Source organism: Variovorax sp. UMC13 (assembly GCF_014170375.1).
Lineage (GTDB): Bacteria > Pseudomonadota > Gammaproteobacteria > Burkholderiales > Burkholderiaceae_C > Variovorax.
Genome location: NZ_LZZW01000012.1, coordinates 113997 through 225843 on the forward strand (window position 1 = coordinate 113997; position 111847 = coordinate 225843).

The 111847-nt window shown below is 67.4% G+C and carries 109 protein-coding genes and 1 pseudogene (2 of these 110 only partly in view); 38 read left to right on the forward strand and 72 right to left on the reverse strand.

What is annotated here, in order from left to right:
* The 22 genes from A9977_RS09015 to A9977_RS09120 all read right to left on the reverse strand — a co-directional run.
* On the reverse strand, positions 1-621 hold the 5' portion of the coding sequence (locus A9977_RS09015; protein ID WP_183024556.1) for an SGNH/GDSL hydrolase family protein. 453 nt of this gene lie to the left of the window's left edge; only the first 621 of its 1074 coding nucleotides appear in the window; it begins with the start codon at positions 619-621; its stop codon lies beyond the left edge, outside the window.
* Positions 622-772: 151 nt separating this feature from the next.
* Entirely contained in the window at positions 773-1000 is a 228-nt protein-coding gene (locus A9977_RS09020; protein ID WP_183024557.1) for a sulfurtransferase TusA family protein, read from the reverse strand.
* Between the two features lie 13 nt (positions 1001-1013).
* Positions 1014-1568: an NUDIX domain-containing protein gene (locus A9977_RS09025; protein WP_183024558.1), complete on the reverse strand. Its 555-nt coding sequence runs from the start codon at positions 1566-1568 to the stop codon at positions 1014-1016.
* Between the two features lie 9 nt (positions 1569-1577).
* Complete coding sequence (gene cysM / locus A9977_RS09030) at positions 1578-2480, reverse strand: cysteine synthase CysM (RefSeq protein ID WP_183024559.1); 903 nt, start codon at positions 2478-2480, stop codon at positions 1578-1580.
* A gap of 607 nt (positions 2481-3087) precedes the next feature.
* Positions 3088-3330 carry a DUF2274 domain-containing protein gene (locus A9977_RS09035; RefSeq protein WP_016452507.1) on the reverse strand — a complete coding sequence of 81 codons (243 nt, stop codon included), beginning with the start codon at positions 3328-3330 and terminating at the stop codon, positions 3088-3090.
* A complete protein-coding gene (locus tag A9977_RS09040) occupies positions 3327-4589 on the reverse strand; it encodes a TrbI/VirB10 family protein (RefSeq protein WP_016452508.1) in 1263 nt (420 codons plus the stop codon). The genes A9977_RS09035 and A9977_RS09040 overlap by 4 nt, the downstream gene beginning before the upstream one ends.
* Before the next feature lie 2 nt (positions 4590-4591).
* A complete protein-coding gene (gene trbG / locus A9977_RS09045) occupies positions 4592-5584 on the reverse strand; it encodes a P-type conjugative transfer protein TrbG (protein WP_016452509.1) in 993 nt (330 codons plus the stop codon).
* Positions 5581-6285 (reverse strand): conjugal transfer protein TrbF, encoded by a 705-nt coding sequence (gene trbF / locus A9977_RS09050; protein ID WP_016452510.1) that lies wholly within the window; start codon positions 6283-6285, stop codon positions 5581-5583. Before trbF ends, trbG begins: the two co-directional genes overlap by 4 nt.
* Positions 6286-6303: 18 nt before the next feature.
* Positions 6304-7638, reverse strand: a complete 1335-nt coding sequence (gene trbL, locus A9977_RS09055; RefSeq protein ID WP_016452511.1) for a P-type conjugative transfer protein TrbL — start codon at positions 7636-7638, stop codon at positions 6304-6306.
* Between the two features lie 12 nt (positions 7639-7650).
* Positions 7651-8379, reverse strand: a complete 729-nt coding sequence (trbJ, locus tag A9977_RS09060) for a P-type conjugative transfer protein TrbJ (RefSeq protein WP_016452512.1) — start codon at positions 8377-8379, stop codon at positions 7651-7653.
* The gene (gene trbE, locus A9977_RS09065) at positions 8376-10814 is read right to left on the reverse strand and encodes a conjugal transfer protein TrbE (RefSeq protein WP_016452513.1); all 2439 of its coding nucleotides are present in this window, start codon (positions 10812-10814) and stop codon (positions 8376-8378) included. The genes trbJ and trbE overlap by 4 nt, the downstream gene beginning before the upstream one ends.
* Before the next feature lie 10 nt (positions 10815-10824).
* A complete protein-coding gene (locus A9977_RS09070) occupies positions 10825-11109 on the reverse strand; it encodes a VirB3 family type IV secretion system protein (RefSeq protein ID WP_016452514.1) in 285 nt (94 codons plus the stop codon).
* Positions 11106-11498, reverse strand: coding sequence for a TrbC/VirB2 family protein (locus A9977_RS09075; protein ID WP_016452515.1), 393 nt, complete (start codon positions 11496-11498; stop codon positions 11106-11108). The genes A9977_RS09070 and A9977_RS09075 overlap by 4 nt, the downstream gene beginning before the upstream one ends.
* A complete protein-coding gene (gene trbB, locus A9977_RS09080; RefSeq protein WP_016452516.1) occupies positions 11495-12532 on the reverse strand; it encodes a P-type conjugative transfer ATPase TrbB in 1038 nt (345 codons plus the stop codon). The genes A9977_RS09075 and trbB overlap by 4 nt, the downstream gene beginning before the upstream one ends.
* Positions 12529-12993 carry a hypothetical protein gene (locus A9977_RS09085; protein WP_016452517.1) on the reverse strand — a complete coding sequence of 155 codons (465 nt, stop codon included), beginning with the start codon at positions 12991-12993 and terminating at the stop codon, positions 12529-12531. Before A9977_RS09085 ends, trbB begins: the two co-directional genes overlap by 4 nt.
* A complete protein-coding gene (locus A9977_RS09090; RefSeq protein WP_016452518.1) occupies positions 12990-14990 on the reverse strand; it encodes a conjugal transfer protein TraG in 2001 nt (666 codons plus the stop codon). Before A9977_RS09090 ends, A9977_RS09085 begins: the two co-directional genes overlap by 4 nt.
* A 217-nt stretch (positions 14991-15207) precedes the next feature.
* Positions 15208-15435, reverse strand: a complete 228-nt coding sequence (locus A9977_RS09095) for an EexN family lipoprotein (protein WP_016452519.1) — start codon at positions 15433-15435, stop codon at positions 15208-15210.
* A 25-nt stretch (positions 15436-15460) separates the two neighbouring features.
* Positions 15461-16375: a LysR family transcriptional regulator gene (locus A9977_RS09100; protein WP_016452520.1), complete on the reverse strand. Its 915-nt coding sequence runs from the start codon at positions 16373-16375 to the stop codon at positions 15461-15463.
* 17 nt (positions 16376-16392) lie between these two features.
* Entirely contained in the window at positions 16393-17337 is a 945-nt protein-coding gene (locus A9977_RS09105; RefSeq protein ID WP_026382503.1) for an electron transfer flavoprotein subunit alpha/FixB family protein, read from the reverse strand.
* Between the two features lies 1 nt (position 17338).
* Positions 17339-18088 carry an electron transfer flavoprotein subunit beta/FixA family protein gene (locus tag A9977_RS09110; RefSeq protein ID WP_026382504.1) on the reverse strand — a complete coding sequence of 250 codons (750 nt, stop codon included), beginning with the start codon at positions 18086-18088 and terminating at the stop codon, positions 17339-17341.
* 24 nt (positions 18089-18112) lie between these two features.
* Positions 18113-19894 carry an acyl-CoA dehydrogenase gene (locus tag A9977_RS09115; RefSeq protein WP_016452523.1) on the reverse strand — a complete coding sequence of 594 codons (1782 nt, stop codon included), beginning with the start codon at positions 19892-19894 and terminating at the stop codon, positions 18113-18115.
* Positions 19895-20051: 157 nt separating this feature from the next.
* Positions 20052-20753: a nitroreductase gene (locus tag A9977_RS09120; RefSeq protein WP_016452524.1), complete on the reverse strand. Its 702-nt coding sequence runs from the start codon at positions 20751-20753 to the stop codon at positions 20052-20054.
* A gap of 294 nt (positions 20754-21047) precedes the next feature.
* Between A9977_RS09120 and A9977_RS09125 the strand changes: the two genes are divergently transcribed.
* A complete protein-coding gene (locus tag A9977_RS09125) occupies positions 21048-22076 on the forward strand; it encodes an AraC family transcriptional regulator (protein WP_016452525.1) in 1029 nt (342 codons plus the stop codon).
* Between the two features lie 22 nt (positions 22077-22098).
* Here the strand turns inward: A9977_RS09125 and A9977_RS09130 are convergent, their stop codons facing one another.
* Complete coding sequence (locus A9977_RS09130) at positions 22099-22869, reverse strand: SDR family NAD(P)-dependent oxidoreductase (protein WP_016452526.1); 771 nt, start codon at positions 22867-22869, stop codon at positions 22099-22101.
* A gap of 286 nt (positions 22870-23155) precedes the next feature.
* On the opposite strand from A9977_RS09130, the gene A9977_RS09135 reads away from it, so the two are divergent.
* The 15 genes from A9977_RS09135 to A9977_RS09205 all read left to right on the forward strand — a co-directional run bounded on the left by A9977_RS09135 (position 23156) and on the right by A9977_RS09205 (position 37498).
* Positions 23156-24187 (forward strand): helix-turn-helix domain-containing protein, encoded by a 1032-nt coding sequence (locus tag A9977_RS09135; protein ID WP_017405984.1) that lies wholly within the window; start codon positions 23156-23158, stop codon positions 24185-24187.
* Between the two features lie 147 nt (positions 24188-24334).
* The gene (locus A9977_RS09140) at positions 24335-25480 is read left to right on the forward strand and encodes an acyl-CoA dehydrogenase family protein (RefSeq protein WP_016452528.1); all 1146 of its coding nucleotides are present in this window, start codon (positions 24335-24337) and stop codon (positions 25478-25480) included.
* Between the two features lie 11 nt (positions 25481-25491).
* Entirely contained in the window at positions 25492-26544 is a 1053-nt protein-coding gene (locus A9977_RS09145; RefSeq protein ID WP_016452529.1) for a CaiB/BaiF CoA-transferase family protein, read from the forward strand.
* An 11-nt stretch (positions 26545-26555) separates the two neighbouring features.
* Positions 26556-28223 carry a long-chain fatty acid--CoA ligase gene (locus A9977_RS09150; protein WP_016452530.1) on the forward strand — a complete coding sequence of 556 codons (1668 nt, stop codon included), beginning with the start codon at positions 26556-26558 and terminating at the stop codon, positions 28221-28223.
* Between the two features lie 43 nt (positions 28224-28266).
* Positions 28267-29448: a thiolase family protein gene (locus A9977_RS09155; RefSeq protein ID WP_016452531.1), complete on the forward strand. Its 1182-nt coding sequence runs from the start codon at positions 28267-28269 to the stop codon at positions 29446-29448.
* Positions 29445-30245 carry an enoyl-CoA hydratase/isomerase family protein gene (locus tag A9977_RS09160; RefSeq protein WP_016452532.1) on the forward strand — a complete coding sequence of 267 codons (801 nt, stop codon included), beginning with the start codon at positions 29445-29447 and terminating at the stop codon, positions 30243-30245. Before A9977_RS09155 ends, A9977_RS09160 begins: the two co-directional genes overlap by 4 nt.
* A 29-nt stretch (positions 30246-30274) precedes the next feature.
* Positions 30275-31057, forward strand: a complete 783-nt coding sequence (locus tag A9977_RS09165) for an SDR family NAD(P)-dependent oxidoreductase (RefSeq protein WP_016452533.1) — start codon at positions 30275-30277, stop codon at positions 31055-31057.
* 147 nt (positions 31058-31204) lie between these two features.
* Positions 31205-31936, forward strand: a complete 732-nt coding sequence (locus A9977_RS09170; RefSeq protein WP_016452534.1) for a glutathione binding-like protein — start codon at positions 31205-31207, stop codon at positions 31934-31936.
* Positions 31933-32541, forward strand: a complete 609-nt coding sequence (locus A9977_RS09175; protein ID WP_016452535.1) for a 2-hydroxychromene-2-carboxylate isomerase — start codon at positions 31933-31935, stop codon at positions 32539-32541. Before A9977_RS09170 ends, A9977_RS09175 begins: the two co-directional genes overlap by 4 nt.
* A gap of 55 nt (positions 32542-32596) precedes the next feature.
* On the forward strand, positions 32597-33787 hold the full coding sequence (locus A9977_RS09180) for an ABC transporter substrate-binding protein (protein WP_016452536.1): 1191 nt from the start codon (positions 32597-32599) through the stop codon (positions 33785-33787).
* A 16-nt stretch (positions 33788-33803) separates the two neighbouring features.
* Positions 33804-34571 (forward strand): ABC transporter ATP-binding protein, encoded by a 768-nt coding sequence (locus A9977_RS09185; RefSeq protein ID WP_016452537.1) that lies wholly within the window; start codon positions 33804-33806, stop codon positions 34569-34571.
* Positions 34568-35284, forward strand: a complete 717-nt coding sequence (locus tag A9977_RS09190) for an ABC transporter ATP-binding protein (RefSeq protein ID WP_016452538.1) — start codon at positions 34568-34570, stop codon at positions 35282-35284. Before A9977_RS09185 ends, A9977_RS09190 begins: the two co-directional genes overlap by 4 nt.
* A 19-nt stretch (positions 35285-35303) precedes the next feature.
* The gene (locus A9977_RS09195; protein ID WP_016452539.1) at positions 35304-36176 is read left to right on the forward strand and encodes a branched-chain amino acid ABC transporter permease; all 873 of its coding nucleotides are present in this window, start codon (positions 35304-35306) and stop codon (positions 36174-36176) included.
* 11 nt (positions 36177-36187) lie between these two features.
* On the forward strand, positions 36188-37183 hold the full coding sequence (locus A9977_RS09200; RefSeq protein ID WP_197488159.1) for a branched-chain amino acid ABC transporter permease: 996 nt from the start codon (positions 36188-36190) through the stop codon (positions 37181-37183).
* Between the two features lie 9 nt (positions 37184-37192).
* A complete protein-coding gene (locus A9977_RS09205) occupies positions 37193-37498 on the forward strand; it encodes a hypothetical protein (protein ID WP_016452541.1) in 306 nt (101 codons plus the stop codon).
* On the opposite strand, the gene A9977_RS09210 is transcribed toward A9977_RS09205, so the two are convergent.
* From A9977_RS09210 to A9977_RS09250, 9 genes are all read right to left on the reverse strand, one after another.
* On the reverse strand, positions 37491-39473 hold the full coding sequence (locus tag A9977_RS09210; protein WP_016452542.1) for a relaxase/mobilization nuclease and DUF3363 domain-containing protein: 1983 nt from the start codon (positions 39471-39473) through the stop codon (positions 37491-37493). The genes A9977_RS09205 and A9977_RS09210 overlap by 8 nt on opposite strands.
* Positions 39474-39909: 436 nt before the next feature.
* Positions 39910-40497 (reverse strand): S26 family signal peptidase, encoded by a 588-nt coding sequence (locus A9977_RS09215; protein WP_016452543.1) that lies wholly within the window; start codon positions 40495-40497, stop codon positions 39910-39912.
* Complete coding sequence (locus A9977_RS09220; RefSeq protein WP_016452544.1) at positions 40494-41018, reverse strand: DUF2840 domain-containing protein; 525 nt, start codon at positions 41016-41018, stop codon at positions 40494-40496. The genes A9977_RS09215 and A9977_RS09220 overlap by 4 nt, the downstream gene beginning before the upstream one ends.
* Positions 41015-41278, reverse strand: a complete 264-nt coding sequence (locus A9977_RS09225) for a hypothetical protein (RefSeq protein ID WP_016452545.1) — start codon at positions 41276-41278, stop codon at positions 41015-41017. Before A9977_RS09225 ends, A9977_RS09220 begins: the two co-directional genes overlap by 4 nt.
* Positions 41275-41913: a ParA family partition ATPase gene (gene parA / locus A9977_RS09230; protein WP_016452546.1), complete on the reverse strand. Its 639-nt coding sequence runs from the start codon at positions 41911-41913 to the stop codon at positions 41275-41277. Before parA ends, A9977_RS09225 begins: the two co-directional genes overlap by 4 nt.
* A 253-nt stretch (positions 41914-42166) precedes the next feature.
* Positions 42167-43015, reverse strand: a complete 849-nt coding sequence (locus A9977_RS09235) for a replication initiator protein A (RefSeq protein WP_016452547.1) — start codon at positions 43013-43015, stop codon at positions 42167-42169.
* Between the two features lie 26 nt (positions 43016-43041).
* The gene (locus tag A9977_RS09240; protein WP_016452548.1) at positions 43042-43332 is read right to left on the reverse strand and encodes an AlpA family transcriptional regulator; all 291 of its coding nucleotides are present in this window, start codon (positions 43330-43332) and stop codon (positions 43042-43044) included.
* An 83-nt stretch (positions 43333-43415) separates the two neighbouring features.
* Positions 43416-44177, reverse strand: a complete 762-nt coding sequence (locus tag A9977_RS09245; protein ID WP_016452549.1) for a DUF2285 domain-containing protein — start codon at positions 44175-44177, stop codon at positions 43416-43418.
* A 342-nt stretch (positions 44178-44519) separates the two neighbouring features.
* Positions 44520-44867 carry a DUF2958 domain-containing protein gene (locus A9977_RS09250; RefSeq protein WP_016452550.1) on the reverse strand — a complete coding sequence of 116 codons (348 nt, stop codon included), beginning with the start codon at positions 44865-44867 and terminating at the stop codon, positions 44520-44522.
* A gap of 223 nt (positions 44868-45090) precedes the next feature.
* Here A9977_RS09250 and A9977_RS09255 point away from each other — a divergent pair, with 223 nt between their 5' ends.
* Positions 45091-45384 carry a helix-turn-helix domain-containing protein gene (locus tag A9977_RS09255; RefSeq protein ID WP_016452551.1) on the forward strand — a complete coding sequence of 98 codons (294 nt, stop codon included), beginning with the start codon at positions 45091-45093 and terminating at the stop codon, positions 45382-45384.
* Between the two features lie 364 nt (positions 45385-45748).
* Here the strand turns inward: A9977_RS09255 and A9977_RS09260 are convergent, their stop codons facing one another.
* On the reverse strand, positions 45749-46063 hold the full coding sequence (locus A9977_RS09260) for a DUF736 domain-containing protein (RefSeq protein WP_016452552.1): 315 nt from the start codon (positions 46061-46063) through the stop codon (positions 45749-45751).
* A gap of 523 nt (positions 46064-46586) precedes the next feature.
* On the opposite strand from A9977_RS09260, the gene A9977_RS34595 reads away from it, so the two are divergent.
* Positions 46587-47423, forward strand: coding sequence for an AAA domain-containing protein (locus A9977_RS34595; RefSeq protein WP_200874531.1), 837 nt, complete (start codon positions 46587-46589; stop codon positions 47421-47423).
* Positions 47424-47660: 237 nt separating this feature from the next.
* Here A9977_RS34595 and A9977_RS09270 read toward each other — a convergent pair whose 3' ends face one another.
* The 13 genes from A9977_RS09270 to A9977_RS09330 all read right to left on the reverse strand — a co-directional run bounded on the left by A9977_RS09270 (position 47661) and on the right by A9977_RS09330 (position 60458).
* The gene (locus A9977_RS09270) at positions 47661-47873 is read right to left on the reverse strand and encodes a hypothetical protein (protein WP_016452554.1); all 213 of its coding nucleotides are present in this window, start codon (positions 47871-47873) and stop codon (positions 47661-47663) included.
* Between the two features lie 255 nt (positions 47874-48128).
* The gene (locus A9977_RS09275; RefSeq protein ID WP_016452555.1) at positions 48129-49181 is read right to left on the reverse strand and encodes an MBL fold metallo-hydrolase; all 1053 of its coding nucleotides are present in this window, start codon (positions 49179-49181) and stop codon (positions 48129-48131) included.
* A 9-nt stretch (positions 49182-49190) separates the two neighbouring features.
* Positions 49191-50024, reverse strand: coding sequence for an SDR family NAD(P)-dependent oxidoreductase (locus A9977_RS09280; protein WP_016452556.1), 834 nt, complete (start codon positions 50022-50024; stop codon positions 49191-49193).
* 16 nt (positions 50025-50040) lie between these two features.
* The gene (locus tag A9977_RS09285; RefSeq protein ID WP_016452557.1) at positions 50041-51645 is read right to left on the reverse strand and encodes an AMP-binding protein; all 1605 of its coding nucleotides are present in this window, start codon (positions 51643-51645) and stop codon (positions 50041-50043) included.
* A gap of 11 nt (positions 51646-51656) precedes the next feature.
* Positions 51657-52250: a carboxymuconolactone decarboxylase family protein gene (locus tag A9977_RS09290; protein WP_016452558.1), complete on the reverse strand. Its 594-nt coding sequence runs from the start codon at positions 52248-52250 to the stop codon at positions 51657-51659.
* A 40-nt stretch (positions 52251-52290) separates the two neighbouring features.
* The gene (locus A9977_RS09295; protein WP_016452559.1) at positions 52291-52998 is read right to left on the reverse strand and encodes an ABC transporter ATP-binding protein; all 708 of its coding nucleotides are present in this window, start codon (positions 52996-52998) and stop codon (positions 52291-52293) included.
* Complete coding sequence (locus A9977_RS09300) at positions 52995-53747, reverse strand: ABC transporter ATP-binding protein (protein ID WP_016452560.1); 753 nt, start codon at positions 53745-53747, stop codon at positions 52995-52997. Before A9977_RS09300 ends, A9977_RS09295 begins: the two co-directional genes overlap by 4 nt.
* Entirely contained in the window at positions 53744-54712 is a 969-nt protein-coding gene (locus A9977_RS09305; RefSeq protein ID WP_016452561.1) for a branched-chain amino acid ABC transporter permease, read from the reverse strand. The genes A9977_RS09300 and A9977_RS09305 overlap by 4 nt, the downstream gene beginning before the upstream one ends.
* Positions 54709-55554: a branched-chain amino acid ABC transporter permease gene (locus A9977_RS09310; protein WP_296728518.1), complete on the reverse strand. Its 846-nt coding sequence runs from the start codon at positions 55552-55554 to the stop codon at positions 54709-54711. Before A9977_RS09310 ends, A9977_RS09305 begins: the two co-directional genes overlap by 4 nt.
* Before the next feature lie 60 nt (positions 55555-55614).
* Entirely contained in the window at positions 55615-56778 is a 1164-nt protein-coding gene (locus A9977_RS09315) for an ABC transporter substrate-binding protein (protein WP_259651879.1), read from the reverse strand.
* Between the two features lie 70 nt (positions 56779-56848).
* The gene (locus A9977_RS09320; RefSeq protein WP_016452564.1) at positions 56849-57658 is read right to left on the reverse strand and encodes an SDR family NAD(P)-dependent oxidoreductase; all 810 of its coding nucleotides are present in this window, start codon (positions 57656-57658) and stop codon (positions 56849-56851) included.
* Between the two features lie 11 nt (positions 57659-57669).
* Complete coding sequence (locus tag A9977_RS09325) at positions 57670-58857, reverse strand: lipid-transfer protein (RefSeq protein ID WP_016452565.1); 1188 nt, start codon at positions 58855-58857, stop codon at positions 57670-57672.
* Positions 58858-58892: 35 nt separating this feature from the next.
* Entirely contained in the window at positions 58893-60458 is a 1566-nt protein-coding gene (locus A9977_RS09330) for an AMP-binding protein (RefSeq protein WP_016452566.1), read from the reverse strand.
* A 223-nt stretch (positions 60459-60681) separates the two neighbouring features.
* On the opposite strand from A9977_RS09330, the gene A9977_RS09335 reads away from it, so the two are divergent.
* Positions 60682-61377, forward strand: a complete 696-nt coding sequence (locus A9977_RS09335; RefSeq protein WP_016452567.1) for a TetR/AcrR family transcriptional regulator — start codon at positions 60682-60684, stop codon at positions 61375-61377.
* Between the two features lie 89 nt (positions 61378-61466).
* On the opposite strand, the gene A9977_RS34205 is transcribed toward A9977_RS09335, so the two are convergent.
* The 8 genes and pseudogenes from A9977_RS34205 to A9977_RS09375 form a co-directional block, all read right to left on the reverse strand.
* Positions 61467-61604, reverse strand: a complete 138-nt coding sequence (locus A9977_RS34205; protein ID WP_349675195.1) for a hypothetical protein — start codon at positions 61602-61604, stop codon at positions 61467-61469.
* Between the two features lie 55 nt (positions 61605-61659).
* A pseudogene (locus A9977_RS09345) lies at positions 61660-63681 on the reverse strand (ParB/RepB/Spo0J family partition protein); the annotation flags it as partial.
* Between the two features lie 65 nt (positions 63682-63746).
* On the reverse strand, positions 63747-64571 hold the full coding sequence (locus A9977_RS09350) for a DUF932 domain-containing protein (RefSeq protein WP_016452569.1): 825 nt from the start codon (positions 64569-64571) through the stop codon (positions 63747-63749).
* 823 nt (positions 64572-65394) lie between these two features.
* Positions 65395-65745 (reverse strand): DUF2958 domain-containing protein, encoded by a 351-nt coding sequence (locus tag A9977_RS09355; protein WP_016452570.1) that lies wholly within the window; start codon positions 65743-65745, stop codon positions 65395-65397.
* 293 nt (positions 65746-66038) lie between these two features.
* Complete coding sequence (locus tag A9977_RS09360) at positions 66039-66431, reverse strand: hypothetical protein (RefSeq protein ID WP_016452571.1); 393 nt, start codon at positions 66429-66431, stop codon at positions 66039-66041.
* Between the two features lie 366 nt (positions 66432-66797).
* Positions 66798-67862 (reverse strand): YhcG family protein, encoded by a 1065-nt coding sequence (locus A9977_RS09365; RefSeq protein ID WP_016452572.1) that lies wholly within the window; start codon positions 67860-67862, stop codon positions 66798-66800.
* Positions 67859-69211 carry a site-specific integrase gene (locus A9977_RS09370; protein ID WP_016452573.1) on the reverse strand — a complete coding sequence of 451 codons (1353 nt, stop codon included), beginning with the start codon at positions 69209-69211 and terminating at the stop codon, positions 67859-67861. The genes A9977_RS09365 and A9977_RS09370 overlap by 4 nt, the downstream gene beginning before the upstream one ends.
* 445 nt (positions 69212-69656) lie before the next feature.
* Entirely contained in the window at positions 69657-70577 is a 921-nt protein-coding gene (locus tag A9977_RS09375; protein WP_405054676.1) for a LysR substrate-binding domain-containing protein, read from the reverse strand.
* A gap of 152 nt (positions 70578-70729) precedes the next feature.
* On the opposite strand from A9977_RS09375, the gene A9977_RS09380 reads away from it, so the two are divergent.
* From A9977_RS09380 to A9977_RS09395, 4 genes are read left to right on the forward strand one after another with little or no spacing between them, the layout of a single operon-like run.
* Entirely contained in the window at positions 70730-71737 is a 1008-nt protein-coding gene (locus A9977_RS09380; protein ID WP_183024561.1) for a tripartite tricarboxylate transporter substrate binding protein, read from the forward strand.
* Positions 71734-72753, forward strand: coding sequence for a GTP-binding protein (locus A9977_RS09385; protein WP_183024562.1), 1020 nt, complete (start codon positions 71734-71736; stop codon positions 72751-72753). The genes A9977_RS09380 and A9977_RS09385 overlap by 4 nt, the downstream gene beginning before the upstream one ends.
* 25 nt (positions 72754-72778) lie before the next feature.
* Positions 72779-74458 (forward strand): amidohydrolase, encoded by a 1680-nt coding sequence (locus A9977_RS09390; protein ID WP_183024563.1) that lies wholly within the window; start codon positions 72779-72781, stop codon positions 74456-74458.
* A gap of 18 nt (positions 74459-74476) precedes the next feature.
* Positions 74477-75496, forward strand: a complete 1020-nt coding sequence (locus A9977_RS09395; protein WP_183024564.1) for an AraC family transcriptional regulator — start codon at positions 74477-74479, stop codon at positions 75494-75496.
* A 42-nt stretch (positions 75497-75538) separates the two neighbouring features.
* Here A9977_RS09395 and A9977_RS09400 read toward each other — a convergent pair whose 3' ends face one another.
* Both A9977_RS09400 and A9977_RS09405 read right to left on the reverse strand, forming a co-directional pair.
* Entirely contained in the window at positions 75539-75775 is a 237-nt protein-coding gene (locus A9977_RS09400; protein WP_183024565.1) for a hypothetical protein, read from the reverse strand.
* 189 nt (positions 75776-75964) lie between these two features.
* Positions 75965-76225 carry a hypothetical protein gene (locus tag A9977_RS09405; protein ID WP_183024566.1) on the reverse strand — a complete coding sequence of 87 codons (261 nt, stop codon included), beginning with the start codon at positions 76223-76225 and terminating at the stop codon, positions 75965-75967.
* Between A9977_RS09405 and bcsD the strand changes: the two genes are divergently transcribed.
* From bcsD to A9977_RS09440, 7 genes are read left to right on the forward strand one after another with little or no spacing between them, the layout of a single operon-like run.
* A complete protein-coding gene (bcsD, locus tag A9977_RS09410; RefSeq protein ID WP_183024567.1) occupies positions 76224-76700 on the forward strand; it encodes a cellulose biosynthesis protein BcsD in 477 nt (158 codons plus the stop codon). The two genes, A9977_RS09405 and bcsD, sit on opposite strands and share 2 nt — an antisense overlap.
* Positions 76697-77089 carry a BcsR/BcsP family cellulose biosynthesis protein gene (gene bcsR / locus A9977_RS09415; protein WP_183024568.1) on the forward strand — a complete coding sequence of 131 codons (393 nt, stop codon included), beginning with the start codon at positions 76697-76699 and terminating at the stop codon, positions 77087-77089. Before bcsD ends, bcsR begins: the two co-directional genes overlap by 4 nt.
* Positions 77090-77091: 2 nt before the next feature.
* On the forward strand, positions 77092-77880 hold the full coding sequence (bcsQ, locus tag A9977_RS09420) for a cellulose biosynthesis protein BcsQ (protein WP_183024569.1): 789 nt from the start codon (positions 77092-77094) through the stop codon (positions 77878-77880).
* A 43-nt stretch (positions 77881-77923) separates the two neighbouring features.
* Positions 77924-80098, forward strand: a complete 2175-nt coding sequence (bcsA, locus tag A9977_RS09425; RefSeq protein ID WP_183024570.1) for a UDP-forming cellulose synthase catalytic subunit — start codon at positions 77924-77926, stop codon at positions 80096-80098.
* A complete protein-coding gene (gene bcsB / locus A9977_RS09430) occupies positions 80098-82374 on the forward strand; it encodes a cellulose biosynthesis cyclic di-GMP-binding regulatory protein BcsB (RefSeq protein ID WP_183024571.1) in 2277 nt (758 codons plus the stop codon). The genes bcsA and bcsB overlap by 1 nt, the downstream gene beginning before the upstream one ends.
* 16 nt (positions 82375-82390) lie before the next feature.
* A complete protein-coding gene (gene bcsZ, locus A9977_RS09435) occupies positions 82391-83569 on the forward strand; it encodes a cellulose synthase complex periplasmic endoglucanase BcsZ (protein ID WP_220811629.1) in 1179 nt (392 codons plus the stop codon).
* The gene (locus A9977_RS09440) at positions 83545-87861 is read left to right on the forward strand and encodes a cellulose synthase subunit BcsC-related outer membrane protein (RefSeq protein WP_183024572.1); all 4317 of its coding nucleotides are present in this window, start codon (positions 83545-83547) and stop codon (positions 87859-87861) included. The genes bcsZ and A9977_RS09440 overlap by 25 nt, the downstream gene beginning before the upstream one ends.
* A gap of 16 nt (positions 87862-87877) precedes the next feature.
* Here the strand turns inward: A9977_RS09440 and A9977_RS09445 are convergent, their stop codons facing one another.
* From A9977_RS09445 to A9977_RS09460, 4 genes are all read right to left on the reverse strand, one after another.
* Complete coding sequence (locus A9977_RS09445) at positions 87878-89530, reverse strand: bifunctional diguanylate cyclase/phosphodiesterase (protein WP_183024573.1); 1653 nt, start codon at positions 89528-89530, stop codon at positions 87878-87880.
* A 111-nt stretch (positions 89531-89641) separates the two neighbouring features.
* Positions 89642-91099: a GGDEF domain-containing protein gene (locus tag A9977_RS09450; RefSeq protein WP_183024574.1), complete on the reverse strand. Its 1458-nt coding sequence runs from the start codon at positions 91097-91099 to the stop codon at positions 89642-89644.
* An 18-nt stretch (positions 91100-91117) separates the two neighbouring features.
* Positions 91118-92374: a cation:proton antiporter gene (locus A9977_RS09455; RefSeq protein WP_183024575.1), complete on the reverse strand. Its 1257-nt coding sequence runs from the start codon at positions 92372-92374 to the stop codon at positions 91118-91120.
* Between the two features lie 63 nt (positions 92375-92437).
* Positions 92438-93358: an SDR family oxidoreductase gene (locus A9977_RS09460; RefSeq protein ID WP_183024576.1), complete on the reverse strand. Its 921-nt coding sequence runs from the start codon at positions 93356-93358 to the stop codon at positions 92438-92440.
* A 40-nt stretch (positions 93359-93398) separates the two neighbouring features.
* Between A9977_RS09460 and A9977_RS09465 the strand changes: the two genes are divergently transcribed.
* Together A9977_RS09465 and A9977_RS09470 are read left to right on the forward strand one after the other, a co-directional pair.
* Positions 93399-94463 (forward strand): CDP-6-deoxy-delta-3,4-glucoseen reductase, encoded by a 1065-nt coding sequence (locus A9977_RS09465; RefSeq protein WP_183024577.1) that lies wholly within the window; start codon positions 93399-93401, stop codon positions 94461-94463.
* A gap of 46 nt (positions 94464-94509) precedes the next feature.
* A complete protein-coding gene (locus A9977_RS09470; protein WP_183024578.1) occupies positions 94510-95481 on the forward strand; it encodes a tripartite tricarboxylate transporter substrate binding protein in 972 nt (323 codons plus the stop codon).
* A 48-nt stretch (positions 95482-95529) separates the two neighbouring features.
* Here the strand turns inward: A9977_RS09470 and A9977_RS09475 are convergent, their stop codons facing one another.
* The 8 genes from A9977_RS09475 to A9977_RS09510 form a co-directional block, all read right to left on the reverse strand.
* Positions 95530-96294, reverse strand: a complete 765-nt coding sequence (locus A9977_RS09475; protein WP_183024579.1) for an ABC transporter ATP-binding protein — start codon at positions 96292-96294, stop codon at positions 95530-95532.
* A 1-nt stretch (position 96295) separates the two neighbouring features.
* The gene (locus tag A9977_RS09480; RefSeq protein ID WP_183024580.1) at positions 96296-97066 is read right to left on the reverse strand and encodes an ABC transporter ATP-binding protein; all 771 of its coding nucleotides are present in this window, start codon (positions 97064-97066) and stop codon (positions 96296-96298) included.
* An 18-nt stretch (positions 97067-97084) separates the two neighbouring features.
* Positions 97085-98263 carry a branched-chain amino acid ABC transporter permease gene (locus A9977_RS09485; protein WP_183024581.1) on the reverse strand — a complete coding sequence of 393 codons (1179 nt, stop codon included), beginning with the start codon at positions 98261-98263 and terminating at the stop codon, positions 97085-97087.
* A gap of 12 nt (positions 98264-98275) precedes the next feature.
* Positions 98276-99205, reverse strand: a complete 930-nt coding sequence (locus A9977_RS09490) for a branched-chain amino acid ABC transporter permease (RefSeq protein ID WP_183024582.1) — start codon at positions 99203-99205, stop codon at positions 98276-98278.
* 241 nt (positions 99206-99446) lie between these two features.
* Positions 99447-100739, reverse strand: coding sequence for a replication-associated recombination protein A (locus tag A9977_RS09495; RefSeq protein ID WP_183024583.1), 1293 nt, complete (start codon positions 100737-100739; stop codon positions 99447-99449).
* A gap of 60 nt (positions 100740-100799) precedes the next feature.
* A complete protein-coding gene (gene lolA, locus A9977_RS09500) occupies positions 100800-101444 on the reverse strand; it encodes an outer membrane lipoprotein chaperone LolA (protein WP_259651880.1) in 645 nt (214 codons plus the stop codon).
* A 10-nt stretch (positions 101445-101454) separates the two neighbouring features.
* Positions 101455-103833 carry a DNA translocase FtsK gene (locus tag A9977_RS09505; RefSeq protein ID WP_183024584.1) on the reverse strand — a complete coding sequence of 793 codons (2379 nt, stop codon included), beginning with the start codon at positions 103831-103833 and terminating at the stop codon, positions 101455-101457.
* A 128-nt stretch (positions 103834-103961) separates the two neighbouring features.
* The gene (locus tag A9977_RS09510) at positions 103962-104636 is read right to left on the reverse strand and encodes a Crp/Fnr family transcriptional regulator (RefSeq protein ID WP_183024585.1); all 675 of its coding nucleotides are present in this window, start codon (positions 104634-104636) and stop codon (positions 103962-103964) included.
* 162 nt (positions 104637-104798) lie between these two features.
* Between A9977_RS09510 and trxB the strand changes: the two genes are divergently transcribed.
* The 3 genes from trxB to rpmG all read left to right on the forward strand — a co-directional run bounded on the left by trxB (position 104799) and on the right by rpmG (position 106422).
* Positions 104799-105749 carry a thioredoxin-disulfide reductase gene (trxB, locus tag A9977_RS09515; RefSeq protein ID WP_183024586.1) on the forward strand — a complete coding sequence of 317 codons (951 nt, stop codon included), beginning with the start codon at positions 104799-104801 and terminating at the stop codon, positions 105747-105749.
* Between the two features lie 254 nt (positions 105750-106003).
* Complete coding sequence (gene rpmB, locus A9977_RS09520) at positions 106004-106237, forward strand: 50S ribosomal protein L28 (RefSeq protein WP_007830293.1); 234 nt, start codon at positions 106004-106006, stop codon at positions 106235-106237.
* Positions 106238-106248: 11 nt separating this feature from the next.
* The gene (gene rpmG, locus A9977_RS09525) at positions 106249-106422 is read left to right on the forward strand and encodes a 50S ribosomal protein L33 (RefSeq protein ID WP_007830291.1); all 174 of its coding nucleotides are present in this window, start codon (positions 106249-106251) and stop codon (positions 106420-106422) included.
* A 157-nt stretch (positions 106423-106579) separates the two neighbouring features.
* Here the strand turns inward: rpmG and A9977_RS09530 are convergent, their stop codons facing one another.
* Positions 106580-107794: a fatty acid desaturase gene (locus A9977_RS09530; protein WP_183024587.1), complete on the reverse strand. Its 1215-nt coding sequence runs from the start codon at positions 107792-107794 to the stop codon at positions 106580-106582.
* Between the two features lie 145 nt (positions 107795-107939).
* Positions 107940-109211, reverse strand: a complete 1272-nt coding sequence (locus tag A9977_RS09535) for an RsmB/NOP family class I SAM-dependent RNA methyltransferase (RefSeq protein ID WP_183024588.1) — start codon at positions 109209-109211, stop codon at positions 107940-107942.
* 67 nt (positions 109212-109278) lie between these two features.
* Here A9977_RS09535 and A9977_RS09540 point away from each other — a divergent pair, with 67 nt between their 5' ends.
* Entirely contained in the window at positions 109279-109515 is a 237-nt protein-coding gene (locus tag A9977_RS09540; protein WP_183024589.1) for a DUF1653 domain-containing protein, read from the forward strand.
* A 16-nt stretch (positions 109516-109531) separates the two neighbouring features.
* Here A9977_RS09540 and A9977_RS09545 read toward each other — a convergent pair whose 3' ends face one another.
* Positions 109532-109870: an I78 family peptidase inhibitor gene (locus A9977_RS09545; protein WP_183024590.1), complete on the reverse strand. Its 339-nt coding sequence runs from the start codon at positions 109868-109870 to the stop codon at positions 109532-109534.
* Positions 109871-109908: 38 nt separating this feature from the next.
* Positions 109909-110493 carry a phosphoribosylglycinamide formyltransferase gene (gene purN / locus A9977_RS09550; protein WP_183024591.1) on the reverse strand — a complete coding sequence of 195 codons (585 nt, stop codon included), beginning with the start codon at positions 110491-110493 and terminating at the stop codon, positions 109909-109911.
* Positions 110494-110647: 154 nt separating this feature from the next.
* On the opposite strand from purN, the gene A9977_RS09555 reads away from it, so the two are divergent.
* Together A9977_RS09555 and A9977_RS09560 are read left to right on the forward strand one after the other, a co-directional pair.
* Positions 110648-111829: an acyl-CoA dehydrogenase family protein gene (locus A9977_RS09555; protein WP_183024592.1), complete on the forward strand. Its 1182-nt coding sequence runs from the start codon at positions 110648-110650 to the stop codon at positions 111827-111829.
* A 12-nt stretch (positions 111830-111841) separates the two neighbouring features.
* Positions 111842-111847, forward strand: the start of a protein-coding gene (locus A9977_RS09560) for an acyl-CoA dehydrogenase family protein (RefSeq protein ID WP_183024593.1). The gene runs 1110 nt beyond the window's last position; the window shows 6 of its 1116 coding nt (coding positions 1-6); its start codon is at positions 111842-111844; its stop codon lies off the right edge, out of view.

The window sequence follows — 111847 nt, forward strand, 5'->3', positions numbered from 1 at the left end:
GACGCGGGTGTCCGGATGGCGTACATGGATCAGGCGCACGCTCTCGCGGATGCGCTGCGTGCAGCGCTCGAGCACCTCGCGCACCACCGGGGCCTGCGGATCGCCGGCCTGCTCGGCCAGGTGCGCGGACCAGTCGCCGAGCCCGCTGCGGATCACCACCACGCCCTGGCGCCAGCGCGTGGGCTCCCGGTCCATCAGCGCGACCAGCCGCGGGGCCTGCCTGAACTTGCCCTCGGTCAGCTCGTTGCAGCCCATGGCCGAGTGGGCGAAGTTGTAGAGGTAGTCTTCCTTGCGCGGCGCGCGCCCCACGGGCAGGCCCAGCAGGTCGAACAGCCGCGGCACGATGCCCGAATGCCCCCAGCGCACCCAGGGCCCGAGGTCGAATTCGTCGCCGCGCAGGCGGGCGAGGATCTCGCCCCACTGGAAGGTGCGGGCCTGGTTGCTTCCGCCGCGCTCGCCCGACGCTTCAGGGAAGGACAGCCGGTCCTGGTAGGAATGGCTGTTGGAGTCGCCCAGGATCGCCAGCGGGATGGCCGTGGCCGGCACGCTGCGCTGCCGGGCCTCGTCGGGCAGGCCGTCGCCCCATCGCAGCAGCCCCCAGCCCAGTGCGGCACAGAGCATGGTCGCCAGAGCTGTTCGCCACGCGATGCGCCGCATGGCCGCCACTCAGGACGCGTGCAGGAAGCGTCGCGAGCGCGCCGAACCTGCGTCGAGGAACGGTGCCGCGCGCCGGTGCGGGATCGGTGGGCGCGGCAGCTTCATGCGCGCCTTCTCAGCGGCGGCGCAGGATGTGGATGTACTCGCTGCCGACGGTCTGCTGCTCGACCAGGTCGTTGCCGGTCTGGCGGGCGAAGGCCTGGAAGTCGCGCAGCGAGCCCGCGTCGGTCGACACCACCTTCAGCAGCTGGCCGCTCTGCATGTCGTTGAGCGAGCGCTTGGCCTTGAGGATGGGCAGCGGGCAGTTCAGGCCGCGGGTGTCGAGCTCTTGATGGATGTGCATGGCGTTCGCGATTCTAGGTCGCCTGGTCGGCGGGCGCGACCGCCGGGCGGGGCCATTCGACGAAGGCGGGCTCGTGCCCGCGGGTGCGCAGCCAGTCGGCCAGCGCGTAGCCGGTGCCCGCCGGCCAGCACTTGAGGTCCGGCAGGTCGTAGAGCCGGTAGTCGACCAGTTCGGGCGAGAGCCGGACCTCGCCGTCGGCCACCACGTGGTAGGCGATGATGACCTGGTTCATGCGCTGGAAGTCGTAGACGCCGACCAGCGCCACCGCGCTCGCGTCGAGGTTGGTTTCCTCCTTGACCTCGCGCGCGATGCCCTCCTGCGGCGTTTCGCCGGCCTCCATGAAGCCGGTGATCAGCGCGTACATCTTGTGCTGCCAGGCGGCGTTGCGCGCCAGCAGCACCTGCCCGCGGTACTCGACGATCGCGGCCAGCACCGGCGTCGGGTTGTTCCAGTGCGTCCAGTCGCAGTTCGGGCAGCGCAGGCGCGTGGTGAGGCCGCTGTCCTCGTGCTGTTCGATGTGGGCCAGCGGTGTCGCGCAGGCCGGGCAGAAGGTGGGGACGAAGACCATCGGGCGCGATCAGGCGGGGAACACGCCGGTCGACAGGTAGCGGTCGCCGCGGTCGCAGACCACGAACACGATGGTCGCGTTCTCCACCGTCTTGGCGATCTCGAGCGCCGCCCACAGCGCGCCGGCGGCCGAGATGCCGCCGAAGATGCCCTCTTCGCGGGCCAGGCGCCGCGCCATGTCCTCGGCGTTGTCCTGGCTCACGTTGACCACCTGGTCGACCCGGCTCGGGTCGAAGATCTTGGGCATGTATTCCTGCGGCCACTTGCGGATGCCCGGGATGCGCGAGCCGTCCTCGGGCTGCGCGCCCACGATCTGCACCGCGGGGTTCTTCTCCTTGAGGAAGCGCGACACCCCGGTGATGGTGCCGGTGGTGCCCATGGCGCTCACGAAATGCGTGACCTTGCCATGGGTGTCGGCCCAGATCTCGGGGCCGGTGGTCTCGTAGTGGATGCGCGGGTTGTCGGGGTTGGCGAACTGGTCAAGCACGCGGCCCTTGCCCTGCGCGACCATCTGGTCGGCCAGGTCGCGCGCGTACTCCATGCCGCCGCTCTTGGGCGTGAGCACGAGTTCGGCACCGAAGGCCTTCATGGTCTGGGCGCGTTCGATCGACAGGTCCTCCGGCATGATCAGCACCATGCGGTAGCCCTTGATGGCCGCGGCCATGGCCAGCGCGATGCCGGTGTTGCCGGAGGTGGCCTCGATCAGCGTGTCGCCGGGCTTGATCTCGCCGCGCTCCTCGGCGCGCCGGATCATCGACAGGGCGGGCCGGTCCTTCACGGAACCGGCCGGGTTGTTGCCTTCCAGCTTGCCCAGGATCACGTTACCGCGCCGTACGTTGTCCGCGGCGCCAATGCGCTGCAGTGCCACCAGCGGCGTCTTGCCGATGGCATCTTCGATGGTCGGGTATTTCATGCTGAGCACTGTGCCATAATTTTGAGCTTCTCTCCTTCCGTGCCCGGGTGGTGAAATTGGTAGACGCAGGGGACTCAAAAATAGGGACTTCTACGTAGTTCTTGCTTGAGGTCACTGCCTGCCAAGCCGCATGGGACAAGGGATTGAGTGATAAATCGCCTCTTGATCGAGATGCCTGCATTTCGAGCCAGGAGTCAGCTAGGAGCCAGGACGATGCAAGCTGGCTCCCAGTGAGGAGTAGATAGTTGAAGTAGCATCGTGCGTCATGCCCGAGTGGTGAAATTGGTAGACGCAGGGGACTCAGACCAAATTTGAGCCCTCCGGGGGAAACCCCAGAGGTGAAGCCCGTCAAACTCGGCGAAGGCCCTGGACGCAAGTCCGAGCTAATACCGAGCCAAGCCCTGGAGCCGAAAGGCTCCTCGGAAGGTGTAGAGAGCAGACGGCGGGCACCTACGGCCGAAAGGCTATGGTGAAGGCGTGCTCCAGCCCACGAACGCCGTTTCTTCGGAGACGGCGGCGGCGAAAGCCGAAGTGGGAAGAAAATCCCCCGCCGCAAGGCGTGCCGGTTCGATTCCGGCCTCGGGCACCAATTCAAGAGCCGCCTCTGTCAAGCAGAGGCGGCTTTTTCGTTCTTGGTCTGCGTGCGCTTGAATCCTCGATCCCCCGCCATGAAGGTTTCCAGCATGTACGGGATCAGCATCGTGGCATCGACCGCCTCCCCATACGCCTGCGCGTACAGCGCGGCATAGCGGTCAAGGTCGGCTTTCAGGCTGACCGAGCACGCAAAGGTTAGCTTCGTGGACTCCAGCTTGGGCAGCGGCCCCAGCCGCAATTTCTTCGTCGTGCTCATCGCATCGCCCCCCGCTGGAAGAACATCGGCTGGTACGGTCGCAACACCAGATCGCGGTTGACGATGATCCGCACCGGCAGGCCCGGCCGCTCCGTCAAGGTCGGCTGAATGTTCATGTTGCGCCGGGTCATCTCCTGGCCGACCTGATTGATGCTGTCCTGCGCGCTGTCGCGCCCGGCAATCACGATGCGGTTGCCGTTCTGCCGGTTCTCCGGCGCGGCCAGCTCCGCGCCCACGCCCAGCAGTGTCGTCAGCGCCGCACCGGCAAAGACGCGATCCCAGTGCCAATCGACGCCATCCTCCAGGCCGGAGTAGCCGGCCGGGTCGGCGCCCGCGAGGTTGTCGAGCTTCAGCGAAGACGTATCCGGCAAGATAATGCGGTTCCACACCACCTGCACGCGGCTCTGCCCATAGCTCATCTGGCTGTTGTACTTGCCCATGAGGCGCGAGCCCTGAGGGATCAACAGAAACTTGCCCGTGGCCGAGTCGTAGACCGGCTCCGTCACCGTGCCAATCACGTCGCCCGGCAGGTCCGACTTGATGCCTGTCACCAGCGCCCCGGCGATCACCGTCCCGGCCATCATCTGGTACGGCGAGGCTGGCATTTGCAGATTGCCAGAATTGCGGGTTTCCGTAGAACCGCCTTTCAGGAAAGCCTCTTTCTGGTCTTGCCGGTTCTGCACGGCGGTCGGGTCGGCAGGCTGGGCAGCCGTCGAGGCCGGCCCAGCGGCCAGCGGGTCGAAGCCCGCCAAGGTCGATGCCGGGCCAGCCGCTTGCGCAGTCGCTGGCGCTGCGGTCTTGCCGGGCGTACCAGAATGGAAGAACACCGAGGAAGCCGCTGCCGCTTCGGCTTCCTTGCGCCGAGCGTCCTCCGGGTCGTGGCCCGGTGGCGCATACGTGGGTGTCACCGGCTGCTGCGCCTTCACGATGGCAGGGCCGAGATCGCCCGGCAGCGGCGGCCCCAGCTCCGGCACCTTCCGCAGCTTGGAGTAATCCGAAGGCAGGCCATCCAGCCCCTCGGACTTCGAGACGCGATCCACGTTGTAAAGCTCGGTCTGCTCGCCTGCGCCGCGCCGATGTGGCTGCAATGACCAGATCGTGGCCCCTAGCACGGCGACCGACAGGCCGCCCGTGAGCATGGCCAAGGTGCGCCGATTCAGGCGTGTGACCGGGCGCGGCTGGGCGCGCAGCGCCACCGCCTCGGGCGCGACCTTGCCCGCCTGTGGCGTGCCAAGATCGCGAGTGTCGTCCTGGCTCATGGTCAGTTCCTCCGCGTGCCACCGGAAACGCCATCGGTGCGCTCGATCCGCACCACATCGCCCTTGTCTCCGCCCAGGCGCAGTTCGGCCGCACCGAACAGGCGATCCACGATGTAATACGGCGACCGAAAACGGTAGTTCACCAACTGCCCGTCGCCCTGCGCGCCGATGACGAACAGCGGCGGCAGCTCGCCCTGCGCGATGCCCGGCGGGAACTGGATGTAGACCTTCCCGCCGTCATCGAAGGCGCGCAGCGGCTTCCACGGCGGATTGCTGCCGCTGACCGCGTAGCGGAAGCGGATCTTCTCCAGCGACAGGCCGCTATCGACCGGCGCGACGGCGCTGGCCGCTTGCGCCTGGCGCTGCAGGGCCAGCATCTTGTCCTTCGGGTACTCCCAGGACAACGACGCCATCCACGTCTTCTCGGTCGAAGTCAGCTCCAGCAGGTAGGTGCGCCGGCTGGTGGTGATGACTAGGTTGGTCTTCAACCCCGAGCGGATCGGTTTGACCATCACATTGACGCGCAGCGCATCGCCGCTGCCGCTCGACGTGTCCCCGACGATCCAGCGAACCGTGTCGCCAGCAGCCACCGTCACCAGCTCCTCACCAGGCTGGAGCGCGATCACCGTCACGCGGCCCACGGCCGCATAGACCTGATACAGCGCGCCATCTGTGAAGGGCCACACTTGAATCGCGTTGACGTAGCCCTCGCGCGTGGGCGCAATACGCGCCTCGGCGTTGGCGCGAGACACGCGCACGGTTTCATCGGCGGGTTCTGCGACGGACTTGGCATCCGGCACAGGTTTCATCTGCGCTGGCATCGGCAGCACCTGCGGCACAGCCACTACCTCCACAGGCGTAGGCGGCTCCGGCAGCGGCTGGGCCTGCACCGGCTCATCGAGCGAGATGGACGGCGGCGGCTTGCCCTGCGTAGCGCAGCCCGTGAGGGCAAGCAGCATGATCGGCAAGGCGGATTTACGGAAAAGATCATTCATGGTTTTGCTCCTTCGTTCGCTTCCAGTTCGCGGCTCCACGACAGCCCGTTGGCGTAGATGCCCAGGGGGTTTTTGCGCACGCGCTGCTCGGTGCGCGGCGTCTGCTGCACGATGGACACCACGGCGTTCCAGCGTTCGGTGCGATCCAGCGCGCCGTTGACGAAGCGCGTCTCCGTCCAGCGCACGTTGAACGACGTGTCGCTGGCGCGGGTCACGCTGCTGATCTGCACCGTCACCGACTCCTTGCCGATACGCGCGAACGGATCGTTCACGCGGGCGTACTCGTTGAGCACCACGGCGCCTTTGTCGGTCGTGTAGTCATAGGCATCGAGCCAGTTCTGCCGCACCACGATGGGGTCGATGGACAGCGAGCGCACCAGACCGATGAAGCGGCCGAGGTGGTAAGCAATCTGCGCATCGCTGGGCCGGTACGGCGTGGCCGCTTCGCCGACAGCGCGCACCTGACCCGAGTTGTCCACCTCGATGACGTAGGGGGTGACGATGGACTGCGCGGAACGCCAGACCAGGCCACCGGCCATCAGTACGGCCAAAGTGAGGCAGCCGAAGGCCATGAACCGCCAGTTCTTCGCCTGTACGCGGGCCGAGCCGATGCGCTCGTCCCAGGCCTGGGCGGCGGATTGGTACGGGGTAGCAGGCTGCGGTGTGTTGGCATAGCGCACCTGCGGTCTTTTGAATCGCATGGGAGTTCTCCTTCAAGATCAGGAATCGGAATCACGCAGGCTTGGCCCCTGGCTGGAGCTGCCGCCGTCGCCGCCGCGCAGCGTGTGGGCGGCGGTCGTCGCGGCATGGGTGAGTTGCTGCCTGCGGTGCAGGCGCTTGGCCCAGGCGGGTTGTTCGGCAGACGGAGCCGATCCGCTAGCGTCAGGGTCGGCGTGCGCGGCGCCGGAGGCCGGCGCGTCATCGGGCCGAAAGGCCGCCGCCATGCGTTCCTTCATCGACCGCGCCCCATCGGCGACTTTCTGCCCGGCCGCCTGCGCGCCGGTCTTGGCAACATTGCCCACGCCGGCGGCGGCACCCTTCAGGCCGCCACCGGCCGAAGTGGAGCCCGCCTGGTACGTCGACTTGGCGCTGCTGGCGGTCGATGCCATCGAGCGGGCGGCGGCGGGTGCCATGCGTGCCCCGGCCGCCACTGCGCTTCCGACGCCGGTAGCCGCGGCACCGACCGCCACGGCGGTTCCGGCTGCGCCGATGGCAGCACCGGCCATCGCGCCCGCGCCGAGCTGTGGCCCACCGGACACCAAGCCTGTCGCAATGCCCGGCCCAAAGATGCCCAGGGCCAGCATGGACAATGAGGCCAGCATGATGACCAGCGCCTGGTCGATGGACGGCTCGGAACCGGGCGGTATCCTGAATTCGGCGAACAGCCCTGAGCCGATACCCACGACGACGGCGAGCACCAGCACCTTGATGCCCGAGGACACCACGTTGCCCAGCACCTTCTCGGCCATAAACGCTGTCTTGTTCCAGAGGGCAAACGGCACCAGCACGAAGCCCGCCAGCGTGGTCAGCTTGAACTCGATCAACGTGACGAAGAGTTGCACCGCCAGCACGAAGAAGCTGACGATGACCACCAGCCAAGCGAGAAATAGCACGACGATGGGCGCGATGTGGATGAAGACCTCCGGGAAGCCCGCCATCTCCCGGATCTGGTCGAGGATGGGCGCCGCTGCGTCGATACCGGCCTTGGCCAACCGTCCCGGCTGCAGGAAGTTGCCCATGCTCAAGGTCGAGCCGCTGGCCGTCAGGCCCAGCCCGGCGAATGAGCGGAACAGGATGCCCGCCAGGGTGTTGAAATTGCCGATGATGTAGGCGAAGGCACCCACGTACAGCACCTTGCGGATCAGCTTGGCGATCACGTCCTCGCCCTGGCCGGTGGCATGCCCCATCGCCCAGAACAGCCCGGCGAGCGTCATGTCGATGACGATCAACGTTGCGGTCAGGAACGCCACCTCGCCATGCAACAGTCCGAAGCCCGAGTCGATGTAGCGCGAGAAGATGTCGAGGAAGCGGTCAATGACCGAAACGTCGTTCATGGCCTGGCTCCGTCAACGACTGTAGAAATCGACGGACCGCGGCGTGTACGGCGTGCCCTCACCCAGGAAGCGCCGGTTCACCTCGCGGCCCCGCTCCACGGCGGCGGCCTGCCGCGCCAGTTCCAGCGAGCCCGCGCGATCCTGCGTGATCTGCAGCCGCTGCGTTTGGATCGACTGCTTGGCCTGCAGGGCCAGCAACTGGTTCGTGGCCTGCATCGCCTGCAAAGCGCCCACCGCCGATTGGCTCTTGCCCACGAGGTCGGCCAGCACGCCTTCGTCGTCGCTCAGGTTCTGCGATGCCTGAGCCTGCATCTGCATGGTGGTCTGCAGGCCATCGAGCGTGTTCTTCCAGCGTTCCTGCGCGTCGCGGTACATCTGGTTGCCGCTCACGGTGGCGGCGTATTGCTCGGGGTACAGGCGCTGGAATTCCCGATCCAGATTCGTCACGTCATAGGCCAAGCCCTTGGCCTGCGCGATCAGCCGCTGGGTGGTCGCCAGATTGGCGCGCAGCTGGCCGACCACGCTGGATGGCAGACTGGCCAGGTTGCGCGCCTGGTTGATGAGCATCTGCGCTTCGTTCTGGAGCTGCTTGATCTGGTTGTTGATCTGCTCCAGCGTGCGGATCGCGGTCAGCGTGTTCTGCACGAGGTTCGTGGGGTCGATCACGACCCATTGCGCCTGCACGGCGGTAGCGGTGCAAAGCATGGCCGCGACGGCGGCGGCGAGAAGACGCTTTTTCATGATGGGTTCTCCTGGAGATGGGTGGACGGGAACGAGGACAGCAGGTCGGCGGCCCAATTCAGGCCGCGATGGCGCAGCCACGCGGCTACGAACGGGGTGGAAGCGGATGAAGCGGCAGCGAGCACCGCGTCGATGTCGCGCTGGTCTTGCGGCGTGGACGTGCCCGCAAAGGCCAGCGTCGCGGCGCCCAGGTCGAGGTCGAACAGGCGGTTGCCGAGTCGGGATTGGTAGTAGTAGTCGCGCTTGGGCTGCGCGGTCGCCACGATCTCGATCTGGCGCGAGTTCAGCCCGAAGCCTTCGTAGATAACCCTGATCTGCGGCTCGGTCGCCTGTGGGTTGGGCAGGAAGATGCGGCTCGCGCAGCTCTCGATGATTGCGGGCGCGATGCTCGAATCCTTGATGTCCGCCAGGCTCTGCGTGGCGAAGATGACGCTCACGTTCTTCTTGCGCAGCGTCTTGAGCCATTGGCGGATGCGCGCCGCAAACACCGGGTCATCGAGGAACAGCCACGCTTCATCGAGGATCAGCAGCGTGGGCGCACCGTCGAAGCGTTCATCGAAGCGCGCAAAGAGGTAATGCAGCACGGCCATGACGGCGGCCTTGCTGTGCATCAGTTCCTCCATCTCGAAGCACTGCACGGAGCCGGCGCCCAGGCGATCCGAATCCGCATCCAGCAGCTTGCCGTGGGCGCCGCCCAGCACGTACGGCGCGAGCGCCTGGCGCAGCGCATTCGATTGCAGCAGCACCGACAGGCCGGTCATCGTGCGCTGCTCCACCGGCGCACCGGCGAGACTGCCGAGCGCCGACCAGATGGCGGCCTTCTCTTCGGGGCCGACGGCTACACCCTCATGCCGCAAGCGCCCTTCGATCCATTCGGCGGCCCAGGTGCGGTAGCCCTCGCGGTCGATGCGGGCGAGAGGCTGAAACGCGATCTCGCCATCCATCCCGAGGTCGTAGTGCTCGCCACCCAGCCCGAGGATGGTGGCGCGCATCGAGCGTCCCATGTCGAAGGCAAAGATGCGCGAGCCGCGATAGCGCCGAAACTGCATCGCCAATGTGGCGAGCAGCACCGACTTGCCCATGCCCGTAGGACCAGCCACCAGCGTGTGGCCCACGTCGCCGATGTGCGTCACCAGCCGGAACGGCGTCGCGCCCTCAGTGCGCGTGACGATCAGCGGCGGGCCGTCGAGGTGCGCGTTCTTCTCCGGCCCGGCCCATACCGCCGACACCGGCATCAGGTGCGCCAGGTTCAACGTGGAGACAATGGGCTGGCGCACGTTCGCGTAGGCATGACCCGGAATGGACGACAGCCACGCATCCACGGCGTTGAGCGTTTCGGGGATGGTGACGAAGCCACGCCCCTGGATGACGCGCTCCACCCTGCGCAGCTTCTCGTCGGCCACGGCGGCATCCGCGTCCATGACGGTGACGGTCGCTGTCACGTAGCCGAAGGCCACTTGATCGCTGCCCAGCTCCTGCAAGGCGGCATCGGCATCGGTGGCCTTGTTGCTGGCGTCGGTATCGACCAGCGGGCTTTCTTGCTGGAAGATCGTCTCGCGCAGCAGCGCGATGACGTTCTTGCGCTTGGCGAACCACTGGCGGCGCAAGCGCCCCAACTCCCGTTCCGCCTCGGATTTGTCGAGGCACAGAAAGCGCGTGCTCCAGCGATACCCAAATCCCAGGCGGTTGAGGTCGTCCAGAATCCCCGGCCAGGTCGAGGTCGGGAAACCGCGCACCGTCGCCACGCGCAGATGCTGGTCGCCCAGCATCGGTGCCAGGCCGCCGATCAGCGGCGCGTCGGCTAGCAGAGCGTCGAGGTGGAATGGCACCTCGGGCACGCCCACGCGGTAACGCCGCGTTGAAACGGTGGCATGCAGGTAGGTCAGCGTCTGGCTGTCATCGAGCCAGACGATCTCCGGCATCACGCCATCGAGCAGGTCAAAGATGCGATCCGTCTCCGCGACGAAGGCAGTTAGGCGCTCGCGCCAATCCACGCCTTCGGTGGGTCGGTTCTCATAGAGCAGCCCTGCTGCGCGGGCGCGCGACTCCTCGGCCGGCAGGTACACCAGCGTGAGGTGGTAGCCACTCTCGAAATGGTTGCCCGAGTCCTCGAAGGCGGCGCGGCGCTCCTCGTCCACCAGCCAGGACAGCGGCTCAGGAAACTCCGAGTGCGGGTAGCTGGCCGCGGGCCGGCGCTCGGCTTCGATGAACAGCGCCCAGCCCGAGCTCAGGCGGCGCAGCGCGTTGTTCAGCCGCGCCGACGTGGAGATCAACTCGCCCTGCGTCGCGCTGTCGAGGTCAGGCCCCCGAAAGCGCGCCGTGCGCTGGAAGGCGCCATCCTTGTTCAGCACGACGCCCGGCGCGATCAGCCCGGCCCAAGGCAGCCAGTCGGCCAGCAGCGCCGGCCGCTGGCGGTATTCGGCAAGGTTCAGCATGGCATTCCCCTCACACGTCCAGCAGCGGCCGGTGCTTGATGTGGCGCGCGAAGACCTGCATGAACTGCGGATCGACACGCGCACCCCAGACCGCCAGCGCATGGCCGGCGATCCAGAGCACCACGCCCGGAATCCACAGTTGCAGGCCCAAGCCCACGGCGGCGGCCAAGGTGCCATTGGCAATCGCCACTGTGCGCGGCGCGCCGCCCAGCAGGATCGGCTCGGTCAGCGAGCGATGCAGGGGCACCTCGAAACCTGGAGCGAACCCCTGCACGCCATCGTGGGCCGCGTTCATACGACGGCCCCGCCCGAGAAGCTGAAGAACGACAGGAAGAACGAGGACGCGGCAAACGCGATCGACAGACCGAAGACGATCTGGATCAGCTTGCGGAACCCGCCCGAGGTATCGCCGAAGGCCAGCGCCAGGCCCGTGGCGATGATGATGATGACCGCGATGATCCGGGCCACCGGACCCTGGATCGACTCCAGGATGGATTGCAGCGGCCCCTCCCAGGGCATCGAGGAACCTGCGGCCTGCGCGGTGCCTGCGAGCAGCAGCATCAGCGCCGCGAGCATCAGACCCTGCAGGGCCGGGCGCGCCAAGCCATCCAGCCGCGCGGGGTGGCAGCGCAGGGCAAGCGGGTTTACAGAAATACGGAAAGCAGGAACGATCATCTGCGTCATGGCAGTTCTCCAGGTTGATCAGGGGACACGGAAGAAAGGTCGGACTGCGGCAGCAGCTCCGGGAATGGAGCCTCCAGCGCATCCGCCAGTTGGTAGCCCGAGCCGTCGAAGCCGACGACCCGAGCGATGCTCTCGATGCGGCGCTTGCGTCCGCGCCCGGCAATGTGGATGACCACGTTGACCGCTTCCGCGATCAGCGCACGGGGCGGGTTCACCGCCACTTCGAGAATCAGTTGCTCCAGGCGCAGCAGCGCGCCCAGCGCGGAGCCGGCGTGGATCGTGGCGATGCCGCCGGGGTGGCCGGTGCCCCAGACCTTGATGAGATCCAGTGCCTCGGCGCCGCGCACCTCGCCGACGACCACACGATCCGGGCGCAGGCGCATGGACGAACGCACCAGCTCGGTCATGGACACGACGCCCTGGCGCGTGCGCAGCGGTACGTGATCGCGCGCCGCGCATTGCAGCTCCACCGTGTCTTCGAGCACCAGCACGCGGTCGCCCGTGGCGGCGATTTCGGCCAGCAGCGCATTCGCCAAGGTGGTCTTGCCGGTGCTGGTGCCGCCCGCGATCAGGATGTTCTGGCGCTCGCGCACGGCGCGCACCAGCAAACCAGCCTGTGCGGCGGTCATCATCCCGTCCTCGATGTAGCGCGACAGCGGGATCACACCAAAGGCACGCTTGCGCAAGGCGAAGGCTGGCCCCGGTGCAGCGGGCGGCAGGATGCCCTCGAAGCGTTCGCCGGTCTCGGGCAGCTCTGCCGTCAAAAGCGGCTGGCCGCGATGCACCTCGGCGCCGACGTGGGCGGCCACGAGACGGATGATGCGTTCGCCATCAGCCTCGGACAGCTCCTCGCCCATCGGGGCGCGGCCCGTGGACAGACGATCCACCCAGAGCGTGCGGTCGGGGTTGAGCATGATTTCCACCACGTCCGGGTCTTCGAGCGCGGCGGCGATCAGCGGCCCCATGGCCGTGCGTAGCATCTGAATGCGGCGATCCAGCGAGGTGGCCGTGAAGGAGGAAAGAACGGCGCTCATAAGGCACGCTCCTGGGCATCTGCAGCGGCCGCCGCGCCCTCCGATCGCGTCGGATCGGGGTGCAGTTCCTCCACCACATCCCGCACCAGGCTGCGCCCGCGCAGCAAATGCCGTCCGAGCTGTTCGACGAACTGCTCGAAGCGGGCCTTGCCCTGGGCGCGAGCGGCGTCCTGATGGGCCTCGGGCACGGGCGTGCTCACAGTGAGGAAATAGCGGATGAACAGCGCCAATGTTTCGATGGCAATGTTCTGGTCGCGCTCCAGACGCTCGGCGTGGCGCGACAGGCGATCCAGTCGCTTGGCAATCGCCGCCTCGCGCTGGTCGGCCGCATCGGGCGACAGCCAGGAGGCCAGGGCCGCCGCGACGATGCTGGACTTGGACACGCCCTTCTTGGCGGCCAGTTCATCGAGCCGCTTGCTGTGCTCCGGCTGGATGAACACATTGAGGCGGTGTTGGGTCATAGGTCGATTCCGTCGTCAGGGTCAAGGGAAGCCAGCCGGGCCGTGCGCTGCAGGGCCGGGTCGAGCTGGCGAGGAAGGGGAAGCTGCATGTCATCGTCATCGAGCAGCCCGAGGTCGGCTGCAGGCGCAGCCAGGTCGGGGTCGTAGGCGGCGGCTTCGGAGAGTTCGGGTTGGCGACGCGGGCCGCCGTCGTCAGCGGCAGAGGGGAAGCCTTCAACGGCTTCGGTTGCAGGCGCCACCGGAACGGGAGGAACCGTCAGCCCGCTCCAGTCGTCGGGCCGTAAGGGAGGCACGTCGGCGTAGCGCCCCGCAACGAGTACAGGAGGCGGCAGCACGCGCCGCTGGAAGTTCGCGTCAGAGTAGTAGCGCAGCTTCTTGGCCTTGATCGGCGCGACGCTGGAAACCATCACCACCGCCTCATCGGGCGGCAGCTGCATCACCTCGCCCGGCGTGAGCAGCGGGCGGGCGGTTTCTTGTCTCGACACCATTAGGTGCCCCAGCCACGGTGCGAGTCGATGTCCCGCGTAGTTGCGCTGCGCGCGCAGCTCGGTAGCGGTGCCAAGGGTTTCGGAAATCCGCTTGGCCGTGCGCTCGTCGTTGGTGGCGAACGTCACGCGCACATGGCAGTTGTCGAGGATGGAATGGTTCTGGCCGTAGGCTTTGTCGATCTGATTGAGCGACTGCGCGATCAGGAAGCTGCGGATGCCGTAGCCCGCCATGAAGGCCAGCGCCGTCTCGAAGAAGTCCAGGCGCCCAAGCGCCGGGAATTCATCGAGCATCAGCAACAGCTTGTGACGGCGCTGGATGCCATCGCTGCCATCGAGTGATTCCGTCAGCCGCCGCCCGATTTGGTTGAGGATCAGGCGGATCAGCGGTTTGGTGCGGCTGATGTCCGAAGGCGGCACCACGAGATACAGCGACACGGGATGCTCGGCCGCGATCAGGTCGGCAATGCGCCAGTCGCAGCGCGAGGTGACTTCGGCCACCGTGGGGTCTCGGTACAGGCCGAGGAATGACATGGCGGTGCTCAACACGCCGGAACGCTCGTTGTCCGATTTGTTCAGGACTTCACGCGCTGCCGATGCCACCACCAGATGCGGTCCATCGCCGATGTGCGGCGTGGTCATCATCCGATGCAGGGTAAGCTCGAAGGGACAGGCCGGGTCGCTGAGGAAGTTGGCGACACCGCGCAGCGTCTTGTCTTCGCCTGCGTAGAGCACATGCAGGATGGCCCCAACCAGCAGCGCATGCGAGGTCTTCTCCCAATGGTTGCGCCGCTCCAGTGCTCCTTCGGGATCGACCAGAATGTCTGCGATGTTCTGCACGTCGCGCACTTCGTGCGCGCCGCGCCTCACCTCCAGCAGCGGGTTGTAGGCCGCCGACTTCGCATCGGTCGGGTTGAACAGCAGGCAGTGCGAGAAGCGCGAGCGCCAGCCAGCGGTGATGCTCCAGTTCTCGCCCTTGATGTCGTGAATGACGGCCGATGCGGGCCAGCTCAACAAGGTGGGCACCACTAGGCCCACGCCCTTGCCCGAGCGGGTAGGCGCGAAGGTCAGAACATGCTCCGGGCCTTCGTGCCGCAGGTACTGCTGGCGATGCAGGCCAAGGAATACGCCCGCAGACCGGTCAAGACTCGCCTTGTGGATGTCCTCCGCATTGGCCCAGCGCGCCGTGCCGTAGGTCGTGACCAGCTTGGACTGGCGCGAGCGCCAGATCGACATGCCGACGGCAACCACCACCGCGATCAGGCCGCTGCCTGCGGCAATGGCACCGCCCACGTCGAATACATGCGGCGCGTAGGCGTCGAAGAAGAACCACCACTCGAACAGGCGCCAGGGGTGATAGACCGGCGTGCCGAGGAAATCGAACCAGGGCGAACCCAGGCGTAGCTGGTAGCCCAGCGCCGCTGCTGTCCATTGCGTGGCGCTCCATACGCCAGCGATCACGATGCCGAAGACAACGGCAATCTGACCGAACAGCACGTTCGTTCCTTGCATTGGCCAACCTCCCGCTACGGCACAGGGACATGCCGTAGTGCCGAGGATCAAGGCGAGCGTGCAGGTCGGTCAAAGACCGTTATAGCGGGGATTCAGGCCAAAATGGCCAGACTTCTTGCTGTGGCGAAGGCAATAAAAATGCCGCATGCGCGAGCGCGCTGCGGCGTGATGAGGTAACAGCAAGAACTCTGTCGCGGCCAGGCGACGGCGCGGGGCGCTATTTGGATTGCTGTTCCGGCCGATCGCCGAAGAAACGCCGGTTGGCGGCTTCGGCCGCACGGCGGCAGAGTTCTTCTCCTGCCTTCGCGCGGTCTTCCTTGCACAGGCGCTGGACTTCTTTGAGGCGCTCGGGATGGGCAACGAGGAAGTCCACGGTTTCCGTCGGTTGGGATGGTCCACAGCCCGTCAGTGCGGCAACCATCAGCAGCGGCAGGAATCGGGTCATGGCTTGGGTCCTTTCAGCAGGTGGATCAGGAGTCCTCGGCGGCGCTGGAGCCATCCGCCGAATCAATGGAGGCCACTCGTTCGATGAACCGGGCCAGCATTTCGGAGGGCTCCACGTCACGGTGCAGCAGATACGTGGCCAGCATCTGCGGCTTGCCCGCCAAGCGCCGGGCCACAACACCTGGCCCACGGCCGGATGCAATGTGCGCGGCGCCCGCCAAACCGAGCGCCAATCCGGCTGAGACCAAGGTCATCATCACCTCATAGGACGCCACGCGCTGGGCGATCAGTGGCTGTTGCTCGTAGCGCTGCAAAACGCGATCAACTTGGCGTGCATGGCCTTCGCATATCGCCGGATCGCATAGCGCCAGCGGATAGCGCAACACTTCTTCCAACGGCACGTGCTTGTGGGCCAGAACAGGATGGCGAGCTGGGACCGCCACCATCAGTTCGTCTTCCCATGCAGGCCTGACCACAATGCCGTCGCCCACCTCTTCGGCCATCGAAAAGCCGACGTCATACAGGTCATCGTGCAGACCCTTGATCTGTTGATCCAACGGCACCTCAAATAGCCGAACATCAATCTCTGGATCTTCCGCTCGGCACTGTGCCAGCAGCGTCGGCATTCGCGAGGGCGTGATGCCATCGGACAAAGCGATGCGCAACTGTCGCTGAAACCCACTGGCGGCGGACTTGACGCCGTCACACGCCTGTTTCAGAGCTTCGAAGATTCGCGGCACCCGCTCCAGGAATGCCATTCCGGCAAAGGTCAGGCGGGTGCTTCGCGTGGTTCGCGTGAACAGTTGCGCCCCGAGCTCTTCCTCTATCTCCTTGATGGTGCGCGACAAAGGGGACTGATCGATGTGCAGCTTTTCCGCTGCGCGGCCGAAGTGAAGTTCTTCGGCCACCGCTATAAAGCAACGTAAATGCCGAAGCTCCATGGTGTATCTCATCCAATTTAAAAGGCCTTGACGAATTCCGGCACAACTGCGAAAAGGTCCGCCTCCAGCCCGTAGTCGGCCACGCTGAAGATCGGGGCCTCGGGGTCCTTGTTGATCGCCACGATCACCTTGGAGTCCTTCATGCCGGCCAGGTGCTGGATGGCGCCCGAGATGCCGGCGGCAATGTACAACTGCGGCGCGACGATCTTGCCCGTCTGGCCCACTTGCAGGTCGTTGGGGGCGTAGCCCGCATCCACGGCAGCACGGCTGGCGCCGATGGCAGCGCCCAGCTTGTCGGCCAGGGGGGTGATGACTTCGTCGAACTTTTCCTTGCTGCCCAGCGCACGGCCACCAGACACGATGATCTTGGCGGCGGTGAGTTCGGGGCGGTCGCTCTTGGCGATCTCGCTGCCCACGTAGCTGCTCTTGCCAGCGTCGGCGGCCGCAGCAGCGGTTTCGACAGCGGCGCTGCCACCCGTGGCGGCGGCGGCGTCAAAGCCGGTGGTGCGCACGGTGATGACCTTCACGGCATCAGCAGACTGCACGGTGGCGATGGCGTTGCCGGCGTAGATGGGGCGCTCGAAGGTATCGGCGGAGATGACCTTGGTGATGTCGCTGATCTGGGCGACGTCGAGCTTGGCAGCCACGCGCGGGGCCACGTTCTTGCCGCTGGCGGTGGCGGGGAACAGGATGTGGCTGTAGTTGCCGGCACCACTGCCATGGAGTGCCAGCACCTGGGCGGCCACGTTCTCGGCGAGGCCGTGGGCCAGGCTGGCGCCGTCGGCGTGGATGACCTTGGCAACGCCGGCGATCTGGCTGGCTTGCTGTGCGGCAGCGCCGGCGTTGTGGCCGGCCACCAGCACGTGCACGTCGCCGCCGCAGGCTGCGGCGGCCGTCACGGTGTTGAGCGTCGCGCCCTTGATGGTCGCGTTGTCGTGTTCAGCGATTACGAGTACGGTCATGTCAGATCACCTTCGCTTCGTTCTTGAGTTTCTCGACCAGGGCGGCCACGTCGGCCACCTTCACGCCGGCGCCGCGCTTGGCGGGTTCGCTGACCTTCAAGTTCTTCAGGCGCGGGGCCACGTCCACGCCGAGGTCTTCGGGCTTGACGGTGTCCAGCGGCTTTTTCTTGGCCTTCATGATGTTGGGCAGCGTGACGTAGCGCGGCTCGTTCAGGCGCAGGTCGGCGGTGATGACGGCGGGCAGCGTAAGGCTGAGGGTTTCCAGGCCGCCGTCCACTTCGCGGGTCACGGCTGCCTTGTCGCCGGCGATCTCGACCTTGGAGGCGAAGGTGGCTTGCGGCAGGTCGGCCAGCGCCGCCAGCATCTGGCCGGTCTGGTTGCAGTCGTCGTCGATGGCCTGCTTGCCCAGGATCACGAGGCCGGGCTGTTCATTGTCGATCAGGGCCTTGAGCAGCTTAGCCACGGCCAGCGGCTGCAGTTCTTCATTGGTCTCGACCAGGATGCCGCGGTCGGCACCGATGGCCATGGCGGTGCGCAGCGTCTCCTGGCATTGGGACACGCCGCACGAGACGGCGACGATCTCCGTTGCCGCGCCTTTCTCCTTGAGCCGCACAGCCTCTTCGACGGCAATCTCGTCGAAGGGGTTCATGCTCATTTTGACATTGGCGATGTCCACGCCGCTGCCATCGCTCTGGACGCGGACCTTGACGTTGTAGTCAACCACCCGCTTGACGGGAACCAGGATTTTCATGGGAGGGTTTCCTTTCAGGATCATTCAGAGTTGATCATCCGCCAGGGCCAGCGTGCTGGCGGCGCCGCCCGTGACGATGTCGCGCAACATCGGCGCCTGCACTAGGACATGCGCTGCGTAGTGGCTGGCCGTGGCACGCTTGGCGCCGAGAAAGCCCGCATCGCCAGATCTCGCCGCGAGTTGCGCAGTGGCGGCTTCGGCCATGCGCGCCGACAGCCAGCCGCCGATCACCGTGCCCGCCAGCCGCAAGAAGGGCACGGCGCCCGCCGCGCACTGCGCGGGTTGGTCGTCGTGGGCCAGCAGCCAGTCGGCCGCGTCCCCCAGCGCACGCGCCGAAGCCGCTAACACGCCGCCGATCTGCGCCAGCGCGGCATCGGGCATCTCGGCCAACCGGCGCGCATCGCCGTCGATGCGGCCCAGCAGTGCCTTCAGCGTGCGCCCGCCCTCGCGCGCCAGCTTGCGGCCAATCAGGTCGTTGGCCTGGATGCCCGTCGTGCCTTCGTAGATGGTCGTGATGCGCGCGTCGCGCAAGTGCTGTGAGGCGCCGGTTTCCTCGACGTAACCCATGCCGCCATGCACCTGCACACCATCGGACGTGATGCCCTGTGCGCTGTCGGTGCACCAGCCCTTGACCACCGGGATCAGCAGGCCGACCAGGGCCAGCGCCTGCTCGCGCTCTTGCGCGTCGGCGTGGCCTGCGGCGCGGTCCATCTGGCCGGCGCAGAAATAGGCCAATGCGCGCATGGCCTCGGTGCGGGCCTTCATGTCCATCAGCATGCGCCGCACGTCCGGGTGGCCGGCGATGGTGGTGCTGCCGCTGAGCAGTGGCTTGCCCTGCACCCGCTCCAGCGCGTAGGCGCGTGCGCGCTGGTAGGCGCGCTCGGCGATGCCCACGCCTTCAAGGCCGACGTTCAGCCGCGCATGGTTCATCATCGTGAACATGCAGGCCAGCCCCTGGTTCGGCTCGCCGACCAGGTAGCCGATCGCGCCCCCGCAGTCGCCAAAGCTCATCGACGCCGTGGGGCTGCCGTGGATGCCCATCTTGTGCTCGATGGAGGTGCAGGCCAGGTCGTTGCGTTCGCCCAGGGAGCCGTCGTCGTTGACCAGGTACTTCGGGCACAGGAACAGCGAGATGCCTTTCACGCCGGGCGGTGCATCGGGCAGGCGCGCCAGCACGAGGTGGACGATGTTCTCGGCCATGTCGTGCTCGCCCCAGGTGATGAAGATCTTGTTTCCGCTGACGCGGTAATGGTCGCCTTCGGGCACGGCGCGACTGCGCAGCGCGGCCAAGTCGGAGCCTGCTTGGGGCTCGGTGAGGTTCATGGTGCCGGTCCAGCGGCCCGCGACCATGGGCTCCAGGAAGCGGCGCTTGAGTGCGTCGCTGCCATGGTGCGCAATGGCTTCCACCGCGCCCAGCGTGAGCATCTGGCACAGGCTGAACGCGAGGTTGGACGACTTCCACATCTCCAGCACGGCTGTGGACACCAGCGTGGGCAGGCCCTGGCCGCCCCATTCGGTGGCAGCGGGCATGCCGTTCCAGCCGTTCTCGCAGAAGCTGGCCCAGGCTTCGCGAAAGCCATCGGCTGGCGTGACCTGGCCGTCGTGCCAGCGCGCGCCCTGCACGTCGCCGGTGCGGTTCAGCGGATCAAGCACGCCGGTGGCGTAGTGGGCAGCCTCCTGCAGGATGGCCTCGACCAGGTCGGGCGTGGTTTCTTCATGGCCCGGCTGGGCACAGATCGCATCCAGGCCTCCGACTTCCTTCATCGTGAACAGCATGTCGCGCAAGGGCGCGGCGTAGGTAGACATTGCTTACTCCTCTTTGTGGGTTCAACCCGTCTGCCCCATAGGGCATACATCCATGCATGACCCTACCCACCAGGACAAGGCCCGGTCGATCAACCGCTTCAGGGCGGCTGAATTTCTCAGGCGGCTTACGACGCGATTAGTTGGTATGACAAGATTTCTAGAAGCCGCTGAAGCGTGTGAAGTTCTCGACCGGCTCACGCTCGGTGCGCACGCGGTTCACCACGGCCGCCGGGTCGGCATAGCCCAGTGCCATGCCGCACAGGACCATCTGCCCGTCCGGGATTTGCAGGGCTTCAGCCAGAAGGCGCGGGTAAAGGGTCCACGCCATCTGCGAACAGGTATCCAGGCCTCGTGCGCGGGCCGCCAGCATGATGTTCTGTAAGAACATCCCGTAGTCCACCCAACTGCTCTGCACCATGCGCCGGTCCAAGGTGAAGATCAAACCGACCGGCGCATCGAAGAAGGCAAAGTTGCGTGCATGTTGAGCGCGCATGGCATCCGTATCTCCCTTGGAGATTCCGACTGCGGCATAAAGAGCGAAACCGCACCGACGCCGCCTGGTCAGGTAGGGCTCGAAGAACTCGGCCGGGTAGATGTCGTATTCGGACTGGTGCTCTCCCTCTTCATGGTGAAAGGCGTGCAATACACGGTCGCATAGGCGCTTCCTCGCCTCGCCCGCCACGGCAATGACATGCCACGGCTGGGTGTTGGTGCCACTGGGCGCGCTGGCTGCCACCGACAGAATCTGGGCCACCGCTTCTTGCGACACCGGGGTCGGCAGAAAGGCGCGCACGGAACGACGTTCGCGCATCACCGCATCAATCAGCATGTTGCGCAAAGGCACGGCGCAGACAGACATTCACTCTCTCCTGGTTGCTGGGCTATTCGGGTGAGCACACCGACATGCCGTTGCCGAAGAAGCATTCATGCGAATGCATCGATGCCGAACGTCCACGGGTCGTCCCTGGGTGTGCTACCAAGCGGTATTCTGGGCACTCGGCACATACGCGTCTTGCCCGCCAGTGCATGGCGAGTTGACTTTGTATGCACAAGGCAAAATCCGGTTGACCGCAGCCGGACGCTACATCGTTAGCGGGCCGTTTTCTTGGTGTAATTTCGGATTCAGCGCCAGCTATCGTTGCTCCCTTTGACCATGTTGAAACCCGTCGTCACTGTTCCTGTTTTTGCCGTGCATGGCCTGCTCGACGGCGCGCGCAGCAAAGGACTGGCCACCGAGTCCTGGCTGGATGGCGTTCTGGCGCAGGCCCGCATCGCCGAGTCGCTGCTGCATCTGGAGCAGTCGCGTGTGACCATAGAGCAATACATCGCACTCTTCAGTGCCGTGAAGAACAGCTTGGACGACGAATGCCTAGGCCATCTACACGGTCGGCCGTTGCGCTGCGGCAGCTTTGCGCTGATGGCTCGCTCTACGCTCGGGGCCAAGACGCTGGCAGCCGCCTTGCAGCGCGTGAGTGCATCCTTCGCCCTGCTGCAGGACGACGTGGCGCTTGTGCCCGTCTCTGATGGCTTGCTCAAGGGTGCTGCTCTGGACGTGCGCCACGCCCTGGGCAAACATTCAGACTTCCTGCACGGGCTGCTGTTGCGCGTTTTCTGGCGTCTGCTGGTATGGCTGCACGGCGGCCGACTGGTGCCCAGAGGGCTCGATTTTGCCTTCGAGCCACCGCCGCGTGCCGCAGACTATGCCCAAATCTTCTCGGGCACGTTGCGGTTCGGGCAGGCGCGGTCGGCGGTCTGGTTCGAGGCATCCGCATTCACGCAGCCGATGCGCCGTGACACCGCCGCGCTCCAGACCTTTTTGCGTGCCACACCGGGCAACCTGATCGGCCCGCGTCTAATCGAGCGGACAGCCAGCGCGCGGGTGCGCGCGCTATTGCAGCAAGCGTGCCCGGAGTGGCCCGATCTGACTGTCGCCGCGCAGCGCTTGCACATGTCGGTCAGCGCACTGCAGCGGCATCTGGCCGTGGAGGGCAAGTCCTTTCAGGTGCTGAAGGACGAGTTACGGCGCGACATGGCGATCGTTCGGTTGACCAGCACCGATGCCGCGCTGAGCGCCATCGCCGCCGAGTTGGGGTTCGCCGACGGCACCGCCTTCCAGCGGGCCTTCAAGTCATGGACCGGCAGCACGCCAGGCGTCTATCGTTCGCGCACCCAAAAAACGTAGCGCTGCTTCGACGCGGTCGCACTCAAAGCGACGAGCACAGATGCCCGCCATCCACTGGCACGCAGGCGCCGGTCATCCACGACCCGGCCTCGGTCGCGAACAGCAGGAACAGACCGTTGAGCTCCTCCGGCTTACCCAGGCGGCGCATCGGGATGCGCTTGATAAGCGCCTTGCCATGGTCGGTATCCCACATGGCATCGGTCATCTCGGTGTCGATGTAGCCCGGCTCGATGGCATTGACGCGAATGCCGTGGCGCGCCCATTCGAGCGCCAGGCTCTTGGTCATGTGCACGACTGCAGCCTTGGACGTGGCATACAGCATGGCGCCCGGCATCACGCGTTCGCCCAGGATCGATGCGATGTTGATGACTGAGCCTCCCCGCCCCGCATCCACCCAGCGCTGCGCGGCACGCGCGGCCACCAGCCACACGCCGCGCACGTTGGTCTCCATCAGCGAGTCGAAGTCGGACACAGGCAGCGTGAGCGACAAGGCGTCGTTGGAAGCCCCGGCGTTGTTAACCACCACGTCGAGGATGGTGCCCGAGGCGTCTATCTCGGCGAAGGCGTCGTCGATGGACTGCTCGGAAGCCACATCCATTTCCAGCACCGTGACCTGAGGCGAACCGAGCTTTTCGAGTTCCTGGGCGAGTTTGTCGAGCCGCGCCTTGCGCCGCGCCCCAATCACTACCTTGGCCTTGCAACCAGCAGCCAGCCGAGCGAAGTTCTCGCCCAGGCCCGACGAGGCCCCCGTGACCAGCACCCGCTTGCCTGCCAGCATTGCACCCAGATCCATCATCGTCTCCTTGCATCTTCAGTTCGCCGTCGATGCCGGGAGGTTAGCGCAGGGCCGCTCGGCTGCGGGGTTGCCTCGCTCCCCCATCCGTCGAAAGAGGTGCCTTGTCAGTTGATCGAGACCATCCGTCATTGCCGCGCCAAGCACCGCTGCCTACGATTGCCTGTATGCCTTGGGTACCCTGAGCGCCGCACGAAAGCACGCCACGGTGTCGACGCTCCGGTCCCGATGGGCTGCGGCGTCTGGGGGCAGATTCAGGAGACGACAAGTGCTGCAACAGTCACCCATGGAATGGTCCATCGACCATGCGCCCATCGAGGGCAGGATAGATGCGACGGAAGCGATCCTCAAGGACTCCTTCCAGCGCTGGAGTCTTTCCTCCCCGGCGAAGCCTGCTGCATTCCAGGCGAAGTTGCGGCGACACGAACTCGCCGGAGCCTCCTTGGTATGCACCGTGACCGGTGCTTGCGTCGAGCAGTCTCCTCCTGGACATTCGTCATTCGACGATGAGTTCTGCCTGGGGCTGCAGCTGAACCTGAGCGGCCGAGTACAGTTGCAGCAGTGGGACACGCCAATCTGCGAGGGCGACATGTTCCTCTGGCGTACCGATCAGCGGCAAGACTATGAGGTGCTGGAACGAACCCACAGCGTGTCGTTGATGATTCCCTGGCAGCTCATGCGCGAGCATCTACCGGGCCGCAAGCAGCCGCCCGCAGCCTGCCGCATTGACAGTCACACAGGCGTGGGCTCACTGCTCAGCCAACACCTGATGGGGTTGGCAAAGGAGATCGGCGCCGTGCCGCCCTCCGCCCACGTCGCCCTTTGCCGCACGGTGATCGGGCTTCTGGACATTGCGCTGCCAGAGCCGGAGAGCGCCACTCGATTCACGGCCATGGCCGCGTTGCGCGAACGAGTACTTGCCTACATCGCCCAGCATTTTCAAGAGGATGACCTGAGTCCGGCACGCATCGCCGCGGCGCACGGTATTTCACTGCGTTACCTTCATGCGCTGTTTGCGCAGGGCGATACCACGGTGGTCGGCCACATCCTGGAAAGCCGATTGCAAGCGTGCTGGCGGACACTCGTTGACCCGGTCTGCCGGCATCTGCAGGTCTCGGCGATCGCCTTTCACTGGGGCTTCAACTCCACCAGCCATTTCTGCCGCGCATTCAAACAACGCTTTGGAGTGTCGCCCAGCGATGCACGCGGCATGACTGCTCACGGCTCCGCCATCGGCCCGGTCGAGTCAGCCGGGCTTTCCCTTGCACACGCAAAGTCAACTTGCCATGCACTGGCGGGCAAGACGCGCACGGGCTGAATGCCGACCATATGCCCTGGACAGACTGAGAACGCAGAGATTCGACGCTTCGCCCGCCCCGTTGTGGGTATGCGGGCATGACCCGGGGCCGCATCGCTGGCCAAGTTTTCAAACCTTCATCGTACAAACCTTCTGAGGAGCGCTCCCATGCTGCCGCAATTGCACCGTCAACCCTGGATGGACAGCGACATCGAGACCTTTCGCGACCAGGTGCGCCGCTACATCGCCGCCGAGATGGCTCCGCACCTGCCCGCTTGGCGCGAACAGGGCTACGTCCCGCGCGAGACCTGGCGGCCCTTCGGCGAGATGGGGTTCATGCTGCCCGAAATGCCCGAAGCCTACGGCGGCACCGGGGCCAGCATTGCCTACCAGCTGGTGGTACAGGATGAGTTGACCAGAGCGGAAATGCCCAACAACGTCCAGGTGAACAGCATCGCTGCGCACTACATCATGGACTACGGCACCGAGGAGCAGAAGCAGCGCTGGCTGCCCAAGCTGAGCAGCGGCGAGATGCTGCTCGGCATTGCGATGACCGAACCCGGCTGCGGGACGGACCTCAAGGCCATCGCCACCCGCGCGCGCCGTGATGGCGACCACTACGTGATCGACGGTGCCAAGACCTTCATCACCAACGGCTACACCTGCAATCTGCTGATTGTGGTCGCACGCACCGGCGAGGCGGGCAGCCGAGGCCTTTCGCTGATCGTGGTGGAGACCGAGAACCTGCCAGGGTTCCGCGTGGGCCGCCTGCTCGACAAGATCGGCCTGCATGCGTCGGACACCGCCGAACTCTTCTTCGACGGGGTGCGCGTGCCGGTCGATCAAGTCCTGGGGGGCGTCGAAGGGCTTGGTTTCAAGCAGTTGATGGGCCAGTTGCCCTACGAACGCATGACCATCGCCGTGCCTGCGGCGGCCATCATCGACCGGGCCCTGGAACTCACCGTCGAATACACGAAGGAGCGCAAGATTTTCGGCGCACCGCTGTTCGAGATGCAGACCACGCGCCACAAGCTGGCCGAGATCGCCACCACCGCTCACGTGGTGCGCACCTTCGTCAACGACTGCATCCAGCGGCTGCTGGACGGAAAGCTCGACGCCGAAGCCGCGTACATGGCCAAGTGGTGGTGCAGCGAGCAGCAGTGCCGCGTGGTGGACGAGTGCCTGCAGATGTTCGGCGGCTACGGCTACATGTACGAATACCCGATCGCGCGCATGTACACCACCTCGCGCGTGCAGAAGATCTACGGCGGCGCGAACGAGGTCATGAAAGAACTGATTGCGAGGAAGCTGTGAACGCCTCGCACATGCTGCAAAAGCCACTGCACGGCGTCCGTGTGGTGGAGTTCGAAGGGATCGGGCCGGGCCCGCTGGCCGCCATGATGCTGGCCGACATGGGTGCCGAGGTGATTGCGCTGACACGGGCCGAGCAGGCCGCCGGGGCGCAGCCGCTGGGCGGGGCGGCGGCCAACCCGCTGCACCGGGGCAAGACGGTCGAGATCACCGACCTGAAGTCGCCCGGCGGCAAGGCGCGCGCCCTGGATCTGATCGGCCAGTCCGACGTTCTGATCGAAGGCTTTCGCCCCGGCGTGATGGAACGGCTGGGGTTCGGCCCCGCCGAATGCGCGGCGCGCAACCCCAAGCTGGTCTATGGCCGGATGACGGGCTGGGGCCAGGACGGCCCGCTCTCCCGGGCCGCTGGCCACGACCTGAACTACGTGGCGCTGACGGGCCTGCTGTCGCTGTCGGCCCGCAAGGGGCAGATGCCCATCGTGCCGCCCTCGGTGCTCGGGGACGCGGCCGGGGCGCTGGGCATGGCCTTCGGTGTCGCCTGCGCGCTGGTCGATGCGCGCGGTAACGGTAGGGGCAGTGGCCGCGGCCGGGTCGTGGATGCCGCCATCATCGACATCGTGGCCATGATGGGCACGCTGGTGCATTGGATTCGCGCCAATGGGCAGATCGACGGCACGAAGCCGAGCCCGTTTCACGATTCGCCGTTCTATGACGTGTACGCCTGTGCCGACGGCGGCTTCATCAGCCTCGCGGTGGTGGAGCCCGCGTTCCACGCACTGCTGCTGTCGAAGCTGGGCCTGACGGACGTGAACCCTGCCGACCAGTACGACACGACGACGTGGCCAGCGCTGAAGGAGCGCATTGCGGCCCTCATCCGCAGCCAACCCAGGGCGCACTGGTGCGCGTTGCTCGAAGGCAGCGACGCCTGCTTCGCGCCCGTGCTCAGCCTGGCCGAGGCGGCGCGGCATCCGCACAACGCGGCACGGGGTATCTACCAGACCACCCCCTCCGGCGCCATCGAGGCGGCCCCGGCCCCACGGTTCCAGGCACTCAACGCAACCACATAGGAGACCAGAGAATGACCAACACCACCAAGATCGTGCGCGGCTGCCCGTCTACCTCGGGCAACGACCGCCAGCTCAACACCACGACGCTCATCCGGCACGCCGCGCGCACCCACGGAGACCAGGAGATCGTCTACCGCACGCCCGATGGCGGCTGGGACCGCTACACCTATGCCGACTGCTACGCGCGCGTCTGCCGCAGCGCCAATGCGCTGCGCGCGCTCGGTGTCGAACCTGGCGACCGGGTCGGCATCCTGGACTGGAACAGCCGACGCCATTTCGAGCTGTACTGGTCCATCCCTGGCCTGGGCGCGGTCATGCTGCAGATGAACCTGCGCCTGGGCGCCGAAGACCTGGGCTACGTGGTCGGCCACAGCCAAGTGTCCTACGTATGCGTGGACGAATCATTGCTGCCCATCGCCGAATCCGTCGCGGCGAATTCGCCCCAGATCAAGGGCTGGATCGTCATGACCGACAAGCCGCTGGACCAGATTAAGACCACGCTGAAACCGCTGCTGCACTACGAAGACCTGCTGGCCGCCGCCGACCCCAAGATCGACTGGCCCGAGATCGACGAAACCTCGGCCTACAGCGCCTGCTACACCACCGGCACCACGGGCAAGCCCAAGGGCGTGTACTACTCGCACCGCTGCATCTACCTGCACTCCACGGGCATGGCCACCAATCTGGGCATGACGCTGAGCGACTGCGTGATGCTCATCACGCCCATGTTCCACGGGCAATGCTGGGGCCTGCCGCAGGCCGCCACGCTGCTGGGCGACAAGATCGTGCTGCCGGGCCGCTATGTCGCCGAGGACACCAAGCCCCTGGTTGACGCCATGATCGCCGAGGGCGTGACGGTCGCCAACGGCGCACCGGCCATCTTTCAGCCCATGCTGCAGTACATCGAAACGATGCCGGTCAAGCCGGACTTCAGCAGCATGCGCATGCTGTCCGGCGCCTCCGAGCCGCCGCTGTCGATGATGATCGGTTTCTACAAACTCACCGGTGCCGAGGTGGTCCACGGCTACGGTGCCACCGAAGCCACGACGCTGGTGACCATGAACCGCCTCAAGTCCACGCTCAAGAAGCGCCTGACCGAGGAAGAGCGCTGGAACCTCAAGCGCAAGCAGGGTCTGGTGCTGACCGGGGTGGACATCCGCATCCTCGATGCCGATGACAAGGACTTGCCGCATGACGGAAAGTCGGCGGGCGAGATTTGCGTGCGCGGCCCCTGGATCACGGCCAGCTACCACGACATGCCCGATTCCGCAGACCGCTTCCTGGAGGGTGGCTGGTGGCGCTCGGGCGATGTCGGCACGGTGGACGAGAACGGCTACCTCAAGGTCACCGACCGCATCAAGGACGTGATCAAGAGCGGCGGCGAATGGATTTCTTCCATCGACATGGAAAACCTGCTCATGGGCCACCCCGCCGTGCGCGACGCCGCCGTGGTCGGCGTTCCGCATCCGAAGTGGCAGGAGCGGCCGCTGGCCCTGGTGGTGCTCAAGCCCGGCCAGCAGGCGACCCAGGAACAACTGAAGGAGCACCTGGGCAGCGCCTTCGCCAAGTGGCAGTGGCCGGATCAGGTTCTGTTCGTCGAGGCCATCCCCAAGACCAGCGTCGGCAAGCTCGACAAGAAGCGCATACGCGTCGAGCAGGCAGACCGCTATTCCGCCTGACACCCGCTTTGCATGACCCCCAGTTTCTTACCAGGAGAACCACATGAATGACCATGAACCCGTGATCGTCGGCGCGCTGCGCACCCCCGTGGGCAAGCGCGGCGGGCGCCTGCAAAAATGGCACCCCGTCGATCTGATGGCCGAGACGCTGCGCCAGCTGGTCGAACAGTCCGGCGTCAACCCCTCCGATCTGGACGACGTGATCGTCGGCTGTGTGCTGCAGTGGGACCAGCAGCATGGCAACCTGGCCCGCCATGCCGTGCTGGCGGCGGGGCTGCCCGAATCCGTCCCGGCTGTGACGGTGGACCGGCAATGCGGCTCCGGCCAGCAGGCGGTGAGTTTTGCCGTGCATGGCATCCAGGCGGGGGCCTACCAGCTGGCCATCGGCGGGGGGGTGGAGTCGATGTCGCAGGCGCCGCTGCCGCCGTCGTTCAAGCCCGGCGCGCCGCTGGGCGCGCAATACAGCCCGCGCGAACTGGCGCGCTACCAGGACAACCCGCTGATACCGCAAGGCGTTTCGTCGGAGTTGCTGAACTCGCGCTTCGGCCTGACCCGTGAAGTCCTGGATGCATCCGCCGTGCGCAGCCACAAGCGCGCCGCCGAGGCGATTCAGGCCGGTCGCATCAAGGATCAACTGGTGCATCTGACCGAGGACCCGGCCGACCCGAACAGCCCCGTCGTCGCCGCCGACGAGGGCGTGCGCGCCAACCCCGACCCCGAGAAGCTGGCCACGCTGAAAGCCGTGTTTGCCGCCAACGGCACCACCACCGCCGGCAACTCGTCGCAGATCAGCGACGGCGCCGCCGCACTGCTGATCGCCAGCCGTGCCTATGCCAAAAAGCATGGCCTCAAGCCGCGTGCGCGCTTCGTCAGCACCGCCGTGGCCGCCGCCGACCCGGTGATCCAGTTCACCGCCGTGCTCGACTCCACCCGCAAGGCATTGAAGGAATCGGGCCTGACCATCAACGACATCGACCTGTTCGAAGTCAACGAGGCTTTCGGCGGCGTGCCGCTGATGTTCCAGCAGGAATTCGGCATCCCGGACGACCGCCTGAATGTCAACGGCGGCTCGATGGCCATTGGCCATCCGCTGGGTTCCACCGGCGCGCGCATGCTCACCGACCTGCTGTACGAACTGGAGCGCCGGGGCGGCCGCTATGGCCTGCAAACCATCTGCGAGGCTTCGGGCACGGCCAACACCACCATCATCGAGCGGCTTGCATGAGCGGGGCCACCATGAGCGAAGCCAGTGAAGTGCTCGTCAGCCGTGACGGCGCCGTCGTCACCCTGACCATCAACCGCCCGCGTGCGAAGAACAGCCTGAACCGCGCGGTGTTCGATGGCCTGTCCGCACAGCTTGCGCAACTGCGCGACGACGATGTCGTGCGGGTCGTCGTCATCACCGGCGCCGAGGGCGTGTTTTGCGCGGGCGCCGACATCACGGCCTTTGAAGTGCTGCGCGCCGCGCCGCTGCTGGGCGACCGCTCGGCGACCGGCTGGGACTTCTTTGCGGCGCTGGGGCGCTTCCCCAAGCCCGTCATCGCGGCGGTGGAAAAGGTCGCGCTGGGCGGCGGCACGGAACTGGCGCTGGCCTGCGACATCGTGATCGCGGGCGAGTCCGCCAAGTTCGGCGTGCCGGAAGTCAAGCTGGGCGCCATCCCCGGTGCGGGCGGCACCCAGCGCTTGATTCATGCCATCGGCAAGTCCAAAGCCATGGCGCTGTTGCTGACCGGCGATTTCATGGATGCCCGCAAGGCTTGCGACGTCGGCATCGTCGCCGAAGTGACGGCGGACGGCCAGGCCCTGCCGACGGCGTTGGCGATGGCCAGCCGGATTGCGGCCAATTCGCCGCTGGCCGTGGCGCTGGCCAAGGATGCGGCCCTGGCCAGCTTTGAAACCCCGCTCGCGCAGGGCCTGGAGCATGAGAAGCGCAATTTCGTTGTCGCTTTGCGTTCGGCCGACAACCTGGAAGGGCAAGCGGCATTCCTGGGCAAGCGCACCCCCAAATTCACCGGCCAATAACGCCTGTCTGTCATCTTCAAGGAAAAACCATGCAACTCAATTCCGGCATTTCTGCCGTCATCACCGGGGGGGCTTCCGGCCTGGGGGCCGCCACGGCCCGGCGTTTGGCCAGCCATGGCGTCAAGGTCGCCATCTTCGACATGAACGAAGCCGTCGGCCAGGCGTTGGCCAGCGAGCTTGGCGGCGTTTACTGCAACGTGGACGTAACGTCCGAGGAGCAGGTGGACGCAGCCTTCGCCAAGGCCCGCGCCGCGATCGGGCAGGAACGCGTTTTGGTCAACTGCGCCGGCACGGCCGACGCCGTCAAGACTGTCAGCCGCGATCGGAAAACGGGTGAGATCCGCCCGAGTGCGGTGGATCGCTTCAACCGCATCGTGCAGATCAACCTGGTGGGCACGTTCCGCTGCATTGCCAAATCGACGGCGGGCATGCTGGCGCTGGAACCGCTGGCCGACGGCGACCGCGGCGTCGTGGTCAACACCGCTTCGGCCGCTGCGGTGGACGGCCAGGTCGGCCAGGCCAGCTATGCCGCCAGCAAGGCCGCCGTCATGGGCATGACCTTGCCGATCGCACGCGACCTGATGGACGAAGGCGTTCGCGTCAACACCATCCTGCCGGGGATCTTCGGCACCCCCTTGCTGCTGGCCCTGCCGGACAACGTCAAGCAAGCGCTGGCGGCCAGCGTGCCCTTTCCCAAGCGTTTGGGCGACCCCGATGAATTCGCGCAGGCCGTCGAGTTTCTGGTCACTTGCGGCTACATGAACGCCGAGTCCATCCGCGTGGATGGGGCCCTCCGCATGGCGCCGCGCTGACGCCTTGAACCCTCGAAGAGCTGCGCATGATGTCGTCAACCCGAGAAAGCCGCGCGACGGGAGCCTGGAATGTCAGGGGGCCGGCCACGGGTGACTGCAAGTCATGGCGTGATGTCGATCCGCAGCTCGCCAGGAGCGTCATTCGCCATGATTGACCTGCATTACGCACCGACACCCAACGGCTGGAAGATCTCCATCCTGCTTGAGGAACTCGGACTTCCCTATACGGTGACTCCGGTCAACATCCGCGCTGGCGAGCAATTCAAGCCGGAATTTCTGGCGATCAGCCCGAACAACCGCATTCCGGCCATAGTGGACCATGCGCCGCTCGACGGCGGCGGCCCGCTTTCGGTGTTCGAGACCGGCGCCATCCTGGTCTATCTGGCCCAGAAAACCAACCGCTTCCTGCCCACGGATCTGCGCGGCTTCACCCAAACCATGCAATGGGTGATGTGGCAGGTGAGCGGACTGGGGCCCATGCTCGGCCAGCATGGTCACTTTGCGCTGTATGCGCAGGAAAAGATCGCCTACGCGATCGAGCGTTACCGCGACGAAGCGGCGCGGCTGTATCGCGTGCTCGATACCCAGCTCGGCAAGACCGGCGCCTATGTCGCCGGCGCCGAGTACGGCATCGCCGACATCGCCTGCTTTCCCTGGGCCATGACCCACAAGGCGCAAGGCTTCACGCTCGACGATTTTCCCCACATCAAGCGCTGGTACGCCAGCGTGCGCGCCCGGCCGCAAGTGCAGGCGGGACTGGCGGTCGGCAAATTCGAGAAGGAGCCGCTGGACGACGAAGCAAGAAAGAACATGTTCGGCCAGAAGGCCAAGGAGATGGCACACCGCATGTCGCCCAACAACCAGCGAGAAACACCATGATCGAATTCTTCTTCGACTGCTCCAGCCCCTGGACCTATCTCGCCTTCCACAACATCCAGCCGCTCGCCGACGAACTGGGCGTCGAGGTCACATGGCGGCCCATCCTGGTCGGCGGCATCTTCAACACGATCAATCCGACCGTCTACGCCTCGCGCGAGACGCCGGTGCCGCAGAAGGCCCGCTACCTGAAAAAGGATCTGGCAGATTGGGCCCGCTCGACGGGGCTTGCGATCAAGATGCCGCCGACGGTGTTTCCCGTCAACAGCGTGAAGGCGATGCGCGGCTGCGTCTGGCTCGGCAACGACATGGTGCCGTTTGCCCGCGCCATATTTGAAGCCTATTGGGGCGAGGACCAGGACATCTCGCAGGATTCGGTGCTGACCCATGTGTGCCAGCGCATTGGCATCGATCCCGCCCCATTCTTTGCAGGCATCGGCGAGCAGGCGATCAAGGATCAGCTCAAGGCCAACACCGATGAGGTGGTCGCGCGCGGCGGCTTTGGCTCGCCGACCATCTTTGTGGACAAGACCGACATGTATTTCGGCAACGACCGCATGCCGCTGATCCGCGAAGCCGTGCTGCGCCTGCAAGGGAAGACGGCCTGATACCGCAAGCAGGGTTCACCCATCCATTCATCTCACCACCACCACAGGAGACATCATGCAAAAAAGACAATTCATCACCATGCTTTCCGGCGCCATGCTGACCGGCGTTTCTGGCCTGGTCCGCGCGCAGGGCGCAGGCACCCCGGGCGTGACGGATCGCGAGATCAAGATCGGCTCGACCGGGCCGCTCAGCGGCCCGGCCGCAGGCTATGGCGTCGTCGGCAAGACCATGTCTGCATGGTTTGACCTGGTCAACGCCGAGGGCGGCGTGAATGGGCGCCAGCTCAAGCTGGTGCTGGCCGACGATGGCTACAGCCCGCCGAAAACCCTGGAGCAATCGCGCCGCCTGGTGGAGCGCGATCAGGTGGCTTTTCTCGCGGCGCAGATAGGCTCGTCCACTGGGCTGGCGTCGCGCAGCTATCTCAACAACGCCAAAGTACCGCAACTCTTCGTTTCGTCCGGCTCTGCCACGTGGCTGGATGATGCGGCTAAGTTCCCCTGGAGCATGGGCTGGCTGCCCCTGTACACCGACGAAGGGCGCATCCTGGCCAGGCACATCCTGCAGACGCGGCCCAACGCGAAGATCGCCATGTTCTACCAGAACGACGACGCCGGCAAGGATGTGCTGCGTGGCGTGAAGGAGGTTCTGGCTGCCGCCGGGAAGAAGCTCATCAGCGAAGAGTCGCATGAAGTGTCGGATCCGACGGTGGACTCGCAGATCGTCTCCATGCATGCCTCGGGCGCGGACGTGCTGGTGGCGTGGGGTTCGCCCAAAGCCACCCTCCAGTCGCTGCGCAAGACCCACGACATCGGCTGGCGCCCGGCCATCTACATCAACCCGAGCGCATCTTCGGTGCCCGCGGTGCTGACTCCGGTGGGGCTGGACAAGGTCAAGGGCATCATGAGCGCCGCGTTCCTCAAGGATCCGAGCGATCCGACCTGGAAGGACGACCCTGGTGTCCTGGCCTGGCATGCCTTCATGGACAAATACAACAAAGGCGCGGCCAAGGAGTACCTCACCGTGCTCGGTGCCTGCCTTGGGCAAGTGACAGTGCAGTTGCTCAAGCAGTGCGGCAACGACCTCTCGCGCGAGAACATCATGCGGCAGTCGCGCCGCCTGGACATGGATTTGCCCATGATGCTGCCGGGCCTGCGTGTCAAGACCAGCGACGCCCGCCCTCACCCGATACCGGACATGCGCATCCAGCAGTTCGACGGCACGAGCTGGAAGGTGATGCCGTCCTGACGGGGCGAGCGCAGCGATGGAACCCATTCTTTCCGTACGCGACCTGACGATCCGCTTCGGCGGTGTCGTCGCGCTGGACGCCTTCTCGATGGACGTGCCCGAGGGCTGCATCTTCGGCCTGATCGGGCCGAACGGCGCTGGCAAGACGACCTGCTTCAACTGCATCAGCGGCCTGTACCGGCCCACCCACGGCAGCGTGCGCTTCGGCCAGGCCGAGTTGACGCGCCTGCCGCGCCACGGCGTGGCACGGCTGGGTCTGAGCCGCACCTTCCAGAACGTGGCGCTCTACCCCTCGCTCACGGTGCGCGAAAACGTGATGGTGGGTGCGCACGCGCGGCTGCCGGTGTCGATGCTGGGTGCCGCGCTGCGCTCGCGCGCCGTCCGTGCCGCCGAGGAAGAAATCGCGCACTCGGCTGACGCGGCCCTGGCCACGCTGCGGCTGTCCGACTATGCCGACCGGGGCGTGGCGGAACTGCCGGTGGGCATCCAGCACCGCGTGGAAATCGCGCGGGCGCTGGTGACGCGGCCCAAGCTGCTGCTGCTTGACGAACCCGCCGCTGGCCTCACCGCTGGCGAGGTCGATGAACTGCGCGACGTGCTGCTGCGCCTGCACGAGGAATTGAAGCTGACCATGGTGATCGTGGAGCACAACATGCGCTTCGTGATGAAGACCTGCTCCGACCTCGCGGTACTGAGCTTTGGCCGCAAGCTCGCCCAGGGCTCGCCCGAGGAAGTGGCCAACAACGACGCCGTGCTCGATGCCTATCTGGGAGGTGTGCTGTGACCCAACGGCTTGAAATCCGCAACCTCGCGGTGGCCTACGGCCGAACGGCGGTGGTGCATGGCATCGACCTGCACGTGCAGGCCGGCGAGATGGTGGCGCTGCTCGGCGCCAACGGCGCGGGAAAGACCTCCATCCTGCGCGCCATCAGCCACCAGCAGGTGACTGCCAAGGGCACGCTGCGCTTCGAGGGCCAGGACATCATCGACATGGCCGCGCCCGCCATCGCCTCGCTGGGCATCGCCCACGTGCCCGAAGGGCGCGGCACCTTTGGCGACCTGACGGTGCTGGAAAACCTGCGCGTGGGCGCCATCCACCGCCGCGACAAGGACGGCATCGAGCAGGACATCGCCCGGATGCAGACGCTGTTTCCCAAGCTGTCCAGCCGCGCGAAGCAGGCGGCGGGCACGCTCAGCGGCGGCGAGCAGCAGATGCTGGCCATCGCGCGCGCGCTGATGACGCGCCCCAAGATGCTGCTGCTGGACGAGCCTTCGTTCGGCATCGCGCCGCGCGTGACGCAGGAGATCTACGAACTCCTGCACCAGTTGCGCGAAACCGAGCACCTCACGGCGCTCATCGTGGAGCAGAACGCCCAGGTCGCGCTGAACCTAGTCAACCGGGCCTATGTGCTCGAAAGCGGGCGCGTCACTGCCCAGGGCACCGCAGCCGAGCTGCGCGAAGACGACGCCGTGCGCCGCAGCTACCTCGGCCACTGATCAAAAAAGGTTCATCACCATGCAAGCATTCCTTCACCAGATAGCTTCGGGCCTGGCGGCGGGCGGCATCTATGCCAGCCTCGCCATCGCGCTTGTGCTCATCTATCGCTGCACTTCGTCCGTCAACTTCGCGCAGGGCGAACTGGCGATGTTCTCCACCTATATGAGCTGGGCGTTGGTTCAGGCGGGCGCATCATGGTGGGTGGCCTTCGCCGTCGTGGTCGTGGGTTCCTTCCTGCTCGGGCTGGCGCTGGAACGGGTCATCTTCCAGCCCCTGCGGCACAAGCCGGTGCTCTCGGTCGTGGCGGCCAGCATCGCGCTGCTCATCATCTTGAACAGCCTGGTCGGCTGGCTGTTCGGGCATGAGATGCTGGAGTTCGCCACGCCGTTCGGTGGCGTCCTCAGCCGTGCCGAACCCTATCTGTCGGCCCACGAGGTCGGCGTTCTGCTCGTCACCCTGGCCGAACTGGCGGCGGTATTCGCGTTCTTCCGCTTCACCCGGTTCGGCCTGGCGATGCGTGCGGTGGCGGTGAACGCGCCGTCGGCGGAACTGTCGGGCATCAGCACCAACAAGGTGCTGGCCGTGGGCTGGGGTCTTGCAGCGGTGGCCGGTGCCGTGGCGGGGCTGATGGCCGCGCCCATCGTGTTCCTGGAGCCGTCGATGATGATGGGGCCGCTGATCTACGCACTGGCGGGCGCGCTGCTGGGCGGCATCGCCAGCCCTGTGGGCGCCGTGGCCGGGGGCTTCGCCGTCGGGGTACTGGAGAACCTGCTGGGCGCCTACGTGGTCGGCAACGACCTGAAACTGACCTGCATCATGCTGTTGATCATCGCGATGCTGGTCTTGCGGCCCGCCGGTATCTTCGGCAAGACGGCCCAGGTGAGGGTGTGAGCATGAGTACCATGAACGCCCCACTCAACATCCGCCCGGCGGCATCGCCCACCTGGTTGCGCTGGACGGCCTCGGTGGTCGGGCTCGCGCTGCTGGCCTGGTCCTTTAGTTGGCAAAGTTATCCGTTGTACGTGATGACGCAGGTGCTGATCTATGGCATCGCCATCATGGGCCTGAACCTGCTCACCGGCTACACGGGCCAGATCTCGCTCGGCCACAGCGCCTTCTTCGCCATCGGTGCCTATACTGCGGCGGTGCTCTCGCATCACCTGGGCTGGCCATTCTACGTGGGCGTGCCGGTGGCGGCGCTGTTGTGCTTCGTGGCGGGTTTCCTCTTCGGCTTCCCGGCGCTGCGGCTGCCCATGCTTTATCTGGCGCTGTCCACCTTCGCGGTGGCGGTGGTGACACCGCAGGCGCTCAAGTGGAAAAAGATCGAGTGGCTGACCGGCGGCGTGGCGGGGATCGTCCTGGAAAAACCTGTGTTCCCAGGAGTGCTGGCCGACCGGGCGGACTGGGCCATCATGGCCTGCGTTGCGGCCTGCGCGCTCTGCGCCTTCCTGCTGGCGCGGCGGATTCTCGGCTCGCAGTTCGGCCGCCTGGTGGACGCCTCGCGCGACCAGCCGCTCGCGGCGGCGGCGGGCGGGCTCGACATCACCGCCCTGCGCACGCAGATGTTCGGCCTCAGCGCGGCGTTCACCGGCCTGGCCGGTGCCCTGAGCGTGGTGGCGGGCCAGTTCGTCGCGCCCGAGAACTTTCCCTTCCTGCTCTCGGTGTCCCTGCTGGTGGGCAGCTTCGTGGGCGGGGTGCGCAGCCTGTGGGGCGCCTTCCTGGGGGCTGCCTTCATCGTGCTCACGCCCAACTTGGCCGAGAGCGTGTCGCAATCCGCGCCGTGGATGATCTTCGGCTTCGCACTGCTCGCGGTGGTCTTCCTGGCCCCCAATGGCTTGAGCGGCTGGATCACCAGCCTCCGGCGCAGGCGTGCAAATTCCTCATCCGCCCAGTCTTAGATGCTTTCCATGCAGCCCGTCTTCGTCGCTGGCACGGGCATGACCCGTTCCGGCAAGCACATTGACTGCGGTCTCAAATCGCTCACCGCCGAGGCGATTGGCGAAGCCATTGCCGATGCAGGCATCACCCCGTCCCAACTGCAGGCGCCCCACATGCGCAACGCCGCTGCTGGTGTCATGGCCGACCAGGTGCTGATCCCCGGAAAGGTGGCGTTGCGCGGCATGGGCATCAGGCGCATTCCGGTCGTCAACATCGAGAACGCTTGTAGACGCATCCTTGCAGTGGGTGCTCGATATGCTGCTGGCTTCAGATAACAGATAAGCCCTGTTGCCGTCGGATTTGCCAGGATACGCGGCCGTCATGTACCTGCGCAGAAATCGGCATACCGAGTCGTTGTTCGATGACAGGCCTCCATGGCACCAGGCTGAACCCCATGCCGTCATCGAGCATGGCGTAGCGCCCGCTGGCCAGCATGACGCTGCGGCGGTAGATGCCCGCCACGCGCTGGCCATCGGCCACGGGCCGATGCTCCAGGCCAGTTTCGGCGGCCAAGTCCTTCGCGGCATGCGCTACATCCCGGCTGCGCAGCGTTGCCAGCAGATTGCGCGCCAGGATGACGCGTTGGCCGCGCCGCTCGGCCAGCCCCTGTTCGGCCAGGAAGTCGGTGCGCTGTTGCATTGCCTGCTTGGCCTCACCGCCAAAGCCCAGGTCGCCCAGGCCAGAGCCGCCGCCGATCAACTGCTGGTCAAGCCAGGTGGCCCCGATCACGCGGGCCTGCCGCTCGATGGGCAGGTGCGATTTCAGCTCCACGGCCACGCCGCCCAGGCGCTGCGCGTCGTAGCGACGGCCCTGATCGGGCAGGTCGCCCGGCACCTTCCATAGCCCTTCGGCCACGCGCTCCACGATGCCTGCCCGGCGCAGGGCTTCCAAGCGCCGGACGTGGGCCGCGACGACTTCCTGCGGATCGCGGCCCGGCACGGCCTGGCCCTGCGCGATAGCAAGGTGGTGGTCGGTGCGGTACAGACCATCGCTCGCCAGCACGGCGATGTTCTTGTCGGCCGCGCGCACGTCGGCCGATCCCTTCACCTCCACCACGGCGCCGGTGGGATAGTTCGCCAGCTCGTCGCGGGTGTTGAGCGCGACGTAGTGGGCCTTGCCGTCCACCCCGTCGATGACCAGATAGCCACGGTCGCGCAGCTCGTCGGCCAGCCCCTTCGCGGCTACGCGGCCGAGAATGGTTCGGCCATCGTCGCCCGGCTCGAACACCGCCAGTTCGCGCGGCTCGCCGCGCATGGCACGCTGCATGGTGCGGATGATGTCGCCACGCTCGCCCAGGGCGCGCAGGGTCTTCTCGGCATCGGCATGGACGGCCCAGGTGCCCGGCTGCGTCTCGTCGGCCAGCCCCAGGCGCTGCAAGCGTTGCAGGCGGCCGATCAGCAGCAGGCGTTGGCGTTGCAGCTTCGGTTCGTTGAAGCGTTCGATCTGCACCCGGCCGTCTTCGCCGGCCTCGCGTTTCAGCGTGCGATCCAGGCTCGTCCACCGCTCCTGCTCCACCTCGCGTTGCAAGGTCTGCTGGATCTCCAGTTCGGTGCGCGGCCCCAGCCATTCGGTCGCCAGCTCGGATGCGCGATGCCGAAAGCCATCGGCGATGTAGTCACCCGCGATGATGAGGTCTTTGCTGGTATCGTCGCGCCCGCGCACGATCAGGTGGGCGTGGGGGTTGTCGGTGTTCCAGTGATCAACGGCCACCCATTCCAGCCGTGTGCCCAGGTCAGCTTCCATGCGGTTCATCAGATGCCGTGTATAGGTGCGCAGGTCTTCCAGCTCCGCGCCGTCCTCGGGCGAGACGATGAAGCGGAAGTGATGCCGGTCGTCGGCGCAGCGTTCCTTGAAGGCGTCGAGGTCGGCGGTATCGGTCTGCGGCCCGTAGGCTTGGCCTGGCTCGCCGTCGCGGCCCACGCCGTCGCGCTCGATGTAGCGTAGGTGCTTGGCGAGCGATTGCGGGCTGGCCCGCTGCTGGTTCACCAGTAGGGTCTTGATGGTCACGCGCCGCGACATGGGTGTCAGCTTCGCGCCCGCAAACCGCGCCGCCGTATGGCCGCGCCCCAGGCGTGAGCCGGGCCGCTGGCCGGTGGCCTTGCCGCCGACGGCCGATGCCGGACGGCGCACCGAGGACTTGCCGCCACTGGCCTTGCCGGCCTGCTGGAGCACCTTGGAAACGAAGCCCTGGCCGCGGTTTTTTGGCGCGCTGGGGCGGATGTGGAAATCGTCGTCGCGGCGGTTGATCATGACTTCTCTCCCTGAAAGCTGGGGCGTAGTCCGTCGTGCGAAGCACGCGAACAAGCCCATATCGACGCGGGCCACGCGCCACAAGCAGCACGGCGGCGAAGCCGCTGCGTGCCGCGCCACCCCCACGTGCAGACTGGCTTTGCGGGCCGACAGGTGCCGCCCCCTTTTGTCTTGCCTTCCGCATTTGCCTCCCGCATCCGCTCCAGGCAACTGCGGCCCGGCGGCAAGGCTGCACCGGCAGCCAGCGCACCGGCGAACACGGCGATGGCCGCAGGCCATCCGTGTTCGAGACAAGACGCCTGCACGTGGGACGGCTGCGCCGGAGGCAGCGTGAAGTGCGGCGCGGATGCGCTCGCACTGCATGTGCGACGACACACGGAACGCCGCCGGAACGACACGCCCGATAGCACGATGATGCACAGCGAATCAGCGGCCATCATGGGCGCGACTCCAGCCAAACCGGGCGCGCAACGCCAACCACGGCGGCTGCGCTGACCGGCCCGAAATACCGGCTGTCGAAAGACGCCGGATTGGTCGCGCTGAGCAGGAACAGCTCGCCAGGCTGAAGGCGACGGCACTGCTGCCAGGATGGCAGCGGCCGGCCCCAGCGATCGGCAGGCAACACGGCGGCTGAAGGCACGCCGTCGATGCGGACTTTGCCGTCAGCGATACACACCTCTTGCGGCGCCATCGCGCCCACGCGCTTGAGCAACGGGATGCGCGTCGGTAGGTAGCCGCGCTGCGCAGCCAGCGCGGCGGCCTCGGCGGGCAGCGGCACCAACACGATGCTACCCACGGACAACGGACGTGGCGGCGAGCTGGTGCGATGGTCGAGCGGATCGACGCGATACCATCCGACCGCCACGCTGTCGGATGGGTTGTAGGTCAGGCGCGGCAGCGGATGCACGAAGGACGCCCAGGCAAGCGCAGCGAGGCCGCAGGTGGACAGGCCCGCCAGCATGAGGCGAGCGCGCAGGCGCGAGCGTGGATGCGTGACAGCAGTGGGAACAGAAATCGTGCTCATGACAGCGCCCTCACGGCCAGCCAGGCGGCGTGCCGCTCGGCGCTGTATTCGGGCAGCGGCAAGCGCGCCGCGAGCCGGTTGCCCAGCGTGCGCCAGTACGCGGGCGAGGCGGTAGCAGGCGTGATGCCCAGCGCTTCGATGCCGTCGATGCGTTCCAGCACGGCACGCACCGATTGCTCACCCTCGGCGTGCAGCAACAGGCGCGCGCCCGGCTGCACGCCGGGGATGCGCTGCGCGCCATCCATCGGCATGCACGCCTGCATCACCATGAGCTGCCAGCGGATCGTGCCGTAGTCGTTGGCCTGCCAGCGGATGCGGCAGAGAACCGCGTTCGGCGTGAACACCGCGCAGCGACGCCAGCGGTCGAATCGGATGATGCGCGAGGGATCGCCGAAGCGCAGATAGAGGTCGAAGCGTTGGTCGATGTAGGCGAGCGCAACGCGCGTCAGCGGCACGCCATCGGCTCGGCCGACTGGCGGGGCAGATGACGTCGGCAATGCTGTCGAAACGGGTGTGATCATGGAGACTTCTCCGGGAATTCCCGCTTCAGCAGCGCGCGCAACAGATCAGCCACCGTCACGCCTTGCGTGAAGGCCGATACCTTGATGCGCGCCCGCATGGCGGGCGTGATGTCGAGGGTCAGGCGGGCCGTGTAGAGGTCGCCTTTCTGGAGGTCATCGGCGCTGCCCTGGCGAATCCACGCCTCGGCGTGCGGATTCGCGGGCGGGCGCGCGCCGATGCCCACGCGCTTGCCCGTGCGTTTGCTGGCGGGACTGCTCATGACGGCCACCGCAGCAGTTCGTCCACCAGCGCGGTGATTTCGCTGGCGGCGGCGCTGTCGGGCGCCGTCTCGCGCGCCAGTCGGCCAGCGGCCACGCTGTCGGCGAACACGATGCGTTGATGCACTTCCGCGCGCAGCGCGGGCAGCGGCTGCTCGGCCAGCGCTCCGCGTGCTTCGCGTCCGATCACCGTGGTGCTGACGCGCCGGTTGATGACAAACGCCGCGCGCAGCGCAGGCCGAAACACCTGCGCCTCGCGGATCAGCGCCACCATCTCGGCACTGGCCCACAGGTCGTAGGGACTGGGCTGCACGGGAATCAGCACCCGCTCGGCCGCCAGCAGCGCGGAGCGCGCCAGCGCCGCGATGCGTGGTGGCCCGTCGATGACGACGTGATCGGCCCGCCTGGCGAGTTCTGGCGCTTCCTGGTGCAGGGTTTCGCGAGCAAGGCCCACAGCGCTGAACAGCCTTGGCAAGCCTTGCTGGCTGCGGCGCTGCGTCCAGTCCAGCGCGGAGCCCTGCGGATCGGCATCCAGCAGGACGACGTGCTGGCCGCGCATCGCCAGCTCGCCGGCGATGTGCGTTGCGAGCGTGGTCTTGCCCACGCCGCCTTTCTGGTTGAGCAGCGCGACGATCATGGCCTGGCCCTCCGCGTTGGAAAGCCCGGCTGTTGCCGCTGCGCTTCGCGTCCTGTGGCGGTTGTCCACCGAGACGCGGCGCTGCTACTACCAGTTAGAGTATTTAAGTTAGGGAAGTTAAGGGAGACCGAAACCCGCGCCAGCATTGGCTTTGCGGCCGATGGACACGCCTGATAGCACGATAGTCCCACGCCCGATAGCACGATACCTGGCACGCCTGATAGCACGAGCCCGTCCACAGGACGCGCACCGTTTATCCCCGTGCCGTGGACGGCACGGGACGCCCTGGCCGGAAGGTCAGCAGCTCGGCGCCATCCAGCCGTTCGATGCCCAGGACGTAGCCCGGCAGTGACTGCCGCGCGACCAGCGCACGCAGGTCGCAGGCAAAGTCGTAGGGCTTGGCCGTGCTGCCCGACTTGCGGTACAGGTGCTGGAAGTCGAACTGCCACCCGCCCGGCTGCCGCCCACCGTGCTTGCGCACCAGGCGGTACAGCCAGCGCTCGATCCCGCCCGTCAGCCGGAAGTACGCCGGGTCGATGGTCAGCACCAGGGCGGCATCGAGCACGCCCGCATAGAACCAGTCCGGCAGGATCAGCTCCAGTCCCAAGGGCGTTCCCCTGGCATCGGCCAGCTCCTTCCACTCGTTGATCCACGAGAAGCGGTGCAGCCGCCTTCCCGTGGTCTCCCGGATGGACGTGGCCACCGTCGTGGATTGCAGGCGATCCAGCGCGGCCTTGAGGCGCTGGTAGTCGCGCAGCGATGTACCGCGCCCGATGAAGCGCAGGATCTCGTAGGGCGTGGCCTGCATCAGCCGCGACGGGCGCAAGCCCGCGTCGCGCGCCTCCACGATCTGCGAGGCCGCCCAGATCAGCACGTCGGCATCCCAGATCGTGGCGATGCCGTGTTCCTGCGTGCCTTCCACGCGGATCGTGATGCCGCCGGCCTGAAAGTCGATCGGCGTCGTGCGCCGCGACTTCGCCAGCGAGAAGAACGGAAAGGCCATCAAGTCCTGGCTGTCGCGCGGCGCCATGTCGCCCGGCAAGGCGCGAAACAGATCGAGCTGTTCGCGCTCCTGCCTGACTGCCCCGGATGGGCTGAACATGGCGAAGGCCACCCGCGCGCCAGTGATCAGCGCGCACGGCTGTCCGCCGAGTGCTGCTCGGCGTATTCGGGATCGGACGTGCTCTCGAAGCTGCGCTCGGCGGCCCAGGCATCGAGGTCGGCCACGGCGTACATGACGCGGCGGCCGAACTTGCGGAACTTGGGGCCGCCACCCAGCACGCGCTGCTTTTCCAGCGTGCGCGGCGACAGCCGCAGGTAGTCGGCAGCCTCGTCGTTGGTGAGATAACGCTGCGGCTGTGCAGCAGCGGCCGGGGTAGCTGCGGGTGCGGCGGCAGGCCGCAAGGGAGCAGGACGCATGGTGAGAACCTCCATCGGTTGCAGGGCTCCGGCCACACAGCGCAACCGGATGGAGGCAGTCTCAGAAAACGAAGCGCTCCTGCTCAGGGTCGTTTTGCGTCCTCTTCAAAACGACCCTTCTCAAGCGGCGCAAGCTGTGCTAGGCGGCGATAGCCGCCGCGCATCAGCGCATCGCCGCGCCGCACCAGGCGGCGCACCTTGGAGCGCAGGCCGCCGTCGCTGTACCAGCCGGCCGCGGCGTCCGCACCGAACAAGCCCTCGGCCACGTCGCGCAAGGACGCGCCCGCCAGGGTGGCGTCGAGCGCCTGCAGGGTGTGCAGCTCCAGCAGCGCCGCAGGGGGCGGTCGGGGGCGAGCCATCGGCGCTGGCGTGTCAGGCACGTGGGTGGCCCCACGGCCACGGTAGGCATGGGCCACGGCCATGCCGTCCTCAAGGCCAGGCGCCAGCGCATAGCGCTGGCAAAGGCCGGGGCTGCGCGCGATCAGCGCCAGGCCCTTGCCGTCGTGGAGCAGTTGCTTGTGGCCGGGAATGCGCCAAAACGCGAACGGCTCGGCATCCGGTGGCGGATCGGCATCGGGGTGAAGCTGCACCACGGCCTCATGGCCGGGGAGCCAGGCCGGATGCGCGTCACGCGCGTCCAAGGCCGGGTCTTCCAGCAGACGCAGGCCCCAGCGATGCGCAGCCTCATGCATTGCTTGTGCTTGGCGATGACGGCGCAGCCAGTCGAGCCGGTAGTCGGGATGGCGACGCAGGTACTCCCAGGCCAGTGCGAGCGTGTCCAGGCACAGGACGTAGAGGTAGGCGGCGGTCGGATACCAGTGCGCGAAGTGGTGCGGCTCGGCCATGACGCAAGCTCCCGTAGAGCAGGACGGCCGTCACCGGTTTCACACGCAAACGTCACCGCATCAAACTTGCATCCAATCGTGAATAAGCTGGTAGATTGGTAACTTGCGTGTCAAGACGAAATGCATCGGATGGGTTGCATGGATCGTCTGAATGCGACGGTGGCGCGCGAGGACATACGCGCCTCCTGCGATATCCACCGTGCCCGATGCCACGGCCGGCATCATGACCGATTGCGCCACGATGGCACCGATTTGGTGCGATAGTGCGGACTAAGACCGGACGGGTCTGGAGCAAGACCGAAATAGTCTCAATGCGCCCGGCTTGGCCTGGGCGCGAACGGCTCAATCGAGGATGGAGCCGTTCTCCTGGGCCAGCCGCAGGTACTCCGACAACGGGCGCACCGCCCGGAAATACCGGTCCCGCATCACGGGCTGTTTGCTCGGCCCGACGATGGATGCGAGGTCGGACAGCTTGATCTCGCCTAGCTCGGGCATGCCGATCCCCAAGTCGATCAGGCCATGGGCCGTATCGCCGTCGGCGGGGTCGAGCGACACCAACAGCCAGGTGGCGTGTGCATCCGGCGTGAACAGCCGCACCACGGGCAGCGGGTCGATGACCCGGCCAGCGGCGCGGGCTTGGCCGTGTTCCAGCAACAGCCTGCGCTCGTCCTCGGTGATGAGCTGGTTCATGGGCGTCCCCTCATTCGCACAAAACCGCCGAAGCGTGAAAGCGCAAAACCGCATTGGCGGGTTTGTGGAAAGGCACGGATGCGGCTTTGCGCTTCTGTGAGAAGCCGCAGATACGGATTTCCGTAAAAGCACAAAAGCGGCAGGCAGGCATAGTTGAACACTATAGATTGTAGCCCTATAGGGCGCAATCGGCTGTCATCTTGGATTTTGGGGAGATCCAGGGTTGGCAGCGAAACATACATTGTCGGAGGCACTAAAGACCATCAGGAAAGCGCGTGGATTGAGCCAGGAGGCGTTCTCCGACGTGTCCAGCCGCACCTACATGAGCACGCTGGAGCGCGACCTCAAAAGCCCCACCCTGAACAAGCTGGCCGAGCTGTGCGAGGTCATGGAGGTGCACCCGCTCACGCTGCTGACGCTGGCCTATGCCGGCGACGACCTGCAGCAGGTTGATCAGCTTCTGGTGCAGGTGCGCCAGGAGTTGGAGACTGTGGCGAAGAAGAGTGACACGCCATAGCGTGCGACGTTGCTGGCGTGGCCGATCCGGCTCAGCCGGTTCGGGGACTGCAGGGGCGCCAAGCATCGCGCGGCGGGGATAGGCCACAGGGCTTTCCCCAGGAGGCAAGCGAAGCGCGCAGCGCCGCAGGCGCGAAGGCGTGAGGGATTGCAGCCGGATGGCCGTGACGGCGAAGTCGGCACGGGGCGCAGCCCGTAAAGCCCGGCGGTGCAACGCACCGACACGCCCGGCCACCGCTTGCGGCGGGCAACTCAACACATGCGAAAGCCGCTCGACACGGCGCAGCCTTGGCGATGGTGTTGCCTCCTTGAAGTGCCGCGAAGGCAGCACAGCGCCCCGCCACGTGGGCGGGGCGCTGTGGCGGTCACGCCGCCTGGGGCTTGCTGCGCGACCAGATCAGGTCGTGCGTGCCGTCCTCGCCTTCGATCAGGCGGGCATAGACCGTGGCCGGGAACGAAGGATCGTCAAGGGTCACGGAGATGTACTCCCGCCCGGCCTCGCTGGTCTTCTTCCACGCCGCGCCGATATCGTGGCTGGCGGCCTGCAGGCGAAAGTCCGGGGCCTTCTCGTTGTCCCCCTTGTCGTTGGGCACCAGCTTGACCTTGACGTTGAGCGTCAGGGTGCGAAGCGTGCCGGTGTAGCCGTCTTTGTCTGCGGTGAAGCTGCCGATGTTGGCCATGATGAAACTCCTTTTGGTGGAACAAGGTTCGCGCCCATCGCGTCCTTGTTGTGATCCGGCCGGCGGGGGACGGGCGGGCTGCACCGCTTGCGGTCGAAACGCAGTGGAGAGCCGGGAGGCGAAAAGAATTTGCTGCGCGAGGAAGCCGCGCAGCGGCGGGGAAATTGTTTTCGCTGGACGGTTGCAGCCATGAAGCCCGAGGCGCAGCCGCGCCCCCGCCAGGATTCACAACAACACAAGGACGCCTTGGGCCGAACCGCACCGAAAAGAGACAGGGCCGACTCGGCATCCCCGCACGAAGGCTGCACCGGCTCGCCCACTGACGCGGGCCGGGTCAACCACCCGACGACAAGCGAGAACGCCCCGGCCGCACCTTGCGGCGCCGGTCTTGAGGCGTGGCGTGGAAGCTCCATGGCGATGCCGGGCGGGATGTCCGTGAACCGTCCTTCGTGACGTGATGGGCGAGAACCGCCAGCGTTGAGGACGGCACGCATTCGTACAACCTGCCGCAGTAAGCGCCAGCGTGTTCGCCAGCGCCTCGTCCATCGTGGCGGGGCGTTGGCCGGGTCGATCCGGCATCGCCGGTTCGGCGGTATTTGAGGGGCGCCAAGCTCGCGCGGCGGGGATGTCCGACGCAGTGCTGGAACACATGCGCACGCGCTACCGTGTCGATGCACATTGGCTCCCCAACCGACAATCCGCGCAAACCTTGGCGGACCAGGCTACTGCGTGGGGCCGCATGGCGGGACCGGCCGACAGCAAGACGTGGGTGGGGTTGCCGTTGGCCGTGCACCGGCGCTGCGACAAGCCGATGCACGGACTGGCCAACCGCATCGCCTACGACGGTGCGATGGTGTACGGCACCATCGCACCGCGAGCCGACAAGGAAACCCCCGCCCGACTGCCTACGGGGTGGATTCACGCCAGTGGAACATCCGACGGGAACTGGGTGCCGGCTGAAGGAAAAGCCCTGCGGGCGCTGCTGGCCTTGCTTCATGAGGACGGAGTGAATGCAGCCGACATTTCGGTCATCACGCCCTTCAAGAATGTCCTGGAGAACCTCAAACGCTTGCTCGGCGACACGATGGTTTCCGGAACCATCCACACCATGCAGGGAAAGGAAGCGCCGGTTGTCATCATGGTGTTGGGCGGAAATACCGACGGTCCCGGCGCACGCGACTGGGCGGTCTCGGAGCCCAACCTGCTGAACGTGGCGGCAACGCGGGCGAAGCGGCGCTTCTATGTGATCGGCGACCGCAACGACTGGCAGAACCGCGCTCTGTTTTGTGATGTCATGGATCTCTTGCCGCTCCAGCGTCTTCCCGAACATGAAGCCGTGGCGATGACTCAACCTCAATAATTGTGCAGGCTGAGACCGTGCATGCACAGGTCATACTGGCGGCAAGCCTTGACTTCCCTGCAACTACCGAGTGTGCCGCCCGGCCACCTCCTGACACTGGCCCTGGACGGGCCAGTGCCCGAAGGCATTGCGCAATGCAGCAATGCCTTCGACACCGGGCGCGGCCACCGCCGCGCCCGGATTTTTGAAGCTCACCGCGCCTAGGGCGAAACGACCTAGGCGCGGTGCTGACGATGGTTATTCCTTTGTCTCAATGATCCACCACACGGCCCGCGCTAAGGCACGGCCCGTGATGGGATGAATGTCGGTGAGATCGGCTCGGGCCATCCAGCCCGAGGGCGGACGGTAACCGCGCACATCGCCCTCGCCGTGCCAGCGGCGGGCGCGTACCGTGCCGGGCGCGTAGACCGCCGCCATGCGCGGGCCACTGGTGATGTTGATGGTGGGCATGGTTCGGCTCCCTGCGGCAAAGCGCTCCGGCCTTGGCCCGGGCGCTTGCCTGCGGCATGGGTCAGGCGGCCAATGCCTCGGCAGGTTCATGCATCACGGTGGCTATTCTGGGCAATTAAAGTCGTAAACACCCACCCAGCATCCATGCGGCTGTTCGCAATGCCCAGCCAGGCCGCTGCCTATCTAAAGTCGTAAACACCAGCGTGGACTGCCCTCTCAATGAATGAGGTAGCTGAGGCCGGAGATGGTGCGGCCTCACGACTTCAGCTCATACCATGCGACGCCGCTCCCATCCACGGTGCACCCTACGGCGCTTTCCGCGATGAAGTAATTCATACAGGCCACGGCCTCGCCCGTGGCGAGACTCAGTTGCTGCCCGTCCTGCTCATCGATGGCACGGTGGAACAAGGCGGGGAACACGTCCACGATGCGCTGCGGCCCGCCCGTCAGCGACTGGCGCAGCCGTTCCAGCGCCCGCTCCTGACCGGCGCGCAGCGAGCCCAGGCGTTCGTGCAGCCCGTAGAAGGGTTCATTGTGCGAGGGCAGCACCAGCACATCGGCGGGCACTTCCCGCGCCAGCTTGTCCAGCGACTCGAACCACTCCTTGAGCGGATTGGCCTGCGGCTCGGTGGCGAACACCGACACGTTCGACGAGATGCGCGGCAGCACCTGGTCGCCCGCAACCAGCAGTTTCAGGCCGGGGCAGTACAGGCAGGCATGCTCCGGCGAATGGCCGCCGGTGGTGATGACCCGCCAGGCGTGCGCGCCCAACTGCAGCAGGTCGCCATCCTGCAGGCGCCGGAAGCTCTCGGGCAGCGCATGGATGTGCTTGCCGAAGCTGCCGAAGCGGCTGCGGTAGCCCTCGATGGCTGCCTCCGACCAGCCCGCGCGGCGGTGGAACAGCACGCCGTCGGGCGGCGCCTCGCGGTTCGTGTCGGCGTGCATCACGCGGCAGCTCAGGTATTCCAGGCGGCTCATGTGCAGCGGCACGCCAGCGCGGCGCGTGAACCAGCCTGCCAGCCCGATGTGGTCGGGGTGCATGTGCGTGGTGTACACGCCCTGCAGCGGTCGCGCCAGCGGCCCCTCACCCATCAGCGCCAGCCAGTCGGCCACGGTGGTGGGGTTGTTCAGGCCGGTGTCCACCAGCACCCAGCCATCGTGCGTGTCGATGGCCCAGACGTTGATGTGGTCGAGCCGGAACGGCATGGACAGCCGGATCCAGCGCACGCCGGGGGCGACCTCGACCGTGTGGTGCGACGCCGGGGGCTCGAAGGGGTAGGTCAGCGCGGGGGTGTCTGGCTTCGTCATCGCATCAGGTTATATGCCAGTGAGCCCGCCCGTGCACAGCAGGGTCTGGCCGCTCACGTAGTCGGACTCGGGAATGCAGAACAGGTAGGCCGCGCCGGCGGCCTCCTCGGGCGTGCCGGCCCGGCCCAGCGGAATGTTCCGCTCCATCGCTGCCATCAGGTCCGGGTTCACGCCCACCTTGATCTCGCGTCCCTCGACCTGGATGGCGGCGTCGGAATCGGCGGTGGCCTCGGTCATGCGGGTGCGGATGAGGCCGTAGGCCACGCAATTGACCGTGGTGTTCAGGCGCCCCCACTCCTTGGCCAGCGCCATGGTCAGGCCCACGATGCCCGCCTTGGCGGCGGAGTAGTTGACCTGCCCCGCATTGCCGAAGACGCCCGAGACCGAGGAGACGTTGACCACCTTGCGCACCACACGGCGGCCGGCCTCGGCGTCGGCCCGGCTCAGCGCGCGGACCACCGGCTGCGCCGCGCGCAGGATGCGGAACGGCGCGGTCAGGTGCACGTCGATCATCGCGTCCCACTGCGCGTCGCTCATCTTCTGGATGACGTTGTCCCAGGTGTAGCCCGCGTTGTTGATGAGGATGTCCAGCCCGCCAAACGCGCCGGTGGCCGTGCCGATCAGCCGGTCGGCGAAACCGGCTTCGGCCACGCTGCCGCAGCAGGCCACCGCCTCGCCGCCCAGCGCGATGATCTCCTCGCGCACGGCCATGGCGGGTTCGTCGTCGAGGTCGTTGAGGACGAGCCGGGCCCCTTCGCCCGCGAGCTTGAGGGCCATCGCCCGGCCAATACCCCGGCCCGAGCCGGTGACCACGGCCACCTTGCCGCGCAGTTTTTCCGACATGGTGTGCTCCTCCTGTTTACCGGGCGGGTGCCGCCTCGGCGTCGTAGGCGCCGGCGCTGCCTTGCTGGCGCAGGACGGCGCGCTGGATCTTGCCGGTCGCCGTCTTGGGCAGGCTGTCCATCTGGCGCAGGTAGCGCGGCTTGGCGAAGCGTGGCAGTTGGGCGCTGGCCTGGCGGACGATGTCCGCCATGTCCAGCGCCGCTCCCTCGCTGGGCACCAGGGCGAGCATCACCTCGTCCTCCCCGCCCGCGCCCTGCGCCGGAACGGCGTAGGCCGCCACTTCATGGACGCCGGGCAACTGGCCCACCACGACCTCGACCTCGGTGGCCGAGATGTTCTCGCCCCGGCGGCGGATGCAGTCCTTGATGCGGTCCACGAAGGTGATAAGCCCCTGTTCGTCCCGCGTGCCTGCATCGCCCGTGTGGAACCAGAGGTTGCGCCAGGCCTCGACCGTTTTCGCCGGGACGTTCAGGTAGCCCGCCATGAAGCCGAAGGGCACCTTGGGCCGCACCAGGATTTCGCCCACTTGCCCGGCCAGCACCGGCACATCGGTCTCGGGGTCGGCGATGCAGATCTCGAAACGGTCCTCGTGCGCCCAGCCGGCCGCGTTCGGCGCAGCGTGCCCGATGCGCCCCCAGATGGGAATGCCGACCTCGGTCATGCCGAACCCAGACAGCACGTCCTTCACGCCGAAGCGCTCGCGGAACACGGCCTCGTGCTGGGCCGGGTTGGGCGCGCTCAGGCTGGCGCGCAGGCGGTGGTCGCGGTCCTGCTCCGTGGGCGGCTGGTTGATGACGAACATGGCCGTCGTGCCCAGGTGGTTGGTCAGCGTGGCGCCGCTGCGGCGGATGTCGGCCAGCCAAGTGCTGGCGCTGAACCGCTGCTTGAGGAAGGCCGGTATGCCCGCCAGCACCGTCGCCCCCAGTTGCATGAACAGACCGTTGGCATGGAACAGGGGCAGGCAAATGTAGTACTTGTCGGCCTCGGTGATCTCCAGGCTGCGTATCGCCCCCAGCCCGAGCAGGGCGCAGTGGCAGTGCGGCATCAGCACGCCCTTACTGGGCCCGGTAGTGCCGGAGGTGTACATGATGCAGAAGATGTCCTCGGGCCGGGGCGCGGGGCCTTCCCACGGCGCGCAGGCGCTGCTGTCCATCCAGGCCACCTGCCGCCAGCGTTCGGGCACGGCGGCGGGCGCGTCGCCCACCACGACCAGGGTGCGCAGGTGGGGCAGCTCATCCGCCAGGCTGGCGACGTGCTCGACCAGCGCGGAGTCCACCACGATGGTGGCCAGTTGGCAATCGTTCAACTGGTGGCGGAGGAAGGAGGAACGCAGCTCGGTGTTGAGCATCACCGCCGTGGCCCGCAGGTAGCCGATGCCGAACGTGGTCGCCACCATGGCGCAGCTGTTGGACATGAAGACGCCAACGCGCTCTTCGGGCTGCACGCCCAGTTGGTGGTGCAGGAAGCTCGCAAACCGCTGGCTGCTGGTGAACGCCTGCCCCACGGTGAAGGCGATGCCCTGGCTGTCCTCCAGCCAGGGCGCTGCGGGGCGGCTGGCGGCCCATTCGCGCAGGGCATCGGTCAGCGTGCATGCGTGGGGTTCGTGGATGCGGCTGTACATGGCCTTCTCTTTCAGACTTCGAGATCCTGGAGCCAGGGAACGTGGGCCAGCGCCTCCGAGGGCATGGGCTCCAGCTCCGAGCCCATCAGGCCGTTCCAGCGATTGAACCAGCCGACCATGGCCACGCAGGACACGATCTCGACGATTTCCTCCTCGGAGAAGACCTGCCGGGCCTGGTCGATGGCCTGGCCCGGTTCGCGCACCGGCAGGCTGCCGCCTGCGGTGGCGATGGCCAGCGCCTTGCGCTCCTGCTCGGTGTACCGAGGGTCGTCCCGGTAGGACGGCAGCGCGGCCAGCTTGTCCCAGCCCACGCCCAGGTGGTGGGCGGCGTGGACGAGGTGCGTCGTCGTATAGCGACAGCGCGCACCGCGCGCGGCTTCCGCGGCGATCAGGAAGCGCAGCGCCTGGGTGAGCTGCCCGTCGCCGCGCAGCGTCACGCTCAACAGCTTGAGCAGCGCGGGCACCACGCCGGGTTTGCGCGCCATGGTCAGCAGCGCATTCGGGCGGTAGCCGACGAAATCCACCAGCTCTTCGAGCACGGGGTCGCGCGAGCGGGGGTCGCTTTCATGCAGGGGCGCGATGCGCGCGGCGGTGCGGGCGTTCATGGGCATGCCTTGGATTGGGGTTTGCATGGGCACGGAGCGGTCACGCCGCTGCGCCCGTCGTGATGAGGCCCTCGACGTGGGCGCGCTGCGCGTCCAGTTCCTGGGCCGTGCCGGACCAGGCGACCTGGCCATGGTCCAGCACGTACTGGCGGTGGGCCAGCTTCAGGGGCACCTTGAGGTTCTGCTCCACCAGCACGATGCCGGTGCCCTGGCGATGGACTTCGCTGAACACGCGGACCAGTTGGTCCACGATGACCGGCGCCAGCCCCTCGGTGGGTTCGTCGAGCAGCAGCATGCGCGGGTTGCCCAGCAGGGCGCGCCCGATCGACAGCATCTGCTGCTCGCCGCCGGAGAGCTGGTCGCCGCCGAAGTCCAGCCGTTCCCGCAGGCGCGGGAAGGCGTCCAGCACCCGGTCGAGGGTCCAGTGCCCCGGCTGGTGGGCCAGCGCGCCGATCTTGAGGTTCTCCAGCACCGACAGGTTGGGGAAGATGCGGCGCGTGTCCGGCACCAGCGCCACGCCGAGCTTGGCGATGGCCTCCACGCCCAGGCCCGAAATGTCCTGCTCGCCCAGCAGGCGCCGGCCGGCCACCAGGGGCATCAGGCCGACCAGGGCCTTGAGCAGCGTGGTTTTGCCTGCGCCGTTGCGCCCGACGATGGCGACGATTTCATGGAAATCGATCCGCACGGAGATTTCTTCCAGCGCCAGGGCCTGGCCGTACCTGACGCTGGCTTTTTCGAGTTCGATCACTGCGCGTCCTCCCCAAGGTAAATCGACCGCACCGCTTCGTTCCTGCGGATGTCCTCGGGGGCGCCGCAGGCGATGACCGAGCCGTTGCTCATGACCACGATTTCGTGGGACAGCGACATCACCGCATCCATGTTGTGCTCGATCAGCAGCACCGTGCGCCCCTGCGCGGCCTTGCGGATCAGGGCCAGCGCGGCCTGGATCTCGTGGTGGCCGATGCCCGCCAGCGGTTCGTCCAGCAGCAAAATCCTGGGATCGGGCAGCAGGGTCACGCCCAGTTCCAGCGAGCGCTGCAGGCCGTAGGGCAGCGTGCCCGCGACGTCGTCGCGGTGGGCCGCCAGCCCCGTCAGCTCCAGGATGGCATCCAGCTGCTCGCGGAACTGCCGGTCGAAGTGGCGGCTCATCCAGAAGGGCTGGAACCCGGGCCGGCGGGACTGGGCCGCGACCAGCAGGTTCTCGGCCACCGTCATTTCGCCGAAGATCTTGATGATCTGGAAGCTGCGCCCGATGCCCATGCGGGCCCGTTCGTAGGCGGGGCGCTGGCTGATCTCCCGGCCGCCGCAGTACACCTTGCCCGCATGGCGCATCTGCCGCCCGGCCAGCACGTTCAGCAGCGTGGTCTTGCCCGCGCCGTTGGGTCCGATCAGGCCGTAGATGCAGCCCTCCAGGAATTCATGGCTGACGTCGTTGACCGCCTTCAGGGCGCCGTAGCTGACAGTCACGCCCTCGCACCGCAGTGCTGCCTGGCTCATCGCGCACCTCCGCGCCGGTTCTTCTGGTAGGCCGCGAAACCCTGCTCCAGCTCGCCAACGATGCCGCGCGGGAAGAAGATGGTTGCAAGGATGAACACCAGGCCCAGCACGCCGTACCAGTACTCGGTCCAGCTGCTCAGCCATTCCTTGAGCACCTCGAAGGCGATCACGCCGACGGTGGCGCCCCACAGCGAGCCGGAGCCGCCCAGCAGGGTCATGATGATCACGTCCCCCGAGGTGGTCCAGTGCAGCATCTGCGGGTTCATGTACATCAGCAGCGAGGCCAGCAGCGCCCCCGCCAGGCCGCTCAGGCCGCCCGAGATCACGAAGGTGATCTGCTTGTAGCGGTTGACGTTGAAGCCCAGTTGGTCGGCGCGGGTCTCGTTGCCACGGATCGCCGCGATCACGCGGCCGAACGGCGAACTGCGCAGCGAGATCACCGCCAGCATGACCAGGGCATACACGCCCAGCACGAACCAGTAGTAGTGGACGGGGTCGTAGAAGTCGATGCCCAGGAAGCCCGGGCGCTCCACGCCCGAGATGCCGTCCGACCCGCCAGTGAAGCCGCGCAGCTTGCTGTCCGCCAGGATGAAGATCAGCTGGGACAGCGCCAGGGTCACCAGCGCGAAGAAGATGCCGGACACCCGCAGCGCGAAGAAGCTGAACAGCAGGGCGAACGCAGCCCCCACGATGATGGCCAGGCCCACGCCGGCGGAGAAAGGCAGCCCGTATTTCTGCGTCGCCAGGGCCACGGCGTAGCCGCCCACCCCGAGGAAGGTGGCGTGCCCGAAGGACACCATGCCCAAAGCGCCGAACACGAAGTCGAAGCCGATGGCGAAGATCGCCCAGATGGCCGCCAGGGTGACCAGCTGGATCAGCGCTTCACTCGGGTTGAGGAAGGGCAGCAGGATGCCGGCCGCGGCCAGCAGCAGGCCGAAGCAGATGTCGAACAGGGAGAGTTTCATGCCGTCCTCGCCGCGCGGTAGAACAAGCCCTGCGGGCGCGTCAAGAGGGTGCCGATCAGCAGCACGAAGGTCATGATGTCCACCCAGCCGGGCAGGTACACGTAGCCCAGGGCACGCACCATGCCGATCAGCATGGACGCCGCGATCGCCCCCCGGATGTTCCCCAGCCCACCCAGGATCACGACGATGAAGCAGTCGATGATGGTGTTGGTCGCCATACCCAGCTCGATGGGGAACAGCGGCGCCGCGATCGCGCCCGCCAGGCCCGACAGGCCACAGCCCGTGGCGAAGACCGCCATGCGGATCGCGCCCACTGGCAGGCCCAGGATGCGCACCATTTCCGCGTCGCTGCTGGCGGCCCGCACGAGCATGCCGAAAGTGCTCTTCTCAAGCACCAAGTACAGGCCCGCCGAGACGAGAGCGCCGAACCCGATCACGAACAGCCGGTACATCGGGATCGTGCTGCCCAGCATGTCCACGGTGCCGTTCCACAGCGGCGGAATCGCCACCTCCTGGTAGCCGGGGCCCCAGACGAAGCGCACCACGTCGCTCAGGATCAGGATCAGGCCGAAGGTCAGGATCAGCTGGTAGAAGTGCGGGCGCTCGTAGAGCGGTCGCAGCGCCAGCTTCTCGATCACCGCGCCCGCCAGCGCGGTGAAGAACGTAGCGGCCAGCACGCCCATGAGGAACGAGCCCGTGCGCCGCCCCGTTTCATACGAGACGTAGGCGCCCAACATATAGATGGCACCGTGGGCAAAATTGATCACACCCAGCATGCCGAAGATGAGCGTCAGGCCCGCCGCCAGCAAAAACAGCAGCATGCCCAGGCTCAAGCCGATCACGATAGTTGACATAGCGATTCACCGAGTGCGGAAGGCCGGGGCGGCCTCCCGCTGCGGCCTTCAGTTCTTGCAGGCCTCGAACAGCTTCTCTTCGGGAAAGACCTTGGTGATCTTCATCGTCAGCGCGGGGGCTGGCGGGGTGCCCTGCACCACCTCGCCCCAGAAGCCCGGCTGCAGGGCCTGGTGGTCGCAGGCACGCATGGTCTTCTTGCCTTCCACGGAGTTCTCGCGGACGCTGGCGGCGAAGGCGTCCACCCACTTCTCCTTGTCCCAGGAGCCGGTCTTTTCCACCGTGTCCAGCCACCACGCCATGCCGTCGTAGGCCTCCCCGGCCGTCATGCTGGGGAAGATGCCGAACTTCTTGCGGTAGGCCTCGACGAACTTGCGGTTGGCGGCGGTGTCGATGGTGTGGTCGTAGCGCAGGCCGGAATTGACGCCCAGCGAGGCCGGCCCCACGGCCGCCGCCATGGTTTCATCGGCGGCCACGGGTCCGAAAAGCACCTTGCTCTTGCCCAGGTTCACCTGGCCGGCCTGCTTGAGCAAAGTAACCACGTCCGAGCCCGTCAGCATCAGCAGCACGCCGTCGGCGTCGGACTTGGCGATCTTGTCCACGATGGACGAATAGTCGCGGTTGCCCAGGGGCGGGAAGTCCTCACCCACGATCTGGATACCGTTGGGGCCGGTCTGCTGCTTGATCCACTCGTAGCCGTCACGGGTGGCCTGGTAGTCGGCGGTAACGATGTAGATCTTCTTGAGCTTCCTGTCCTGCATGTACGCCAGCGCCATGCGGTTTTCCATGCCCAGGTTGTTCGATGTACGGAAGGTGTAGCGGGAGCCGCCGGGCACGGTGATCTTGTCGTCCGCCGAGATGGTGACGAGGTGGGGCACCTTGCGCTGCTTGGCCAGGTTCATGACCGCCAGCGTGGAGGCGGAGCTGAGCGCACCGAAGATCATGTGCGAGCCCTCGGAGATCAGCTTGGTGGCCTTCTGCACGGCGGGCTGGGGCTTGGTTTCGTCGTCCTCCCAGGTGACTTCGATGGGCACGCCCATCACCTTGCCGCCGCGCTCCTCGACGGCGATCTGCACGCCCCGGCGCATGTCCTCGCCCAGCAGCCCGTAGGGACCGGAGAGCGACAGCACGCCGCCGATCTTGAACTTCTCGGGCTTGGACTGGGCATGCCCGTTGGACACCAGCCCCATGGCCGCCGCCGCGGCGACCACCATGCCCTTTTTAAACCATTTCGCAACGCTAACCATGATGTGTCTCCTGTCGTTGATTTGCATGTATTCCAGGTCAGCCGATGCGGGCGGAAATACCGCCATCGACCATGATTTCGGCGGACGTGACGTACTTGGATTCGTCACTCGCCAGCCACAGGGCCGTGGTGGCCACGTCCCATGCGTCTCCCATGTGGCCCATGGGGCACTGCCGGTCCCGCTTGGCCAGCATTTCCTCCTGCGACGCTTCCCGGTACCCGTCCGCCAGCGACAGCACGGGCTGTCGGACCATGGGCGTATTCATCAGGCCCGGCATCAGCACGTTCGAGCGGATGCCCCGCTTGGCGTATTCCAGGGCGACGCTGCGGGAGAAGCCGAGCACCGCGGCCTTCGAGGCGCTGTAGGACACGTAGGCCACGCCGCTGTCGCGCACGCCGGCTACCGAGCCGATGTTGACGATGCTCCCCCGGCCTTTCCGGAGCATGGAGGGGATCGCATGCTTGCAGGTCAGGAACATGGAGGTGAGGTTGATGTCGAAGACCAGGCGCCAGTCCTCCAGGCTCTGCTCGACGACCCCACCCAGGCGGGCGGTGCCGACGTTGTTCACCAGGATGTCGATGTCGCCATAGGTGGTCACGCAATCCTGGACCAGCGCTTCCACCGCGCCGGGGTCGGTCACGTCGCACTGGGCCACGCTCATGGCCCCGCCCTCTTCCCGCACGATCGACTCGGTCTCGCGCGCTGCGTCCAGGTGGATGTCGCAGCCATAGACCTTCGCCCCTTCGCGGGCGAACAACACGGCCATGGCCTTGCCATTGCCCCAGCCGGGCCCCGATGATCCGCAACCGGTGACCAGGGCCACCTTGCCTTCCAGGCGTTTCACCATGATCTCGTCCCTCAGTCCGCGCGCCCGTACAGGGTCACCACGGTGGCGCCGCCCAGGCCCGCGTTGTGCTGCAAGGCCAGGCGTGCACCCTCCACTTGGCGTGCTTCGGCGCTGCCGCGCAGTTGGTGGGTCAGCTCGTAGCACTGCGCCAAGCCGGTCGCGCCCAGCGGATGGCCCTTGGACAGCAGCCCGCCCGAGGGGTTGACGACGACCGCGCCGCCATAGGTGTTGCTGTCCGACTCGACGAAGGCCCGGCCCTCGCCGACGGCGCAGAAACCCAGGCCCTCGTAGCTGAGCAGCTCGTTCTGCGCAAAGCAGTCGTGCAGCTCGCACACGTCGATGTCCTGCGGTCCCACGCCTGCCGCCTCGTAGACCTGGCGGGCGGCCTCGCGCGTCATGTCGAAGCCCACAACGGAAATCGCGGACTTGTCGGCGAACGCGCCGGGGCGGTCGGACACCAGCGACTGCGCCAACACCTGCACGTTGGCGGAGAGGCCCATCTTCTGGGCGAACTTCTTGCTCACGAAGACGGCGGCAGCGGCGCCGCAGGTCGGCGGGCAGGCCATCAGGCGGGTCATGGCGCCGGGCACCAGGGGCGAGCTGGCCAGCACCTCCTCCACCGTCACCTCCTTGCGGAACAGCGCCAGCGGATTGCGCGCAGCGTGGCGGCTGGCCTTGGCGCGGATCCTGGCGAAGGTGTCCAGCGGGGTGCCGTACCGCTCCATGTGCTCGCGGCCCGCCGCGCCGAAGTAGCGGATCGCCATGGGCAGCTCGGGGTGGCCGAAGATCTCGTCCATGACCCCGTTGAAGTGGTCGAGCGGATCGGGCCGGTCGTCCCAGTACGCCCTCAGGGCGCCGGCGGGCATCTGTTCGAAACCCACCGCCAGCGCGCAGTCCGCCGAGCCGTTGGCCACGGCCTTGCGCGCCATGTACAGGGCCGTGGAGCCGGAGGAGCAGTTGTTGTTGACGTTGATCACCGGCACCCCGGTCATGCCGACCTCGTAGACCGCGCGCTGGCCGCTGGCCGAGTCGCCATAGACGTAGCCCGCATAGACGTCCTGCACGTCGGAGTAGGTGAGGCCCGCGTCCTGCAGCGCCTCGCGGATCGCCTGCGCAGCCATTTCCGGGTACGGCAGGTTGTCGCCGGGTTTCTTGAAAGGGGTCATGCCGACACCGGCAACGAGAACGGGCTCTTGCATTGCGATACCTCCGGGGTTGAATCACCAAACGTGCGTCAGGAAACCATGCGCTCCTGCGCGTGCCAATACTTCTTGCGGACTTCTTTCTTCAAGACCTTGCCCACCGCACTGCGCGGCAGCTGCGCGACGATCTCGACCTCCTTGGGCGCCTTGATGCTGCCCAGGCGGTCCTTGACGAACTGGATGAGCGCCTGCGGCTCCACGGACTGGCCCGGGCGCAGCTCGATGACCGCCCTGACGGCCTCGCCCCACTTGTCGTCGGGCACGCCGATGACGGCGCAGTCCTTCACGGCCGGGTGGGCCATGACGGCGGCCTCGACCTCGGACGAGAAGACGTTGAAGCCGCCCGTGACGATCATGTCCTTCTTGCGGTCAACGATGAACAGGAAGCCCTGCTCGTCGAAATAGCCCACGTCGCCCGTGCAGTGCCAGCCGTGGCGCTGCACTTCAGCCGTGGCCTCGGGGTTCTTGTAGTAGCCCTCGGTCACGATGTCGCCCTGCGCGACGATCTCGCCCACGGCCCCCGGCTGGGTGAGCAGGCTGCCGTCGTCGTCCATGACCGCCACCCGCGTGAAGGGGAAGCGGCGCCCCGCGCTCAGCAGGCGCTGGCGGGGCGCCACCTGCCCGTCGATGAAATGGTCCTCGACCCGCAGCACGGAGATCGCGCCAGGCACTTCCGCCTGGCCATAGATCTGCAGCATGACGGGGCCGAACACATCGATGGCCTCCGCCAGTTTGTCGGGCGACATGGGTGCGGCGCCGTACATGAGGTAGCGCAGCGCGGAAAAGTCGAAATCGCGGACGTTGGGCTGCGCCAGTAGCGTATAGATGACTGTTGGGGGCAGGAACAGCATGTTGACCCGCTCCTGCTCGATCACCTTGAGCAGGTTCTGCGGATCAATCCCGTCCATCAGGACAACGCGGCCACCGCGCGCCATGAAGGGCAGCGACACCAGCCCCGCCGTGTGGGTGATAGGTGCCGCCGCCAGCACGGTCATGCAGTCGGTAATGTTCATGGCCGACATATGGTTGGCCATGGTCGCCGTCAGGTTGCGGTGGCTGAGCATGACGCCCTTCGAGCGCCCCGTGGTGCCACCGGTACCCATGATCATGGCCAGCCCCCGCGGCTGCAGCGGCGCTGCGTACATCTCGGGCGGCTGGCCTTGGATCAACCGAGCAATCGACAGATCCGCCCCATCGGCCTCTTCCAGAGCTATGTAGTGACGAATGCGGGGGACCTTGCCGCGGATCTCGGCGACCTGGCTGATATAGCGGGCCTGATAGAAAAGGACGTCGCAGTCCATGTCCTGCAGGAACTCGATGTTGGTCTCCACGCTGTTGCGCGCATTAACGGGCAGCCAGACACCCCCTCCGCGCAACACCCCCAGCAGCGCCACGAAAGCAGCCCCGGCATTGCCGCTCAGCACTGCGCCGTGAAAACCAGGTGCGAGTCCCAAGGCCTGTAGCCCCCGTGCGATCTGGCACGTGAGCGCTCCCGCTTGCGCATAGGTGACGGCCGGGGTATCACGCCCGCAGTCCACGAAACAAGGCGCATCCGGATGGCTGGTAGCACCAGCATCGAAATAGTCCAGCAGATTCATTGCTGTGCTTCTCCGTTCAAGTCAAGTCTGGTTCGGTGGAACAGCTATCGCAGACAATTCACATGCCTGCGGCGGCGGCGTTCAGCTGGAGGCCTCTGCATTCGGTGATGCCCCTTGCATGCTGTTCAAGCGGTACCATTTCTTTTAAATTGGTACCATTAGACGCGCTCGATTGGTACCAAGTCAATTGACTTGGTACCATGTCTCATTAGGAGAAACCCGCATGAAAAAGAAGCTCACAGACGAAGAGTTCTTCGATGCGCTGACCCATCTGCTCCTGACGGAGGGGGTCAAAGGCCTGACCGTGGGTGAAATCGCCGCACGGCTGCACTGCTCGCGGCGGCGCCTCTACGACATTGCGCAGACGAAGGAAGAGATCTTCTGCGCCGTCGTGCAACGCTTTTTCGATAGCCTCCTGAGACAGGGCGAAGCACTGATCCACCGTGAACAGGATTTGACGACAGCACTCGCTGCCTACCTGGACGTAGGCGTCCAGGCGGCTAGTCGCATCGGTGTCCAGTTCCTGAAGGACGTCGAAGATTCAGCAGTTGCCAGAGGTATCTTCGATCACTACCAGCAGGTCCGTACCCTTAGGCTATCCCAACTCATCGACGATGGGGTACACCAGGGTGTCTTCGCACCCTGCCATGGGCTGGTCGTATCCGAACTCATTCTGGGAGCCGCACTAAGGCTGCGCCGCCCGGCATTCCTTGCCCAGGCCAATCTCACCCTTGAGGACGCATTCCAAGAGTTCTACCGGGTGCTGCTAGGTGGGCTACTGATCGACTCAGCCACACCAAAAGCGGCTCGTAGGGGCGTACGGGCAAGCCGAGCCACTTCGCAGCGCACCGTCACAAAGAAAGATACAGACCCTGATGAAGTCGGCACGATGCTAATTGCCGCCTGGAATCGCGGTTAGGGAAGGTCTGCACAACACCCGCTGCGACAAGCGCCGGCACGTGATGTTTCAAGACCTGCACGTTTTCCTAGTGGTTGAAGCTGGCAGTACTATGGTTGCCTGCCCGCTTCAAGCGCCTGATGCGCGCTGCGCCCCGGCCGGAAGCCGTAGCTGTGCTCGCTGAAGGTCGGATCGATGAGCGGTTGCAGCACCTGCAGCAGGGCCTGCTGGATCAACCTGTCCACCACGGTGGGAATCCCCAATTCCCGCGTCCCTCCGCCCGGCTTGGGTACCCGGAATAGTGGCGGCTTCTTCCGCGCCGTTCTGCTGCGCAACCTGCGGGCTTTCCTCGGGTACGTCTGCCTTCGTGAAGATGGTAGGCATCCAGCCGGTGCCCTTCGCCAGCCGCTCGGCCTCGCTGGCAATGTCGGCCTTCTTGAGCTTTGCCAGCCGGTGGACGCTCTCGGGCGCGAACTCGCCCACGGCTTGCAAAACCGCCGCCTTCGCAACGTGCTTGAAATAGCCTTCCGCCGTGGGTTGCCACCATACGGCCATGTCGAGGCCCACGGCCTGCGCCAGTTCCGCGCCGGGCTGCTGCGCCGTGCCGCGCGGCGTCACCACGTCCACCGTCGAAGCCACGCACACGGCCAGCAGCTTGACCAACTCGCCTTGCTCCATCGCCAGCAGCGCGACGAACAGTGCGGCGCTGTCCTCGGGCAACTTGCCGCCCCACGCCTGCTGCAATTCGCGGAGCGCTACGGCGGCGGGTGACTCGGGCCAGTCCGGTGCCATGCCTTCCAGCCGGTCTTGAATTTTCAGGCTCACGCCCAGCGGAATATCGTGGCCGTAGTAGCGGCCCTGCAAGACGGTCTGCACCATGCCATGCACCAGCACGGCCAGCGCCACATGTGGATGCTGGGCCACCTCGATTTGCAGCGCCGCCGTGCGGTGCGCGCTCAGGCGTTGGGCCAGCCGGTCGGAAATCGCTGCGGCCTTGGGCTGCTCGTCTTCCTCGCCTTCGTCATCGTTCGCGGCGTCCGGGTCGCTAAAGCCTTGGCGCAACTTCTCCAGCGTGCGAAGGGCTTTCGCCTCGGCCTCGCGCAGCAGCCCTCGATGAATCACGGCCTCGCCGTTGCGGTCGATGGTGACGATGGCACCGGCTGCGGCCTTCACATTCGCGCCGTATCCCTGCAAGCCTTCTTCCAGTGCCTGCAACTGCTCGCCCAGGGCTTCGCCTTCCTCCTGCAAGGCATCGGCCTTGTCCTCGTCGTCGGCGTCCATCGCGGCATCCACCGCTTCGGCCACCTCCTGCATCTTGGCTTGCAGCTTCTCGATGCGCTGCGCTTCGCGCTTGTTGGGTTCGCGCCGCTCCCTCGGGGCGCGCTGGAAGGCGTGCAGGTCGGCATGGGTCATGCCCGGCGTGGCATCGGCCCAAGCCCAGCCCTCGGCCTTCACCTCGGCGGCGATGCCCGCCAGCTTGTCCTGTGCCAGCCGTTCCAGCAATGCAGCATCAGTCAGGTACACGCCCGCGTCATCCTCCGCGAACAGGTCGCGGCGGATACCGCCGCCCTCCTGCTCGTAGGCGTCCAGCCCGACGAAGCGCACCAACGGATGCCGGTAAGCGTCGATTTCCCGTTCGGTGAGGCGTTCGCGCAAATGCGAAGGGTGGCGTTGCCACTGCGGGGCGTCGTAGAAAGCGGCTTCCTGCGCCGCGTGGTCATCCGTTCCGGCCAGGGCCATCAGCTGGTCCAGGCTCACGGCGTCGGCCCGATAGTCGGCCATCAGGCGCGGGGAGACATTCGCCAGCTTCAAGCGGCGCTGCACGACCAGCGGCGTGACACTGAAATCCGCCGCAATGTCCTCGATGGGCCGGCCTTCGGCCACCAGTGTCGCGAAGGCTTCAAATTGGTCTGCCGGGTGCATGGCTTCACGCTGCACGTTCTCGGTGAGGCTGGCCGTGCGCGCAGTGCCATCGGCCACCTGCAGGCAAGGCACGTCCCAATCCTTGGCGATGCGGTGCTTCTTCGCCAGCAGCTTCAACGCGGCCAGCCTGCGCCCACCGGCCACCACCTCGTAATGCAGGCCATCGGCGGCGGGAATCACGATCAGGTTTTGCAGCAGGCCCACGCGCTGGATGGATGCGGCCAGTTCAGGGATGGACATGCGCGGGGTCTTGCGCACGTTGCGGCCCGTGCGGCGCAGCACCAGACGCGACAGCGGCACCAGGATCATGTACTTGCTCGGGTCGGCGGCTTGCAGCACGTTCGCGGCGCTGCTGGCTGCGGTGTTGACGGCGCGGGCTTCGGTGGTGGTAACGGCGTTCATGGCGAATCTCCAATCAAGTGAAACAAGGGAATGGAGGGGAACCGCCCCTCCGGCGGGGGAACGGTTCAGGCCTTGAGGGCGCGCATGCCATCGGCCAGCAGCCACAGGGCGCGATTCAGGCGAATGTCGGAATCAATGCCCTGCACGGGGCGGGTTTGCTGCCTGCGGCCATTGGCGGCGCGGCCATGCAATCCGCCCTTGGTCAGGTTCTCCTGCGTGCGGTTAAACACGCTCCACAAGTCGGGGCGGCGATCCTCGAAGCGGCGCGGCATCAGGATTTGCGATTCCGTGACGGGCGCGGGCTTGTTCGGGTCGTCGTACTTCAAAGCCAGCGCGGCACGGGCGAACACTTCGGATTCGCCATCGTCCAAGGTGATGCCGCGCATCAGGTCGCGGGACTCCTGCACCCGGTCAAAGCCGCGCAGAACCTCGAAGGCGCCTTCGATGACTTGGCCCGCCACGTCGCCTTTGTGAGGCACGCGCACATCGGCAAAGGTGTCGCCGCACACCAGCCCATTGGCGCAGATAAATCTGAATTGCCCGGCCAGCATCTGATAGCTGCTGGTGCCATCGTGCGAGTTCAGCAGCACGATTTCGTTAGCTTCCGCGCCGTTGATCTGGCTGGCGTGGCGTAGGCGCAGCAGGTGTTTCGTGTGTTCGCGCCGCCTCTCGTTGCGTACACGGGTCTGGCACACCATGAAGGGCTGGAAGCCTTCTTTGCGAAGCTCAGTCAAAACCGTAGCCGTGGGGATGTAGCTGTATCGCTCCGAACGGCTCTCATGCGGGGAGTCCGCGAAGATGGACGGGGCCACGCGCCGGATTTGGTCATCCGACAGGGGATAGTCGGAACGCAGTGCGGGGGAATGGTTTGCGAAACGGGATGCGAGCATGTCTTTCTCCTGACTTGGCTGTTGAAGAAACACCGGATTCCTAGATTCGGAGCCCAGCCTTTCGGCTGTTCGGTGCAGTCGGCACGAGGAACCCGGTTGGCCCTGTTGCCACCGTCTTTCCTGAGTTCATCGCCCGCGACGGTCAGGAGCGCGCGGACGGGGGCCGTCAAGGAGACAAGCGCAGGGTTGGTGCGGCCCGCAGGCGCAGCCGAGGACACGGCCCTGCGCGCCTTGACGGCACACGGCCGCGGGCTACAGTCGCGGACAAGGTGATGAGTCAGGGAAGACGGCTGGACAAGGCAACGGCCCCTCAACACGCCGACCGCACGGCAAGCGAAGCGCGCAGGCCCGAAGCTGGAAGCCGGGCCGGAGGCGTCAGCCGACCGGAGGGAGGGGACGATGGAAGCCCGTCAGGGGCGAAACCCCGCAGGGGGTTCGATGCGCAGCACGACAGCGCGACCGGCCATCTCCCAGGTGGCCGGGGACGTCCACATGACTTCAACGAAATCCCCTTGGACTGCTACTCGCCCAGCCATCGGCACAATGGCAATGACATGGACATACGAGCCCTACAAGACGATGAACTGATGGCCCAGGCCCGAGACTGGCGGCAACGGGCACTGCGCGGAGAAAAAAACGCACGCGGCTTTGCGCACGAACTGGAATGCGAAGTGCGTCGGCGCTTCCCCAAGAACGACAGGCCCTTGACGCTGCCGCCCGTGCGCCTGCTGGGCACGGTGTCGCAGCCTATCCAGCGTCGATGGAAGCCCTGGTGAACGCCCAGGGGGAGTAGAGAAAAGGGGCGTGGCGCCCCTTGACAGAATCAGAAGACGATCCGCCCCGCCAGCCGCGCATCCCGCGCATAGGCACTCAGCCGCTTCTCGGCACGAAAGTGCAGATCGCGCTCGATCGGCAACCCCAGCCGCCCGCGCACGGTCGCCAGTTCCTGCAGGCTGACCCAGCCCAGCTCGGGCATCCCCAGGCCCAGATCGCACAGACCGAAAGCATGGTCGTGATCGTCCGGGTCGATCTCGGTCAGCAGCCAGGTCGCGCCGGCATCCGGTGTGAACAGCTTGAGCACAGGGGCCGGATCAAAGTCCGACGTTTCGGTGGATTGCCGGCCGTTGGCCAGCAGCAGCGCACGCTGCTCGTCGGTGATGAATGCGCAGTTCATGGTGAACTCCTGAAGGATGCCGGGCGGAATTGCCCAGCCCTTCCGGGGCACGGCGCAGCGCAAGCAGTCAAGGGTCATCGACGGCCGCAGGCCGCAAGCGCCATCGGCGCGCAGCCCTTGACGGCGAGCACGCCGTGGCACGATGAAGGAAACAGCAAGCCGCCCCTCCAACGAAGGCACGGACTGGCAAGCGAAGCGCGCAGCGCCACAGGCGCGGAGAAACCCGCACCGGGCGCAGCAGAAAAAATGCGCCGCCCCCGCAAGGACGACGCACCGAAGGCTGCGCAGCGCGATCAGTTCGCCGCCGGCACCGTCATCGACTGCAACTGCTCGATCACGCCAGGCTCAACGAACACGCAAGCCTGCTCGTCCGCGATCGGCACGTTGAACAACTGCGCGAACACCGTGCGTCGCAGATGGGCCAGCCGGCCCGTCCGGTATACCTGTTCGGGCTTCATGCGCCCGCCGGCCTGCGAGCCGCTGCGCTGCGGATCGCATTCGACCAGCGCGACAAAGCCATCGTCGGACAGCTTCTGATGCTCGGGGCACAGACCCCAGCCCGTCTTCGTATGGCGCTCCATGCTGGCGCGCAGGCGCTTGTCCAGCAGGATGGTGCCGGTATCGAACGCCGTGCCGCAAACGAGGCAAACGTGCTGTTCGAGGGAAACGTGTGATTTATCGTTCATGACGATCTCCGGTTGCACGGGCGGAATTGCCCGGAACCGTCGCCCCCACGGCGTAGCGCAGCAGTCAGGGGTCGCAGACGGCCGCCAGGACGCAAGCGCGCACAAGCGCGCGCCGCCCTTGACGGCGAGAACGCCGTGATACGGTGAAGGGAACAGCAAGACCGCTCACACCCGCCCACTGCAAACACCCACCTTTAGGCAAGCGCAGCGCGCAGGCCCGGATCAGCGAGCCGGGCCGGAGGCGTCAGCCGAGTGAAGCGAGGGAACGATGAAAGCCCGAATGGGGCGAAACCCCGCAGGGGATTCGATGCGCAGCACGACAGCGCGACGACGGCACGCCGGGACGCCCGAATGCGAGGAACAGAACTACTCGCTGTCCGTCTTGCGCTGCTCGATTTGCAACCGCGCCCGCTCGGTCGCCTGCTGCAACCGCTCGCCCAGCACGGCGCGCGGTGGCAAGCTGGTCAGGTACTCGGCCACGTGGATGCCCGACTTGTCCAGTTCCAGCAGCTCGATCTGCTCGGACTTCTTGCCGGTGCAGAGGATGATCCCCAGCGGTGAGGCTTCTTCGGACTCCCGCTCGTGCAGGTCGAGCCAGCGCAGGTACAGCTCCATCTGCCCCTTGTAAGCGGCCTTGAACTCGCCGACTTTCAACTCCACTGCCACCAGCCGCCGCAGCTTGCGGTTGTAGAACAGCAGGTCGAGGTGAAAGTCGTCGCCGTCGATCTGGATGCGCTTCTGACGGGCAACGAACGTGAAGCCCACGCCCAGCTCCAGCAGGAAGGATTCCATTTCGCGGATGATCGCGGCCTCCAAGTCGCCTTCCTGCCAGGTGTCTCGCAGGCCCAGGAAATCGAGGATGTACGGGTCTCGCATGACCAGAGCGGGCGACATGCGCTGCGCATCGCGCATCCTCGCCAGCTCTTGCGCAATCGTCTCGTCCGGCTTTTGAGATAGCGCCGTGCGCTCGTACAGCATCGAGTCGATGCGCTCGCGCAGCGTCCGCACGCTCCAGCGCTCGATGTTGGCCATCTGTGCGTAGTAGTCTCGCTGGAGCGGGTCTTTCAGCGGCAGCAAGGCCACGAAATGCGACCAGCTCAATTGTCGTGACAGCGTCACGACAATTGGCTCGTCCGTGTAGGTAGCCGCGAACTGCACCATCCGGCGCAGGTTCTTGTCCGCGAAGCTGCGGCCGTAGTCCTGCACAAGCTGCGCAGCCAAGGTCGGCAGGATCTCATCACCGTATCCGGCCCGCTGACCAGCCAGCACTTCCGTGTGGATGCGCTGGCCGATGCGCCAAAACAGCAAGGTCAGCTCGGCGTTGACCGCTGACGCGGCGCGCTGCCGCGCCGCGTCGATCAGTACTCGAATGTCGCCCAGCAGCGTGGCTGGTGCCACAGATGACGCCACGGCTGCTTTGCGCCTGTTCATGCCGTGACCTCCTTCTGGTCCTGCATCAGATTCGGCGCAGCCCGCTTGGAATCAGGCGGCACGGCGCGCGTGGCGGCTTTGCGATGCCGGAATGGACGGTAGTTACCCAGGCTGGTGCGGGTCTTGTCGTCGTCCGTGACCACAGGAGACGGCTTCGGCAGCGCAGCCGGCGCATGGCCGTCGATGGCGCCCCGGCGTAGGGTGGCCACTTTCTCGGCAGCGGCACGCACCGGGTCATCCTCTGCATGGACATACGCCATGAACTGCGTGACGGTCTTGTGCGCAGTCAGCGCCATGCCGACCTTGATGGGGATACCGGAGTTGGCAATGTCGGTCGCCGCACGATGACGGATGCCGTGTGTTCCGACATGCGCTACCTCTGCGCGGCCTAAGATGCGCTTCCAGCCGTTGTAGTACGTGCTCTCGGGCAATGGCTTCTTGGCATCAAAGATGGCTGGACACACGTAAGGCGAGTTGTCGATGCGGGGCGCATTGCGCAGCAACTGGTACGCCGCCTCGCTCATCGGCTTGGACATATCGCCCGTCTTGCTGTCAGACCAGACGACCCGGCGATTCTCGAAATCCACCCAAGCCCATTCGAGCGTGCGGATTTCGGTCATCCGCGCGGAAAACTCGAATTGCAGGCGAACCGCCAGCGTCACGGTCGGATGCTCCAACCCCAGGGCATCCGCACGGTCGAGGTAAGCATAGAGCCGCCCCAGTTCCTCGTTGTTGATATACCGCGTCTCGCCGTCCTCGCGGTACTTGGGGACGTGTCGGCATGGATTGGAGCCGTCAGGCCGGTAGCCCCACACCTCGGCCATGTTGAACATCTTGCGCAAACAGGCCAGAACCCGATTGGCCGTAACGCCGATCTTTGCCTTGTCCTTCATCAGCGTGGTGATGTGCGCCCGCGTTACGTCCGGCACCTTGAGCTTGCCCAGGGTAGGCAGGATGTGGCGGTCGATGTAGCCCTGGTAGGAATCGACCGTCCGGGGCTTGTTGCGCGGCTTGGAGTATTCCTCGATGAACTGCCCGCACAGTTCCTTGACCGTCGGGGCCATGCGGGCAGCCAGCTTGGCGGCGCTGGGGTCGTCGCCCTTGCGCACGTCGGCCAGCCAGTCCTGTGCGATCGACCGCGCTTGCTCGACGGTCAGCTCGCCGAACTGGCCGATCTTCGGCTTGCGGCGCTCGCCCCAGTTCGTGCGGTACTGGAGCATGAAGACCTTGCGGCCGTGGGCGGTGACTTTGCAGAGAAAGCCGGGGACAATGGTATCCCGCAGTTCGTAATCCTTGCCGGTGACTTCTGCCGTATCGACAGCGGATTTGGTGAGTTTGATCTTAGCCATGACGCCTCCTAGTTCGAGATCGAACGCAGGAACCAGCCAGGAGCCACGGCATCAGAATGTCTGCCGCAATCGGTCTGGTCTAGGCGTAAGGCTAAACGGGACTAGCCTCTTGGAAAACCAAGCGCAGCAAGGCTCTGCGGGTTCCAGCGTGGTCTCATGCTAGTCTCGGGACTCAATCTCAAAATCCCCCACCGAAAGGTGTGCCGGTTCGATTCCGGCCCCGGGCACCACGTTTTCAGCGCTTCTCGACGAGAGCGCCTGTCAATGGCGAACGATGTGTTCCGCGACACGTTCCGCTTTTCTCTTCGCTGGGCAGCACTGAACGGGCTCGCGCAGCACAGGCCTTCGCCCTTCTGATCCACGACCCGCTGTCGAAAGAAAGGGTGGACGCGTACCGGCGCAGCGGCATGGCCCGGCACCGGAGGCTCCCGGCCCCGGATGGCTCTCACGCGGCCTCGGGGCGCGCCTCCGCGTTTCCAGGCGGGTCGACCCGCGTCCCCCAGTTCTTCTGCTGTTCCTCCAGGTGGCGCCGGATGAAATCCATCAGCGTTCGCGTGGCCAGCGCGGGGAAGCGGTTCGATGCTGTGAGCATGTAGATCCCGTCGCCCACGCCTTCCGGGTCGTAGTCGCCCAGGACCTCGATCACCTGCCCGGACGCCAGCTGCCGCCACACCGCATAGCGGGGGAGCAGGCCGATGCCGAGCCCCGCCATCATCGACTCGAAGATGAAGCGGTAGTCGCCCGACTGGATGCGCGGGGTCACCCGCAAGGCCAGCGGGCTGCCGGAGGCCCGGAGCTTCAGGTCGAAGTGCCGACCCATCGAGGCCGGGGCGATCAGGTCGCAGCGCGTCAGGTCCTGCGCATGCACCACGGGCGCCTGCCTGGCGAGGAACTCCGGCGTGGCGCACAGGCACCAGCTCACGTCGCAGATTCGCCGCGCGACATGGTCCTCGGGCGGCCGGGAGGTGACCTTCAGCGCGACGTCGACCTCCGCGGAGATCACGTCGGAGATGTAGTCGTTGATCAGCACCCGCAGCGAAATGTCGGGGTACTGCCGCGCGAAGTCCATCAGCACGGGCGTGAGGTAGAGATGCCCCAGGCCGGTGGGCAGGCGGATGCGCACGTCGCCCCGCACGGTCTGCCCCAGGCTGTCGATCGACGAGGCGGCCGCCTGCATCTCGTCGAGCATGCGCAGCCCGTGCGCGTACAGATGGCGCCCGGCTTCCGTGAGCTCGATGTGCCGCGTGGTGCGCAGCATCAGCTGCGCATTCAGCCGCAACTCCAGCGCCTTCAGGCTGCGCGAGACGTTCGATCGCGTCATGCCGCTGGCCACGGCCGCGGCCGTGAGCGTCTTGGATTCGACCATCCTCACGAAAAGCCGAATCAGATTCAGGTCAAAAGAATTGTCAATCATGGCTCACCACGGATGGCACAGATGGACGAATTGTAGAGATCGAGAATCAATTTAGTATCAACTATTGCCACGTTTTGGTGCCTTAAATTTTTAAGGAGTTCGACATGGGACGTATGGAAAAGTTTTCACCACAATTGAAGAAGATCATTGCCATATCGGCAACTCTTGTTATTGGATTGTCTCCAGGATGGGCGGCCGATTTCCCGGAGACGGGCAGCACGATCACCGTGATCGTGCCATTCGGCGCGGGTGGCATGGTCGACCTCATGGCGCGCACGCTGGCGCCCTATTGGGATGCCAAATGGGGCACACGCACGGTCGTATTGAACCGGCCGGGCGCCAATGGCCAAATCGCATTGACCGAAATGCTGCGCCAAAAGCCCGATGGCCAGACCATCGCTTTCACGCAGGGCTTCGACACCCAGATGAGCTACCTGAATGCGGAGGCCAAGGCGCCCTATTCGCGCAGCAGCTTCACGCCGGTCGGATTGGTCCAAAGCACGCCCTCGGTCTGGGTCGTCAGGGCCGACAGCCCCTACCGCACGATGGGCGCCTTGCTCACGGCGGCCCGCAGCCGCCCCGGGGAATTGAATTTCGGCACGCCGGCCAGCCGCGGGCCCGCCGTTCTCTACCTGGAGGAATTCGAGAAGAAGGCCGGCGCGCGGCTCAACAGCGTCCCGTTCAACGACGCGCCCTCGATGGTCGGTGCCCTGCTGGGCGGGCACATCGATCTCGCGATCTCCAATCCGGCGGTGGTGCTGCCGCACGTGCGGGCTGGCCGCCTGCGCGCGCTCATGGTCAGCGGCGACACGCCGCTCAAATACTTTCCCGACACGCCGGCGTCCGCTTCGCTGGGGCTGGAGATCTCCAAGCTGGGCAGCAACACCGGGCTGACCCTGGCCCGCGGGACGCCGGAAGCCGCGGTCCAGGCCTGGTCGGCCATGCTCGAAAGCCTCACCTCGGACCCGGCGCTGCGCGCCCGCATGGACGAGATGGCGGTCCAGTTGGCGTATGCGACGCCCGCCGACTACGCCCAGTCCTGGACCGCCACCGATGCCGAAGTCCGCAGGATCCTGCTGCGCGTGTCCGGCGACGTCAGGCCCGTCCAATGAAGCCGGCACTCGCCACGGCGGCGCAGGCGCTGCCGGTCACCCTCCTCGGGGGCTACCTCGGCGCCGGCAAGACCACGCTGGTCAACCACCTGCTGCGCAACGCCCAGGGCCGCCGCATCGCGGTGCTGGTCAACGACTTCGGCGACCTCGGCATCGACGGCGACCTGATCGAGGCGCGCGAGGACGACGTCATCAGCCTGGCCGGCGGCTGCATCTGCTGCAGCTTCGGCGGCGATCTGATGGCCGCCCTGCTGCGCACCCGGGACCGCGCGGCAGCGCTGGACCATGTGCTGATCGAGACCAGCGGCGTGGCCCTGCCGGCCAGCGTGGCCCGGACGCTGCAGCTGGTCCAGGGGCTGCGGCTGAACGCGGTCGTGGTGCTGGCCGACGCCGGCGCCATCCAGCAACAGGCCGCGAACGGCTATGTGGGCGAGACGGTGCGCTGCCAGCTGCAGCAGGCCGACCTGCTGGTGCTGAACAAGCTCGACCTGTTGCCTGCGCCCCCCGCGCCCGACCTCGGCCCGTGGGTCGCGCAGCAGGCGCCGCAGGCCTTCGTGCTGGAGGCCACGCAGGGCCAGGTGGCGCCCGAACTGCTGTTCGACATGCCGATCCCGCGCGGCGCCACGGCGCGCCACCAGGAGACGAGGCCAGCCGAGCGACCGCTGGACCTGCGCGCCGGCGCCCACGGCATCTTCCGCAGCCTCAGTTTCGCCTTCGCCGGCGCAGTGGACGTGGAGGCGCTCGCGCGGGCGCTGAGCGCGCATCCCGACCGGATCGTGCGCGCCAAGGGCCTGCTGCGCGGCGCCGACGGGACGGCGGTGCAGCTGCAGCTGTCCGGCGCCCGCTGCCTCACGACGCCGTGGAAGGGCAGGCCCTTCGCCACCGGCCGCCTGGTGTGCATCGGCCCGGCCGCGATCTGGAACGAGACCGTGCTGCGCGCGCTGGTCTGGCGGCACGCCGTGCCGAGCGCAGCTTCCGCACCTCCCGCGCTGACCGACGCCGGCCAGCGCGCCTGAACCCCACCCCGCAAGCCATCCCACCATGACGACCACGCTCTACCCCGCGCGCAAGATCATCACGATGAACCCCGACCGGCCCGTGGCCGCGTGCGTGGCGGTGCGCGATGGCCGGGTGCTCGGCGCGGGCACGCAGGACGAACTGGCAGCCTGGGGCGCGCACCGGGTCGACACGCGCTTCGCGCACAAAGTGCTCATGCCGGGCTTCGTCGAGGGCCACTGCCACCTGTCTCAGGGCGCGCTGTGGCGCTTCGTCTATGTCGGCCCGCACGAGCGCATCGACCCCGACGGACGCCTGTGGCCCGCGCTCACCACGCTGGCGGCGGTCATCGCGCGCTTGCGGGCGGCCCACGAGCGCTCGCCGCAGGCGCCGGTGATCGGCTGGGGCTTCGACCCGCTCTCGCTGGCGGGGCCGCGCTGCAACCGGCACGACCTGGACACCGTGTCCGAGCGGCAGGCCGTCGTGCTGATGCACGCCAGCCTGCATGTCATCAGCACCAACACCGCGGGCCTGCAGGCGGGCGGCTTCCTGCGCCCGGGCATCGACTATCCCGGGCTTCCGCCGGGCCCGGACGGACTGCCGGCCGGCGAGCTCCGCGGGCCGGACGCCATGTGGCCGGTGGCCGAAGCGGCCGGGCTGAGCCGCCAGCTGCTGGCGGCCGACGCCGACGGCATCCAGGCCTTCTCCCGGCTGTGCGTGCGCACCGGCGTCACCACCGCGGCCGACCTGGCCAATCCGCTGTCCGACGAGATCGTGGACATGATGCGGCGCGTCACCGGCGCGCCCGATTTCCCCCTGCGCGTGGTCTCGATGCAGCGCATGGCCGGGCAGGGGCCGGTGGAAACGGTCGCCAACGCCTTGCGCCTCAAGGCGCTGAGCAGCGACCGGCTGCGCCTGGGCTTCGTCAAGGTCGTGGTCGACGGCTCGATCCAGGGCCTGACGGCGCGCGTCCGGTGGCCCGGCTACTTCAACGGCGCCCCCAACGGCCTCTGGTACGTGGCACCCGAGCAGCTGTGCACGCTGCTGTCGCACGCGCTGGGCAGCGGCGTGCCGGTGCATCTGCACACCAACGGCGACGAGGCCACGGAGCTGGCGCTGGACTGCATGCAGACCGCGCTGGCCGAATCGCCGGCGCTCGACCACCGCTTCACGCTCCAGCACGCACAGATGAGTTCCCGGGCGCAGTTCCTGCGCATGCGGGCGCTGGGGCTCTGCGCCAACCTCTTCGTCAACCACCTGTACTACTGGGGCGACATCCACTGCGCGCAGACGCTGGGCCCGGAGCGCGCCGAGCGGATGAATGCCTGTGCCAGCGCCATCGAGGCCGGCGTGCCCTTCGCCATCCATTCCGATGCGCCGGTCACGCCGCTGGCCCCGCTGTTCACCGCCTGGTGCGCGGTCAACCGCCTCACGTCCTCCGGCCGGGTGCTGGGCGCGGCGCAGCGCATCGGCACCGCGCAGGCGCTGCACGCCATCACGCTGGGCGCGGCCTACACGCTGGGCCTGGACCACGAGATCGGCTCGATCGAGACCGGCAAGCACGCCGATTTCGCCGTGCTGGACGACGACCCGCTGGACGGCCCGCCGGGCGCGCTGAAGGACATCGGCATCTGGGGGGTCGTGCAGGGCGGACGGGTCTTCCCGGCCGCCACGCCGATGCCCGCGACCCGCATGGCGAACCGGGCAGCAGAGATCCATCCGTAGAGAACCAAGGGAGACGCGATGAAATTCGCAGACGAACGGCAGGCCGACACTGTTTCGGCACCCCATGAACTGGCGCGGCGAGCCGCGTCGATGTCCGCCCCTCTGGAGGCCGAGGACGACGACGACCCCGAGCACGGCACCGGCCTGGAGCGGTGCACCGTGGTCGAACTCGCCACCATGGGCTTCATGCGCGTCCAGGGCCCGGCGGAGAAGGCCTGCCGCCTGGCCATGACGGCGATCCGCGAAGGGAGGCGCTTTCCGCTGCAACTGGTGATGGTCTGCGAGGGCAGCCTCACGGTGCGGGATCCCTCGGAGCGCAGCGTCACGCTGGGGCCCGACGACATGGCGCTGCTGGACGGCAACGCCGGCCCCACGCTGCTGTCGCTCCAGTTCGTCGACGCCTGGATCATCGGGCTGTCCGACACCCTGGTCGCGCGCTGGCTCCAGGGCAGCGCCGCGGCCACCGGCCATCGGCTGCAGGGCGACCGGGGATGGGCCAGGGTCCTGTCCGCCTACCTGCGGAACTGGGAATTCGAGCAACTGAACGGGCTCATCAGTCCCTTCGAGAAGGAGATCATCGGCGAGCACGTGATGTCCCTGCTGTCGATGGCGCTGGCACACGGGCCCGCGCCGGCCCCCGGCGATGCGAGCCGCGGCACGCAGCCGGCCTGCGCGCGCGACCGCGGCCTGCATGCCCGCATGGTCCAGTGGATCCGCGACAACTACGCCAACCCGGAGATCGGCGTGGCGACGCTGGCCACGCGCTTCGGCGTGTCCACACGCTACGTGCACAAGGTCTTCCTGAATGCGGGAAGCGGCGAGACCTTCCTCGACGCCCTGCGGCGCGAGCGGCTCGAAGCCGCGGCCCGGCTGCTGCGGGCTTCCGCCAAGGGACCGGCCGGGGTTTCGGACATCGCCTACGCCTGCGGCTTTTCCGATCCGGGCTATTTCAGCCAGGTGTTTCGACGCAAGTACGGGATGTCGCCGAGCGACCACGCCAGGCAAGGCGAGCCGGCGCCGGAAGACGCCGGGCGCTGAAGTGAAGCACGCCGGCAGGGGCCGGCACCGTTGAGCCGCGCCCTACTGGCGCGTGGTCGCCGCCCAGGACGCCATGCGATGCCAGGTCGACGACACGAAGCGCGCCGCTGCCTTGCGCTCGTTCGCCAGGTGCCGGCGCCGGATCACGGACTCCAGCGCTTCGGCGACCGCCCCGGCCGTGGCGTCGCCGGCGATCGAGCGCATCCGCAGGTCCAGCGCGATGTCCTCGAGGTCCTCGGGACCCAGGCGCGCGTGGCGCACGTCGTCGCGCCCCATCATGGCAGGGCCGTCCCGTGCGAACGCTGGGGCCAGGCGCGCGAAAAGAAGCCGGGCGCCGCCGCGCGCCACGTGGGAACGTGGAGCGAGCGATCGGCGGCGCGTGGCGTCGGGGCGACGGCGGCGTGCCGCGTCGCGTCGCCAGTGTCGCGCCAGCCGGTCAGCGGGAGGGATGAAACGTTTGCCATGTAATCAATTGTGTTTACTTCCATCCCGCTTCGCAAGCAAAAAGATCACACTTAAGTTAACAAATGCCGTGCGCGGTGCCGGCGGCGGCGGCGCGACGCGGATGCGGCCCGAAATACCCGGCCGGCAGCGCACCCGCGCGGCCGTCCGCGCAGCGTGAAACAGCCGCCAACAATCCGTTGTCCGGATCACACGCATCGCCACGCGCGGCAGGTCAGCTTTGTTGTCAACGGGCCATTGCGCCATGACAATCAAGAAACAATTCATGACCACTACCACCTCGCTTCTCAGCTACTACGAACGCATTACATGCTCTGCGCAATGGCTGGATTTCAACCGCGCGCTGGCCGCCGAACTGAGTGCCGGCCTGCCGCCTGAGGAGAACCGTCGGCTGTTCTTCCGGATCGGCGAGCGTGTGGCGAAAAGCCTGCCGGTGGCCCGCTGCGACACCCTGGCCGAATTGCAGTCGGCCTTCAATGCACGCTGGGAAGCGATCGACTGGGGCTTCGCCACGCTGGAAGAAGGCGCGGAGCAGTTGACGATCGTGCACGCCTGCAGCCCGATGGCGATGGCCTTCGGGCCCGACACCGCCGAGTGGACCGCCGGCTTCTTCGAGGGCGCCTACCAGACCTGGTTCGCCACCCAGGGCTCACCCGCCGAACTCAAGGTGCGGGCCGAGCAGCAGGACGCCGCCGGCGGCCTGCCCACGGTGGCGCTGAAGCTGGGGAGGCTGGCCGCATGAGCGCCAACGACCGCCAGCAGGAAGACGTCGCCGGCTTGTTCCGCAAGTTCGGCGGCGACGCCACGCGCTACAAGGAGTTCGCCCCCGCCGAATCGCCGCGCGCGCAAGGCGCCTGGCCGCTGGTGAACGGCACGCGCGGCACGGCCGAAGCCGCGCCGGCCCCGGCTCCGGTGCCAGCCCCCGCGCCGGTGGTGCCACCCGTGCCGGCGCCCGCCGCCGCGGCGGTGGCCGTCGCCCCGGTGTCGACGCTCGTGGCGGCACCCGCCGCCGAGACCGCAGCGGCCGCGCCGCGCGAACTCGATGCATTGTTCGCCCGCCTGGCCGGCGCGACGCCACCGACCCCCGCCGCAGGCCAGGGTCTGATGTCGCACTGGCGCAGGTCCGGCTGACGATGCAGGTCGTGTCCGTCATTGCCGCCAAGGGAGGGGTCGGCAAGACCACGGTGACTGCCAACCTGTGCATCGCGCTGGCGACCGGCGGCCGCCCGGTGCTGGCCGTCGACCTCGACCCGCAGAATGCGCTGCGCTTCCATCTGGCCGCCGACCCCGGCGCCGGCGACACCGCGGGCCTCGTCGATGCCGAGCGCGGCGTGTGCGGCTGGGCCCAGGCCATGCAGCGCGGCCACCAGGGCGTGGTGCTGCTGCCCTTCGGCGAGGTCGACGACGAGGCGCAGGTCGCGCTCGAAGGCCGGCTCGCCGCGCAGCCGCACTGGCTGGCCGACACCCTCGCCGCCTTCCGGCTGCCGGCCGACGCCATCGTCGTGCTCGACACGCCGCCCGGCCCTTCGGTCTACCTGCAGCAGGCGCTGCGGGTGTCGCAGCTCAACGTGGTGACGCTGCTGCCCGATGCCGGCTCCTTCGCCACGCTGCCGATCGTCGAACGCATGGTCGACAAGTACTGCCGCCCGCGCGCGGACTTCATCGCCAGCACCTATGTGATCAACCAGGCCGATGCCTCGCGCCGGCTCAGCCGCGACGTGCTGCAGACGCTACGCGACGAACTCGGCCCGCGCCTGCTGGGCGTGGTGCAGCAGGACCAGGCCGTGAGCGAGGCCCTGGCCTCGGCCACCACGGTGCGGCACTACGCACCGTACAGCCAGGCCGTCGACGATTTCGCCCACTGCACCGCCCAGCTGCTCGAGCGCTTCGCGCCCGCGGCCGGCGCACACCTTTACCGATGACCGGCATGGCCGCGCCATCGCCTTCCCACGCCAGGCCCCCCGCATGACCTCCCCTGCCGAACCCCACGCCGACGACACGCTGCTCGGCCGCCATCCCCTGCTGCGCGCGGCGGCCTGGCTCGTCACCGGCCTGCTGATGGTGGCGCTGATCATCACGCCGCTGAGCCTGCAGCAGCAGCTCACGCTGTCGGTCGCGATCTTCATCGCGGCGCTGGTGATCAACCGCTTCGCCGGGCGCTTCGGCTCGCTGGCGATGATCTTCCTGTCGGTGGTGGTGTCCTCGCGCTACATGTACTGGCGCCTGACCGAGACCATGGTCATGGACAACCCGCTCGACCTGGTGCTGGGCTTCGGCCTGCTGGTGGCCGAGGTCTACGCCTTCGTGGTGCTGCTGCTCGGCTATGTGCAGACCGCCTGGCCGCTGGAGCGCAAGCCGGTGGCCATGCCCGACGACGTCGACCAGTGGCCCACGGTCGACCTGTTCATCCCCACCTACAACGAGTCGCTGTCGGTGGTGCGCGCCACGGTGCTGGCCGCGCAGTCGATCGACTGGCCGCGCGACAAGCTCAAGATCTTCGTGCTCGACGACGGCCGGCGCGAGGAATTCCGCGTGTTCTGCGAGGCCGTGGGCGTGACCCACGTCACGCGCGACAACAACCGCCACGCCAAGGCCGGCAACATCAACGCCGCGCTGAAGAACACGACCGGCGAGTTCATCGCCATCTTCGACTGCGACCACATCCCCACCCGCTCCTTCCTGCAGGTCGCGATGGGCTGGTTCGGCAAGGACCCGAAGCTGGGCATGGTGCAGACGCCGCACTATTTCTTCTCGGCCGACCCCTTCGAGAAAAACCTCGGCACCTTCGGCACCGTGCCCAACGAGGGCGAACTGTTCTACGGCCTGATCCAGGACGGCAACGACCTCTGGAACGCGACCTTCTTCTGCGGCTCCTGCGCGGTGCTGCGCCGCACGATCTGCGAGGAGGTCGGCGGCATCGCGGTCGAGACCGTGACCGAGGACGCGCACACCGCGCTCAAGATGCACCGCCTGGGCTACAACACCGCCTACCTCGCGCTGCCGCAGGCGGCGGGCCTGGCGACCGAGAGCCTCTCGGGCCACGTGGGCCAGCGCATCCGCTGGGCGCGCGGCATGGCGCAGATCTTCCGCATCGACAACCCGCTGTTCGGCCGCGGCCTGAAGTGGGCGCAGCGCCTGTGCTACGTCAACGCGATGCTGCACTTCCTGTACGGGCTGCCGCGGCTGATCTACCTGACCGCCCCGCTGGCCTACCTGTTCTTCGGCGCCAGCGTGATCCACGCCTCGGCCTCGATGATCTTTGCCTACGCGCTGCCGCACATCTTCCACGCCAACCTCACCAACAGCCGGATCCAGGGCCGCTTCCGCTACCTGTTCTGGAACGAGGTCTACGAAGCGGTGCTGGCCTGGTACATCTTCCGCCCCACGCTGGTGGCGCTGATCAACCCCAAGCTGGGCAGCTTCAACGTGACGGCCAAGGGCGGCCTGATCGAGAAGGAATACTTCGACACCACCATCGCCAAGGCCAGCCTGTTCCTGCTGGCGCTCAACTTCCTGGGCGTGGCCGCGGGCCTGTGGCGCCTGAGCTGGGTCGACTCGGACAACATCGCCACCGTCTGGCTCAACCTGGCCTGGACCTTCTACAACCTGGTGATCCTCGGCGCCTGCGTGGCCGCGGCCAACGAGACGCGCCAGCTGCGCAACGCGCACCGCATCGCGCTGCAGATCCCGGCCACGCTGTACTTCGCCGACGGCCATTCGATGCGCTGCGAGACCTACGACTTCTCCACCGGCGGCCTGGGCCTGGACCTGCCGACCGAGGTGAAGACCGAAGCCGAGGCCGCCGTGACCGTCGCGCTGTTTCGCGGCGACAACGAATTCCGCTTCCCGGCCCATGTGCGCTTCAACCGCGGCAAGCGGCTGGGCCTGCAGTTCGACCCGCTGAGCTTCGACCAGGAGCGCGCGCTGGTCCAGTGCACCACGGCCCGGGCCGACATCTGGGCCGCGCGCTGGGGCAACCACCCGCGCGCCGCGGTGCACCGGGTGCTCGGCCACATCGCGCGCATCAGCGCGATCGGCTTCAAGGACATGTTCGCCCACTACTATCGCGCGGGACTGCAGAAGCTGCGCCCCGCACCCCGTCAGCCGCAACCCGCGGCCGGCGCCAAGGAACCCACCTGATGATGCAGGCCGCTCCCCTTTCCCGTCGTCGCGATTCGCGCACCTGGCCCCGCGCCGGCGCCGTCATGCTGGCCCTGCTGGCCTGGGCCGGCGGCGCCGCCGACCCGGCGCTGGCGCAGCCGCGCCCGCTCCCGACGGCCGCTCCGGCCGAAGGCGCGCCACGCGAGTTCAACCTGACCCAGCTGGGCCTCAACTACGCGGTGCAACTGCGCGGCGTGAGCGGCACCGTGGGCATCCCGTTCAGCGTGCGCGCCGACGAGCTGGTCACCAGCGCCGCGCTGCGGCTGAACTACGCCTATTCGCCCGCGCTGATCCCCGAGCTGTCGCACCTCAAGGTCAGCGTCAACGACGTGCTGGTGGCCACGCTGGCGCTGCCGCGCGAGGGCGCGGGCAAGGCGCAGACCGCCGACATCCAGATCGACCGCCGGCTGGTGACCGACTTCAACCGCATCAACGTCGAGCTGGTCGGCCACTACACGCGCGAGTGCGAGGACCCGCAGCACAGCAGCCTCTGGGCCAAGATCGACGCCTCGAGCACGCTGCGGCTCAGCGTCACGCCGCTCAAGACCGCGAGCGACCTGGCGGTGCTGCCGCAGCCCTTCTTCGACCGGCGCGACGTGCGCCGCGCCAACATCCCCTTCGTCTTCGGCGGCACGCCCTCGTCGGCCACGCTCGAGGTCGCGGGCATCGTGTCGTCCTGGTTCGGCGCGCTGGCCGGCTACCGCGGCGCGACCTTCCCGGTGGCCAGCGACGCACTGCCCGCGGGCAACGCCGTGGTCTTCGCCACGCCCGATACCGCGATCGCGGGCCTCACGCTGCCGGCCATCACCGGCCCCACGGTGACGGTGGTCGACCACCCGCAGGACGCCACGCGCAAGCTGCTGCTGGTGCTGGGCCGCAATGCGGGCGAGCTGCGCAGCGCCGCTACCGCGCTGACGCTGAACGCGCGCGCCTTCAGCGGGAGCAGCGCGACCATCGCCAGCCTGCAGGAGACGCCCGCGCGCAAGCCCTACGACGCGCCGCGCTGGATCGCCAGCGACCGGCCGGTGCAGTTGGGCGAACTCGCGCAGCCGGCCGACCTCAACGTCAGCGGCTACACGCCCGACGTGGTCAAGGTCAACCTGCAGATGCCGCCCGACCTGTTCACCTGGCGCTCGCGCGGCATCCCGCTGGACCTGCAGTACCGCTACACGCCGCGGGTGCGCAACGACCAGTCGACCTTGAACCTGAGCGTGGACGACAACTTCATCGGCTCGCTGCCGCTGCGCACCGCCAACCCCGGCGGCGAACGCTGGTGGAACCCGCTGGCGATCAAGGTGATGGCCGACGGCACCGCCAGCCAGCGCCGCGAGGTGCTGCTGCCGCCGTTGGCGCTGGGCTCGCGCAGCCAGCTGCGCATGCACTACTACTTCCAGCCCGCGGCGGGCAACTGCCAGACGCTGCTGGACAACGTGCGCGGCGCGATCGATCCGAGCTCGACGCTCGACATCTCCTCCTTCCCGCACTACATGGCGATGCCCGAGCTCGCGGCCTATGCCAACAGCGGCTTCCCCTTCAGCCGGCTGGCCGACCTGGCCGAGACCGCGGTGGTGCTGCCCGACCAGCCGGGCACCGTCGACACCGAGACCTACCTGGCGCTGCTCGGCCAGATCGGCAACGCCACCGGCTACCCCGCGCTGCGCGTGGCGGTGGGCCGCGCGGCCAACGTGTCGCAGTGGGCCGACAAGGACCTGCTGGTGATCGGCGACCTGAAGAACCAGCCGCTGTTCACCCAATGGGCCGACCGGATGCCGCTGCAGCGCAAGGCCGAGGCGCGGACCTTCCAGCTCGGCCAGTGGATCGATGACAACCTGCACCTGATCACCGGCACGCGCCAGCGCGAGGACCTGCCCAGCACCACCCAGATGACGGTGGCCGAGGACGGCAGCGACGCGGTGCTGGCCGGCTTCGAATCGCCGCTGCGCGCCGGACGCAGCGTGGTCGCGGTGGTGAGCAACGCGGCCTCGCAGCCCTCGCTGCTCAACGCGCTGATGACGCCCGACCTGCTGCAGCGCGTGCAGGGCAGCACCGCCATCGTGCGCGGCGCCGAGGTCCACAGCGTGCTGACCGGCGACAGCTACTACGTCGGCAAGCTGCCGCCGCTGGCCTGGCTGCAATGGAACCTGTCGCGCAGCCCGCTGGGTCTGGCCGGCGCGGCGATCCTGCTGGCGCTGCTGGGCGCGGCCGCGGCCTACGCGAGCCTCAAGGGCGTGGCCCGCCGGAGGCTGCGCACGTGATGACGGAGGCTTCGCCATGATGCAAAGACGCCGCGCGCTCGCCGCCCTGTCGCTGCTGCCGGCCGGCCTCGCGCTGCCTGCGATGGCCCAATCCTCGCTCGGCGGCTGCATGCCGCAGGACGACTGGCGCAGCTTCGCCGCGCGCCACATCCAGCCGGACGGCCGAGTGATCGACTTCGACACGCCGCAGCAGCAATCGACCTCCGAAGGCCAGTCCTACGGGCTGTTCTTCGCGCTGGTGCACGACGACCGGCGCCGCTTCGAGCGCGTGCTGGCCTGGACCGAGACCAACCTCTGCGGCGGCAGCCTGGCCCAGCACCTGCCGGCCTGGCAATGGGGCCGCAAGACCGAGGGCGGCTGGGGCGTGATCGACCCGAACCCGGCCTCCGACGCCGACCTCTGGATCGCCTACGCGCTGCTCGAGGCCGCGCGCCTGTGGGAGGTGCCGGCCTGGCGCACGCTGGGCCTGGCCTTGCTCGCGCTGGTCGAGCGCGAGGAGGTAATCACCCTGCCCGGCCTGGGCCGCATGCTGCTGCCCTGGAGCCGCAACGTGGCCAGCGGCCCGGTGTGGCGGCTCAACCCCAGCTACCTGCCGCTGCAGCTGCTGCGCCGCTTCCAGCAGGAGAAGCCGACCGGCCCGTGGAAGGAGATCGCCGACAACACGGTGCGCATGGTGGTCGACACCTCGCCGCAGGGCTTCACGCCCGACTGGTGCGCCTGGGCCACCGAGCAGAAGGCCTTCGTGGCCGACCCCGACAAGGGCACGGTCGGCAGCTACGACGCGATCCGGGTCTACCTCTGGGCCGGCATGCTGCATCCGCAGGAGCCGGCGCGCGCCGCGCTGCTCAAATCGCTCTACGGCCCGCGCCGCGTGATCGAGCGGCCGCAGGCGCCGCCCGAGTACGTGGACACCGCCACCGGCGCCGTGCGCGGCACCGGCCCGGCCGGCTTCAGCGGCGCGCTGCTGCCCTATCTCAAAGCGCAGGGAGCGAGCGCCGCGCTCACCGCCCAACAGGCGCGCATCCCGGTCGACCTCGGCGGCACCGCCGCGGTGCCGGCGGCGCCCCTTCCCTACTACGAACGCATGCTGCTGTTGTTCGGACAAGGCTGGCTCGATGGCCGCTACGCCTTCGGCCGCAACGGACAGCTGCAACCCCAATGGAGACCCGCATGCCCTTCCACCCGAACCGCGTGACGCGCCCGCCGCGCGGCGCCGTGCCCGGGGCACGCCGCCCCACCGCCAGCCAGTGGATGGCCTGCCTGGGCCTGGTCGGCGCGCTGTGCGCCAGCGGCACGCTGCATGCGCAGAGCGACGCCAGCGCCGCCCTGGTCGAACAGGGCAACTACTGGCAGAGCATGGGCCGCGCCGACCTGGCCGAGGAGAGCTGGCGCAAGCTGCTGCGCGTGGACCCGAACGCCGCCGATGCGCTCTACGGCATGGCGCAGGTCGAACTCTCGCGCAGCAAGGCCGACGCGGCGCGCGAGTGGATCGCCCGCCTGCGCACCGCGCACCCGACCGACGCGCGCCTGGCGCGCTTCCAGCAGCAGGCGCAGCAGCCCGGCGGCCCGCAGACCGACCTGCAGCGCGCGCGCAGCGCGGCCCAGGCCGGCCGCACGACGGAAGCCATCCAGCTCTATCGCACGCTGTTCGACAACAAGCCGCCGCCGGAACCGCTGGCGGTCGAGTACTACCAGCTGCTGGGCGGCACGCCGCAGGGCTGGGACGACGGCCGCAAGGGGCTCGAGCAGCTGGTGCGCGACAAGCCCGACAACCTCAATTACAAGCTGGCGCTGGCGCAGCTGCAGACCTACCGCGAGCCCTCGCGCCGAGAAGGCATCCGCACGCTGGCCGAGCTGTCGAAGCGCCCCGGCGTCGGCACCGCCGCGCGCGCCGGCTGGCGCCAGGCGCTGATCTGGCTCGATGCGCGCGAAGCCGATGCGCCGCTCTACCAGGCCTATCTCGAAGGCCAGAGCGACCCGGCCGTCTCGGCCCGGCTCGAGAGCCTGACCACCGCGCAGGCCGCGGCCACGCCCGCCTCGCCGGCCGCCCAGCCGCTGGGCGAAGGCTTCCGGGCACTGGACCGCGGCGACCAGGCCACGGCCGAGGCCCGCTTCCAGCAGGCGCTGCGGCTGCAGCCCGGCGACTCGGAAGCGCTGGGCGGCCTGGGCCTGATCCGGCTGCGCCAGGAGCGCTTCGCCCAGGCCCAGGACTACCTCGAGCAGGCCAGCCGCAGCGGCGGCCGCAAGTGGGCCTCGGCGCTGCAGAGCGCGAGCTACTGGAACCTGATCGGCCAGGCCAACGCCGCGCGCGACAAGAACGACACCGCGGCCGCGCAGGCGCTGCTCGAGCGCGCGGTGCGGCTCGACGCGCGCGAGCCCGTGGGCCAGATCGCGCTGGCCGACATCCGGCTCGCGCAGGGCGAACTGGCCGCGGCCGAGCAGGGCTACAAGCGCGTCTACGACGCCAAGCCAAGCGATGCCCAGGCCATCCGCGGCCTGATCACCGTCTACACCCGGCAGGGCCGCGCCGACGAGGCGCTGGCGCTGTCACAGAAGCTCACGCCCGAACAGGCGGCGCAGATCGGCGGCCTGCAGAACGTGCGCGTCGAGCAGGCGCGCGCCCAGGCCCGCCAGCAGAACGAGTCCGGCGACATGGCCGGCGCCCAGCGCACGCTGGAAGACGCGATGCTGGTCAACCCCGACAGCCCCTGGGTCCGGCTCGACCTGGCCAACCTCTACCGCAAGCAGGGCCTGATGCCCCAGGCCCGCGGCGTGATGGACGGTCTGCTGATGTCGCAGCCCGACATGCCCGATGCGCTGTACGCCAGCGCGCTGCTGGCCGCCGACGCCGGCGACCCGGTGGCCGGCCTGCAGTACCTCGAGCGCGTGCCGGCCGCCACCCGCACCCGCGACATGACCCAGCTGCAGCGCAAGCTCTGGGCGCAGGGCCAGACCCAGCAGGCGCTGGCGCTCGCGCGCCAGGGCCAGACCGCGGTGGCGCGCACCCTGCTCGCGCAGACCGAGGCCACGCTGGGCCGCGAGATCCCGGCCGACATCTGGGGCGACCTGGCCACCGCCTACGCCGAGGTCGGCGACGCGCCGCGCGCGCTGGCCATGAGCCGGCAGCTGCTCGCGCGCGGCCCCAACCCGAGCATCGGCGACCGGCTGCTCTACGCCTCGATCCTGATGAAGACCCAGCAGGATGTCGAGCTGACCGCCGTGCTGCGCCAGCTGCAGGCCACGCAGATGACGGCCGCCCAGCGCACCGACTTCGACAACCTGCGCAGCGCCTGGAGCGTGCGCCAGGCCGATGCGCTGCGCGAAGCCGGCAACCTCGAAGCCGCCTACAACGCGCTGGCGCCGGTGCTGGCCGAGCGGCCGTCCGACGTGGGCGTGATGGGCGCGCTGGCCCGGCTCTATTCCGCCGCGCGCGACGAGCGCCAGGCGCTGGCGCTCTACCAGCGCGTGCTGCAGCGCACGCCGATGGACCTCGACACCCTGCTGGCCGCGGCCGCCAGCGCCAGCGCGCTCAAGGAGCACGGCGATGCCGAAAGCTATGTGCTGGCCGCGCTCAAGCAGGCGCCCGACCAGTCGCGCACGCTGGCCGCCACCGGCCGCGTCTACCGCAACGCCGGCGACAACGCCCGTGCCGAGCAGTACCTGCGCGCCGCGGTCATGGCCGAGAACCGGCTGGCCAGCGGCCAGGCCCGCTCGCCGGTGCCGGGCAGCGTCAACGCGCCCGCGGCCAATCCCTTCGCCGGCATGACCGGCGGCGCGCCCTCGGCCGCCGCGGTGCTCAGCGGCCAGGCGGTCGCGGCGCCGCAGCCGGTCGCGTTCCAGGGCGGCGGCGGGGCCTTGCCCTTTGCCGCCGCACAGGGCGCCCCGTTGCCGCCGCTCGCCGCGCAGGGCTACGCGGGCCCGCCCGCCACCTACGGCAACGTCAATGCACCCGGCGGCACCGCCGGGCTGCCCTGGAGCGACCCCGCGGGCACGGCCCGCGCGCCGGCCACCGGCCGCGCCGCCACCACCACGGCCAACAACAGCGCCGCGCGCCGCACCACGGCCGCCACGAACGCCGCCCCCGCGCTGCGCAACGCCCCGGTCAACCCGCCGGCCGCGCCCTTCTACCCGCTGCCCGCGGTGGCCGGCGGCGCGCAGGCCGGCGGCTACGCGCTGCCGCCGCCGCAGCGCGGCCAGCCGCTGATCAACGAGGGCGACTGGAACGGCGCGCTGCGCAACAGCTCGCAGCCGCTCGATCCGCTGCGCTCCGAACTGCAGGCGCTCGAGACCGAGCACGCCACCACCATCACCGCCGGCACCGTCTACCGCAACCGCGCGGGCGAGGCCGGCCTGAGCCAGCTGGCCGACCTGCAGGTGCCGGTGCAGGCCCGCATCCCGGTGGGCAGCGGCAAGATCGTGGTCACGGCCACGCCGACCGTGATCGATGCCGGTCGGGTCCAGGCCGACTATTCGTCGCTGAGCCGCTACGGCGAAGGACCGCTGGGCGCCCTCGCGCAGACCCAGGGCTACGCCGCGCCACCGGGCTCGCAGAACGCGAGCGGCGTGGGCCTGAGCGTGGGCTACGAGAGCAAGACCCTCAACGCCAGCATCGGCACCACGCCGCTGGGCTTCGAGGAGACCAACGTGATCGGCAACCTCGGCTACACGGCCGCGCTCACCGACACCTTCTCGCTCAAGGGCAACCTCACGCGCCAGCCGGTCACCGACAGCCAGCTGTCCTTCGCCGGCACCAAGGACACGCTGAGCGGCGAGCGCCGCGGCGGCGTGGTCGCGACCGGCGGTCGCATCGACGCCACGCGCGACGACGGCACCTACGGCCTCTACGGCTATGGCTCCTACCACGTGCTCACCGGCACCAACGTCGAGGACAACAACCGCACCGAACTCGGCGGCGGGCTGTACATGCACATCCTGCGCGGCGGCAGCTCCACGCTGACCGCCGGCCTGAACCTGGGCGTGATGGCCTACGACAAGAACCTGAGCTACTTCACCTTCGGCCACGGCGGCTACTTCAGCCCGCAGCGCTATGTGAGCGTGGCCTTCCCGGTGGACTGGAGCGGGCGCAGCAACCGGCTGTCGTGGCGCGTCAACGCCTCGCTGGGCGTGCAGTCCTTCACCCAGGACGATGCGCCCTACTTCCCGACCGACCCCGTGCGCCAGCGCGCGGCCTACGTGGCGGCGGCCGCGGCCAAGGAACTGAACCTCACCAACGCCAACTTCACCGGCATGTACGCGGGCGAGAGCCACACCGGCTTCGCCTACAACTTCGCCGGCATGCTCGAGTACCAGCTCGCGCCGCAGCTCTACCTGGGCGGCGCGCTGGGCCTGAGCAACGCGCAGAACTACCGGCAGCTGACCGGCAGCATCTACCTGCGCTACCTGTTCGGGGGGTCGAACTTCCTGGGCAATGCGTCGGCCACGCCGAGCTTCAGCCCGCTGAACTCGCCCTACACGCCGCTGCTGTAGGGCCGGCCGGGCCGGCTCAGGCGCAGTCGGGCGCGCGGCCCCAGAGGGGCGCGCGCTCGTAGTCGCCGATCCAGTCCGGCACCAGCGCCGGCGCCATCGGCTTGGCGATGCCGTAGCCCTGGCCCAGCGTGCAGCCCAGCGCCATCAGGGCGCGGCCATGCGCCACCGACTCCACGCCCTCGGCGATGGCCTTGCGCCCCAGGCCGCGGGCCAGCAGCAGGATGCCGCGGACGATGGCCTGGTCCTCGGCGTTGTCGATCACGCCGTTGACGAAGGACTGGTCGAGCTTGAGCGCCGCCACCGGCAGCCGGCGCAGGTAGGTCAGCGAGGAATAGCCGGTGCCGAAGTCGTCCATCGCGACCGGCACCCCCAGCACCTTGCAGGCCTCGATGAAGACCGCCACGGTGGCGAAGTCCTTGATCGCGGTGGTCTCGAGGATCTCGAGTTCCAGCACGCCCGGATGCAGTTGCGGATGGCGCGCCAGGTGCTCGGCCAGGCGCTCGATGAAATCGGGCCGCTGCATGTGGCGCGGGCTGATGTTGACGCTGACCGAGGTGCTGATGCCCGCCACCTGCCATTCGGCCGCCTGGCGCAGCGCCTCGCCGATGGCCCAGTCGCCCAGCTGCTCGATGAGCTCGTGGTCCTCGACCAGCGGGATGAAGTCGGCCGGCTGCAGCGCGCCGTGCTTCGGGTGCTGCCAGCGGATCAGCCCCTCGAAGCCGATCACGCGGCCGCAGCGCATGTCCACCTTGGGCTGGTAGGCCAGCCAGAATTCGTTGCGGGCCACGCCTTCGACGATGTCGCGCCGCAGCTCCAGGCCTTCCTGCTCGTCCAGCGCCTGGCCGGCATCGAAGAAATGCAGCTGGCCGCCGCCGGCGCGCTTGGCGAAGAAGACCGCATGCTGCGCGTGCTGGAGCATCACCTCGGTCGGCTGTTCGGTGTCGGCCATGAGCGCCACGCCCACGCTGGCCTGCAGCCGGGCCGAGCGGTTCTGCAGCCGGTACGGATGGGCCAGCCGCGCCAGCACCTGCTGGATCAGGTCCTCGCATTGCAACCGGCTGCCCAGCGCCACCACCAGCGCGAATTCGTCGCCACCCACGCGCGCCACGATGGCGTCGTGCGGCAGCGCGGCCTTGAGCCGGCGCGCCACCTCGCGCAGGATGGTGTCGCCGCCCATCGGGCCGAACTGGTCGTTGATGTCGCGGAAGCGGTCGATGTCGAGGTAGCAGACGGCCAGCAGCCGGCCGCCCTCGATGTGCAGGCGCTGGCGCAGTTCCTCGACCTGCGGGATGCGGTTGGGCAGCCGGGTCAGCGCGTCGTGGCGCGCCAGCAGTTCGATGCGCTGCGCCCGCACGCTGCGGCTGGCCGGACTGAAGCTCCAGAGCACGCAGCGATCGTCCATGCGCTCGCCGCGCATGTCGACCACCAAACTGCCGCCCTCGTGCGTGTGCAGCACGAAATGCCGCGCATCGGCCACGCCGCGGGCCGGCACCAGCAGCTCGGCGGACAGCGCGCTTTCCTCGCCGGGCTGCAGTCCATGCAGGTCGGCGAAGGGCAGGTCGGCGAGCGACCCCTGCGGGTAGCCCAGCAGTTCGTGCGCGTCCTCGTCCGCCCAGAGGACCTGCCCGTCGCAGATCTTCAGATGGCCGGCAAGCTGGCGGGTGGGCATGGCAAAGACACGAGGTGCGGCAGGTGGGAGAAAAAGGAGAAAGACAAAACGGTGCGACGAGGGGCGGGATCCATTGTTGACGCAAACCGGGCCGGGCGTGGGGGCGACATGTCAGCGGCGACGGTCGGCGCCATGCGCATCGTAGTGCACCGCCTTGGCCTCGTACATCGCCTTGTCGGCGCGCAGCAGCGCGCTCTCGAGCGTGTCGCCGAAGGCACAGGTGGCCACGCCGATGGCCAGGCTCAGCGAATGGCCGCTGCGCCCGGCGTAGAACTGGTTGTTGAGGTCGACCATGGTCAGGATGCGCTCGCAGGTCACCTGCGCGCCGCGCTCGTCGGTGGCCGGCAGCAGCACCGCGAACTCGTCGCCGCCCACGCGCGCCGGCCAGGCCGGCGCCTCCACCGCCTTGCCCAGCACCTCGCCGACGCGGCGCAGCAGCGCGTCGCCGGCCGCGTGGCCCGACTCGTCGTTGACCTGCTTCAGGCCGTTGAGGTCGATCGACAGCACCGACACCGGCCACGGCCCCTTGCGCGTCAGGCGGTTGAGCTCCTCGGTGTAGAAGGTGCGGTTGCGCAGCTGCGTGAGCACGTCGTGCTTGCCCAGGTACTCGAGGTAGGCCTCGGCCTTCTTGCGCGCCGTGATGTCCATCAGCGAGACCAGCACCAGGTCCCACTCGGCCAGGTGCGCCTCGAGCACGCTGAACTGCATGTGGATGTTGATCAGCTCGCCGTTGAGCGAGTAGTTGATCACCTCGCGGTGCTGCAGCGTCTTGCCGGCCCAGAGGTCCTGCAGCTGCTCGGAGAAGGAGTCCTGCATCTCGTCGCGGAACACGCGCGGGATGTTCTCCAGCAGCGTCTTCTTGCTGTCGGCGGCGAACATGCGCAGCGTCTCGCGGTTGACGTCGATGACGCGGATCTCCTGCATGCAGCGGGTGACGAATTCCGGGTGCACCTTGAGGAAGGTGTTGAAGTCGGTGATGCCGCGCGCGCGGATGTCGTCGAGCAGCCGCTTCACCGCGCTGAAGTCCTCGACCCACAGCGAGACCGGCGAATGGTCGAACAGGCCGCTCGCGTACTGCGAGCTCTGCGCGCGCTCGCGCTCCGCCGTCACTCGGGCCGTGATGTCGTCGAGCGAGACCAGCACCCGGTCCCAGGTGCTCTCGTGGCCCGGCAGCACGCGCACGCGCAGCTGCACGTCGAGCCGGCGGCCGTCGAGCGCGTAGTTGACGGTCTGGTTCTCGACCAGCAGTTCGCCCAGCCACAGCTGCTCGAGCTCGTAGATCACGCCGTCGGCCATGTCGCCGCGGAAGATCCGGCCCAGGCCGGCCAGCAGTTCGTCCTGGTCGGCGGCGGCGAACAGCCGCAGCGTGGTCTCGTTCACGCGCAGCACCTTGAGCGCCGCCATGCAGGCGCCGACCCGCCGCCGGTCGGCCTTGAGGTAGGCCGGCAGGTCCTCCACGCCCTCGGCGCGCCAGCGGTCGAAGAGCTGCCGCAGCCCGCTGTAGTCTTCCAGCCAGAGCGACACCGGCGCCAGGTCGAACATGGATTCGAAATCGGTCGAGAGAGACATGTCTTCTTTCGGGGGGCTTCAGACCGGCGCGCGATCGGCCAGCGGCGGCCGGCGCACACGCGTGACCCAGTTGAACAGAGGGGTGGCCATGAGCGTGCTGAGGATCGCCATCAGCACCAGGATCGAGAACAGCCCCGGCAGGATCACGCCCGCCTGCAGGCCGATGTTGATGATGATCAGCTCCATGAGCCCGCGCGCGTTCATCAGCGCGCCGATGGCCATCGCGTCGCGGTTGCTCTCGCCCGAGACGCGGGCCGCGGCCCAGCAGGCCAGGCCCTTGCCGCAGAAGGAGGCGGCCAGGATCGCCGCCGCGGCCAGCAGGATGCCCGGGTCCATCAGCACCGCCAGGCGGGTGTTGAGGCCCGAGTAGGTGAAGAACAGCGGCAGCAGGAAGATCACCACGAAGGGCTGCAGCTGCGCGCGCAGCTTCTCGGTCAGCGCGCCGCGCGGCAGCACCACGCCCAGCAGGAAGCCGCCGAAGACCGCATGGATGCCGATCGCGTCCATCGCGAAGGCGCTCAGCGAGAACAGCACCAGCACCGTGGCCAGCAGGGTCGAGCCCAGCGGCGCCTCGGGCCGCACATGGGCGGCCAGCCGCTTGAGCAGGCGCGAGCCGACGAAGATCATGAACAGCGCATAGAGCACCCCGCCGCCGATCGCCGCGTAGGCCCCGCCCCAGGCGCCGCCGAAGCTCGCCAGCACGATGGCCAGGATGCACCAGGCGGCCGCGTCGTCGACCGCGCCGGCCGTGAGCGCCAGCGTGCCCAGCGAGGTGCCGGCCAGCCCGCGCTCGTGGATGATGCGCGCCAGCATCGGGAAGGCGGTGATGGCGATCGCCGCGCCCAGGAACAGCGCCGCCTCGAAGGGCCGGGCCTTGGCCGCGAACAGGCCAGGGATGGTCAGCAGCCAGGGGATCAGCGCGAAGGCCAGCAGGAAGGGCACGACGATGCCCGCGGCCGACACCGAGGCCGCGCTGCGGAAACGGCTCTTGAAATGGTCGGCCCGGAACTCGGTGCCGACCAGGAACATGTACATGCCCACGCCCAGTTGCCCGCCGACATAGAGCATGCCTAGCGTCTCCTTGGGGAACAGCGCGCGCTGCAGTTCGGGAAAGGCCAGCCCGAGCAGCGAGGGGCCGAGCGCGACCCCGGCGATCATCTCGCCCACCACCTGCGGCTGGCCCAGCTTCTGCGCCAGGCGGCCCACCAGCTGGCAGACGGTGATGACGACCGCCACCTGCAGGAAGAAGTAGACGGAAAGCTGGGTGGTGGGCATCGGGGTTTCAGTTCTGCGGACGTTCGTTAAATGGACGTCCGGCGGCGATTATGGGCGCCGCATTCAAGAATCGGGCCGCAGCCCGGTGGCGACTGTTGGATGGCGCAGACGCACCCTCAATTCCTGCCGCAGCCGCGTGTTGTCCAGCCGCCGCGATTCGCCCATGAAGCTCAGCAGCGAGGCCGACAGCTGTTCCCGCGCCGCCTCGCGCGCGATGCGTGGCGGACGCGCCATGCCGTAGAGGTCGGCCGCCAGGTCGAAGTAGTCGCCCATCTTCAATTCGGTGTCGTCGCTGGCGTGGAACGCCCGCTGCGTGCCGCCGCGCCACAGGGCCGCCACGCAGATGCGCGCCAGGTCGTCGGCATGGATGTGGTTGGTGTAGACGTCGTCCGCGCTGTGCAGCACCGGCGTGCCCTTCCTCAGCCGCTCGTGCGGCGTGCCGCCGGGCCGGTCGGGCGCGTAGATGCCGGGGATGCGCAGGATGCGCGTGGCCACGCCCGCGCGGCCGAGCCAGCGCACCGAGCGCTCGGCATCGACCCGGCGCTGCGCGCGCGCGGTGCCGGGCCGCAAGGGACGGGTCTCGTCGATGCGCGCCCCGCCGCAGTCGCCGTAGACGCCGCTGGTGGAGCCGTAGACCAGCGCCGCGGGCAGCGAACGCAGGCGCAGCGCGCGCACCAGCGCCAGCGTGCGCGGATCGCGCGCGCCCGAGGCGGTGGGCGGCGGCGCCAGGTGCAGCACCCGCGTGCCCAGTCCCGCCAGCCGGCGCAGGGCCTGCGGCGCATCGAGATCGGCCACCAGCGGGCGCAATCCGGCGGCCCGCAAGGCCGGCACACGGTCGGCCGAGGAGGTCACGGCGATCAGCTGCACACGGCCGCGCAGCAGGGCCGCGGCACGCGATCCGACGTCGCCGCAACCGACGATCAGGACACGCTGTCGGCGGAAGCGCGCAGGCAGCGCGCCGGGAGGGTTGTTGATTGAGGGCAAAATCCGGGCTTCCGCGTAGAGACGAGCTCCAAGAATACCCATGACCAGCGCATCGCCGCACGATTCCGGCTTCCAGATCACCGTCGAGCCCAGTGGACGCCAGTTCGTGGCCCAGAGCGACGAAACCATCCTCGCGGCCGGCATCCGCCAGGGCATCGGCCTGCCCTATGGCTGCAAGGACGGCGCCTGCGGCTCCTGCAAGTGCCGCAAGCTCTCGGGCGAGGTCACGCACGGCCCGCACCAGAGCAAGGCGCTGAGCGCCGAGGAGGAGCTGGCCGGCTTCGTGCTGACCTGCTGCGCCCGCCCGACCAGCGACGTGATGCTCGAATCGCGCCAGGTCACCGAGGCCGGCGCCTTCCCGATCCGCAAGATGCCCTCGCGCGTGCTGGCACTGGGCAAGCAGTCGCACGACGTGATGCTGGTGCGCCTGCAGCTGCCGGCCGGCGAGCCGATGCAGTTCCATGCGGGCCAGTACGTCGAGTTCATCCTGCGCGACGGCGCGCGCCGCAGCTACTCGATGGCCAACGCGCCCCACACGCTGGCCGTGCCCGGCACCGGCATCGAGCTGCACATCCGCCACCTGCCCGGCGGCAAGTTCACCGACCATGTGTTCGGCGCGATGAAGGAAAAGGAAATCCTGCGCATCGAAGGGCCCTACGGCAGCTTCTTCCTGCGTGAGGATTCCGACAAGCCGATCGTGCTGCTGGCCTCGGGCACCGGCTTCGCGCCCATCAAGGCGCTGATCGAGCACATGCAGCACAAGGGCATCGAACGGCCCGCCACGCTGTACTGGGGCGGCCGCCGCCCCGAGGACCTCTACATGGACGCCTGGGTGCGCGAGCAGGCCGCGGCCATGCCGCAGCTGCGCTACGTGCCGGTGGTCTCGAACGCCGTGCCCGAGGACAACTGGACCGGCCGCACCGGCTTCGTCCACCGCGTGGTGCTGGAGGATTTCCCCGACCTGTCGGGCCACCAGGTGTACGCCTGCGGCGCGCCGATCGTGGTCGATTCGGCCAAGCGCGACTACGTGGCCGAGGCCGCGCTGCCGGAAGAGGAATTCTTCGCCGACGCCTTCACCACCGAAGCCGATAAGGCCCAGCCCTGAGCCGGGACCCTGGCCCGCATCGACAGAGACAAGGACAACACACAACATGAACACCCGACACTTCCTCTGCACCCTGCTCGCCGGCGCCGCCGCGCTGAGCGCCTTCCACGCCGGCGCGCAGCAGCGGCCGATCCGCCTGATCGTCCCGTATGCCGCCGGCGGCCCGATCGACGTCACGGCGCGCGTGCTGGCCGAGCGCGTCAAGGACTCGCTGGGCACGGTGATCATCGACAACAAGCCCGGCGCGGGCGGCAACATCGGCGCCGATGCGGTGGCCAAGGCCGCGCCCGACGGCCTGACCATCGGCATCGCCGCGACCGCCACCAACGCGGTCAACCCCTGGCTCTACAGCCGCATGCCCTACAACGCCGCGACCGACTTCGCGCCCGTCACGCAGATGGTGCGCGTGCCCAACGTGCTGGTGATGAATGCCGACACCGCGCAGCGCCTCAAGATCAACACCGTGCCCGAACTGATCGCCTACGCCAAGGCCAACCCGGGCAAGCTCAACTACGGCAGCGGCGGCAACGGCAGCGCGGGCCACCTGGCCGGCGAGATGTTCAAGCAGCAGGCCGGCATCTTCGCGGTGCACATCCCCTACAACGGCGGCAACCCGGCGCAGCTGGCGCTGCTGTCGGGCCAGGTCGACTTCAACTTCGACAACCTCGCGACCGCGGCACCCAACATCCGCTCGGGCAAGCTCAAGGCCATCGCCGTGACCACCGCGCAGCCCAGCGCGTCGCTGCCCGGCGTGCCCGCGGTGGCGGCCACGCTGCCGGGCTTCGCGATCGACACCTGGTGGGGCCTGGTGGCCCCGGCCGGCACGCCGCACGAGGTGCTGGCCAAGCTCAACCACGCCTTCGTGGCGGCGCTGAATTCGCCCGAGACCAAGACCCGCTTCGCCAACCTGCTGGCCGAGCCGGTGTCGAACACGCCCGAGCAGTTCGGCGCGTTCATGAAGAGCGAGCTGGCGAAGTACGAGAAGGTCGTCAAAGCCACCGGCGCAAAAGTGGACTGACGCGCGCCGCGTCAACGCCCGGAAAAAAGCCGCCCGAGGGCGGCTTTTTCATTCGCCGAGGTAGGCGGCGCGGACCTTGGGGTCGTCGAGCATGACCTTGGCGTCGCCGGTCATGGTGATCAGGCCGGACTCCATCACGTAGCCGCGGTCCGCGATCTGCAGCGCGCGGCTCGCGTTCTGCTCGACCAGCAGCACGGTCACGCCCTGGTCGTAGACGTTCTTCACCACCTCGAAGATCTTGTCAACCATGATCGGCGACAGGCCCATCGAGGGCTCGTCGAGCAGCAGCACCTTGGGCCGCGCCATCAGCGCACGGCCCATGGCCAGCATCTGCTGCTCGCCGCCCGACATGGTGCCGGCCAGCTGGTCCTTGCGCTCGCGCAGCCGCGGGAAGATCGTGAACATGCGCTCGATGTCCTCCGCGATGCCGCCCTTGTCGTCGCGGATGTAGGCGCCGATCTGCAGGTTCTCGGTGATGGTCATGCGCGTGAACACGCCGCGGCCTTCGGGCACCATCACCAGCCCCTCGCCCACCAGGTCCCAGGCACCGCGGCCCTTGATGCTGCGGCCCAGGAACTCGATGTCGCCGTCGAGAAAAGGCAAGGTGCCGGTGATGGCCTTCATGGTGGTCGTCTTGCCGGCGCCGTTGGAACCGATCAGCGAGACCAGCTCGCCCTCGTGCACCGCGAAGTCCACGCCTTTCACGGCCTGGATGCCGCCGTAGGCGACCTTGAGGCCGCTGACCTTCAGCAGCACCTTGCCCGCGGGCTGGGCGGTGGCCGGCACCGCCACGGGAGAAATCGTTTCGTTCATCTCAGTGTCCTCCTGTGCCGAGGTAGGCCTCGATCACCTTTTCGTTCTTCTGGACCTCGGCCGGCGTGCCTTCGGCGATCTGCTTGCCGTAGTCGAGCACGGTGAGCCGGTCGCACAGGCCCATCACCAGCTTCACGTCGTGCTCGATCAGGAGGATGGTGCGGTTGTCCTTGCGGATGCGGCTGATCAGCTCGCGCAGCATGATCTTCTCGGTGGCGTTCATGCCCGCGGCCGGCTCGTCGAGCGCGATGAGCTGCGGGTCGGTGGCCAGCGCGCGCGCGATCTCGAGCCGGCGCTGGTCGCCGTAGCTCAGCGTGCGCGCCTTGTAGTCGGCGAACTTGCCGATGCCCACGTAGTCGAGCAGTTCCTGCGCACGGTGCGCGATCGCGGCCTCCTCGGCCTTGAAGCTCGAGGTGCGCAGGATCGCGCCGATCACGCCCGAATGGGTGCGCACGTGGCGCCCGACCATCACGTTCTCGAGCGCGGTCATGTCGGCGAACAGCCGGATGTTCTGGAAGGTGCGCGCGATCCCGGCCTTGGCCACCTCGTGCACCGCCGAGGGCTGGTAGGCCTTGCCCGCCAGTTCGAAGCTGCCGCTGTCGGGCGTGTAGAGCCCGGTGATCACGTTGAAGAAGGTGGTCTTGCCGGCGCCGTTGGGGCCGATCAGGCCGTAGACCTGGCCGCGCTGGATCTTGATGCCCACATCGGACAGCGCTTGCAGGCCGCCAAAGCGCTTGGAGATGCCGCGGACCTCGAGGATGGTTTCAGTCATTTCGGGTTTCCTGCCATCTCAGGGATTGATCGACATCGGGCGCGACGGCGAACCGGGCACCGCATCGGCCGGGCTGTCGACGCCCGGGGCCTCGATCGGCGTGACCGGCGTGGCATCGCTGCCCTTGCGCTTGAGCGACTTGCCGTGGTCGGGCGAGGGCCAGAGGCCGCGCGGGCGCACCAGCATGATCACGATCATGGCCAGCGCGATGAAGAGCTGGCGCAGGATCGAGGCGTCGAGCCGGCCGTCGGTCATGGCCTGCAGCGGGCCCGCCACGTAGCGCAGCACCTCGGGCAGCGCCGCCAGCAGCACCGCGCCCAGGATCACGCCCGGCAGGTGGCCGATGCCGCCCAGCACCACCATCGCGACGATCATCACCGACTCCATCAGACTGAAGGACTCGGGCGAGACGAAGCTCTGGAAGGCCGCGAACATCGCGCCCGACATGCCGCCGAAGCTCGCGCCCATGCCGAAGGCCAGCAGCTTGAGGTTGCGGGTGTTGATGCCCATGGCCTTGGCCGCGATCTCGTCCTCGCGGATCGCCATCCAGGCCCGGCCCACGCGCGACAGCTGCAGCCGGTGCGAGATGATCACCGTGACGATCACCAGCGCCAGGAACAGGTAGTAATAGAGCGAGACCGAGGAGATCGTGTAGTCGCCCAGCTTGAGCGGCTTGCCCAGGTTCAGGCTCCAGAAGTGCACCGGATCGATCGCGTCCAGCCCCTTGGGGCCGTTGGTGACGTTGTAGGGATGGTCCAGCGTGTTGAGGAACACGCGGATGATCTCGCCGAAGCCCAGCGTGACGATGGCCAGGTAGTCGCCGCGCAGCCGCAGCGTCGGCGCGCCCAGCAGCACGCCGAACACCCCGGCCAGCCCCAGCGCCAGCGGGATCACGATCAGCAGCGAGGTGTGCAGCCCGTTGGGGAACATCGCCTTGAAGGCCGGGAAGGTCTCGGTCAGGTGGGGCGAGCCCATCAGCGCGTAGAGGTAGGCCCCGATGGCGAAGAAGGCCACGTAGCCCAGGTCGAGCAGGCCGGCGTAGCCGACCACGATGTTCAGGCCCAGCGCCAGCAGCACGTAGAGCAGCGCGATGTCGACGATGCGCACCCAGGCATTGCCCTGGGTCTGCAGCAGCAGCGGCAGCGCCAGCAGCGCGAGCGCCGCGAAGAGGAAGACGATGAGGTTCTTGCTTTTCATGATGGCTGTTCCTCAGGCTCGGTCCGCCACGCGCTCGCCCAGCAGGCCCGAGGGCCGCACGGTCAGCGTCAGGATCAGGATGACGAAAGCGAAGATGTCGCTGTGCTGGCTGCCCAGCACGCCGCCGGTGACGGTGCCCAGGTAGCCCGCGCCGATGGCCTCGATCAGCCCCAGCAGGATGCCGCCGACCACCGCGCCGGCCAGGTTGCCGATGCCGCCGAAGACCGCGGCTGTGAAGGCCTTGAGGCCCGGGCCGAAGCCCATGGCGTGCTGCGCGATGCCGTAGTTGGAGGCGTACATCACGCCGGCGATGGCCGCCAGCACGGCGCCGATGATGAAGGTGGCCGAGATCACCATGTCGGGCCGGATGCCCATCAGCGCGGCCACCCGCGGGTTCTCGGCGGTGGCGCGCATCGCGCGGCCCAGCTTGGTGTAGTTCACCACCCAGGTCAGGATCGCCAGCGACACCGCGGTCACGACCAGGATCATGATCTGCGTGGGCGAGATGGAGGCGCCGGCCACCACGATCGACTCGCTGGGCAGCAGGGTCGGATAGGCCTTGTTGGTCGGGCGCCAGATGATCATCGCCAGCGTCTGCAGCAGGATCGACATGCCGATGGCGGTGATCAGCGGCGCCAGCTTGGGGCTGTTGCGCAGCGGCCGGTAGGCCACCTTCTCGATCACGAAGTTGAGCGTGGCGGCGACCACGCAGGCGATGATCAGCGCGATCAGCAGCATGAGCCAGCCCGGGAGCCAGGGCATGGACTCCCGCATCATGCCGATGATGGTCCAGCTGGTCAGCGCGCCGACCATCAGGACCTCGCCATGCGCAAAGTTGATCAGATTGATGATGCCGTACACCATGGTGTAGCCCAGGGCTATCAAGGCATACATGCTGCCGAGGACCAGACCGTTGATGATCTGCTGCAGCAATATTTCCATAACAAGCAACCCTATGTGATGGCACCTTTGAACGGTGCTTTTCGCTTCACGCGACCCCGGATGGGCCCCGTGGCTTCCTCTAGCAAAAAACCCGCCAGCAGGTAGCTCCCGACGGGTTTGGCCGGATTGTAGTCACGGGTTTGGGCCGAATCGCTGCCCCTCTGACCGGTGCTTTACCCATTGACTTCGGGGTGTTCACAAAGGTCATCGGCGTGTTTTGCGCCCCGCCGGAGGCCGGCGCTCAGTCGTCGGCGTCGCTGTTGCGCTTCTGGAGGGTGCGCAGTTTCTCGGCGATGCGGATCTCCAGCCCGCGCTCCACCGGCCGGTAGAAGCCCGGCGAGGCCATGCCGTCGGGCAGGTAGGTCTCGCCTGCGGCGAAGCCGTCTTCCTCGTCGTGCGCGTAGCGGTAGCCCTTGCCGTAGTCGAGCTCTTTCATGAGCTTGGTCGGCGCATTGCGCAGGTGCATGGGCACCGGCCGGGTGCCGTCCTTCTTGATGAAGGCCTTGACCTCGTTGTAGGCCTTGTAGACCGCGTTGGACTTGGGCGCCACCGCAAGGTAGATCACGCATTCGGCCAGCGCCAGTTCGCCCTCGGGCGTGCCCAGCCGCTCGTAGACCTCGGCCGCGTCGAGCGCCAGCCGCAGCGCGCGCGGGTCGGCCAGGCCGATGTCCTCGCTGGCCATGCGCACCAGCCGGCGCGCCATGTAGCGCGGGTCGGCACCACCGTCGAGCATGCGCACGAACCAATACAGCGCGGCGTCGGGGTCGCTGCCGCGCACCGACTTGTGCAGCGCACTGATGGTGTCGTAGAACTGCTCGCCGCCCTTGTCGTAGCGCCGCATGCGCTCGCCGAGCACCCGCAGCAGCCACTCGTCGGTGATCTGCGCGAGCTTCTCCGCGCCCGCGGCCACCGCCAGCGTCTCGAGCGTGTTGAGCAGCCGGCGCGCATCGCCGTCGGCATAGGCCACCAGGCGGTCGATGGCGTTCTCTTCGATCGCTGGCACCGCCTCGATGGCCTGGGCCTTGGCAACGATCTGTTTCAGGTCCTTTTCGTCGAGCGACTGCAGCACGTAGACCGCCGCGCGCGACAGCAGGGCCGAGTTGACCTCGAAGGACGGGTTCTCGGTCGTGGCGCCGATGAAGGTGAACAGCCCCGACTCCACGTGCGGCAGGAAGGCGTCCTGCTGGCTCTTGTTGAAGCGGTGCACTTCGTCGACGAAGACGATGGTGCGGCGCTGCTCGAGGCCGTCGCGCGCCACGGTGGCGCGCTCGACCGCCTCGCGGATGTCCTTCACGCCGCCCAGCACCGCGCTGATGCTCAGGAACTGGGCGTCGAAGGCATCGGCCATGAGCCGCGCGATGGTGGTCTTGCCGGTGCCCGGCGGGCCCCAGAGGATGCAGGAGTGCGGCTGGCCGGATTCGAAGGCGATGCGCAGCGGCATGCCCGGGCCCAGCAGGTGCTGCTGGCCGATCACCTCGGCCAGGGTTCGGGGGCGCAGCCGTTCGGCGAGAGGAGGCAGGGAGGAGATGGCCATGGCAGGGTCAGCATTCTCGCCGCGGCCGCCCGGCCACGGCGGCTGCGGCGCAGTGCCCGTTCAGGGCTTGAGGACGTCGGCGCCGGCCGGCGCCTTGAAGACGAAGCTGCCCGCGGGCAGGGCCGGGTTGACCTCGACCTTGCTGAACTTGAGCACCGAGCGCTGGCCGAAGCTGTCCTGGATCTCGAGCGCCGCCAGCGCATCGCCCTGGAAGCCGACCTGGATGCCCTGCAACTGGCCGTCCTTGGCCTTGGGCGTGGCCTTGACCCACTGCAGGCCGTCGCGCTCGGGCGCCGATTCGAGCGTGAAGTCGGCCTGCAGCGACCGCAGGTCGGGCGCGGCCGCGATCAGCGCGGCGGGGGTCGAGCCCAGGGCCTGGGCCTGGGCGCGCTGCGTGACCTGGTTCAGGTCGACGTCGTAGAGCCACAGGTTCTTCCCGTCGGCCACGATGGTCTGCGCGAAGGGCTTCTGGTAGTCGAACTTGAACTGGCCCGGGCGCTGGAAGGCGAAGGTGCCGGTCGACACCTTGGCCCGCGCGGGCTCGCCCTGGCGAGTCGGCGCGGTCACGGTCTGGGTGAATTCGGCCCGGCCGGACTTGACGTTCTTCACGAAGGCCTCGAGGCTTTCCATGCCGCCGGCCCAGGCGCCCAGCGCCGCGCCCGCCATGCCGAGGCCGATCACTGACTTCTTCCAAAACAACAACATTCCGCTCCGTTCACTCGGTGCGCGCGGGCACCAGGATTTCGCGCTGGCCCGCGCCGCTCATGGCACTGACCAACCCGGCTTTTTCCATGTCCTCGACCAGCCGCGCCGCGCGGTTGTAGCCGATCTTCAGGTGGCGCTGCACCAGCGAGATGCTGGCCTTGCGGTGCTTGAGCACGACCTCGACCGCCTGGTCGTACATCGGGTCCTTCTCGGCATCGCCACCTTCACCCAGTAGATCGCCGTCGCCGTCGACGGTTCCCCCTTCGAGCACGCCCTCGATGTAGTCGGGCTCGCCCTGGCTCTTGAGGTAGGCCACCACGCGGTGCACTTCCTCGTCGCTCACGAACGCACCATGCACCCGGATCGGCAAGCCCGTACCGCTCGGCATGTAAAGCATGTCACCCATGCCCAGCAAGGCCTCGGCGCCCATCTGGTCGAGGATGGTGCGGCTGTCGATCTTGCTCGAGACCTGGAACGCGATCCGGGTCGGGATGTTGGCCTTGATCAGGCCGGTGATCACGTCCACGCTGGGCCGCTGCGTGGCCAGGATCAGGTGGATACCGGCGGCACGCGCCTTCTGCGCCAGGCGGGCAATGAGTTCTTCGATCTTCTTGCCGACCACCATCATCAGGTCGGCCAGTTCGTCGATCACCACCACGATGTGCGGCTCGCGCTTGAGCGGCTCCGGATCGTCGGGCGTGAGGCTGAAGGGGTTGTAGATGAACTCCTCGCGCGCCTTGGCTTCGTCTATCTTCGCGTTGTAGCCGGCCAGGTTGCGCACGCCGAGCTTGCTCATGAGCTTGTAGCGGCGCTCCATCTCGGCCACGCACCAGGTCAGGCCATGGGCCGCCTGGCGCATGTCGGTCACCACCGGCGCCAGCAGGTGCGGGATGCCTTCGTAGACCGACATCTCGAGCATCTTCGGGTCGATCATGAGCAGGCGCACGTCGCGCGCCTCGGCCTTGTAGAGCAGGCTCAGGATCATCGCGTTGATGCCCACCGACTTGCCCGAACCGGTGGTGCCGGCCACCAGCACGTGCGGCATCTTGGCCAGGTCGGCCACCACCGGGTTGCCGATGATGTCCTTGCCCAGGCCCATGGTCAGGAAGGACTTGCCTTCGTTGTAGACCTGCGAGCCCAGGATCTCGCTGAGCTTGATCGACTGGCGCTTGGCGTTGGGCAGCTCGAGCGCCATGTAGTTCTTGCCCGGGATGGTCTCGACCACCCGGATCGACACCAGCGACAGCGAGCGCGCCAGGTCCTTGGCCAGGCCGACGATCTGCGAACCCTTGACGCCGGTGGCGGGCTCGATCTCGTAGCGCGTGATCACCGGGCCAGGCGAGGCCAGCACCACGCGCACCTCGACGCCGAAGTCCTTGAGCTTCTTCTCGATCATGCGCGAGGTCATCTCGAGCGTGTCGCTGGAGACGGTTTCCTGACGCAGCTGGGCCGCGTCGAGCAGGTCGACCTGCGGCAGCTTGCTGTCGGGCAGTTCGCGGAACAGCGGCTTCTGCCGCTCCTTGGCCACGCGCTCGCTCTTGGGCACCTCGGCCAGCGCGGGCTCGATCTGCACCGGCGGCGAGGCGGGACGGCGGCGCGGCCGCGGCTCGGCCGCCTCGTCGAGCATCGGCTCGTTGGCCCGGGGATCGTCCAGCGAACCGACCTCCTCGCGCTCGCGCGCCGCCTGCCGGCCCAGCTTGATGTCCTCGGCGATCTCGCGCTTCTCGCGCCGCGACTCGAACAGCGAATAGACCCGCTCGCCGATGCGCTCGGCGATGTGGCTCCAGGAAAAACGGAAGACCAGCGCCGAGCCGATCACGCCGGCCGCGATCGCGATCAGCGCCGAACCGGTGAAGCCCATCCACTTCACGCTCATCGGGCCGACGAAATAGCCCAGCACGCCGCCGCCATGACCGGGCAACCGGAACTCGAGCCGGTAGAGGCGCGACCACTCGAGCATCGCGCTGGCGCACAGCAGCAGCACCAGGCCGAACCAGAATGCCAGGCGGCTGCGGTTGAAGCGACCCAGCGGCGCGGGTGGCGTGCCGCCGCCCGCTTCGCCGCCGCGCAGCCAGCCAGCCAGCGAGGACAGCCAGACCCGCAGGCCCGCCGCCAGGCACCACCAGACCGAATAGCCGGCCAGGAAGTAGCTGCCGTCGGCCACCCAGGCGCCGATGCGCCCGCCCCAGTTCTTGATCTCGCCGCCGGTGCCGGAGGTGGACCAGGCCGCATCGGAGGGCGTGAAGCTGAGCATGGCGATGAGCCAGAACAGCAGCACCACGAAGCCCGCGATCAGCGTGATCTCGTGGGCGAAGCGCATGGCGCGCAGGCGAACCGGCGGCGGCTCACCGGAAGTCGAGGACTGGAGTGTGTTCAGCGAATAGGTCATGGATGGCGCAACGCCCCGTCGGCGAAAAGAATCCGCGGGCGCATGGAGCCTACAACGGAAAACGCCACGGTCCGAGCGGGAGCGTGGCGGTTACACACGGGCACAGCGGGCCTCCGCCCTCGGCGGACTCACGCCAGCGAGGCCAGCCGTTCCTTGACGATCATCGAGCCGTCGACTTGTGTCTGAACGAAACCACGCTCTTCGAGATCCTTCATGACGCGGCTGACCATCTCGCGCGAGGCGCCGACCATCTTGGCCAGGTCCTGGCGCGAGATCTTGTCGCGGATCTTGAGGTTGCCCTGGCCGTCGTCGACCGCGAACTCGATCAGCGAGCGCGCGACACGCCCGTAGACGTCCATCAGCGCCAGCGACTCGATCTTGCGGTCGGCGTGGCGCAGGCGCTGCACCAGGCCGCGCATGATGTTGTACGACATCGAGGAGTTCTCCGGCAGGCAGCGGGAGAAGGCATCGCGGTCGAGCATCAGCACGTCGGTCTGGACCTCGGTGCGCACGGTGGCCGAATGCGGCTCGTCGTCGATCAGGCTCATCTCGCCGATGTAGTCGCCCGGCTGCAGCGTGGCCAGGATCACCTCGCGGCCCCGGCTGTCGGTGCTCATCACCCGGGCCCGTCCGGTCAGGATGATGAAGAGAGAATCCGACTTCTTGCCCTGTTCCACGACCATCTCGGCGCGCTTGAAACGCTTCTTGACGATGGCATCGGCAATGCTGGCCGATTGCGTCGGCGTCAGGGCCGCGAACAGAGGCACACGCCTGAGCAATTCAAGATTGGACAGCATCGACATTCATCAGTCCCCGTGAGGCGCGCGATTTCAAATCTATCGATTAATACAATCGCACGCATTGAAAACGCCCCCCACCGGAGGCGGCCCTGCAAGTGATACTCCTAAGCTATCACCCCTCAAAATGTACACCCTGATACAGGAAGAACGCCAAGTTTTCCACATATGACGTCGCCAACACACGCAAAGGTCCTCATCCTGGGCTCCGGCCCCGCCGGCTACACGGCCGCCGTCTACGCCGCCCGGGCCAATCTGCAGCCGCTGCTGATCACCGGCATGGCCCAGGGCGGACAGCTCATGACCACGACGGAAGTCGACAACTGGCCGGCCGACGTGCACGGCGTGCAGGGCCCCGAACTGATGCAGCGCTTCCTGGAGCATGCCGAGCGCTTCAAGACCCAGATCGTGTTCGACCACATCAACAAGGTCGACTTCAGCCAGCGCCCCTTCACCCTGACCGGCGACAGCGGCACCTACACCTGCGACGCGCTGATCATCGCGACCGGCGCCTCGGCCAAGTACGTGGGCTTGCCCTCCGAGGAGGCCTTCATGGGCCGCGGCGTCTCGGGCTGCGCGACCTGCGACGGCTTCTTCTACAAGAACGAGGAGGTCTGCGTGATCGGCGGCGGCAACACCGCCGTGGAAGAGGCGCTGTACCTGTCGAACATCGCGAGCAAGGTCACGCTGGTGCACCGCCGCGACAAGTTCAAGGCCGAGCCGATCCTGGTCGACAAGCTGCACGAGAAGGTGGCCGAAGGCAAGATCGTGCTCAAGACCCACAACACCCTGGACGAAGTGCTGGGCGACGGCACCGGCGTCACCGGCATCCGGCTCAAGAGCACCGAGACCGGCGCCACCGAGGACCTGACGCTCAAGGGCTGCTTCATCGCGATCGGCCATCACCCCAACACCGACATCTTCGAAGGCCAGCTCGAGATGAAGGGCGGCTACATCGTCACCCGCTCGGGTCTGCAGGGCTTCGCCACCATGACCAGCGTGCCCGGCGTGTTCGCTGCCGGCGACGTGCAGGACAACATCTACCGTCAGGCCATCACCAGCGCCGGCACGGGCTGCATGGCGGCGCTGGACGCCCAGCGCTTCCTCGAGCAGGAGTGAGCGGCTTCCGGTGCGAAGGCGGCCCCGCCGTCGCGCCGGAACGCACAGCAGGCGCGCTGCGCTATAATCTCAGGCTTTGCCGAAATCTGCGCACGTTGAAAAACGTCGACGTGTGAGCGGCAGCCGGGGTACCGCCACCCGTTTCTGGCGAGGTCAAGCTGCAAAACATCCCGCAACGCCCTCTGTTGCGTGCGAGCCTTCCTGCTTCAGGCAAGGCTCCGTGGGTGCCAGCTGTTTATGAAAGAGGTGTCCACATGGCACGCGTATGTGACGTCACGGGCAAGGGCCCGATGGTCGGGAACAATGTTTCCCACGCCAACAACAAAACCAAGCGCCGGTTCCTCCCGAACCTGCAATACCGTCGTTTCTGGGTCGAAACCGAAAACCGTTGGGTTCGCCTGCGGGTTTCGAGCGCTGCACTGCGCCTGATCGACAAGAACGGCATCGATGCCGTGCTCGCAGACCTGCGCGCACGCGGCCAAGCTTAAGGAGCTGAATCATGGCAACGAGCAAAGGCGGACGCGAGAAGATCAAGCTGGAATCCACCGCGGGTACCGGTCACTTCTACACCACGAGCAAGAACAAGAAGACGATGCCTGAAAAGATGTCGATCATGAAGTTCGACCCCAAGGCACGCAAGCATGTCGAATACAAGGAAATCAAGCTGAAGTAATTCAGCCTGAGGCCCACGAAAAAACCCGCTGTGATCCAGCGGGTTTTTTTACATCCATCGCATTCCAAGAATGGGCGGCCTCGCAGGCCCTGCACCGAAAGCGTCGCCCATGAAAAAGCCGGCTCGCAAGCCGGCTTTCAAGGGAGGCGAGGGACGCTCAGCCGCGGGCGGCGCGCAGGCGGACCGAGAACTCGTGCAACGCGGCGATGCCGCTGGCTTCGGCGCGGTGGCACCAGGCGGCCAGGTCGACCGCCAGCTGCTCGCGCGACTGCGAGGTGTTGAGCCACAGCTGGCGCAGCTCTTCGCGCATCGTCACCATCTTGTCGAGCACCGGATGCGCTTCGCGGGCCTGCACCAGGCTGGGCTTGGCGGCGGCCGGCACCTTGTCGTCGTCGCGGTGCAGCCAGCGGTTCGCGGCCTTGAGCACCGACAGGTCGGCGCCCTTGGCCTTGAGCTGCGCGAGCTCGTCCTTGACGGTGCTGCGCATGCCGCGGGCATAGCCGGCCATGACTTCGTAGCGGTTGGCGATCACGGCCTCGAGCGTCTTCTCGTCGGCCACCGGGCGAACTTCGCCGATCAGCATCTTCGGCGGCACCTTCTTGACCTTGGCCCAGCCGATGGCCTGGAAGGCCTGGATGTAGAGCCAGCCGATGTCGAACTCGTACTTCTTGACCGAGAACTTGGCCGAGGTCGGGTAGGTGTGGTGGTTGTTGTGCAGCTCTTCACCGCCGATGATCAGGCCGATCGGCGAGATGTTGCGGCTGGCATCCACCGCCTCGAAGTTGCGGTAGCCCCAGAAGTGGCCGATGCCGTTGACCACGCCGGCGGCCCAGAACGGGATCCAGAGCATCTGCACCGCCCAGACGGCCGCACCGGCCGCGCCGAACAGCGCCAGGTTGATCACCAGCATCAGGCCCACGCCCTGCCAGCTGAAGCGCGAATAGAGGTTGCGCTCGATCCAGTCGTCGGGCGTGCCATGGCCGTAGCGCGCCATGGTTTCCTTGTTCTTCGATTCCTTGCGGTACAGCTCGGCGCCGCGCCACATGACTTCGTCGATGCCCTTGACCTGCGGGCTGTGCGGATCTTCCTCGGTCTCGCACTTGGCGTGGTGCTTGCGGTGGATGGCGACCCATTCCTTGGTCACCATGCCCGTGCCCAGCCAGAGCCAGAAGCGGAAGAAATGCGAGGGGATGGGCCCCAGATCCATGGCCCGGTGCGTCTGCGTGCGGTGCAGGAAGATCGTCACGCCGGCGATGGTGATGTGCGTGGTGACGAGCGTGTACAACACGATCTGCCACCATGCGATGTCCCACAAGCCGTGTCCGAGCCAGTCGATGGCCGCGCTCAGGACGGCAGAGTCAGGAAGCAACATTGAATTCAGTACTCCATGGCCGCACGAAGGTGCAGCCCTCAGGTAACCCGCGATTTTAAGGCTCAGGACCCCCGAAGAGGCCTAAATCCTTGATCCCACAGGCGTTTTCCCCTACTTTGGAGTGCCGAACCCAGGCGCAGTTCCCCTACTTCCGGGTCCAGACGGCCGCGAAGAAGCCGTCGGTCGCATGCCGGTGCGGCCAGAGGCGCAGGTAACGCGTCGCGGCCTCGCCCCCCGAACCCAGCTGCTCCGCCCCGGCCACCTTGAGCCCGGTCAGCAGTTCGGTCGCTTCCAGGGGCTCGAAATCGGGGTTGGCGGCGCTGAAGGCCTCGGCGATGGCCTCGTTCTCCTCGGGCAGCACGCTGCATGTGGCGTAGACGAGACGGCCGCCCGATTTCACGAGCCGCGCGGCGCTCTGAAGAATGGCGGTCTGCTTGGCGGTCAGCTCCTCGACCGATTTCGGCGACTGGCGCCACTTGAGGTCGGGGTTGCGCCGCAGCGTGCCCAGGCCCGAGCAGGGGGCATCGACCAGCACCCGGTCGATCTTGCCGGCCAGGCGCTTGATGCGCTCGTCGCGCTCGTGCGCGATGGCGGCCGGGTGGACGTTCGACAGCTTGCTTCGCGCCAGCCGCGGCTTGAGCGCGTCGAGCCGGTGCGCCGAGGTGTCGAAGGCATAGAGCCGGCCGGTGTTTCGCATGGTGGCACCGATCGCCAGCGTCTTGCCGCCGGCACCGGCGCAGAAATCCACCACCATCTCGCCGCGCTTGGCGTCGAGCAGCAAGGCCAGCAGCTGCGAGCCTTCGTCCTGCACCTCGACCGCGCCGCGCGCGAAGGCGTCGAGCTTGGTCAGCGCGGGCTTGCCGTCGATGCGCAGGCCCCAGGGCGAGAAGGGCGTGGGCACGGCCTTGATCGAGGCCAGCGCCAGTTCCTTCTGGACGTCGGGACGCTTGTCGTGCAGCGCATTCACGCGCAGGTCGAGCGGCGCCGGCTGCTGCAGGCTCTCGACCAGGGGCCAGAACTGGTCGCCCAGCTGCGCCTTGAGCGGCGCCACCAGCCACTCGGGCAGGTTGTGGCGATGGCGCTCGAGCAGGTCGTCGGGGCGGACCGCGTCGCAGTTGTCGAGCCAGCGCTTCTCAGTGTCGTTGAGCGCGCTCTTGAGGAAATCACGCGGGCCGTGAAAGCCCAGGATCGCCATGCGGCGCTCCTTCGAGCCGGTGCCCGAAGGCGACAGGTGGTCGAACAGCAGCTTCTTGCGCAGGACCGTGAAAACGGTCTCCGCCAGGGTGGCGCGCTCGCGCGGGCCGAATTCGCGGTGATCGCGGAAAAATCGGGAAACGACCTGATCGGCCGGGTGATCGAACTTCAAGACAAGGCCGACCAGATCGGCGCAGGCTTCCAACAGGGCTTTGGGGTGCATGCCCCGATTGTCTCAGCCGCGGGCCCTCGCCTTCTTCGAGACCGTGAAGACGCACGAAAATGCATCCATGAACGACCACGACCTGCCACCCCTGATCGAAACGCCGCCCGGGCGCTACCGCCACTACAAGGGTGGCGAGTACGAGGTCGTCGGCACCGTCCGGCACAGCGAAACCCTCGAGCCGATGACGCTCTACCGCGCGCTCTACGGCCAGCGCGGCCTGTGGGTGCGTCCCGCCGCCATGTTCGGGGAAGAGATCGTCTTCGAGGGGCGCGCGCAGCCCCGCTTCCGCAAGATCGACTGAGGGCGCCGCGGCGCGCTCAGCCGCAGCGCACGGCCGTCACGCGGCCGCGGGCGTCGACCTCGAGGTTGAGCCGCGCGCTGTTGAACTCCAGCGTCACGGCCTGGCCCGGCTTGAGCACGCGCGAGACCGTCGCGTTGGCGCGCGTCCGCGCGGCCGCCTCGAGCGGCGCCGACAGGGTCTGGCCCACCGCGAACCGGCCGCCCGCGGCGCTGCATTCGGGCTGCGGCGCGGGCGCGGGCATCGGCGCCGGCCGGGCGGCCGCCGGCGCCTCGACCACCGGCGCGGGTGCCGGCGCGGGCGCCGCGCAGGCCGCCAGCAGGCCGGCGAAGGACAGGGCGATCGTTCTCTGGATCATCGTCATCATTCAGGCACTCCCGGAAAAAGCGGATTGTGTCATCGGCCCCGGGCCAGCCAGCGGGCGATCGCGCGCGGATAGAGCCGGTGCTCCTGGGTCAGCACGCGCGCGGCCAGGGCCTCGGCCGTGTCCTCGGCCAGCACCGGCACCACCGCCTGGTCGACGATCGGGCCATGGTCGAGTTCCGCCGTGACCTGGTGCACCGTGGCGCCGGCCGCGCGGCAGCCCGCCTCGATGGCGCGCCGGTGGGTGTCCAGGCCCGGAAAGGCCGGCAGCAAGGACGGGTGGATGTTGAGCAGCCGCCCTTCGTAACGCGTCACGAAGCCGGGCGTGAGGATGCGCATGAAGCCCGCCAGCACCACCAGCGCCGGCGCATGGGCATCGATGGCTTCGGCCAGCGCCGCGTCGAAAGCCTCGCGCGTCGCGAAGGCCTTGTGCGGCACCACCGCCGTGGCGATGCCCTCGGCCTGGGCGAAGGCCAATCCGCCCGCGTCCGGCTTGTTGCTCAGGACGGCGGCGACGCGCGCGTCGAGGCGCTCGGCCCAGCGCTCCTGGGTGGCCGCGCGCACGATGGCGGCCATGTTGGAGCCTCCGCCCGAAATCAGGATCACGATGTTTTTCATGGGTCGCGGGATTATCCGTGCGCCCGCACTGCGGTCCTGGCGTGCCGGGTTGTCGCAGCGCGGACACCCGAATCACGCACGACCGTGCTAAAAAGTCGGATCCCGGAGACACGCCGCCCTCCTCGCGGCGACGGAATCAACCATCGAGGCAAGCATGGATTTGAGCTTCACACCTGAAGAACAGAAGTTCCGCGAAGAAGTTCGCGCCTGGGTCAAGGACAACCTTCCCCCAGAGATTTCGCACAAGGTGCACAACGCGCTCGAGCTGACGCGCGACGATCTGCAGGGCTGGGCCAAGATCCTCGGCAAGAAGGGCTGGCTGGGCTACGGCTGGCCCAAGGAATTCGGCGGCCCCGGCTGGACCGCCGTGCAGCGCCACCTGTTCGAGGAAGAGACCGCACTGGCCGGCGCGCCGCGCATCATCCCCTTCGGCCCCGTCATGGTGGCCCCGGTGATCATGGCCTTCGGCAATGCCGAGCAGCAAAAGCGCTTTCTCCCCGGCATCGCCAGCGGCGAAGTCTGGTGGAGCCAGGGCTACAGCGAACCCGGCTCGGGCTCCGACCTGGCCTCGGTCAAGACCAAGGCCGAGCGCCAGGGCGACAAGTACATCGTCAACGGCCAGAAGACCTGGACCACGCTGGGCCAGTACGGCGACTGGATGTTCAACCTCGTGCGCACCAGCAACGAAGGCAAGCCCCAGACCGGCATCAGCTTCCTGCTGCTGGACATGAAGTCGCCCGGCGTCACCGTGCGCCCGATCAAGCTGCTCGACGGCGGCCATGAAGTCAACGAGGTGTTCTTCGACAACGTCGAAGTGCCGGCCGAGAACCTGATCGGCGAAGAGAACAAGGGCTGGACCTACGCCAAGCATCTGCTCTCGCACGAGCGCACCAACATCGCCGACGTGAACCGCGCCAAGCGCGAGCTCGAGCGCTTGAAGCGCATCGCCAAGAGCGAAGGCGTTTACGAAGACCAGCGCTTCCGCGACGAGATCGCCAAGCTCGAGGTCGACATCGTCGCCCTCGAGATGATGGTGCTGCGCGTGCTGTCGGCCGCCACCTCGGGCAAGAACTCGCTCGACGTCGCGGGCCTGCTCAAGATCCGCGGCAGCGAGATCCAGCAGCGCTACAGCGAACTGATGATGCTGGCCGGCGGCGCCTATTCGCTGCCGCTGATCCGCGAGGCGATGGAAGCCGGCTGGCAGGGCAACTTCCCGGGCGGCAACCCGGCGCTCGCGCCGCTGACGTCGACCTTCTTCAACATGCGCAAGACCACCATCTACGGTGGCAGCAATGAAGTGCAACGCAACATCGTCGCGCAGACGGTTCTGGGCTGAGGAGACACGCACATGGAC

Bases quoted from the DNA above. Each gene is read 5' to 3' on its own strand.
- A9977_RS09020 (WP_183024557.1), bottom strand. From the start codon at position 1,000: ATGCACATCCATCAAGAGCTCGACACCCGCGGCCTGAACTGCCCGCTG.
- A9977_RS09025 (WP_183024558.1), bottom strand. From the start codon at position 1,568: ATGGTCTTCGTCCCCACCTTCTGCCCGGCCTGCGCGACACCGCTGGCC.
- cysM (WP_183024559.1), bottom strand. From the start codon at position 2,480: ATGAAATACCCGACCATCGAAGATGCCATCGGCAAGACGCCGCTGGTG.
- A9977_RS09035 (WP_016452507.1), bottom strand. From the start codon at position 3,330: ATGAGCACGACGAAGAAATTGCGGCTGGGGCCGCTGCCCAAGCTGGAG.
- A9977_RS09040 (WP_016452508.1), bottom strand. From the start codon at position 4,589: ATGAGCCAGGACGACACTCGCGATCTTGGCACGCCACAGGCGGGCAAG.
- trbG (WP_016452509.1), bottom strand. From the start codon at position 5,584: ATGAATGATCTTTTCCGTAAATCCGCCTTGCCGATCATGCTGCTTGCC.
- trbF (WP_016452510.1), bottom strand. From the start codon at position 6,285: ATGCGATTCAAAAGACCGCAGGTGCGCTATGCCAACACACCGCAGCCT.
- trbL (WP_016452511.1), bottom strand. From the start codon at position 7,638: ATGAACGACGTTTCGGTCATTGACCGCTTCCTCGACATCTTCTCGCGC.
- trbJ (WP_016452512.1), bottom strand. From the start codon at position 8,379: ATGAAAAAGCGTCTTCTCGCCGCCGCCGTCGCGGCCATGCTTTGCACC.
- trbE (WP_016452513.1), bottom strand. From the start codon at position 10,814: ATGCTGAACCTTGCCGAATACCGCCAGCGGCCGGCGCTGCTGGCCGAC.
- A9977_RS09070 (WP_016452514.1), bottom strand. From the start codon at position 11,109: ATGAACGCGGCCCACGATGGCGTGCAGGGGTTCGCTCCAGGTTTCGAG.
- A9977_RS09075 (WP_016452515.1), bottom strand. From the start codon at position 11,498: ATGACGCAGATGATCGTTCCTGCTTTCCGTATTTCTGTAAACCCGCTT.
- trbB (WP_016452516.1), bottom strand. From the start codon at position 12,532: ATGAGCGCCGTTCTTTCCTCCTTCACGGCCACCTCGCTGGATCGCCGC.
- A9977_RS09085 (WP_016452517.1), bottom strand. From the start codon at position 12,993: ATGACCCAACACCGCCTCAATGTGTTCATCCAGCCGGAGCACAGCAAG.
- A9977_RS09090 (WP_016452518.1), bottom strand. From the start codon at position 14,990: ATGCAAGGAACGAACGTGCTGTTCGGTCAGATTGCCGTTGTCTTCGGC.
- A9977_RS09095 (WP_016452519.1), bottom strand. From the start codon at position 15,435: ATGACCCGATTCCTGCCGCTGCTGATGGTTGCCGCACTGACGGGCTGT.
- A9977_RS09100 (WP_016452520.1), bottom strand. From the start codon at position 16,375: ATGGAGCTTCGGCATTTACGTTGCTTTATAGCGGTGGCCGAAGAACTT.
- A9977_RS09105 (WP_026382503.1), bottom strand. From the start codon at position 17,337: ATGACCGTACTCGTAATCGCTGAACACGACAACGCGACCATCAAGGGC.
- A9977_RS09110 (WP_026382504.1), bottom strand. From the start codon at position 18,088: ATGAAAATCCTGGTTCCCGTCAAGCGGGTGGTTGACTACAACGTCAAG.
- A9977_RS09115 (WP_016452523.1), bottom strand. From the start codon at position 19,894: ATGTCTACCTACGCCGCGCCCTTGCGCGACATGCTGTTCACGATGAAG.
- A9977_RS09120 (WP_016452524.1), bottom strand. From the start codon at position 20,753: ATGTCTGTCTGCGCCGTGCCTTTGCGCAACATGCTGATTGATGCGGTG.
- A9977_RS09125 (WP_016452525.1), top strand. From the start codon at position 21,048: ATGTTGAAACCCGTCGTCACTGTTCCTGTTTTTGCCGTGCATGGCCTG.
- A9977_RS09130 (WP_016452526.1), bottom strand. From the start codon at position 22,869: ATGGATCTGGGTGCAATGCTGGCAGGCAAGCGGGTGCTGGTCACGGGG.
- A9977_RS09135 (WP_017405984.1), top strand. From the start codon at position 23,156: ATGGAATGGTCCATCGACCATGCGCCCATCGAGGGCAGGATAGATGCG.
- A9977_RS09140 (WP_016452528.1), top strand. From the start codon at position 24,335: ATGCTGCCGCAATTGCACCGTCAACCCTGGATGGACAGCGACATCGAG.
- A9977_RS09145 (WP_016452529.1), top strand. From the start codon at position 25,492: ATGCTGCAAAAGCCACTGCACGGCGTCCGTGTGGTGGAGTTCGAAGGG.
- A9977_RS09150 (WP_016452530.1), top strand. From the start codon at position 26,556: ATGACCAACACCACCAAGATCGTGCGCGGCTGCCCGTCTACCTCGGGC.
- A9977_RS09155 (WP_016452531.1), top strand. From the start codon at position 28,267: ATGAATGACCATGAACCCGTGATCGTCGGCGCGCTGCGCACCCCCGTG.
- A9977_RS09160 (WP_016452532.1), top strand. From the start codon at position 29,445: ATGAGCGGGGCCACCATGAGCGAAGCCAGTGAAGTGCTCGTCAGCCGT.
- A9977_RS09165 (WP_016452533.1), top strand. From the start codon at position 30,275: ATGCAACTCAATTCCGGCATTTCTGCCGTCATCACCGGGGGGGCTTCC.
- A9977_RS09170 (WP_016452534.1), top strand. From the start codon at position 31,205: ATGATTGACCTGCATTACGCACCGACACCCAACGGCTGGAAGATCTCC.
- A9977_RS09175 (WP_016452535.1), top strand. From the start codon at position 31,933: ATGATCGAATTCTTCTTCGACTGCTCCAGCCCCTGGACCTATCTCGCC.
- A9977_RS09180 (WP_016452536.1), top strand. From the start codon at position 32,597: ATGCAAAAAAGACAATTCATCACCATGCTTTCCGGCGCCATGCTGACC.
- A9977_RS09185 (WP_016452537.1), top strand. From the start codon at position 33,804: ATGGAACCCATTCTTTCCGTACGCGACCTGACGATCCGCTTCGGCGGT.
- A9977_RS09195 (WP_016452539.1), top strand. From the start codon at position 35,304: ATGCAAGCATTCCTTCACCAGATAGCTTCGGGCCTGGCGGCGGGCGGC.
- A9977_RS09200 (WP_197488159.1), top strand. From the start codon at position 36,188: ATGAACGCCCCACTCAACATCCGCCCGGCGGCATCGCCCACCTGGTTG.
- A9977_RS09205 (WP_016452541.1), top strand. From the start codon at position 37,193: ATGCAGCCCGTCTTCGTCGCTGGCACGGGCATGACCCGTTCCGGCAAG.
- A9977_RS09210 (WP_016452542.1), bottom strand. From the start codon at position 39,473: ATGATCAACCGCCGCGACGACGATTTCCACATCCGCCCCAGCGCGCCA.
- A9977_RS09215 (WP_016452543.1), bottom strand. From the start codon at position 40,497: ATGAGCACGATTTCTGTTCCCACTGCTGTCACGCATCCACGCTCGCGC.
- A9977_RS09220 (WP_016452544.1), bottom strand. From the start codon at position 41,018: ATGATCACACCCGTTTCGACAGCATTGCCGACGTCATCTGCCCCGCCA.
- A9977_RS09225 (WP_016452545.1), bottom strand. From the start codon at position 41,278: ATGAGCAGTCCCGCCAGCAAACGCACGGGCAAGCGCGTGGGCATCGGC.
- parA (WP_016452546.1), bottom strand. From the start codon at position 41,913: ATGATCGTCGCGCTGCTCAACCAGAAAGGCGGCGTGGGCAAGACCACG.
- A9977_RS09235 (WP_016452547.1), bottom strand. From the start codon at position 43,015: ATGTTCAGCCCATCCGGGGCAGTCAGGCAGGAGCGCGAACAGCTCGAT.
- A9977_RS09240 (WP_016452548.1), bottom strand. From the start codon at position 43,332: ATGCGTCCTGCTCCCTTGCGGCCTGCCGCCGCACCCGCAGCTACCCCG.
- A9977_RS09245 (WP_016452549.1), bottom strand. From the start codon at position 44,177: ATGGCCGAGCCGCACCACTTCGCGCACTGGTATCCGACCGCCGCCTAC.
- A9977_RS09250 (WP_016452550.1), bottom strand. From the start codon at position 44,867: ATGAACCAGCTCATCACCGAGGACGAGCGCAGGCTGTTGCTGGAACAC.
- A9977_RS09260 (WP_016452552.1), bottom strand. From the start codon at position 46,063: ATGGCCAACATCGGCAGCTTCACCGCAGACAAAGACGGCTACACCGGC.
- A9977_RS09270 (WP_016452554.1), bottom strand. From the start codon at position 47,873: ATGCCCACCATCAACATCACCAGTGGCCCGCGCATGGCGGCGGTCTAC.
- A9977_RS09275 (WP_016452555.1), bottom strand. From the start codon at position 49,181: ATGACGAAGCCAGACACCCCCGCGCTGACCTACCCCTTCGAGCCCCCG.
- A9977_RS09280 (WP_016452556.1), bottom strand. From the start codon at position 50,024: ATGTCGGAAAAACTGCGCGGCAAGGTGGCCGTGGTCACCGGCTCGGGC.
- A9977_RS09285 (WP_016452557.1), bottom strand. From the start codon at position 51,645: ATGTACAGCCGCATCCACGAACCCCACGCATGCACGCTGACCGATGCC.
- A9977_RS09290 (WP_016452558.1), bottom strand. From the start codon at position 52,250: ATGAACGCCCGCACCGCCGCGCGCATCGCGCCCCTGCATGAAAGCGAC.
- A9977_RS09300 (WP_016452560.1), bottom strand. From the start codon at position 53,747: ATGAGCCAGGCAGCACTGCGGTGCGAGGGCGTGACTGTCAGCTACGGC.
- A9977_RS09305 (WP_016452561.1), bottom strand. From the start codon at position 54,712: ATGAAACTCTCCCTGTTCGACATCTGCTTCGGCCTGCTGCTGGCCGCG.
- A9977_RS09315 (WP_259651879.1), bottom strand. From the start codon at position 56,778: ATGGTGGTCGCCGCGGCGGCGGCCATGGGGCTGGTGTCCAACGGGCAT.
- A9977_RS09320 (WP_016452564.1), bottom strand. From the start codon at position 57,658: ATGGTGAAACGCCTGGAAGGCAAGGTGGCCCTGGTCACCGGTTGCGGA.
- A9977_RS09325 (WP_016452565.1), bottom strand. From the start codon at position 58,857: ATGCAAGAGCCCGTTCTCGTTGCCGGTGTCGGCATGACCCCTTTCAAG.
- A9977_RS09330 (WP_016452566.1), bottom strand. From the start codon at position 60,458: ATGAATCTGCTGGACTATTTCGATGCTGGTGCTACCAGCCATCCGGAT.
- A9977_RS09335 (WP_016452567.1), top strand. From the start codon at position 60,682: ATGAAAAAGAAGCTCACAGACGAAGAGTTCTTCGATGCGCTGACCCAT.
- A9977_RS09350 (WP_016452569.1), bottom strand. From the start codon at position 64,571: ATGCTCGCATCCCGTTTCGCAAACCATTCCCCCGCACTGCGTTCCGAC.
- A9977_RS09355 (WP_016452570.1), bottom strand. From the start codon at position 65,745: ATGAACTGCGCATTCATCACCGACGAGCAGCGTGCGCTGCTGCTGGCC.
- A9977_RS09360 (WP_016452571.1), bottom strand. From the start codon at position 66,431: ATGAACGATAAATCACACGTTTCCCTCGAACAGCACGTTTGCCTCGTT.
- A9977_RS09365 (WP_016452572.1), bottom strand. From the start codon at position 67,862: ATGAACAGGCGCAAAGCAGCCGTGGCGTCATCTGTGGCACCAGCCACG.
- A9977_RS09370 (WP_016452573.1), bottom strand. From the start codon at position 69,211: ATGGCTAAGATCAAACTCACCAAATCCGCTGTCGATACGGCAGAAGTC.
- A9977_RS09375 (WP_405054676.1), bottom strand. From the start codon at position 70,577: ATGGTCGAATCCAAGACGCTCACGGCCGCGGCCGTGGCCAGCGGCATG.
- A9977_RS09380 (WP_183024561.1), top strand. From the start codon at position 70,730: ATGGGACGTATGGAAAAGTTTTCACCACAATTGAAGAAGATCATTGCC.
- A9977_RS09385 (WP_183024562.1), top strand. From the start codon at position 71,734: ATGAAGCCGGCACTCGCCACGGCGGCGCAGGCGCTGCCGGTCACCCTC.
- A9977_RS09390 (WP_183024563.1), top strand. From the start codon at position 72,779: ATGACGACCACGCTCTACCCCGCGCGCAAGATCATCACGATGAACCCC.
- A9977_RS09395 (WP_183024564.1), top strand. From the start codon at position 74,477: ATGAAATTCGCAGACGAACGGCAGGCCGACACTGTTTCGGCACCCCAT.
- A9977_RS09400 (WP_183024565.1), bottom strand. From the start codon at position 75,775: ATGATGGGGCGCGACGACGTGCGCCACGCGCGCCTGGGTCCCGAGGAC.
- bcsD (WP_183024567.1), top strand. From the start codon at position 76,224: ATGACCACTACCACCTCGCTTCTCAGCTACTACGAACGCATTACATGC.
- A9977_RS09405 (WP_183024566.1), bottom strand. From the start codon at position 76,225: ATGAATTGTTTCTTGATTGTCATGGCGCAATGGCCCGTTGACAACAAA.
- bcsR (WP_183024568.1), top strand. From the start codon at position 76,697: ATGAGCGCCAACGACCGCCAGCAGGAAGACGTCGCCGGCTTGTTCCGC.
- bcsQ (WP_183024569.1), top strand. From the start codon at position 77,092: ATGCAGGTCGTGTCCGTCATTGCCGCCAAGGGAGGGGTCGGCAAGACC.
- bcsA (WP_183024570.1), top strand. From the start codon at position 77,924: ATGACCTCCCCTGCCGAACCCCACGCCGACGACACGCTGCTCGGCCGC.
- bcsB (WP_183024571.1), top strand. From the start codon at position 80,098: ATGATGCAGGCCGCTCCCCTTTCCCGTCGTCGCGATTCGCGCACCTGG.
- bcsZ (WP_220811629.1), top strand. From the start codon at position 82,391: ATGATGCAAAGACGCCGCGCGCTCGCCGCCCTGTCGCTGCTGCCGGCC.
- A9977_RS09440 (WP_183024572.1), top strand. From the start codon at position 83,545: ATGCCCTTCCACCCGAACCGCGTGACGCGCCCGCCGCGCGGCGCCGTG.
- A9977_RS09445 (WP_183024573.1), bottom strand. From the start codon at position 89,530: ATGCCCACCCGCCAGCTTGCCGGCCATCTGAAGATCTGCGACGGGCAG.
- A9977_RS09450 (WP_183024574.1), bottom strand. From the start codon at position 91,099: ATGTCTCTCTCGACCGATTTCGAATCCATGTTCGACCTGGCGCCGGTG.
- A9977_RS09455 (WP_183024575.1), bottom strand. From the start codon at position 92,374: ATGCCCACCACCCAGCTTTCCGTCTACTTCTTCCTGCAGGTGGCGGTC.
- A9977_RS09465 (WP_183024577.1), top strand. From the start codon at position 93,399: ATGACCAGCGCATCGCCGCACGATTCCGGCTTCCAGATCACCGTCGAG.
- A9977_RS09470 (WP_183024578.1), top strand. From the start codon at position 94,510: ATGAACACCCGACACTTCCTCTGCACCCTGCTCGCCGGCGCCGCCGCG.
- A9977_RS09475 (WP_183024579.1), bottom strand. From the start codon at position 96,294: ATGAACGAAACGATTTCTCCCGTGGCGGTGCCGGCCACCGCCCAGCCC.
- A9977_RS09480 (WP_183024580.1), bottom strand. From the start codon at position 97,066: ATGACTGAAACCATCCTCGAGGTCCGCGGCATCTCCAAGCGCTTTGGC.
- A9977_RS09485 (WP_183024581.1), bottom strand. From the start codon at position 98,263: ATGAAAAGCAAGAACCTCATCGTCTTCCTCTTCGCGGCGCTCGCGCTG.
- A9977_RS09490 (WP_183024582.1), bottom strand. From the start codon at position 99,205: ATGGAAATATTGCTGCAGCAGATCATCAACGGTCTGGTCCTCGGCAGC.
- A9977_RS09495 (WP_183024583.1), bottom strand. From the start codon at position 100,739: ATGGCCATCTCCTCCCTGCCTCCTCTCGCCGAACGGCTGCGCCCCCGA.
- lolA (WP_259651880.1), bottom strand. From the start codon at position 101,444: ATGTTGTTGTTTTGGAAGAAGTCAGTGATCGGCCTCGGCATGGCGGGC.
- A9977_RS09505 (WP_183024584.1), bottom strand. From the start codon at position 103,833: ATGACCTATTCGCTGAACACACTCCAGTCCTCGACTTCCGGTGAGCCG.
- A9977_RS09510 (WP_183024585.1), bottom strand. From the start codon at position 104,636: ATGTCGATGCTGTCCAATCTTGAATTGCTCAGGCGTGTGCCTCTGTTC.
- trxB (WP_183024586.1), top strand. From the start codon at position 104,799: ATGACGTCGCCAACACACGCAAAGGTCCTCATCCTGGGCTCCGGCCCC.
- rpmB (WP_007830293.1), top strand. From the start codon at position 106,004: ATGGCACGCGTATGTGACGTCACGGGCAAGGGCCCGATGGTCGGGAAC.
- rpmG (WP_007830291.1), top strand. From the start codon at position 106,249: ATGGCAACGAGCAAAGGCGGACGCGAGAAGATCAAGCTGGAATCCACC.
- A9977_RS09530 (WP_183024587.1), bottom strand. From the start codon at position 107,794: ATGTTGCTTCCTGACTCTGCCGTCCTGAGCGCGGCCATCGACTGGCTC.
- A9977_RS09535 (WP_183024588.1), bottom strand. From the start codon at position 109,211: ATGCACCCCAAAGCCCTGTTGGAAGCCTGCGCCGATCTGGTCGGCCTT.
- A9977_RS09540 (WP_183024589.1), top strand. From the start codon at position 109,279: ATGAACGACCACGACCTGCCACCCCTGATCGAAACGCCGCCCGGGCGC.
- A9977_RS09545 (WP_183024590.1), bottom strand. From the start codon at position 109,870: ATGATCCAGAGAACGATCGCCCTGTCCTTCGCCGGCCTGCTGGCGGCC.
- purN (WP_183024591.1), bottom strand. From the start codon at position 110,493: ATGAAAAACATCGTGATCCTGATTTCGGGCGGAGGCTCCAACATGGCC.
- A9977_RS09555 (WP_183024592.1), top strand. From the start codon at position 110,648: ATGGATTTGAGCTTCACACCTGAAGAACAGAAGTTCCGCGAAGAAGTT.